Below are 113,249 nucleotides of genomic sequence, written 5' to 3' on the forward strand. Positions count from 1 at the left end.
GGATCTACTGGTGGGCTGGCATGCAAGGCCACCGAAAAGAGCAAAATAGATATATTTACTAGTCGAATCATAATTCTATTTGGGTGCCTAACGCCGCGCTAAACCGCGCGCGCCTTTGGCGCGTCGGTTTTGAGCGCTTTGTTAGCTTTATTTGAAATACTTATTAATTGTGTTTAGCTCATCCGATATTGAGCAGCCATTCCATTCAAAGTTTTTTAAATTCTCTGCACTGGCAGCCTTAATGGCTATTTCGTATATGTGTACATCCGCAGGATTAATTCTTGATGCTTTATAAGGGCTTAACTTAGCGGCCATCTCTACCAGATTAAAGCAGATATTAAACTTTAGTTCTTTGACTCCATCTTCCAGACCGCCAGACTCTAAAGTATATAGAAGGTTTGTTTTCTCGATTATTTCCTGTGCATCTCGACCGGAGCTAGTTGGACCTATATTTGAATAGAATATGATACCTACCCCACCAAACAGAACACCGATAATAAAGGTTGCCGCGAAATAATATAATTTACTCAAAAGCACATGCTCGATTGAAAGCTAACGCCCAGCTAAGCCGCCTGAACGGAGTTGATTGTTTTGTGCGAGCGTAGCGGAAAAGCACATAACGAGCAACGCAGTGGAGGTCGGCTTGAGCTGTTTGTTAAATGTAGATGTCATGATCTATATCTAAGCCTAAACGCAATAGACCAGCCATTTGATTTTGACTTAACCGAGGTCCACCATGCCCCGACTTGGAACTCCAAAATACACTCACATATGACTCTTGGCTTTCTGCGGCTACTTTTCGAAGCAGCTCATCTTTCCCTTCAAAATTCTGGAGAAGCCAGTCAATGTGTCGCCGAGAATCTAAAGAGTCTACCTCACCCTGACTAGAGAGAAACCATCCGTTTAAAATTGCTGGCTTTTTCCTTCCTTTGGCTATCTGGCCTTTGGTCAAAGTATCTGAAGGTTTAACTCCTAGCATTCTCGTGACAAATTCAGGAGCCATTTCCCCTGTGTAAATTCGCAAAGTTACATATGTATCTTCACAGGTTGGGTAATCGTCGATGTAATTCATAGGGGACATTTAACATTTTATTAGTATGCCGGCACAGTATGCCGACTGTCGTCAAAATCAACGGCGGCAAGCCATTGATTTAAAAAGATTAATTCAGGCGATACTAGCACACCAAACTAAAACCGTGCGCGCCGGTTATGTGGGATGTGAGTTCTCATATGTATTCCAGGTACCGCTTTAATCATTTGATTTTAAAGTAAATTTATTTTCGCAAGAACAAATATGCGCTCGGTTGTCAGGTTTTTTTACCTAACTTTCGGTTAAATTTTAATATACTGGATATATATACAGTTTAATTGATGGCGCACGCACCTTGCTAAAACATTCAATCAGAGACTAAATATCGCAACTTATTTAGCTCTCTTAAGTCAAAGCCTGCACCCAAAAAAATGGCCACCCAAGGTGGCCATCCAGTTACACGCTATCTATTACAAACACAATTTAAACTGGCGACAGGTAAACCCGTAGCTTTTCGCATTCCCTGCACGCTCAAATTCCGCGGCGCTTTGGCGCGCGGCGCGCTTCTCGAATTTGGCCATGCGCTTGTCGAAGTCGGCCAGTAGCTTTTGTTTGATGTCATCTTCCACAAAGCCGTAGGCGAGGGAGTTTCGGCTGAGCAGTTTCACTTCTTCCCACGAGAGGTTGTAGGATTTTACTGCCGCAAAGAACTCATCGGTGTAATTGGAATCCCACATGCCGCGGTCGTCGGTAGACAATGCCACGGGAATGCCTAAACGCAAGTACTCGGGAAAGGGGTGCTCATCAAAGTTTTGATAGTAATCAAGCAAGAGATTGGAAATCAGATTGATTTCCACCAAGTAGGGGCCGTGGCGCATTTGGCGCAGGAGGTCGCGATCGGTGATGAGGTTGAGGCCGTGGCCGATGCGGTCGGCGCCGAGCGCCAAGGTGTCGCGGATGTGGGTATTGGGCTCGTCCACTTCACCGGCGTGAATGGCGAGACGCACATTGGGGTATTGCTTGCGCGCTTCGCGGAAGGCGGTGTTGAAGCGCAGCGGGTGGCCGAAGGCGTTGTCTTCGCGGCCTACCATATTCACCCCCACCATGATGTCGCGATTGCGATACACCAAACCGTGCGAGTCGATCACTTGCTGCTCGGCATTGGGTAAAAAACGCAGCACGAAATCGTGCAGGCGCACGGTGACACCAGTGGCGCGGGCGTCTTTTTGTTGCAGGCGCTGGCGGTATACATCGACCACTTCATCGGGCGTGAGCGGCGTGCCGTCGGCCCGTGCAAAGCCGCGGGTTTCTACCATGGTTTCAAGATACACCAGGCCCTCGTCGCGGTAGGCCTGCATATTGCGTACTAACAGCTCCGCAAAAAGATACGGGTTGGCGAGCAATGCACCCAGGCGCGACCAATGGGTTTGGAAAAACTCATCGCGGCCTTCGTGGGGTTTATCTAGGCGTATGCTGTTTAACCACGCGGTTTTTTCTTCAGCGTTTAAATCTTCTAGGCGCTTGTATTCCGTTTTTTCACATTCGGGCAGGCCATCGAACTGGGCGCTGGAAATATTTTGAAACAGCAGGTGATAGGGTTGAAAGCTGTAGGCGTTTTCACCGTAGCCGCGGCAGTTGTTGATACGCACTTTGGTGAAGTAGCGGTAGCCGCGCTCTGCTTCTGCTAGCGCTAGCGTGTACCACCAGTCAGAAAACGCAGAGCCACTTAGGTGATGGTGCAAGTCGCCGCCCTTGGGCATGGCGTAGAGCAGCTCGTACAATGCTTTATCGCTGCCCTTAGTTTTTATCTCTTCAAACCAATCGCTGGCAAACGCCGCGGGCGACAGTGCGCCGATAAATGCGAGCCGCAGCGCCCACGCGGTGAGCTGCCGAGTCAAACTGTGTTGCATGATGTTCACCTCTCAATAGACGTTTTTTATTGTTTGGCGTGTTGTGCACCGGTGTTGCGCAACACGGCTTGAGTGTAAGCACTTATTCAATGAGCTTGTTAAAGATCAACTTAAAGCACCCACTTAATATTCAGTTAATTTTTTACGGGATTCTGCCGCATGCCAAACCCTATGCAGCGCCTAAAAATAAAAAATCCCAGCCGGATAAACCCAGCTGGGATGCAGTGTACCACCGTTTATCGCGCGACTTTAGCGCGCGCTAAAGTCGACGAACAATTTAGCGTTTACCCGCCTTGCCCTTTTCAGTGCGCGGGTCGTGCCCCGGTGGAAAACGACCTCGGAAATACAATTCCACGATCACCGGATCGTGATCCGATGCGCGGTAGGCGTGATCGCCATACAAGCTAACGAGATAATTGTCGGGCTTGTACTCGCCGTTGTAATCAAACAGCGGCAATTCATCGGCGTTGATGTGCCAGTAGTGCACGCGGCGCACAAACGGCTGAATGGAGCGGCTGCCCAAAGCGTGGTCTAAATAGCCCAACTGACCGTCGTAGGTGTAGCTATAGGCTTCGTTGCCAAAGCGGCGGCTCAAATCGAGAATGCCCTCGCGCATGAACGCCATGATGGGGTCTTCGTAGCGGTAGGCGTTCAAGTCACCCATGACTAACAGGTGCGGGCTCACCGTGCCGGTGGGGCGCCCTTTAAGCCAATCCAGTGCCACTTCAACCGCAGCCGTGCGCGTGCCGTTGCAGGTGCCCTGCCCGCGCGCAACATCGTCATCGCCTTCACCACAGGATGAGCTCTTGGCCTTGAGGTGCGCCATGGCCAGTGTGAACACTTTGCCGGTGCGCAAATCGCGGAAGGTTTGTGCCAGCATGGGGCGGTGTTTGCCGCGACCGGTGTTCATGGGGTCTACATAGTCGGGCGTGTCGAGTACCGCATGCGCGCCTTCGAGCATGGCGCTGCTGGGTTTGTACATGATGCCAACTGTGGCGGCATCGGTGCCCAAGGTACCGGTGTGTACACTCGCGTAACCACCACAGGCTGCATTGACGGCATTCACCAAAGTGTCGAGCGGCGTTTCGCCCACACTGCCTAGATTGGGATTTTCCAGCTCGATCAAACCGACGATATCGGCATCCATTTCACACAGCGCCGCCACCAACTTCGCTTGCTGGCGCGCCAGCTCGTCGGTGTTGTCGGCACCGCGACAACCCATGTTGGCATCGGGGCCGCACACGTCTGGACCTAGATCCAAGGTGGTGAAGTAGTTGAGCAAGTTAAAGCTCGCAACAGTGAGCGAATCGCGCCACGGCTGCGGTGCCTCGGTGCGCGGATTGCTGGCGACAAAGTCGTAGCTGAACTGCTCGGGCACCGGCTGCACTGTCCAATTGCTGAAGCTGTAGTGCAGCGGGCCGGTCAAGTTGGCCAAGGTGTCACCAGCGCGCAGATAGTTGTCACCGGATAGGCCTGGCATTGGGTAGGGCGTGGGCTCTGGATTTTGCATGCCGCTGCCGTCATCCAACATCAAGGTGCGCGCGGCGGTGGCAATTTGGTGCGCCTCGAAACCCTCGGCACTTGGTGGCTGCAAATGGGTAAATTGGTACAGGCGCTCATCGGCCAATTGCATTGTGCCGTAGCGACCCAAATTAAAGTGGGCCACCACAGACAGCGGCTTGGTCCAGCGCACCAACATGCCTTCGCGGGCCTCGTAGTAGGCGTCGATTTCCGCCTGTGCGTCATCGAGGTTGGTGGCGCTAACCGGTACCGGGAGGGTCATTTCAACGGGAGTGGGCAGCGCTTGGGCGGTGGACACCAGCTCCACATCGCTGCTGCGCCCGACGTTGAGCTGGCTCATGCCATAGTATTCTTTGGGTGTGCCGGTGACGCGCACTAGATCCCCCACGGACACATCCACATCGCAGCGATTGCCGCAGTAAACATAGATGCCCTCGGAGGTGGCGGGATCGGCGTCGGCATCGGCGTCTTCTTCCTGCACAAAGAAAGCGCGCAGTTGATCGCTGCGTTGATAGTCACCCACCACAATGCCTTCAATCTGCACTGGCGTAGACAGGGTGACGCTATCGCCCGCGCCCTGCACCTGGTGAATTTTCATCAAGGGCGCAGGTTCTTCTGCCACGGGGTTGGCACAAGTGCCGAAGTGACTCTCGGCGGGGCCAGACCAACTGCTGCCCGTGCGGCTCAGTGAAAAGCCCGCCGGCGTACCGCTGGTTTCCGCGACGCCAATGTCGGTGCTCATAACACCGTCGGCGGGGCCAGTAACACCCACGAAGGCGCCTTCATAACTGATGAACGACACCAGCACGCCCGCGGCATCTACCAGTGCGATACCATCGGGCGAACCGTTTTGAATGCCGGCAATTTCGGCCACGGCGTAACCTTCACCATCACAGTCCGCACTGCTCGCCAGCGCACCCGAGAAGGTGTGCGTTTTATAGGGCTTGCCCGAGCTGGAGGAGCCGTTATAAAGCACCAAACTCCAACCCGTAACGTCGGTGCCCAGCGGGCCCGCAATTTCGATCGCCTCGCCGGTATCGGCGCCGCTGTTGTCGTAGTGAATTTCGCTGATGTTGACCTGCGCCTGGGCTTGTAAGCCCGCCGCCGCCAATGCCATGCCCAGGCTGAGCCTGCGTAGACCGAAGGGAATCTTCATGATGAGACTGTGCTCCTGCATTTTTGTTATGGTGAGTGGCGCCACACCACTAAGACGCGCCTATGGCAACCTAGCCCAAACGAATCGAGACGCCAACCGCTTTCTGTCCAGTTGGTTAAGATTTGAATTTAATAATTACGGGGAATGTGATTAGATTCCATTTATTGCCACGCTTCTACAACTTAAGTTGCAAGAAAAAAGCGGCGCCATTCCCCAATAATGTAAAACCCTAGCGCTCCCCTGTGACAGCTATATGGCATTTTTCCAATGAGGCCAGAATGAACACTGACTACCCCCGCGACCTTATCGGCTACGGCGCCACGCCCCCACAGGCCAACTGGCCCAACAAGGCCCGACTGGCACTGCAATTTGTCATTAACTATGAAGAGGGCGGCGAGAACTGCGTGCTGCACGGCGACGCCAATTCCGAGACGTTTTTGTCGGAAATTATTGGCGCTAAACCCTACCCGGCGCGCCACATGAGCATGGAATCACTGTACGAATACGGCAGCCGCGCGGGCTTTTGGCGCTTGCACCGTTTGTTCGAGCAATACCAAATGCCGGTTACCATTTTCGGCGTTGCCATGGCGCTGGCGCGCAACCCCGAGGCGGTGGCCGCCATGAAAGCCGCCAACTGGGAAATTGCCAGCCACGCCTATCGCTGGATCGATCACCAGTTTATGTCTGCCGAAGAAGAGCGCCGCCAAATTCGTCAGGCCATCGACATACACACCGAGGTTATCGGCGAGCCGCCGCTGGGTTGGTACACCGGCCGCGATAGCCCCAACACCCGCGCACTGGTGCGCGCCGAGGGCGGATTTTTATACGACGCCGATTCCTACGCCGACGATCTGCCCTACTGGGTAGCGCCCACAGAAACGCAACCTGCGCATTTGGTGGTGCCCTACACCCTCGACTGCAATGACATGCGCTTTGCCAGCCCCCAGGGTTTCAATTGTGGCGATCAGTTTTACACCTATTTGAAAGACAGTTTTGATGCGCTCTACGCAGAGGGCGAGCAGGCACCAAAGATGATGAGCGTGGGTTTGCACTGCCGCATTGTGGGCAAACCGGGTCGCATCATGGCGCTGCAAAAATTTTTAGATTACGTGCAGCAATTTAACGACGTGTGGGTGTGTCGTCGGGTCGACATCGCGCGCCACTGGCATCAACACCACCCGTATCAACACCACACTAAACAATCCTAAAATGCGCGCCAGTGCGCGCGCCATATTTATACAGGTCTGACGATGCCGTACATTTTTGCACTGCTGTCATTGCTACTCGCCGTTGCCACCCATGCCGACAACCCAACACCCCAGAGAGTGCTACTTATCTCCATCGACGGCTACCGGCACGATTACACCGCGTTGCATAAGCCACCGTTTCTCACCGAGTTTCGCCAGCGCGGCGCCGTACTGGCGTCGCTGCGGCCGGCCTTTCCTACCAAGACGTTTCCAAACCATTTGACCTTGGTAACCGGCATGCTGCCCGCCCATCACGGCATCGTATACAACAGCTTTTACGCCCCGGATATCGGCCGCCCCTACAACAAATCGCAGCGCGCTGCGGTCACCAACCCCGACTTTTATCTGGCGGAACCTCTGTGGGTATTACTGGAGCGACAGGGCCGCAAAACCGCCACCTATTTTTGGCCCGGCTCAGAAGCCAGCATTGGCGGCATCAGCCCCAGCATCGTCAAGCCCTACAACAAAAGCACGCCCACTCAGGCGCGCATCGACGAAGTGCTTGGCTGGATCGGGCAGCGCGGGCCCGACGCGCCGGCGTTCATGACCTTGTATTTTTCGCAGGTGGATGACGCCGGGCACGTTCACGGGCCCACATCAAAGGCGACCAAAGCCGCAATTTTTAGCCTCGACAAACAGCTCAAAATGCTCTGGACGCAAGCGCAAAAACTGGACCCGTCGCTCAATTTGGTGATCGTCTCTGATCACGGCATGCAGGCCCTCGTGGCTGGGCAAACAGAGCCACTGGTAAAAGCGGGCAGCGAACAACTATTGGAAAATTATCGATGGGTTGGCAACGGGCCGACAGTGCAACTGTACAAAAAAAATAACGCCACTGCGCCGGCGCGCGTGGCGGCAGCACTCAACCAAACAGCGCAACACTTTGCCTGCCACACACCGGTGAGTGCGCCAGCAGCATTGGCCATAACCAACACGCAACGCATGGGTGATATTTTGTGTGTGGCAGATCAACGCTGGAACATCGCCACGCCCAACGCGCGCAGCTTTTCAAAGGGCAACCACGGCTGGCATGCCCAAGAACAACTAGACCCCGCCGCCAAGGATTTGCACGGAATTTTTTACGCCCAAGGGCCCGCCTTCAAAACCGGCGTTGTGCACACCACCCAAGACAATATTCACGTAATGCCACTGCTGGCGAAGATACTCGGCGTTGAGACATCGAAAGATCTGGATGGATCTGCAGCTGCGCTCACCCCCCTATTGCACCAAAACTAACATTCATCATAACCACAAGGAATGTCACATGTGTGGGTTACTGCAAATTGGTTTAACCCCGCCATTGCGGAGAGACCCATTAACCCATAGCGTTTGAGCGGATTGTCCCGCAATACACACAACGCGATACACACAAGGAGGTGCCCCCATGATTTGGGACCCGTTTGATCCAGTTAGCTATTTAGTACACGTTGGGCTGGGCTTTCTCGCCCTGAGCGCAGGCCTCATCGCGCTCGGCAGCCAGAAAGGGAGCCCGCTGCACAAGCGCGCTGGCCGGTGGTTTGCCTATCCAATGGTGCTCGTTGCGCTCTCCACGTTTATATTCATGTTTCATCGCTTCCTGCCCTTGGCCATCGTCATGGCGTTAGCCACGCTCTATTGCATTCCCAGCGCACTACGCGCCGCTCGCTACACCGAATACACCGGCCGCCGATGGGATGGCCTGTTGCTCACCCTGCCCACTTTGCTGTGCATTTTTACCGCCTTACAAGCCATTCGCTTTTCGCAAATTGACGGCGCACCCGTGCTTGGCCCGTGCGTGCTAGCGCTCACATTTGGATGCTTGGCGGCCCAAGATATTCTGTTGCTGAAACGCGGAGCGCTGCCCCACAACGGATGGGTGCGCCGCCACCTAACCCGCATGGTGCTGGCGTTCACTTTTGCTGTGATGGCAGTGGTGCGCATTGGCATTAACTTTGGTTTGACACTAGAGCAAACCGTGGTGGGGCCACTGTTGGTGGCGGTGTTGATTATTGCCTACTTTTATCGGCGCTACCCGGTGGAAGACATGCAAGTTAGCTCTGCCACGCACTGAAAATGGTTATCTGCTACTGCGCAGATAACCACGCCAACATTTGCGCGCGCTGTTCGTCGGTGAGGCCAGTGAAATTGCCGAGCGGCATGTAGCTCGATTGAATGGCGGGCAATGCGCGCGCTTTTAAGGCGCGCAGTTGATCCGGCGTTTCAATTAATAAACCGCCCGGGGCCTCGGCAAAACCGGCTTGCGTGGGCGCAGTGGCGTGGCAATTGCCGCAGTGTGTCGCCACCAATTGCGCCAGCCCATCAATGTCTGCCGCTGCCTTTGCACCCTCGGTGGCTGGTAGCGCCTTGTGGGTGGTGTGCGCCATGGCGCCCGCCAAAATCACCACGCCCAAGGCGGCCGACAGTAAAATCCCGTATCGCGTTTGGCCCTGATGTTTAAGATTAAAAAAGTGTCGCCCCCACGCCAACAGCGCGGCCAAAATCGTGATGCACAACCACGCCTGCGGATGGCCGTATAAAAACGGCGAGTGATTGCCAATCATGCACAGCAATACGGGCAGTGTTAAATAGTTGTTGTGGGTGGAGCGCAACTTGGCAAAGGCCATATCGGCTTCCGGCAGCGGGTCGCCACTGCCCACGGCCGCAATAAATTTGCGCTGCGCGGGCATAATGCCGAACAACACATTGCCCGCCATCACGCTACCCATAAACGCACCCAAGTGCACCAGCGCTGCGCGGGCGGCAAACAGTTCAAAGGCCACGAAGCTGGCCGCACCTATCAACACCACCAGCAGTGCGGCAAATAAAATTCCCCGCTTTACCAGGGGACTGCGCACCAGCATTTCGTAAATCAACACGCCCGAGCCGATGAACACGACGCTCGCCACAATGGACTGGCTGGCCGACAAAACGCCGCCGGCTTTCATCAACATCATGTCGGCCTGGGCGTAATAAAACAGCACCATCAACGCGGAACCGCTAATCCAGGTGCTGTAGGCCTCCCACTTAAACCAGTGCAGCGTGCCGGGCATCACCTCGGGGCGCGTGTGGTATTTACTCACTTCGTAAATGCCGCCGCCATGAATGGCCCATAGGTCGCCTTTAATCCCCTGCTCGCGTTTCGCGGCCGGGGGTTCGCGCAAACTTAAATCCGCCCAAATAAAATAGAAGGACGCGCCGATCCACGCGATACCCGCCACCAAATGAAACCAGCGCACGGCCAGATTCAACCATTCCAAGATCAGGGCTTCCATGGAAGTCTCCGCTATTTTTTATTGTCGTAAAGGCATTCGCCCATGGCGTAAGTGCGCGCCACGTTGCGTTCATCGCCCAAAATCATGAGGGCAAACAGCTGCTCGGCCAGCGTTTGCGTTTGGCTTTGTCGGCGCGCTTGCAAATCATCGGGTGAAAGATCCAACACCACAAAATCTGCCTCTTTGCCCACCGCAAAATTGCCGATGTGATCATCGAGGTGCAGGCTGCGTGCGTTGCCCAACGTCAGCGCGTAAAACGCCGTGTAGGGATGCAGTGATTGGCCCTGCAGCTGCAACACACTGTAGGCATCTGCCGTGGTGCGCAATTGAGAAAAACTGGTGCCGCCACCCACGTCGGTGGCAATGCTCACGCCCACGCCGGCGGCTTCAAGGCGCGCCATGTCCAACAAGCCACTGCCCAAAAATAAATTCGAACTCGGGCAAAATGCGATGCTGGAGCCGGTGTCGGCCAGCCGCTGCACCTCGTCGTCACACAGATAAATGCCGTGGCCGAATACGCTGCGCGGGCCCAATAGACCGGCGCTGTCGTAAACGTCTAGGTAGTATTTTGCAGCGGGATACAGTTCTTTTATCCACGCCAGTTCCGCGAGATTTTCAGACAGGTGTGTTTGTAAAAACAACCCGTCGTAATCTTGATACAGGCGCCCCGCCGCCGCCAACTGTTCGGGCGAGCTGGTGGGCGCGAAGCGCGGCGTCAACGCATAGTGCAAACGGTTTTTGCCATGCCAGGTTTCAATTAACTGACGACAATCTTTCTCGCCCTGCGCCGCCGTATCCGATAAGGCCTGAGGTGCATTGCGATCCATCATCACGCGCCCCGCCGCCAATCGCAGGTTGCGTTTGGCCGCTGCGCTAAACAGTGCATCGGCGGCGTGTGCGTGCACCGTGGCGTAGGCCAGTGCAGTGGTAGTGCCCGCCGCCAGCAGGCGATCTAAAAATAATTCTGACATGGCGGCGGCGTAGTCGGGATCGGCAAATTTCATTTCCGCTGGAAAGGTGTAGCGGTTTAACCAATCCAATAGCTGCTCGCCATAGGAGGCCATGACATCCAATTGCGGGCAGTGAATGTGGCTGTCGATAAAACCCGGCATGATGAGCCGGTCGGGGAGATGCTCACAGCGCGACACATCGAAGCCCTGTTGCGCCATGTGTTCGGCGGCGGCCACGGCGGTAATGCGACCCTGCTCCACCAACAGCACGCCATCGTCAAAGTATTCAACACCGGCGCCATCGGCGCTGGGTTTGTCGGTAAAGTGCAGAATGCGAGCGCGCAGCGCGAGGGTCGCCTGACTCATGTGTGCAACACCTCAACTGCCGCGATAGGTTGAATAGCCGTGCGCGCTTAGCAACAGCGGCACGTGGTAGTGCTCATCGGTTGCCGCCACACGAAAATTGATGGTGACCTCTGGGTAAAAGCTGGTGCGATTTTGCGCGGCAAACCATGGCGCCACATCAAATACCAATCGATAATCGCCGGCACTAATGGCGAGCGGCGCATCCCACTGGACAACGCGACCATCGGCGTCGGTGGTGCCGCGCCCCAAACATTGGTCAGCACGCCACAGGCTAATGGCCAAGTCCGCTGCCGGTCGACCGGCCTCCAGATCTAATACGTGGGTGGTAATAGGTGCTTTCATTCACGCTTCCATTTCACGATGGGTTGTTATTGACTCAAGCAAACAAGCGCTGCAAGCGCAAGCGCGTAATGGCCGCTTGTTCTGCGGCGGCATTTTCCAATTCTTGTGCGCGCGTGTTTTTCAGCCGAGCAGTTAATAATTCCAGCAATGTTTCTGGCGACTTGCCGGAGGCGCAGACCAGATAAATAAAACCAAATTTTTGCTCGTACTCGCCGTTTAACTGCGCCAGCGCCTGCAGCGTGCTGCTTTGGGCGGAGGCAACCTGGCCCTGCTCACGGGCGGTTTTACCGCCCGCCGCAATGGCTTTTTTATCGCCTATTTTGGCGTGGCCTTGCACCGCTTCCAATAGCTGCGCCTCGTCACCCCGCCAACACTGCTCGGCACTGTGCAATAGTGCCGCTAGGTTGTCATAGGGTCGCGCGGCAACCATCTGCTCCGCCCAATCGCGGCAATGGCAAATATCGTACAACAGGGCAACGGCTTCAGCCGCGGGCAACAGATTAAAGTCACTCAGAGTTATCGGCGCGTCGAGTGTCATAATTTGTGCTCGGCCTTTTCTGTGGTCTGTGCCGAAGGGCCTTCTTGCCCTTGTTCACGCAGCAATTTTTTAATGGTTTTCCAACTTTCCGTCTGCGTTTTCGGGCGCTTGATGTTTTGATAGTAGAGCGATTGCAGCTGCGCCACGATGGATACCGCCACTTCCATGGGCAATTTGCCCTGCACCTCTGGCAGGCCCACTGGGCTCACCATGCGCTCGAGCGTATCGTCATCAATACCGGCGTGTGCTAAACGGCGACGAAAACGTGCCGCCTTGGTTTGCGAACCAATTAACCCTAAAAAGCGCCAACGCGGCGCCTGCAATAGCGCCAAGCACAGGGCGTAATCCAACTGGTGATCGTGAGTGAGCAGTAGCACCCAGCCGTTATCTGGCAAATTTGGCACTTCGGCCACCGGATCTTCGCACACATCAAAGCGGCAGTTTGCGGGCAGCGCGCCGTCCAACATGCTTGGGCGCGAGTCGATGACGCGCACCTGCATCGGCAATTCACCCACGATGGCGAGTAGCGCTTTGGCCACGTGACCGGCACCGAATATCGTCAACTGCCAATCGCAGGCGGGAAAGCATTCGAGCATGACGGTGACGGCGCCACCACAACATTGATTGGCCTGAGCGGCTAAATGAAACGGCTGCAGTGTTTGCGCCGCTTCGTTGCGCGCGAGCATTTCACGCGCCGACTGCTGCACCATAAATTCTAATTGACCACCACCGAGGGTGTCATAACTGCGCTCGGCGTCGATGACCATTTTGCTGCCACCATCGCGCGGCGTAGAACCCTGCGCTTGCACAACCGTTGCAATCACATAACCGCGCCCGGCTTGCTGACAGTGGTTAATAGCTTGCGCCCAGTTGAGGCGTTTCATTGTGCGCCGCCTTTTGCTGCAAATGCTTTGGCCTGCTGCACCGCCCAATAGACTTGCTCGGGCGTGGCTGGGGCATTGATGCGCGGGCTAATCTGATAATTCGCCACTGACGCGCAGGCATCGCGCAATGCCGCCCACACGGAAATGGCCAGCATCAACGGGGGTTCCCCGACCGCTTTAGAGCGGTGTACCGTCGCTTCTTGATTGGCCTGATCGAACAGCACCACGTTAAACGCCACAGGCACATCGTGGGCGGTTGGAATTTTGTAATTCGCAGGGCTGTTGGAAATGACGCGGCCAGTGTCGTCCCACAACAGTTCTTCGCTGGTAAGCCAACCCATGCCCTGCACAAAACCACCTTCAATTTGGCCGATGTCGATGGCGGGGTTCAACGAACTGCCCACATCGTGCAATACATCCACCTGCGTGACGCGGTATTCACCGGTCTCGGTATCGATGATGACTTCGCTCACTGCCGCGCCATTGGCAAAGTACAAAAACGGGCGGCCTTTGGCGCTAGCGCGATCGTAATTAATTTTCGGCGTGCGGTAAAAACCGGTAGCCGATAGGGGCACGCGGTTTAAATAGGCCAACTGAATAAATTCAGCAAATGCCATGGACTCGGCACCGAGCTTTACTGCGCCCTCTAAAAATTGCACTTCGGTGGCGGCCACTTGAAAATGCTCAACGGCAAATGCGCGCAAATCGGCTTTGATTTTTTCACAGGCATTGAGCGCCGCCATGCCGTTCAAATCGGTGCCAGACGATGCCGCTGTGGGCGAGGTGTTGGGCACCTTGTCTGTGCGCGTTGACACCACCGCCACCTGCGACAAGGGTTGGCCAAAGGCATGGGCGACGATGGTTTGTATTTTGGAGTACAAGCCCTGCCCCATCTCGGTGCCACCGTGGCTGATTTGCATGCTGCCATCGGTGTACAAGTGCAACAGTGCGCCCGCTTGATTTAAATGCTTTGCGGTAAATGAAATACCAAATTTGACCGGCGTTAACGCCAAGCCGCGCTTGGTGGTTTCATGGGAGGCGTTATAGGCGGTAATTTCCGCGCGGCGTGCACGGTAATTCGATGATTGCTCCAGCGCTTCAATGATGGCGGGCAATTGATGCTGCTCAATGGTCTGCCCGTAGGGTGTTTCATCGCGGCCCGGCTGATACAGATTTTCGATGCGCACATCCAAGGGGTCTTTACCCAGATGCCGGGCAATATCGTCCATCATGCACTCGACCGCTAACACGCCTTTCGGGCCACCAAAGCCGCGAAACGCCGTGTTCGAAACGGTGTGGGTTTTGCAACGCAAGCCGAGAATGCTGGCATTGTTTAAATAGTAGGCGTTGTCGGCATGAAACATGGCGCGATCCACAATTCCGTCGGATAAGTCGGCGGAATAACCGCACTTGCCCGCCAACGTCATATCCACGCCCAGCAAGCGACCGTCGTCGTTAAAACCGACGCGGTAGCGATTTAAAAAATCGTGGCGCTTACCGGTTTGCACCATGTCGTCGTGGCGCGGCATGCGGTAGCGCACTGGCCGCCCGGTGCGCTGGGCGAACAATGCGGCCAAGCAGGCCAGCGGTGCCGCCTGAGTTTCTTTGCCTCCAAAACCGCCGCCCATGCGCCGCACTTCAGCGACCACTTTATGAAACGGCAGATCCAACACTTCCGCCACCAACTTTTGCACTTCAGTGGGGTGTTGCGAAGAACTCAACACGTGCAGCGCGCCGTCTTCTAAGGGCGTCGCTTGGCTGATTTGACCCTCTAAATAAAAATGCTCTTGGCCGCGCACGTAAACTTCACCGCTAATTTGGTGCGGGGCGGTGTCAATGGCTGCATCCGGATCGCCCATGAGCAATTTGTGCTGCGGCAAAACAAAGCTGTCTTGGGCCAGCGCCTGTTCAATTTCCAACACGGCCGGCAATACGTCATAGTCGACCTTTGCACATTTAACGGCGCGCTGCGCCGCCGCCATGCTGGTGGCGGCAACGGCGAACAGCGGTTGGCCGACGTACTGCACTTCGTCGCCCGCAAGCAAGGGATCGCCGGAATAAACGGGCGCCACATCCACCTTGCCGGGAATATCGGCCTGCACAACCACATCCACAACACCGGGGCTCGCCCAGACGGCAGATAAGTCCATAGCCAACACTTTCGCGTGGGCGTGAATAGACTGGCCAGTGGCCACGTACAACAAATTTTCAGGCGTGGCCGTATCGTCCACATATTGCGCCATACCCGTCACGTGCAGGCGCGCCGACTCGTGGGGCGTGCTGCCACCCAGTTGTGCCGCTTGAGTGTGGGGCCGCGGCGGCGTGGGCTTGCGATCGGTGAGCTTACGCATAAATGCCAACCTCCACGTCGTCACCCACGACCAACGCGCGACACGCTTTGCGCAGCAAGCTGTGCGCCATGGCCGCTCGGTATTCACTGGACGCACGCACATCGGTCATGGGCGTAAAATCTTGCGCCAGATACTGCGCGGCTTGGTCGATGATGGCCGACCACTTTTCTGGATTGCGCCAGTCTTGCTTATTGATAAATGCCTCCGTGGCGCGCGCGCGCTTCGGCACCGCGGCCATGCCACCAAAGGCAATGCGCAACTGGCCGTTCGGATTGATTAAAAAGGCGCCGCATACCGCCGAGATGTCGTCCTCAAAACGCTTGCTGACCTTGTACAACTTGGCGGGGCACTTGAGGCGCGCGCGACTCAATCGCACATCCGCTAAATATTCACCGGCGGCGAGCGTGGTTTTTTTGTAGTCGACATAAAAATCTTCAAGGCGCTCGTAGCGAAACCCACCGCCGGCCTTTCCGATAATCAACTCCGCCTCTTGCACGAGCAACCACGGCGGGGTGTCGGCAATGGGCGATGCATTACAAATATTGCCGCCCAAGGTACCCCGGTTGCGAATTTGTCGAGAGCCTAAGCGCAGCAGAAACGAAACATAGGCCGGTGCCAAGGCGGACAAGGCTTTTTCTTGCGCGGAATAGGTGGCCGCCGCACCAATGCACAAGGTGTCACCGGCACTGTCGATTCGGGTCAAACTTTTGATATGACTCAGGTCGATGAGTTGGCGTAATTCGCGGTACTGCTGGGTGCCTTCGAGCATGAGATCGGTGCCGCCCGCAATCAGGCGCGCATCGGGGTACTGCTCCAACAGCCCGCGCAATTCAGTTTCAGAGGTCGGCTGCCAATAGCCCGGCAGGGGCTGCGCTGTACGCGTTTCACAGGCAGGCGCAGGCGGTAGCGGATTGGGCTTAGGCAAAACTTGCAGACCCGCCTCTACGATGGGTTTGTAACCCGTACAGCGACACAGATTGCCAGAAATGGCATCTAGAATGTGTGCGCGGCCATCACCCTCCACTGCGTGCTGATTGGCGCCGGCCAAGGACATGGCAAAGCCGGGCGTGCAAAATCCGCACTGCGACGCGTGGGTATCGATCATCGCTTGTTGGATGGGGTGCAGCTCACCCGCCTGCGCCAAGCCCTCAACGGTCAACACCTGACGCCCCTGCACAGACGCGAGCGGCATCAGACAACTGTTCACGGAGCGATAACTGCCGTCATCGTCGGATACCAATAAGGTGCATGCACCGCAATCACCCGACGCACAGCCCTCCTTGGTGCCGAGGCTGGAGCGAGATTCGCGCAGGTGCTGCAACAAGGTGATGTCTGCTGCAACACCATCGACGTCGGTTTGTTTACCATTCAACCAGAACCGCACCGCTATTCCTCCGTGCCGGGTTATCGTTATCCCGCCATTTAACCAAATAACTGTCCAAGTGGCCAGCTTTTCATTGGGTCGCGCGCAACGCGCTAAAGTCCGCCAGTTTGAAGCCTCTATCCACGCTACCACATAGCCCAACAACCCCTCAGCCCACAAAGTCACCCAGATTGGATGGATATGGTATAAAGTGGGGCCGGCATAGGCCTCAACTATCTAAATCACCGAAAAAGTACATGACCAAGCCAATGATCGACAAAGGACAGGATTTCGATCCAACGGAAACTCCCACCGGAAAATACAAGGCCGGCAAAATTCGCGAGGACAACCTCGCCAATATTTTGAGCGCCGCGGAAGAAGAATTTGTGCAGCACGGATTTCGGGGCGCCAGCATTCAAGCCATTGCCGATCGCGCCGGACTACCGAAAGCCAACGTGCACTATTACTTCAAAAGTAAATCCAATCTGTACGTTACCATCCTGAACAATATCATCACCCTCTGGAACGATTTTTTCGACACCATCACAGAGGACGACGATCCAGCCGAGGCGCTGGACGCCTTCATTCGCAAAAAGGTGGCGCTGTCTTACTCTCACCCGCGCGCGTCTAAATTATTTGCCATGGAAGTGATTCAGGGCGCACCCCACCTTAAAGACTACTTTCGCTCTGACATGCGCACCTGGGTGCGCGCTCGCGCCCAAGTCATGGAGAGCTGGATTGCCCAAGGCCGAATGGGCAAGGTCGATCCCGTGCAGGTGATTTTTCTAATCTGGTCGTCCACTCAGCACTACGCCGACTTCGACACGCAAGTCTTGACCATTATGAATCGCGCCGAATATGAGCACGACATGGTTGAAAATATTGCCAACTTTTTGAGCCAAGTGATTTTAACTGGCTGCGGCTTAACGCCCCCGCACCTAAAGGGCTAGCCAGATAGCAACGCGGCGCCCTCAGGCGCCGCGACTATTTCTAATTACCCCAAATTGATTGCACGTATTCCGGATGATCCACAAATGGGTTGCGATTGCCTTGGTAATCGTGGGCCGCATTGTTGCGATCAATTTCCTTTTGGCTCACCGGGTCGGCATTGTGCCAATCAATCAGCACGTGCAGCATCCAGGTTTCGAATACCTGACTGCTAGTGCCATTGAGCACGGCGTCGCCATAGCTGCTGTTGGTCTGCCAGCTGCCAATCACATTTTCGTAGCGCGTCGCCATGTAAAAGTAGGCGCGCGCCAGATCACCTTTAAACTCATCGATCGGCTCAAACACTGTACCGGTATAGCCTTGACTCAACTGGCCATCGCCCAAGCGACTGCCACTGCTGGACGTGGAAGTAATGCTGGCCACTTCGCCATAGGGGTAGCTGCCACGCATGGCATTGACATAGCCGTCTGTGGCAAAGATATGGTGTACATCTGAATTCATCGGCTCAATGGCACCGCCAAACCAAGAGCGCGGAAAGCTGTGCTCGCGGTTATAGCAATGACCTTCACCCGAGTAGTTGCCGCACTGATTGGTGACGGGCGTATAGTTGTAGGGATCAGCCGCTGAGGGTTGCTCGGAATAGATGTCCAATATGCTGCCATCATTTTCATAATAGGTGTCGAGCTCATGGGCTGAATAGAAGCTCCACAAGGCCGAATAACCCTGCGGGTTATGATCTTTAATCAAATTGTGCAATGCGCTTTTAAGGGCATAGCCACTTAAGCCTTGCACCGAATCGTAGTAGCCGCCTGCACCGCCACCGGATCCACCGCCTGAACCGCCACCAGAACCACCGCCGGTTACTGGGCCGAAGTCATCCACGTAAACAACTTCAGAGCCATCGAAGCCCGCTTGATCGTAAAAGCGCAAGCCCACTTCAATAGTGCCACTGGTGCTGGCCACATAGCTGTAACTCAGCTGTTGCCATTGATTCAATAGATTATTGTCGGAATAGTTTAAGTAGCCGTTGACATAAAGGCGCGCCTTTACGCCGCCTTCTGTGTGTCGAACCCACACCGAAAAATTGTAGGTTTCACCCGCGGCAACGCTCACCGACTGGCGAAAATCCGTAGAGCCCTGGGTCGCCGTATTGACCGCAACGGCTGCGGCCGCGGAGCCGCCGTGCACAACGGACGTCGATTTTGAAACACTGATACCCGAATCTATAGTGGTCCAGCTGTCGGGTGCAGAACCCGTCCACGCCTCAAAATCGCCATTGACCACTGTCGCAAAACTAGCGGCCGAACAACACAGCCAGCCAAAGAAAACCAATGGGAGAATCGCTATTTTTTTATTCATTGTTTTTGCCTTTCAAAGTTAAAAGCCGAGCGCTGATAACCACCCCAACGCCATTGCAGATACAACCGTAAAAACCAATATGCAAATGCAGGCGCCATCAAACCACTCCCTAGCACCTCACTGGCAGACTAACGCGCAATTGCGTCAACCTAATGACCACTCCCTAAATTTCTACTAACAATAGATTAAAAAAAACCCCGACACAGGGCCGGGGTTTATTTAAAGCTACAAACGTCGATTAGAACTCGTAGCGAACGCCAAGTTTCAGCGCCCAGGTCGAGGCTTCTGCATCGTAGAAGTCGTAGTTGTCCAGGTTAGTTCCGCCGAAGGCTTCGTCGTAAATGTACTGACCGTCAACCACATCGTAATCTACCAAAGCCTGATCGTTGAAACGCTTGTAGCGAATCGCGCCCAGATTGTTTTCGTAGATACCGGTATCGTTCATGAAGTCCAATACATTGTGCACAGTGAACTCAAGCACACCGCGATGACCTTCCATAAAGCCCGGGATTTCCTGGGTAAATTTCAGGTCCATTTGGGTCTGCCAAGGCTGTGTACCGACGTTCTTTGGCACGTAACCACCAGCGTACTGAGCAAGTCCCGCAGCGTTAACAATTTCCATGATTTCGTTATAGCTCAGGCCATCATCGAAATTCATCGCTGGATCATCTGCGCCACTTGGAATGTAAGGCAGGTAGTTGTTGATGCTGCTGAACTTAGACTGATCGCCTAAATCGTCATCGCGGTAAGCGCCCAGTGTCCAGCTGAACGGCTTGCCTGAACGGCGCTGCATGTACAGATTGAAGGTCGAACGGTAGCCATCAACTAACTCAGTGTTGTAGTTTAAGTTCAGTACAAAGCGATGCTCAACTTGGTAGTTACCGGTACCCATGGTGATTTCGTTACGGTTAATGGTGGGTGCGTAACGGAAGTTTGAGTGCGCGGTAGAACTGCCACCGTAGGTGCCTTCGTTGATGTTCTGATTCGTGTAGGAGAAGTTAGCCGCTAGGCCATTGTCCCACTGCTTGAACAAAGACGTGGTGAAGATCTGGCTGTTGCCATTGTCATCCGCGTTGGTCAGCATCAGATCGTAATCGTTGCCGCGCTGCATCGCATAAATCTTGCGACCGCCATCAACGGTTGTGCCCACTTGCTCACGCGCCAAGTCTACCCACTGCACAGAATTTTCCTGCTTAATGTAGGTATAAGTTGCACTCATATCCACTTCGTATGGCAGCTGATATTCAACTTCCATGCTCATGCGGATATCTGAAGGCAAATCAAAGTTTGGATCGATAACGTTGGTGGAACCATTGCCGCGATCAGCTGCACTCAGCAACATATCGGCAGGGATCGCCAGCGACGTCAAGCCAGTGTAGTCGTTGTAACCTGCGCTAACGTAGGTAACACCGTCGTTGCTCCAAGAGTTAGCCAACCATACATTGGGCTGACCACCAGAGAAGCGACCCACACCGCCCTTCACACGCAAGTCGTCTTGCACATCCCAGGTGAAACCGATGCGCGGTAACAGGATAGACGCGCCATCCAAGTTTTCTTGGTTAGAAAAACCGTAAGTTGCTGCAAAGTTGGCATTGGCGTTTGGCGCTTCACTTGCACCGATGGTTTCGTAACGCAGGCCGTAGGTCACTTCGAAATCGTGTGACAGTGCCCATGTATCTTGCGCGAACAGGCTGACCGTGGCCATGCTTAAATTGGCAGCCGCATCCTGCTTAACGTTGGTGTAGGCATTGGAGTAAGAAACCGTTGCATTACCTGCAACAACATCAGCAAGGCTGTCGAACTCGAAGGTGCCGTTGGCGTTGTACACGTACAGGTTGTACGCATCAAATTGATCGTACTTGGCGCCGAACGACACGGTGTGGTCGTCCATCAACAACTCGCCCACCCACTCGACACCAATGCGCTCGTTGGTCAGCTCATTGCCGTGGCGGTTTGGATCTGACCCCAAAAACACATCGGTATCTTCGTGGTCCACTACAATCGAAGGCATGCCATGATTCAAGGAGACCTGCTCGGTCACAACGTCTTTGTAGTTAACGCTCAACTCAGAAGAGAAGGTGTCCGACCAGTTAGAGTAAACTTGCACAGCCCAGTTCTGCAGCGTTTCAGTTTTGTTATAAGCGCCACCGGCGCTATAGAACTGATAGGAGCGCGAGCTGGAAAACTCAAGTGAGTTACCTTCGGTGTACTGGTGAGTCAACGACATGCGGTGATCGTCGCTGATGTTCCAATCCAGCTTGATCAATAACTTTTCATCCTCTTCCTGAGGGCTGGCACGCCAATCGCCCACATCCAGTGAATAGGTATCGTTGATGGCTGCGCGAATATCATCGTAACCGGCTTCGCTCAGGTTTACGCTGTTGGCCAGACCGGCGCCCTCGGGGCCCCACTCTTGCGCGGTAGGCGACTCATACTTCTCATAGCTGGTGAAGAAGAACAGCTTGTCTTGCATTAACGGACCGCTGAAGGTGGCACCCCAGTTGGTCTTCTCGTAGTCCATGTCTACTTTCTCGCCCTTCTGGCCGTCTGGCTCAGCAGTGCCGCCCAGCGAGTCGGAGCGCGTTTCATAAAACACAGAACCGTGGAAATCGTTGTCGCCAGATTTGGTTACCGCGTTGATCTGGGCACCAGAGAAGCCGCTGGCACGCACATTGTAGGGCGTGGTGTCCAAAGAGATCGCTTCAAGGGCCTGAGTCGACACAGGAGAACGACGGGTTGGGTAACCGTTGTAGTTCAAACCGAAATCATCGTTCTGGCTGATACCGTCAACCGTCAAGCTATTAAAACGTGGGTTCATACCAGCAACAGACAGCTCACTGTCTGAACCAGGGTGTACCACGGCCAATGGGTTCATGCGCACCAAATCTTTGATGTCGCGGTCCATAGAAGCAGAGGTTGCAATAGTGTCTGCGCCAAATACGCTTGAGGTACCGGAGTTGCGATCGCGCAGCATTTGCTCAGCTGTCACCACAACCTCTTCCAAGCTACCGGCCTGCAGAGCAGCGGTGAAGCGGAAGGTGTCATCCAGCTTCAGGAAAATGTCTTCGTATTGGGCATCTTGATAGACGTTGGAATCTACGACGATCTTGTAGGGGCCACCTACGCGCAGACCATTCGCGGTAAAACGACCCGAGTCATTGGTAACCACTTCTGTGGTGTTGTTTGATGGTTCGTGCAAAATCACCACGCGGGTATTGGCCGCAGGGCTGCCGTCTGGGCCAGTAACCAGACCGCGAATGCCGGAAGAAGTATCCTGCGCGAGCGCTTCAGCGCCGCCCAGCGCCAGCAGCACGCTAAGCGCCAATGGCTTGCGAGTTAAGTTTGTGAAGCTCATGTAGTTCACCCTCTGTCTATGCTTGGGTTTATCTTTATCAGGCCTGAAACAACTGCCCATTAGTGTTGTTTTGCTGTGTTGCCAGATCATGCAGCCGGTGGATACCACTCACATTCCAAGCGCGTGCGGCTCTCTCCTTCCACACCCACCTACCGGGGGCGCACTAATCTGACCACATGGTCAAACTTATGTCTAGGCGAGGATTTTCCCCGCGCTATGTGACAGACGTATGACGTTCGAATCATATCAATTAAAAGTGAGCTTAATTTAGCTTTTTTAACTGAAATTGGAGATAGAGATAGCGGCCCCCTAATTGTGTGCGCGAAATACCATCGCCATGCAAGCGGTCAGGTTTTGGTAAAGCCGCTCCTGCGGCGCACCTGTAACAACCCCACATGCTAGCCCAACTGGGCACCAGCCTAGTATCAGGCCCTATTGACCGGCCCCTAGGGCAGCACCGGCGCCCATGCCCTGCCCCCATAAGCCGTCAACTGCAGCAATAGCTGACCGCGCTAACAAGCTTTATTTGACAGCGGGCTTGCCCGCCACGGGGCCACGCTCAGCTGCGGCGGCCTTTACCCAGTTATCAAACCCCTGCAAGACGAGGCCTGCAGCGCACATTGCCTCCCACTTAACCCAATAACCAGTTGGTCAGCAATTAATCCGCAAGGCCTGGCAGTCAGTGCGCATTTCACCTTTTAATCAACTTAATTTTAAGCCCATAGCAACGCGATTAAGCTAAGATTTATTGCGCTGCGGTCCCGACTCACGCAGACTTACCGCTAATTTTTATCAGGCGGTTGCTTTTTAACCACACTGGTGTACATTCGCCGATTTTTTCCGAGGGAGCCACCATGGAGAAAACCTATATCAGCGCCCAACAATTGTTGGTCGATTCCCTGCAGCTGGGTTTGCAGATATATGAGAGCGGTTATCGCCCCAACTATATTGTGGGCGTGTGGCGCGGTGGCGCCCCCGTGGGTATCGCCGTTCAGGAAGTGCTCGATGTGCTGGATGTCAAAACAGACCACATCGCCATTCGCACCTCGTCCTACACGGGCATCGGCGAGCGCAGCCGCACCGTTGTGGTGCACGGCCTTAATTACTTGGTTCAGAAGGTGAACCCCGAAGATTCAGTGCTGTTCGTGGATGACGTCTACGATTCGGGCCTGAGCATTCAGCAGGCCATCAAAGACCTGAAAGCCCTGTGCCGTCGCAATACACCGGACATCAAAGTCGCCACCCCTTATTTCAAACCCGGCAACAACCAAACGGATCAAGACCCTGATTTCTACATCCATCAAACCGATCAGTGGCTGGTGTTCCCCCACGAGCTGCATGGCTTGACGCTGGAAGAGATTCGCGACCACAAACCAGAGCTGGGCCATGTGAAGGACCAACTGTTGCAGTTGATGCAGGCCCGCAACGAAAGTAAATAGCGATGTGATGTGATGCTCCGGGATACCACCCGGTGATCTCATCTCTTTTCGTTGGCTCCGCAATGGAGCCAACGCCGCTCCGCTACTAGACCAATTTCCAACCCGCCAACGACAATTTGCTTGACACCTATCCGACCGCCCAATAACTTAACCGACCAGACAAGTTTTCGGTACGCGGGTGCAAACACAGCACCCTTTGACGATTCACACAATAACTCCAAGAGGATGTCTACGATGCACACCAAACCTATAGTTGCCGGTATTGCACTGGCCGTGGCCTCCAGCGTGAGCTGGGCCCAGACCGATGAAGCCAACACCATCTTTGAAGAAGTCGTGGTCACCGCACAGAAGCGCGAACAAAGCATTTATGAAGTGCCCGTAGCCATCAGCGCCTTTTCCGGCGACACAATGGAAAAGCAGGGCATTAGCGACCTGACCGATATCGGTAAATTTGTACCCAACCTCAACATCACCGGCTTTTCGGCGGGGCACACCTCCTCCAACAATGCCTTCATTCGCGGCATTGGCTTACAAGACCACTTGATCACCACCGATCCAGGTGTGGGCGTGTACGTGGATGGCGTTTATCTTGGCCGCCAAGTGGGTCAGAACTGGAGCCTGTCTAATATTGAGCGCGTCGAAGTCTTGCGTGGCCCACAGGGCACGCTGTACGGCCGCAACTCCATTGGTGGTGCTATCAACATCATTACCCGCGCTCCCGGCGAAGAAGCCGAAGTGCACTTGGGCACTCAGGTCGGTACGCGCGGTCGCTTCAATGCCGACATCTATGCCAGCGCGCCGCTGTCTGACAGCTTTGCCGTATCGGGCAGCCTGGCCTACCAAAGCCGAGATGGGTTAGGGGAATTCACCAATCTGCCCGGCGCTGATATGGATGTGGGCGAACTGCAAGATTTCTCTGGTCGCGTCGCCGCGCGCTGGACCCCAACCGACAAACTGTCCATTTTGTTTGCCGCCGATGGCAACGATGGCAAGAACGGTTTGCGCCCTTACACCACATTGATTGACGAGCTGCCGAACGGCGCCGTGTATCAAGCGGGCTATCGCAATAGCGATCGTGCTGCAGACCCTTACGACAACGCCACCGGCCAGCTCAATCAAACGGAAGTCACCAACAAAGCCTCGGGTTTCTCCGTCACCGTGGATTACGACATTTCCGACTCGCTGCACAGCAAGTTGCTGTTTAGCGACCGCCACTCCGAGTACACCTCGGGTCTGGATGACGACAGCATTGAAGCAGACTTTTTGTCCTTCCCTGAAGAAGGCGAAGCGGATCAGCGCTCCATTGAGTTTCAGCTGGATGGCGACATGGGCGACTGGGACTTTGTAACCGGTCTTTATTTCTTTGAAGAAGACGGCCACAACTTCCAGGACGACACCGTCTTTAACGGCGGTGCGCCGAGCGACTTCTTTTTGGAGCAGAGCTTGGAAAGCACTGCCATTTACGGCAACGTCGGCTATCACGTCAACGATAAGCTGCGCGTGTCTGGCGGCTTGCGTTACACCCAAGACGAGAAAACCGCGCACACCATCTTGTTTGAAACCATCGAGGAAACCAATACACGCGACTGGAGCGAAACCAGCTGGGAATTGGCGGCCAATTACGACATCAGCGAAAACCTTAACGGTTATGCCACCATTCAAAGTGGCTATACCTCTGGCCAGTATCCCGCGCGCCCCTACTGCCTGATCGGCAGCTTCGATTTTGGCTCTGGTGAACTTAGCCGTCCCAACTGTTTTGAGGCCAACGACAACGTCACCGCGCTGAACTATGAGGTGGGCATCAAAGGTACACCACTCGACAACTTGAAAATGAGTTTGTCGTTGTTCCACACCATTTACAATGACTTGCCCTACCAAGTAAGCACAACCAGCGGCGGCGGTTTCGAAACACGCAACTTGCTCGTTGATCAAACTTCACAGGGCATCGAATGGGAAAGCAGTTTAGCGGTCACCGACGGTTTTATGTTGCACTCAACCCTGGGCTACATTAACGCCGACGTCGATGACCAACAAGCCGCCGCGCCGCTGACGCCCGAGCTGACCGTATCCATTAGCCCTGAGTACACCATGGCTATGGATTCCGGCGAACTGAGCTTCCGTGCTGACTGGTCCTACCGCAGTGAAATGTACGGCGAGCCCAGCAAAGATCCGGGCCGCTTTACCAAACTCGACAGCCGCTCACTCATTAATGTGGACATTACCTATCGCAACGACGTGGACAACTGGTCTGCCAGTTTGTACGGCAAAAATATCACTGACGAGCGCTACGACAATGCGCGCTTAAACACCGGTGATTATGTACTGGTGATGCTCAGTAACGATGCCAGCGAGTTTGGTGTTCGCCTGAGTAAAGATTTCTAATTGCTCGCGCAATTCCGTACTTAGCCCCGCACTGCGGGGCTTTTTTTTGCCCGACAAGAAGTAGTAATACTGCACAGGGCAGGACGTTTTAGCGCAGCAATACTCGCCTCAATTTGCCGTTTCAGTTTTGGATGGAAGCTCCGGCACCAAGTTGAATTTCATTAATTTGCCATCGCGAACAACCTGAACGGTGTATGCCTGCCCCGGCGTGCTGCGCGCCACCAATGCAGCAAGCTGCAGCCAATGTTTAATGGGTTGATCGGCAAAGGCCGTCACCCTATCGCCGGCGAGTATTCCAGCGCGCGCGGCAGGCCCGCGGGCAACCACCTCTGTGATCACAACATTTAAGCGTTCAAATTTTTCACTGCCCGACTGTAACCACACATCGGAACCGGCTAGGCCAATCACTGGCCGCGCCCATGACGCACCCTGTTTCAGCGCCGGTAAAGCGTCCTGTATGAATGCGATGGGAGTAGACAGCGAAATGCCACTAAATTGTGGGCCGTCGGTCATGATGGCGCTGATTACACCAACGGCCTCACCTGATGCATTCAACAAGGGCCCACCCGCCTGACCGCGATTGGTATATAGCGTGGCCTGAATGTAGGGTTTGCCATCGGCATTGGCGTACTGATCAATTGAGCTAACGACGCCCGCAGTAAACGAAAGCCCCAGGTCAAAAGGAAAGCCCATGGTCGCCACGGGCAAGCCTACTGCCATCGGCTCTGTAGGCGCCAGCGCAACGGCCACTTGCCCACTTGCCGGAACTTTTAACAAGCCGATATCTAATAACGCATTGGCCCCAACAACCTCTGCGCGGAAACGACGTTGGTCATGGGTGACAACCAGCACCTCCTTCGCGTTCTCGATGGTTGAAAAAGCCGTGAGAATGAGTCCATCGGCGCTGATGAAAAAACCACTGCCATTGGTTCTTGCAGACCGCTTGGCTCCTAAGCGCTCACCAAAAAACGTTTTTAACTCCTCAGGCATTTCGGGTTGCTGTCGTTCGCCAACCGCGGTCACGCTGACCATGGCTGGTGCAACTCTATTCGCCACCGCCTGCCAATCTTGAGCCGTGCTGTGGCTCGCGAACCCGAGGGCGTACAGCGCTATCAACAGTGCATATATTTTCATTGTTATCCACCCATAAAAAAAGGCCCGGAGAACCGGGCCTATTGCAGTACGTTTAAACCTTAGAAATCCATGCGGAAATCTACACCATAAGTGCGCGGCTCATTGACAAAACCGGTGTTGTTGTTGAAGTCGATAAAGCCCTTCACGTTTTCCTCATCGGTGATGTTGCGGCCATACAGTGCCACTTCATAACCGCTGTTGTCATTGATAAAACCTAAGCGCATACCGCCTTCGAACTGGCCGTCTGTCTGAAACTCCACAGACTCATACAGCGCCATGTTGGTATCGCCTTGATAGGCCCAATCAGTAAACGCGTAGAGCTCACCGTTGCCAACGGGAATCGCGTAGCGCAAGGTTAAGTTAGCGGTCAGCTCAGGTGCCGCTTGGAAGGGGTTGCCATCCAGCATTGCGTTGCCATCGCCATTGAGTGGATCAAGTACAGTGCACTGACCAGAACCACAGGGAGCCGTGGCAAGGGTCTTATCTTGCAATTCTGTTTTGGCGTAGCCAATACCTGCGGTGGTGATGAAGTTTTCGGTGATCGCAAACTCCAGATCCGCTTCAAAACCATAGCCAACGCCTTTTTTCGCATTCAGCAGGCTGTTGCCGTTGTTGGCACCACCAATGGCAGACAACTGAATGTCATTCACCTGATAGTAGAAAGTGCCCAAGTTAACGCGCATGCGACGATCCATCAGATCGGCCTTGTAGCCCAACTCGAAGGACGTAATGGTTTCTGCGTCGGCAACTGATGGCATCCCTTCAAACGCCACATCGCGCGCTTGAATAGACTGCGCACGGAAACCGTTGGCAATGCGGCCAAACACGCTGCTCTGATCGCTTAGCTGGTAGTTAGTGGCAATTTCCCAACCCATGCGGCCATCATCCACTTCAACGGGCTCATAGGTTTGAATGGATGCCACATCGATCACGAGTGCAAAGCCGTCGACGTTTTGCTCGCCCACGGTCAATGATTTTTCATCGTAGGTGTAGCGCAGGCCAAGACTTACATCCCAGTCGTCGCTCATGTCGTAGGTGCCCTGACCAAACACGGCCCAGGTGGTGTTTTCGTGCGTGACAGTGGTTTGCCCGAAGAAACCATCGACCGTGGTGACATCCAGCGAGGCGTCGTAATAGAAACCACCCGCCTGCCAGTTAAATGGGCCATCGTAGTCACTGGCCAAGCGCATTTCCTGGGTAAACTGCGACACCTTGGCGCGATCTTCAGTCACGGCCTGGAAGGGAATAAAACCTGGACCGGTTGGATTGCCGCCGTCGATATCGCCTTTACTAAAGCTGTTGGCGCGCTGGTAAGAGGAGATCATGGTAAAGGCGGTTTCACCGAAATCCCACTCCAACTTCAGGCTGGTGCCAGAGCCATCGACGCCCTGTGGGTTATTGTCGCCATCGTCGTATTGAACGACGTCGCGATCAAAGTTTTCATTTAAGCCAGACTGCCCCGTGGTGAATACGTTGGCGCGGAACATGGATGATGTGCCGCTCAAGTCGCGGTCTTGATGGCTCAGCAACGCACTGAAGTCATCCGAGGGGGTCCACAACAATTGACCGCGAATCGCGTTTTCAGTGAAGCCACCCATGGCATCTTTTTCACCGGTGAAGCCGTTGTCCACCCAATCCGAGCGCTGCTGGGACAAAACCGATACCCGCGCAGCCAACTTGTCTTCTATCAAGGCACCGCCGTAAGCGCCTTCCAGATTGCGGGTACCCAAGGTACCTGCGGTTAGGTTAATAAAGCCTTCGGATTCAAACGTCGGGCGACGGGTATCGAACTTCACCACACCGGCGGTGGTGTTGCGACCAAAGAGCGTGCCCTGTGGGCCGCGCACAACTTCTACTTGGCGCACGTCGAACAGTGGGAAACTTTTCAGTACCACGTTCTCCATGACCACGTCGTCCATCACCACCGACACGGGCTGAGAGGCTGCCAAGTCAAAATCGACGTTGCCCAAGCCGCGAATGTAAAAGCGCGGCGACGCGCGGCCGTTAGAGGATTCTGCGTACAAACCGGGCACGCGGGCTGCGAGCGCCATGATATCGGAGCCATCAGAAAAGATAGCGTCCATGCGATCACCGGACAGCGTCGCAACAGAAATAGGCACTTCCTGCAAACCCTGTGGCCGCTTTTGAGCGGTGATAATTACTTCTTCCAGAATGAACTCATCTTGGGCCTGGACGGCGGTGGCCGCCATGGTGGCCGCGATAGCGACACCCAAGGTCGCACGGGTAAAGCGGCGCGTGGCGTTTTGCTGGCTGCTCATGGTCTCTTCCTCATCGTTATATTTTGAGATGTTATAAAAGCAGGACTCAAAGCTCGGGCGACCCGAATTGCCTCAAGTTAATCGGTTAACTTTCTACCATTAGACTGATACACACACAAGCAAACAGGCCCGAAGGCCTGTTAATTAAGTTAATTTAAGCACAAGGGTGATCAGTAGCCACCGCCGGTTTGTATGGCGTCGCCATAGGGCACCCAAATGTTTTTCACCTGACAGGCCTCCTGCAAAAAGCGCTGGCCTTGGGTATCTGGCGCAAACCAATCGTATTGCGCGCCGCCCTGCGCCCAGGTGCGCTTGAGGTTGGCCACCGAGGCGAGTTCAACCATCCCATTGCCCTCTTTAGAACCGAAATACCAGAGTGCATCCACCTGCAAGTGCTCCGCCAAAACTTTCGCCAAGACATCCCGCTCACCGGTGACGATATTGACCACCCCACCCGGCACGTCGGAGGTCTCCAGCAACTGATAGAAGTCAGTAGCCAAGAGCGGGTGCTGCTCCGATGGCAGCATCACCACGCGATTGCCCATGGCGATCGCCGGCGCTAGCAGTGACACCATCGACAACAATGGTGAATTATCGGGACACACAACGCCCATCACACCAAAGGGCTCATTCATGGCGAGCGTGATGCCGCGCATGGGCGGCTGGTGCACGCGACCTTCGTACTTATCGGCCCAGGCTGCGTAGTAAAACAGGCGCTCTACGGTGGCATCCACCTCTTGCATACAGCGCGCGGCGGCATGGCCCGTGCTTTGCGCTAAACGACGCGCAAATTCATCGGCGCGGTAGCTCAAGTTTTCCGCCAGGAAATACAAAATTTGCGCGCGATTGTGACCGCTGGCTCCGCTCCAACCGGCGGCGCCATTGGCGGCTTCAACGGCGTTGCGAATGTCTTTGCGGTTGCCATCGCCCACGAGTCCAATCACGGAGCCATCGGCGCCCACAACGGGCAAGCTTGCACCGCCATCGGGGCGAACCTGCTTGCCACCAATGTAGAATTTTGTGGTTTGATCCACGGCCGGCAAGTTACCCGCTGGCTTGCTGGCGCTGACTTTACCGGCGGGTTTTTCTTGGCTCAGGGTAAAGGTTTTAGGCTTCAGGTATTCGTACAAACCTTCGAGCCCACCCTCGCGGCCCAAGCCCGATTCGCGGTAGCCACCAAAGCCGCAGGCGGCGTCGAATTGATTGGTGGTGTTCACCCAAATCACACCCGCTTTAATTTGCGGCGCAACATCCAGTGCACGGTTAATATTTTCCGACCAGACGCTGGCAGCTAATCCGTAGCGCGTGTTGTTGGCAAGTGCCACGGCTTCTTGCTGCGTGCGGAAGGTCAGCACCGACAGCACGGGGCCAAAAATTTCCACATTGGCCACGGTATTACTGCTGTCCACATCGGTCAGCAAGGTTGGCGGATAGAAGCAACCGTTGGCAGGCATGTCGATATCGGGTTGATACAGGCTGGCACCTTCCGAGACGCCCTGCTCAACCAAGGCCGCAATTTGATTGCGCTGACTTGGATCCACAATGGCACCCATGTCCACGGCTTTATCGAGGGGGTTACCCACGCGCAGGCTTTGCATGCGCACGCGCAATTTTTCGATCACTTGCTCGGCCACGCCCTCTTGCACTAGCAAGCGCGAACCGGCACAGCACACCTGGCCCTGGTTGAACCAAATGGCGTCTACTAAACCTTCAACCGCACTGTCGAGATCGGCGTCATCGAAGACGATAAACGGCGACTTGCCGCCCAGCTCGAGTGTCAATTTTTTACCGGTGCCGGCGGTGGCGCGACGCAAAATACGACCCACTTCGGTGGAGCCGGTAAAGGCCAGCTTGTTGATGTCGTCGTGTTTTACGATCAGCTCACCGGTGCTGCCGTCGCCGGTAACGATGTTCACCACACCCTTGGGCAGGCCCGCCTCTGCACACAGCTCCGCAAACATGATGGCGGTTAAGCTGGTGAATTCCGCAGGCTTTAACACCACACAGTTACCCGCTGCCAAGGCCGGTGCAATTTTCCAGGCCAACATCAACAGTGGAAAATTCCACGGAATGATTTGACCCACCACACCTACGGGCTGGTGATCGGGCAACTCAGTTGCCATGAGCTGCGCCCAACCGGCGTGGTGATAAAAGTGTCGAATGGCCAAGGGCACGTCGATGTCGCGCGATTCGCGAATGGGCTTGCCGTTATCCATGGTTTCCAGCACGGCCAGTTTGCGCGAATGCTTTTGGAGCAGGCGCGCTATGGCATAGAGGTAGCGCGCGCGACCGTGGCCACCTAATCCAAACCAATCGGGTTGCGCGGCACGTGCGGCGGCCACGGCGGCATTGACGTCTTTGTCATTGGCTTGGGCCACTTTGCCCAGCTTGTCGCCGGTGGCGGGATTGACGCTGTCAAAGTACTTTCCCGACGCCGGTTTCTGCCACTGGCCATCAATGTATAAGCCAAAACCTTTTTTATGGTCGGCTAACCAGCTAACGACTTTTGTGTTGTCTTCAGGCGCGGGTCCGTAGCTCATATCGTTAAAGATCTGTTCAATGTTCATGGGAAATTCCTAGGCGAGTGGGTGGCGGTGGCTGGCGGAGTAACAACCGGTAACCTGGTGTTCCAGCTGGCGCTCGATATCGCCCAAAAGGCTCGACGCCCCAAAGCGATACAAGGCCGCGTTCAACCATCCCACACCCAGTTCTTCTTTAATCATGACCAAATAATCCAGCGCATCTTTAGCCTTGCTGATGCCGCCAGCGGGTTTGAAGCCCACTTTAAAACCGGTCAATTCAAAATATTTTCGAATCATGCGCACCATCACCAAACTCACGGGCAAGGTGGCATTCACCGATTCCATGCCGGTAGACGTTTTGATGAAATCAGCGCCCGCCATCATGCACACCATGGACGCCTTGGCCACGTTAGTGAGCGTCGCCAACTGACCCGTGGAGATGATGGTTTTCATGCGCGCGTCACCACAGGCTTCGCGGTAGGCGCGCACTTCGTCGTAGAGTTTGTCCCACTGCTGGTTGAGCACATAGCGACGGGAAATGACGATATCAATTTCTGCGGCACCGGCGGCAACCGATGCGCGAATTTCTGCCAAGCGCGTTTCAATGGGCGCCATACAGGCGGGAAAGCCCGTGGACACAGCCGCCACCGGAATACCGCTACCGGCCAACGCCGCCACCGCCTCTTCCACCATGACGTGATAGACGCACACGGCACCGGTGGTGACGTTCAACGACTGCGCGCCCAGCGCGTCGATGATATCTGCGCGCACGGGGTTGCGCGCCTTGGCACACAAGCGCTTTACCCGACCCGGCGTGTCATCACCCGACAGCGTCGTGAGATCAATGCAGCTGATCGCTCGCAACAACCACGCCGACTGCCACGCTTTTTTAACTGACCGACGGCCTTTCAGCGTCGCAATGCGACGCTCAACGGCACTCTGGTTAATGGCGATATCGGTCAACCAGCGGGCGTTAAATTCGGTGCCCGGGTTGCGCTCGGCGATGGCCCGCGACGCAAACAGTGGCGCCACTACATTGCTGCGCTTTTTTGCGCTGGCGGCGGCCGTTTTTTTCTTAACAGCTGTCATGATGCTCTCTCGTGTTGCCCGATTAGCACGGGTTGTTTCAATCGTTTGCGCGTCGTTTAACCGATGCGCTGCAAAATTACCGACCCACTATCAACCGGGCTTTCACTCAATGTAACGGCGGCGCGAATGCGCGCGCCGGCCGCGTCGGCAGCGGCCTTGTCGCGCGCGTGCACCCACGCGATGGGCGCGTCCGGCCCAACCGCTTGACCGAGATGCGCCACGTCGGTGAGCCCCACCGCAGGGTCGATACGATCTTCTACGCGACGGCGTCCACCGCCCAGTTCTACCACGGCGTTACCCACAGAGCGGGTATCCATCGTGGCCAAATATCCAGCCTGGTCGGCATACACAGGCACCACAACCGGGGCCTTTTCTAAATAGGCGTCGGTGTTTTCCACCAAATCGCCGGGACCACCCAAGGTGCGCACCATGCGCGCAAAAATCTCGGTGGCACGGCCGCTGTCGAGGCTGTCCTGCAATTGCTTGCGCGCCGCTTCAGCGTTGGGCGCCAATTTCGACAACACCAATAAATCTTCACCGAGCGCCAACACGTTGTCATGCAAACGCGCTTCGCGAGACTTGCCCGTCAAATAATCGAGGGTTTCGCGCACTTCCACAGAATTGCCGGCGGTGGTGCCGAGCACTTGTGACATATCGGTAATGACCGCGGCGATGGGCAAGCCCAAACCGGTGCCCACTTTGACAATGCGGCCACCCAAGTCTTGGGCTTTTTCTAGCGTGTCGGCAAAGGCGCCACTGCCGGTTTTAATGTCCATTACCAAGCCGTCGAGGCCAGCGGATAATTTTTTCGACAAAATAGAGGCGGTAATCAACGCCAGCGCTTCCACCGTGCCGGTGACATCGCGAATGGCGTAAAAACGGCGATCGGCCGGCGCCAAGGTCTCGGTTTGACCGACAATTGCGCAACCCACTTGCGCCACTACTTCTTGCAAACGCTCATTGCCGGGCACTGAGTTGTAGCCGGGAATGCTGTCGAGCTTATCGAGTGTGCCGCCGGTATGACCCAGGCCACGACCAGACACCATGGGCACGTAAGCGCCGCAGGCGGCCAACATGGGCGCCAACATCAGCGACACTTTGTCGCCCACGCCGCCGCTGGAATGTTTGTCTAACACCGGGCCATTTAACGCCAGCGATTGCCACTGCAAGGTAGTGCCGGAATTCAGCATGGCGCGCGTAAGTGCGACGTTTTCATCCAAATTTAAATCGCGAAAATAGATGGCCATGGCCAGTGCCGAAACTTGGCCTTCGGAAATGCTGCCGTCGGTGAGTCCGCGCACAAAAAATTCAATTTCAGCCGTGCTCATTGGCTGGCCGTCGCGCTTGCGGCGAATGATGTCCTGAACAAGCATTTGTACTTCCTTACATAGCAAATAAAAATCGTACAGCAATGCCGGCATCCCCGCGGGCAAGGCTGTACGGAAACCCGCGCAGCGCGCGGTATAAAACGTTACTTGGTGCCGAAAATTTTATCGCCAGCATCGCCCAGGCCCGGCAGGATGTAACCCTGCTCGTTCAAGCCGTCATCGACACTCGCCGCAAAAATTTCTACATCTGGGTGCAGCTCGTTGACCTTTTGCACGCCCTCGGGCGCCGCCACCAACACCAGTGCGCGAATACTCGTGCAACCGTGCTTTTTCAACAGATCAATAGTGGCAATCATTGAGCCACCGGTGGCCAGCATTGGATCGACAATCAACGCCAAACGGTCGCCAATATCGGGCGCCAATTTTTCAAAATAAGTGACCGGCTCCAGCGTTTCTTCATTGCGATAAATTCCCACCACGGAAATTTTTGCGTTGGGCACCAGCTCCAATACGCCGTCGAGCATGCCGAGACCGGCGCGCAAAATTGGCACAACGGTGAATTTTTTACCTTTGATACGCTCCACTTGCACGGGGCCATTCCAGCCGTCCAACTCATAGGACTCCAACTCTAAATCGCGCGTCGCTTCGTAGGTAAGCAGCGCGCCCACTTCACCGGCGAGCTGACGAAAGCGCAGCGTGCTGATGCCACCCTCGCGCATTTTTCCAAGCTTATGGCATACCAGCGGGTGTCGAATTTCATGCACGTTCATGGCTTAGTCCTCTTGCAAAGCGCATTCGAGCGCCAGCTCAATCATGTCAGTCAGGGAAGTTTGGCGATCGGCGGCGGCCATGGCCTCGCCCCGCAGAATGTGGTCGGTCACGGTGCAAATGGCCAGTGCCTTGGCGCCCATTTCGGCGGCCACGCTGTACAAGCCGGCGGCTTCCATCTCTACACCCAGCACACCGTACTTGGCCATCACTTGAAACATTTCGGTGTCGGGCGTGTAAAACAAATCGGCGGAAAAGATGTTGCCGACGCGCACGTTGAGCTCGCGTTTGCGGGCTGCAGCAACGGCTTTTTCCAGCAGATCGAAGTCGGCGATAGCAGCGTAGTCGTAACCTTTAAAGCGCACACGGTTCACGTTTGAATCTGTGCACGCGCCCATGCCCACTACCAAATCGCGCAGGTTGATATCCTCACTCACCGCGCCGCAGCTGCCCACGCGAATGATGGACTTAACGCCATACTCGCCCATGAGTTCGCGCGCGTAGATGGATGCCGACGGAATGCCCATGCCTGAACCCATCACGGAAATGCGCTTGCCTTGGTATTCGCCGGTAAAGCCCAGCATGTTGCGCACGTCGGTCACTTGGCGCGCGCCCTGTAAAAAATTATCGGCAATGTATTTTGCGCGCAGTGGATCGCCGGGCATTAAAACCGTTTCGGCAAAATCGCCAGCCTTGGCATTGATGTGGGGAGTCATTAAGGGTGTACCTCAGAATCAGTCGGAGTGGTGGTGGGCGCGAGGCCCAAAAAACTGGTGCCGTGGCTCAAGGGCGCCAAGCCGAAATGATCGGCCAGCGTTTGGCCCATATCGGCAAAGGTGGTGCGGCGGCCTAGGGAGCCGGCGCGCAAGCCCGCGCCGTAGGCCAGCACCGGCACGTGTTCGCGGGTGTGATCTGAACCGGGCCATGTGGGGTCACAGCCGTGATCGGCAGTAATGATCAGCAAATCATCTTTTTGAAGTTTGGCCAGCAATTCCGGCAGGCGACCATCAAAATATTCGAGCGCCGCGGCGTAGCCGGGCACGTTGCGACGGTGGCCGTATTCAGAATCAAAATCCACAAAATTGGTGAACACAACACTGCGGTCACCGGCCTCGTCGAGCGCCGCCATGGTGGTATCAAATAAGGCGGGCAAACCGGTGGCTTTAATCTTCTTGCTAATGCCTTGGCCAGCAAAGATGTCGTAAATTTTCCCCACCGCCAACACCTCGCCGCCATCTTCCACAAGGCGATCCAATAACGTGGGGGCTGGGGGCGTCACAGAGAAATCGCGACGATTGCCGGTGCGTTTAAAGGTCGCGCTATCTTCGCCCACAAAGGGGCGCGCGATGACGCGACAAATGTTGTAGTCGGCCAGCAATTCAAACGCAATCTGGGAAATTTCCAGCAGCCGATCCAAGCCAAAACTGTCTTCGTGGGCGGCGATTTGGAACACGCTGTCGCTGGAGGTGTAGACGATGGGCTTGCCCGTGGCGCGATGCTCTTCGCCCAAGCGCGCAATAATTTCTGTGCCCGAGGCGTGGCAATTACCCAGCACGCCAGGCAGGCCTGCGCGCTCCACAAATGCGTCCAACAGCGCCTGCGGAAAACTGTTTTGCTTGTCGGTGAAATAACCCCAATCAAACATCACCGGCACCCCCATCATCTCCCAGTGTCCGGACGAGGTATCTTTACCGCTACTCAATTCAGCCGCGTGACCAAAGGCCCCCTCAACACGAATATTGGTATCGGTACCGGCGGGAAATTCGCCACGGCTTTCGCGGGCGGCGTGCATCAAGCCTAGACGCGTCAAATTAGGCAGCGTTAACGGGCCCTTGCGGCCTTCGTCTGCGCGCCCCTCGGCACAGCGCTCGGCAATGTGGCCCAAGGTATCGGCACCGGTATCACCGAAGGTGTGGGCGTCTTCGGTGTAACCCACCCCGAACGAATCCAATACCAAAAAAATTGCGCGTTTCATGTTACCTCTCCTTCGGGCCTAAGCGACCCGGTGCCCGCTTAGGCCAGACCGATAAACAGGCCCGCCAGCGTGGCGCTCATTAAGTTCGACAGCGTGCCTGCGGCAACGGCTTTTAACCCCATGCGCGCGATGTCGTGCCGGCGCTCGGGCGCCATGCCTCCCAAGCCGCCCAATAGAATGGCGATGGACGACAAGTTGGCAAAACCACATAGCGCAAAGGTGGCAATCACCTGCGTTTGTGCCGACAAGGTGTCGCGCACGCCAATCAAGTCGATGTAGGCCACGAATTCATTCAGCACCAATTTCTGGCCCACTAAACTGCCCATAGCGACGGCGTCACTCCACGGCACGCCCATGAGGAACGCCAGTGGCGAAAGTATCCAGCCCAGCAACTGCTGCAGGGTGAGATTCTCAATGCCAAACCAGCCCGCCACTCCGCCCAGCATGCCGTTCAGCAGGGCGATCAAGGCGATAAATGCCACCAACATGGCACCGATGTTCATGGCCAGCTTCATGCCGGTCAGCGCGCCGCCGGCAGCGGCATCAATCACGTTTTCTGGCTTATCGCTTTCATCGAACGAGGCCGATGTCACATCGTCAATTTTGGGCGTCTCTGTTTCCGGCTTAATAATCTTAGCCATCAATAGGCCACCGGGCGCCGCCATAAAACTGGCCGCAATCAGGTATTTCAACTCCACGCCCATGGCCGCATAACCCGCCATAACCGCGCCAGCAATGGAGGCCAAACCGCCGGCCATTACCGCGAATAATTCGGAATCGGTCATGCGACCAATGAATGGCCGCACCACCAAGGGGGCCTCGGTCTGCCCCATAAAAATGTTGGCCGCCGCCGATAGCGACTCGGTGCGCGAGGTACCCAGCAAGCGCTGCACCGCGCCACCCAAATACTCCACAACCCGCTGCATTACGCCAATGTAGTAAAGCACCGCCATCAATGCCGACAGGAACACGATCACCGGCAGCACCCGAATGGCGAAGACAAAGCCGATGGAGTCGCTCGCCAAGCCGCCAAATAGGAAGTTAATGCCGTCATTGGAGTAGTCGATCACATGCTGTATCGAGGCTGCAGCGCTAGCGAGCGCTTCCTTACCCCAAGGCACATACAATACTAATGCCGCGAAACTGGCCTGCAAGATAAACGCGCCAATTACCGTGCGCAGGTTGATGGCCCTGCGGTTATCCGACAGCAGATAGGCAATCGCCAATAACGCTACTACTCCTAAAATGCCCATCTTTTCACCTTATTATTTAATTTTATTCGACGTAAATTGGGTTGCTGGCAGCGCCTGAGCGCACCACTGAACATGACGACTTAATCGTTTAAGCGAATTAAACGAAGGTTATAGACTCCCCCTTTAGGTGTCAACCAAGGTCGATTGGGGTAGCATTGCGCTCGCGGCGGTCTATCCACCGTGCAATCCCCTTCCATTTTATGTCCCAGCAAGAGTTCAGCCCATGCATGCCGATTCCATCAAGGCTCTGATGCGCCCAGAGGCCTTCAATCACCCCGTCGCCGATCTGCAGTTGATCGAGACGCACATTTCCTGGGTGATTCTCACCGGTGAATTCGCGTACAAGATCAAAAAGCCCCTCGACCTTGGCTTCCTCGACTTCAGCAGCCTAGACAAACGCCGCGGGTTTTGCGCCGATGAAATCCGCTTAAACCAGCGTTTTGCGCCTGAGCTGTACATCGAATTAACCGCCATTACCGGCACTGAGGCAGCGCCCCACATGGGCGGCACCGGCGACACGCTCGATTACGCCGTCAAGATGCGACAGTTCGACCAACACCAGTTATTAGACGCCATCTATCAACGGGGCGAATTAACCAGCGACCTTATTCGCGCCATCGGTCGCCAGCTGGCCGATACCTACGCCCAACTCCCGCCGCTGTTCCCCACCGAGGGTGCCGGCACCCCGGCAACCCTTGAAGCGGCAATGATCCAGAATTTTGAGCAGATCGGCGCCTACCCACTGCCAGGGCCCGAGCGCGCACAACTGGCACAACTGAATCAGGCCACCACTGCGGCCTACGGCGCGCTCGAAGCCACCATGCAGCAGCGGCTGCGCGATGGTTTTGTGAAAGACCTGCACGGCGACATGCACTTGGGCAACATCGCCTTGGTAGACGGCAATATCCGGTTTTTCGATTGCATCGAATTCAACCCCGGCTTTCGCATCATGGACACCGTGGCTGAAATCGCCTTTATCACCATGGATATGATCGCCCGCGGCGCGCCAGCTGAAGCCCGTCGACTACTGAACAGCTACTTAGAATACAGTGGCGACTACCTGAGCTTGGCACTGCTGGACATGTACCGCAGCTACTACGCCACCGTGCGCGCCAAAGTTACGCTGATGCAATTTAGCCCCGATGACCAGTCGCTGCTAAGTTCGCCCGTGTTCGACAGCTTCCGTCACTATCTTGGCCAAGCACTGAGCTACACCGGCAGCACACAGCCCAGCCTCACCTTAATGCACGGGGTTTCGGGCACCGGCAAAAGCACCCTGGCCCAAGCCCTGTGCGAGCGCACCGGCGCCATCGCCATTCGCTCCGACGTCGAGCGCAAGCGCCTCTTTAACCTCAATCCAGAACAGGCGAGCCTGCCGGAACAAGACATCTACTCCGCCGAGGCCAACACACAAACACTCGAGCAAATCACGGCGCAAGCGCGCCATGTGCTCAACGCCGGTTTCAGCTGCATACTAGACGCCACCTTCCTGCGCGAGAGCGATCGCGCGCCGGCGCTGGCGCTGGCCGAAGCGCTGGCCGTACCAGTCCGCATTGCAGTTTGTGAGGCGCCGGACGCAACCGTGCGCGCCCGCCTCGCCCAGCGGCAAACAGAGGGTCAAGACGCCTCCGAGGCGGGCATTGCGGTGATGGAACAACAGCAACGCCACTACCAACCCCTAACCCACGCGGAACAAGCCTTCGCCGTTGCAATCGATACCACGCAACCGGTGAGCGATGAACTGGTGGCGGCACTCACGCATAAATAACGTCGTTTATAGACACCCATTAATTAACTGTTTACGTTAAAGGCGACTTCGGTCGCTTTTTTATTTTCAGGCAGCCTCATTGGCAATGACACTAAAGTAAAGAGTAGGAGTGGGAGTGGGAGTGGGAGTGGGAGTGGGTGTGGGAATGGGAGCTGGACGAGCAAATAAAAACAGGGAGGCCAGGCCTTTGTGGCGACAATTTAAAAAACAGCAAATGCTACCCACTGTGGACGCCATGCTCGGCAATCGCATCTAGCAGACCAATAACATGACATCTCTCGAACTCATCCTGCCGACAATCATCCTGCTAGCCGCCATCTCCATCCTGTGGAGCACGCTAACAACGGGCATTTCACCCATGATGAGTTCAGCCAAAGCCCGCCAAGCCATGCTCGCCGAAATACAGCAGCCCGCCGATGGACCTATGATTGACCTCGGCTCGGGTTGGGGCACGCTAGTCATCGCCGCCGCCCGAAAATTCCCTCAGCAGCAAGTCATTGGCTACGAGCTGTCGTGGCTGCCATGGCTGGTTTCGTCATTTCTGCAAAGGTTTTACGGTTTGAGCAACCTCACGATACATCGCAAGGATTTCAGAGCTGCAGACATCCACAAAGCGTCAACTCTTCTCTGTTATCTGTTTCCCGCGGGAATGGATGCCTTAGCCAAGCGATTGGCGAGCGAGTGCACCGGTGCAATGCTCATTGTGAGCAACACCTTCGCGCTGCCGGGATTGCCCTCCACTAAGACTCTACGGCTTGACGATATCTACCGAACCCCCATCTACGTTTATCATTGGCCGCCAACAAATTTGCGTATCGCCGATGCATCACCGAAGCAAAGCAACCTGAGCAAAGTAACCTGAGCGAATCATTGCCAATTGATCTCTCGTAGCGCGCGGAAGACTTTCCTTTGAAACGCGGCCCGCGCGGCCGTTGTACCATTTTAAACAACCGATGTGCGCCTTATGCAGCGACATCTTTGAACGACGAGAATTCGTTTTTTCAGCGAACGCAATGGGCCTCGACTGCCGTCGCCAAAAGCTGCTGCAGAGTGCCAGCCGGTGTTACGCATCACCCACAGATTTGTGCACTCCCCACTGAAACGCCTTAAATCAAAACCACCTTAACTTGACTTAAACGATTAAGCGCTTTATTAATGTATCCTTTTGCGTTGCATGCTAAGGCTAATTTGCCTCTTTGCCACAATCGAGGGTGATGTGGCGCGCGCGCCCATTAACTAACCACAAGGACACTTCATGGCCAGCTATTTCGACAAACTGCAGGCATTGCAGGCCAACGCCCACGCGCCCTACTCTCAGTTTCGCGTGGCGGCCATTTTGGTTATGAACGACGGCACCGAAGTCACCGGGGTGAATGTGGAAAATGCGTCCTATGGCGGCACCATTTGCGCCGAGCGCTCGGCCTTTGTGAGTGCCATTTCGCAAACGGGTAAAACCGATCAATTTGCATCTATCCACCTGCTGGCCGGGAAAGGCGACCAGTTCATTATGCCCTGCGGAATGTGCCGACAGGTGATGAGTGAATTTGTGGCCGCCGATTTTCCGGTGTTTTTGTACAACACCGAAGGCAATAGCCGTCAGGTCACCATGGCTGACTTGCTGCCCTACGCCTTCAGCAAAGACGACCTGTAAGCACCCGTGGCCACGCTCAAAGACATCGCCAAAGAACTCGGGGTTTCGGTTGCCACCGTCTCGTACGCCTTAACCGGCCGCGGCTCGGTGAGCCCGGCCATGCGCGACAAGGTGCTGGCTACCGTGGAGCGACTGGGCTATCAGCCCAACCGCAAGGCTCAGGCCATGCGCACCGGCATTACCCGCTGTATCGGCTTGATCATTCCCGATCTCACCAACCCCTTTTTCCCTCAACTGGCCCAAAAAATTGAATTTGAGGCCCGCGCGGTGGGCTTATCAGTGTTTGTGGTGGACTGCCAAAATCAAGCGGTACACGAGGAAGAGGGGCTGAACTTGATGGAGCAGCAGCAGGTGGATGGCGTTATCTGGTGCCCCACCGGCAACCGCTCCACCCAGCGCTTGGCGCGCCTGCGCTGCCCCGTAGTGCTGGTGGATCGGCCGCTGCCCGGCTTTGACGCCGTGCACTCGGACTACCGCGCCGGCGGCCAGCTGCTGGCACAACACGCCATTGAACTGGGGCACCGCACCGTGGGGCTATTGAGTGGCCCGCAGGAAACCGAGAGCGCGCGCCTGCGCCGCGCCGGTTTTGTGGAGGCGGCTGCGGGTCGGCTAGACATTCAATGGGAGGAGGAGGTGCCGTTTTCCTCGGAGCTATCGCCCGCCGCCCGGCAGGCCTTGGCCGCCAGTAAAGCAAGCCTCGTGGTAGCGGCCAATGATTTGATTGCCGTGGGCGCGCTCGATGAGTTGCGCTCTCTGGGCAAACGCGTACCCGAGGATGTGTCCCTCATGGGCTTTGACGACATTCCCTGGTCGGCCCTGATTACCCCCTCGCTCACTACCATTCGCCAACCCATTGCCGCGCTGGCGCACGAAGCGCTGTCGCTGCTAACGGCCAAAATGCTAGACCGCAACCGCCCCGTCAGCACCCGCGTGGTGGGCGTGTCACTGGTTGAGCGCAACTCGGCCATTGCACTGAACCATGGCTAACCCGATTTTTGACGCAATAAGAAAGGACATTTCATGATACTGCGACGCCTCCTGCCCCTGCTGTGCCTGCTGGCACTGCCGGCCTGCGCCAACCCCTCGGACACCCAAAGTCCAGCGGCCCTCACGTTGGTGAGCTGGAATATAGAACATCTGGCCGAGCGCGATGGCGCGGGCTGCCGGCCGCGCAGCGCTGCGGATTACCAAGCGCTGCAAACCTTCGCGGCCAGCCTCAAGGCCGACGTGGTAGCCCTGCAGGAAGTGGAATCCGAAGCCGCACTGGCGCGCGTTTTCCCGAAAAGCGATTGGCAGCTGGTCGTGTCACCGAGAGCCGCCAGCGAAACCTACGACTGCCGCGGCAGCAAGCAGCGCTCAACTCAGCAGCGCGTGGCACTGGCGATCCGCAAGGGCGTGAGCTTCAGCTACGATCCCGCACACAACCTGTCGGCACTGGGTTTAAACGAAGATGGCCTGCGCCATGGCTTAGTGGTGAGCCTCACCGCCACCCAACCGGCCACGGAGCTGCTGGTAATTCACGCCAAGAGCGGCTGCTTCATCGACGACTACCGGCAGGATACCGAGCGCCGCGCCTGCCAGCTGCTCGCCCAGCAAGCCCCCATTCTGGATGGCTGGATTGAGCAGCGCTTGGCCGCCAACACGCCCTTTGCCGTGCTCGGCGATTTTAACAACCGCCTGCTGAAGCCCGGCAATCACCTGTGGCAGGAGCTGCTAGAGATGAATGGCAAACCCGCGGCGCTGATCAACGCGATGCAGGGCCTCAACAGCTGCCACCCGAAATATCCCGACCTGATCGATCACATTTTATTGGGCGGGCCCGCAGCGGCGGGCTTCGAGCGCTTTAGTGCCCGCTCGCACCGCTACCCCGGCGACACCATGCTGGCCGACCACTGCCCCATCAGCGCCAAGCTTGCGCGCAAACTGCCACAGGCCGGCGCGGTAGGCCAAGTCAGTTCGGCGGTAACCTGGACTCGCAACGCTGTGGAATACCGCATGATGACGCAAGCACTGTACGCACAAACACAGGCACATGTGTTATCGACGCCGCGCCAGCACAAAGACCCTTGGGTGGTGTTTATGGATGTGGACGAAACCCTGCTCGACAACAGTGCCTACAACCTCGCCCGCGACCAACAGGGGTTAGGCTTTAGCTCCGACAGCTGGGCCGCCTGGGTGGCCGCCGAACAAGCTGGCGAAGTGCCGGGCGCCAAGGCGTTCGTCAATGCCGTATTGGCCGCCGGCGGTCAGCTGGCGCTGATCACCAATCGCAACCGCGATCAAGATCACCACACCTGGGCTAACTTGCGCGCTCTGGGTTTTGCTATCGACAAGCGCAACACCTGTATCTTGGGTCGCGCGCCCGAGGATAAAGCCGCCGTGGGCCAAGCGGGCATCATCAATGACAAAGATCTACGCCGCCAGCAGGTATTGGCCGGCACCGCCACCGACTGCTGGAAAACCGCATCCGAGGCCAAGCCGCACTGGGCGCGCAAATTGTCATTGGTTTTGGAGGTGGGCGACAACATTCAAGATTTCAGCCAGCAATTACAAGACCGCGCTGATGCCGCCGCACTAGCGCCACGTCAAGGCCGCGACCTGCTGCTCTTGCCCAATGCCATGTACGGCTCTTGGTCACATTAAGTTAGCGTTTCGTTCACCAAAGGCGCAGCTGGGCATCCACCAGCTCGCCAAAACTGCTGCCGTAAAACGGCAGTATGGCATCGGCCACGGGCAGCAATTGACGCTCTAAATAGTGACCGTAATCCAGTGGAGACGGCGCACTCGCGGCCTTGCGCAACGAGACCGGCTCCGGGCCGTTAACGGTGATCCAATAGCTGATCCAGTCGCCGCGCCGGGGCGTTTCACCGGCGGCGTCTAACTGCAACGCGGCTTGTACATGGGGCGGACGATTCTTCGCGTAATCGTGTAATTTGCGCCGCAACCGTTTGCGATATACCAACTGATCGTCGCGCTCGCCGGCCAGCACGCTGGCCACCCACGCCTGCACCCACTCGGCAAATGGCTCGCCGTTAAACAGTTTCCAATACAACTGCGTTTGAAATTCGCGCGCTAACGGCGTCCAATCGGTGCGCACACTCTCCAACCCCTTGAATACCAGCTTTCGCTCATCGCCATCGCGCACGATGCCGGCGTACCTTTTCTTGCTGCCCTGTTCCGAGCCTCGAATCGTGGGCATAAAAAATTGTTCGAAGTGGGTTTCAAATTCAATTTCGAGAGCACTTTGCACGCCGTGCTCGTCCCGCAAATTGTCGCACCACCAGTGATTGAGCGACTGCGCTAGCTGTGCACCCACTTCAGCTGCCGATTGCTCAGCGGCATCTGGCGGCACCCAAACAAATACCGAATCGGTATCGCCATAGATCACATCGAAACCCTGGGTTTCAATCCACTCGCGTGAGCGCTGAATAATTTCGTGGCCGCGCAAGGTGATCGAACTGCATACGCGCGGGTCGAAAAACCGACACCCCTCTGAGCCCAATACGCCGTAAAAGGAATTCATGATAATTTTGATAGCGTGTGACAAGGGCTGATCGTCGGCGCGCTTTGCGGCGTCGCGCGCGGCCCACAATTTCTCAATAATCGCCGGCAGCAGATGTCCGTCTTTTACAAAATAGGCGCCATTGAATCCATCCACATGCAGCTCGGCATTAAAGTCTGCTACGCGCGCCAACCAGTAGCCGCACGGATCGATCAAGAAGCTCCGAATAATGGACGGGTACAAACTTTTGAAGTCGAGCACTATCACATCGGTGTAGACACCGGGTCGCGAGTCCATCACATAGCCGCCGGGGCTAACGATGTCGGATTGCACATCTCCGAGGTTGGGTGCCACAAATCCCGCGCGGTGCAACAGCGGCAAGTAGGCGTACTCGAAGGCGGCCACCGAGCCACCGATGCGATCGAGCGGCAGACCCGTTAAGCGCGCCCGAGCCACCGCGAAATCGAGCAATTTTAGCTTTGCAAAAATATCGCTGACCAACTGACAATCTTGCACGTTGTAAGCGGCCAGTGCCGGCTTATCTTCGCGGTATTGGCGCAAAATTTCTTCGCCGCGATCGGCGTGATCAATGAGTTTTCCCGCACCCAGCACCTGACTCGATACCGACTGCAAACTGAAACTGTCAAAATTATAGGCAGCTGCCTTTAGCAGCTCGATGCCATCGAGCGCCACGCGCCCTGCGATGTGCACATAGCGGCGCTCGCTGTCACCGCCCTCCTCGCGCCAGCGCGGCGCTTTGCCATCGCGCCCAAGGGTAAAGGGCAGGCGCGCGGCATCACAAAATCTCTGCAGCATCCACAGATCGAAACCCACAAGATTCCAACCGATTAAAATATCGGGATCGAGCAGGCGCAATGCCCGTAAAAATTTATCCAAGCAGTCGCGCTCGCTGAGGCAGCCCACCAATTCAACGCCATCATGATCGGCAGTTTCAGCGCCCACCATGTAGACGCGGCGCACGCCTAAGCCCTGCAGTCCGATTGAAAATAGGTGTTTGCCGTCCAGAGACGTTTCGATGTCGACAGACAACACCTTGAGAGACAAACTGATCGGCTCCGTCGCGCGCAACTGGCGCGGGGCGATAAATCCCCGACTCCGGGGGCCCGGCGTAAACTGCACATCGGCAGTGATAAAGCGCTCCATTAAAAAGCGATCGGCGGGCCGAACATCTGACTCCCAGGTGTGCACACCCGCCGCGGTCAGCAACTTAATGGCTTCGCGCTGAATGCGATGCTCCCGGCAATAGAGTCCACTAACGGCCACGCCGTCGTGGCACTTCAATGCCAGCATTTGAGTTCGCCAGCCTGCGAGGCCCACCAAGGCAGTGGCAAGCTGGTCATGCTGTGCGGCGCTATAAAAACACACACTCTCCTGGCCAGTAATGCGCAGCGCTCTGGGCCCTTCAGATGTGTGCAGCCACAGCTCCAACGCCAATCCAGAACGGCTATCGCGCCAGTCGCGCGTCAACAAAAAACCCCGCTCGTCGAGCGGGGTTTGGGTGTGTCGAACAGGATCATTCACTTGCGATCAACCTTGAGACAGCAACTCGCGCAAATCAATAATGGCGGCGTTAGCGCGGGAAATATAGTTGGCCATCACCAAGGAGTGGTTCGCCAACATGCCAAAACCAGAGCCGTTGAGTACCATGGGACTGCGCAAGGTCTCCTGGGTTGATTCCAGCTCACGGATAATTTGTTGCAGACTCACGCGCGCGTTTTTCTTTTCGAGCACGTCGGCAAAATCCACCTCGATGGCCTTGAGCAAATGCAGCAATGCCCAGGCCGTACCGCGCGCCTCGTAGAAAACATCGTCAATTTCAAACCACCCCGTTTTAATGACCAACTCGCGCGGTGTTGCAGTAGATTGTTGCGCCGCAGTATCTCCCGCAAGATCGGTATTGATGCGCACTTTTTCAACACTGGCCGACAAGCGTTGCGACAAACTGCCCAGTCGCGACTCCACGGTGCGCAGCCAATAGTTGAGGTTATCGGCACGCGCATAAAATTGTGCGTCTTGCGCTTGATCATCCACCAGGCGCGTTAGGTAATGGTTGAGTTTGGTAATACCTTCAGCGTATTGAGATTCCGTGGATGGCCACACCCAGCTGTTGTGGTCAAAGTTAAATCTGGGCTCCGCCAACGTGAGATCGGGATCTTCGCGCGACTGTGACTGGGAGCGACTAAACGCCTCGCGCATGGCCTTGCTCATGTCGCGCACTTGAATCAATACCCCGTACTCCCAGTTGGGCAGGTTATCCATCCACACGCCTGGAGGGGCAATATCATTGCTGAAGTAGCCGCCGGGCTTGTGCAACAGCTGATCGGCCAGCTCAATCAACGTTGCGGTAGTCACCGCACCTACAACTTGGCGCTTGCGTTGATCCAACACCGGCACCCGTTGCTCTGCTATAGCGCGCACATCAAAGCCGTCGGGTTCAGTGCTCCAAAAAAAACCGAGCCCCGCGATAACTAGCAGCAGCAATAACACCAGGCCCACGGCCCAGCGCCAAAGCGGGCTTTCGACAGCCCAATCTTCGCGCACGTCGGCACTGTAATCCGCTAATTTGCGTTTGCGTTGCTGCCAAAACTGTTTCACTTTATTAAACGCCATGGGCGTTGCGTTCCTTGTCGGTTAGTGATTGTGGTGTGGCATTGCATCGGCGGGCGATAACACGCGCGCCACTGCCTTTACTTTTTCGCCATTGCTGAATTTAAATTCAACCGGCAACTCTGTACCGGCCTTAAGCGGCTGGCGCAATTGAAACAACATGACGTGGTAGCCACCGGGCGCAAGCGTTACGCTGGACCGGCCGGCCACACTTACGCCAGTGACTCGGCGCATGCGCATCATGCCACCCTCTTCGTTGTGGGCGTGCAATTCGGCCTTGTCGACGCCGTCAACTACCACAGCCACCAACTGTGTTGCCTTGCGTTCGGTGTTTTCTATGGTGGCAAACAAGGCTGATGTATTGGTGCCCGGTACTGACTCGCGGGCCCAGGCATCGCTTACCAACATTTCTGCGCTTAGCCAAGATGACCAGAGCAAACCCAACAACAATCCACTGCGCAAAATCATGAAATATTCCTGTCTACGACGTTATTTGTAGCGCTATGAGCACCGTTTATTTTAACTCTATGAGCATTATCGATCGCTATCCTTTTGGCAGCTCCGCGGCGGGACGCCCCAGCAAATAACCCTGGCCGCCATCGAGGCCCAAACGGTGAATTTGCGCCCACTCAGCGTCGGTTTCAACGCCTTCGGCTAGCAGCAACATATCACAGCTATGCGCTATCTGAGCCAGCGATTTTACGAAGAATTGATTGTCTTGGCGAGTCTCTAACTGGCTGATAAAACTGCGATCAACCTTCAAGCAATACAGGGGCAAGGTTTGCAAATAATTAAACGCACTGCCCGCCACGCCAAAGTGATCAAGCGCCACCCGTACACCCCACTCAGAAACACTCTGCACCAAGTGTTTAAATGCATCACCATGACTCAACACCACAGACTCCGACACCTCCAACACCAAATTGCGTGCGAGCTTCGGATGCTCCGAAAGGAATTGTTGGATCCAATTTCGAAAACTAGGCAACGCCACCGAGCGCGGCGATAAATTCACAGAAAATTGTTTATCCTCTTGTAACGATCGCTCAGCCAGTAGCGACAACACACAGCGATCAAGCGCATCGGACAAGGCAAAGCGCTCCACCTGCGGCAAAAAACTGCCCGCATTTTGCAACTGGCCATCAATATCCATGCGCACCAGCACTTCACTGTGCAGCAGGTTTCGATCGCGATCGAATACGGGTTGAAAATAAAGCTGAAGCAAACTCTCATCGATGATGCCGCGCAATAATTTGCGCCACTCACCAGCGGGCCGAACGCCATCGCTCTGCTGCGTCAGCAGGCACCAATAGTCCTCCGCTTGGTGTTGTGCAGCGCGCAGTGCCGCATCAGCACGACTGAGCAGTTGGCTGTCGAGCGTGACACTGGGTTCATGCACCGCCCCCAAATGAAACGGCAAAGCGCCACTCGGCCAGCTGATCGTATGCAGCTCTTCAATTAATTGAGCACACAGGGTTTCGGTTTGCAGTCGATCGATGCCGGGCACAAACATGCAAAAGTCGGCGCCGCCACGGCGCGAGACAATAGCGCCGGGCCAGGTCATCAACAAGGGTTTCAAAGTGTTGGCAATGGTGGCCAACAATCGGTCGCCGGCCTCGCGACCAAGCTGTTCGTTGTACTCCTGCAGGTTTGACAGCTGCCCAAGCAACAGCGCGCCGTCGCCGCCGCCCTGCTCCGATTTTAGAAATGCCTCCAGCCGCGCATCAAAATCCACGCGATTGGACAGCCCGGTCACGGGATCGACGTGAGACGCGCGATGGAGCGATTCTGTAAGCTCGATTTGCTCGTTAAACATATCGCGAATTTTCGCCACCATGCGATTCATGGCCTGCACCATACTGCGCAATTCACGGGCGCGCGGCTCGCGCTGCTGCTCTGGAAACTCGCGCCGGCAAATCGCCTCCGCCTGCCGCTCCACTTTTTTTAACGGCCGCAACAAGAAATGCAGCGAGACGCCCGCCATGCCATAGGCCAGCACCGCGGTAAACGCGAACAACCACAACTGCTCTCGGAATACGCGCCACAGATCCCGATAGGCTAATCCCGTATGACCCACCACCTGAATTTTGCCCAAGCGGAACCACCCGTTGATAACCTCGGATTCACCTTTGGGGTTTGGAATTTTTATGAGATCGATAAACCACTGCGGCACACTATCCACCTGCACCGGCGTTTCGCGCACCACCACTTGCTCGCCATCGAGATTGGCATAACTGATACGCTGGTAATATCCGCGATCGAAGATGACATCCACCATTGAACCAATGAGTGCGGCATCTTTTTCCTGAGCGGCTTGAGAGATACTAAAGCCCAGCGCGGTAGCGGTATCTTGCGCGTGCACCTGCATTTGTTCAAAAAAGTGGGTGCGCGCGTTGTAGACGCTGACGGTCATATTGCCCGCCAATAAAATCACTACGAGCAGGGTAATGGATAACACCAATTGACGCAGTAAACTCACACGGGCTCCTTATGTATTCGATCGCAACCCCATCCCTAGCAGGCGCCATTGAGAAACAGTACTTCGTTGAGACATCCATCCAGAGCGCCCAGCAGACGCCAACACATTTCGGCTACCCTAACAGAATAGCAGCCGAGAATACCCCGCCACCGGCTGGAGCGGTAAAAATTCCAGACGGTTTACCCACTTATTACTGCCGCGGGCACCCGAACGATGTGCGGTGTGGCTGACAGGTCCGTGGAGGCGCTAAAAAACACCTCGGGAACCGCGCGCTTTAGCTGGGCATAGACCCAGCGCGCTTCGGCGTCGGTGCGGGTGTAGATGACGATCCGCTCGCCACTATTGGCCAACTCCTGCGCCAGATCTTGCAACCTCGCTGCCAGTGCCGCCCGGCGCTCGGCCAGTGCCTCCGCGTCCAGCGCCATGACGCTGCCCTCGCCCCGGGCCAGCAATCGCTGCTCCTGCTCCACCAGCGACTGGCGCAGATCGCGCGCCAAGTGATTGGCGGGATTTAACGCTAGTGCGCGATCAAGCAACGCATAGGCACGGCTCATATTGCCTCGACTAAGCGCCGCATTCGCCAACCCTACAAAGCGGCGATCGGCGAGCGCCAAACCCCGCTGGGCGCGCACATTGTTTGGGTCCAGCGCCAGCGCGCGCCGATATAAGTTGACCGCACTGTTGCGCCAGGGGCGACTGAGGTGGTCGTCAGCCAGCGCGCGGTCGGCAACGGCCACATATTCCTGCGCCTGCGCCAAAGGCTCCACGCTCTGCGGTACAAAGGCCGCCGGTCGAATGCGTTCGACCACTTGACTGCAACCAGCCAGCCAGACAATGGCCACACAAACTAACGCACGGCCCCACACTGTAAACTTCACCAAACCAAAACCCATCTAATCTGAACAAACACAAACGTCGAATCGCCGCAGGTGCACGTTTTTATCTACGCGGCAGTGTTACCCTTGGCAGTGGTTCGCAAGCCCATTAAGCTGCCCGACCAGCAATGATCAATAACCTATGGCGGCATTGAGATTGTCCGTCATAGATTTTAAGCCTGACAAACATGAGCCGAGCCCACATGCCGACTGCCAAAAACCGCGCCCAGTGTGCCCCAACCGCCACCGTCCTGCCAAGTTTGCGCTACCTAATCCTGCTCGGGCTCATACTCTGCCAGAGCGCGCTGGCACAGTTTTCGACCGCGAACAATTTAGATCAAAGCCCCGAGTTTTTGCCCGTCGAAGAGGCCTACCAAAGCCTGCCCGAGATGACCCCTAACGGCCTCAATATTCAATGGCAAATTAGCCCCGGCTATTACCTCTACCAAGAGCGCTTCAAAATTGCTGTGGAGCTGGGCGGGCAGCGCAAGGATTACAGCCCGAGCTGGCCAGCGGGCAAACGCAAATATGACGACTACTTCGAGCGCGAACTTGAGGTTTACTATCAGCAGGTCAACATTCAACTGCCCGCCACGGCAACCCCGGAAGGTCAAGATTTCATCCTGCACCTAGAATCTCAAGGCTGTGCCGATTTAGGGCTCTGCTATCCGCCGCGCAACCAGCGCTTTAGCTTCGACGCCAGCAGCAACAGCTTTACCGAATTGCCGCCCCAGCTGCCCGGCCCACAAAACCTCACAGATCTGCCCGTGGCGGATGTGCCAACAACCGATACCAGTTGGCTGCTGGCCGTTGTATTGGCAATGCTCGGCGGCGCAATCCTCAACTTGATGCCCTGCGTGTTTCCAGTTTTATCGATCAAAGCGCTCAGCCTCGCCAATAGCGGTGAAGATGCGAGCCACCGGCGCCAGCACGGCTGGGCCTACACCGCCGGCGTGGTGCTCTCTTTTGTGGCAATCGCCGCTGCATTGCTGCTCGTGCGCGCGGGCGGCGAAGCCGTTGGCTGGGGCTTTCAGTTGCAATCACCGGCGTTAGTACTGGGCTTGGTGTACCTGTTTTTTATCTTGGGCATGGCGCTTCTGGGCGTGCTGGAGTTGGGCAGCGGGCTCTCTAATGTCGGCGGCAAGCTCGCTGCTAAAGGCGGCCTCAAAGGCTCGTTTTTTACAGGAATGCTCGCCACCCTGGTCGCCAGTCCCTGCACGGCACCTTTTATGGGCACTGCGCTGGGTTATGCGATGACTCAACCGGCCCTGGCCAGCCTGTCGGTGTTTGCCGCGCTCGGTCTGGGCATGGCATTGCCCTTCTTAGCGCTGACCTACGTGCCCAATTTGCACCGGTGGCTGCCCAAGCCCGGCGCCTGGATGGAAACTTTCAAAGAGCTGCTGGCCTTTCCGCTCTTGCTTACCGCCATATGGCTGCTGTGGGTTTTGGGCAGACAAACCGGCGCCGATCACCTCGCCCTCGCCCTGTGCGGACTGCTCAGTCTGGGCTTTAGCCTGTGGCTTTGGCGCAAGCGCGGAACCGTCAACCGACTGATCGCGCTGGCCGCGGTGGCGCTCGCTATCTACTTGCCCGCCAACGTGCAGGAACAGCAGGACGATGGCTGGCAGCCCTATCAAGCCAGCAGTTGGCAGTCGGTGCGTGCGCAAGGCCGCCCCGTTTTTGTCAATGTCACGGCCGACTGGTGCCTCACTTGCCTTGCCAACGAAAAGTTGGTGTTTAGCCAGCGGGAGGTACAAATAGAGATAGCCGACGCCGATTTACAGCTAATCAAGGCGGATTGGACCCGATACAACCCCGAAATCACCCAATTGCTAGCGCAATATCAGCGCAACGGCGTGCCGCTCTACCTCATGTTTCCCGCCAACCCCGAGGCCGACCCCGAAGTTTTGCCGCAAATTCTTACCCCCGACAGCTTTACGGACGCCTTGGAACGAGCGCTATCCGCACAATAGCTGCACGTTAAGCGAAAATGGCGACCCAATGGTCGCCATTTTCGAGACTTTGTTCAAAAAAGCCCTCTTCTCCCCCTAAACTGCCCATTATGGGGCGGCATTTGACGCTAACGTGTTACAACGCAGCACTCCAATGCCAGTTAAAACAAGCGTTTTGATGCTATCTTCTTCGAACAGGTCGCTATAGTGCCAGAAAGTATCATTTTGCCTCTGTTATCGTGGACATGGAGTCACAATTGGGGCAAACTCCCGCTCTACTCGAAGTCAGCTTCCCTCTTTTCTGGATGTTTGACGACGTTCCACCACTGTTCGCAGCTTGATGAGGTGAAAACCCCACAATGGCAACCATTTTGGTGTTACACGGCCCCAACCTTAATCTGCTCGGTACGCGCGAGCCCGAGGTGTATGGCGCCACCACGCTGACTGACATCAACCAGCGGCTAACTGAGCGCTGCCTGTCTAGCGGCCACCACCTGCAGGCCCTGCAAAGCAATGCGGAATACGAACTGATCGAGCGCATTCACGACGCCAAGCGCGAACAGGTGGATTTTATAATTTTTAATCCCGCCGCCTTTACCCACACCAGCATTGCGTTGCGCGATGCGTTATTGGCGGTCGGCATACCTTTCATCGAAGTGCACATTTCCAACGTGCATCAACGTGAATCTTTTCGACACCACTCCTATTTCTCTGATGTAGCAGTGGGCGTTATCTGTGGGCTGGGAGCCCAAGGTTACGAGCTGGCACTGGAAGCCGCCCTGAATCAATTAGCTAAATAGCTTTAAACCTTAACAAGACTAAGAGCCGCAAGGCCCAACACAAAGTGAGAGTGTGATGGATATTCGCAAAATTAAAAAATTGATTGAGCTGCTGGAAGAATCCGACATCGGCGAAATCGAAATTAAAGAGGGTGAAGAATCTGTGCGCATCAGCCGTGGCAGCAGCCACCAGCCAATGATGCCCATGCAGTACAGCATGCAAGCACCAGCTGCCGCACCGGCCGTAGCCCCCGCTCCCGCAGCACCCGTTGCCGACGCCCCCAAGGCCGAAGTCTCCAATGGTCATGCGGTGAAATCGCCCATGGTTGGCACCTTCTATCGCAGCCCAAGCCCAAGCTCAGACCCCTTCATTGAAGTGGGTAAACACGTAAAACCCGGCGATGTCATTTGCATCATCGAAGCCATGAAAATGATGAACCAGATCGAAGCCGACAAAGCCGGCATCATCGAAGCCATTTTGGTTGAAGACGGCGAGCCCGTTGAATTTGATCAACCACTAGTCACCATCGTTTAAACGGCCATCCGGCATACACACGACTGACTAGCAGGAGTTGGTTCATGTTTGAAAAAATTCTGATCGCAAACCGTGGCGAAATTGCGCTGCGGGTATTGCGCGCTTGCAAAGAGTTGGGCATTAAAACCGTGGCGGTTCACTCGCAGGTAGACCGCGATTTGAAACACGTGCGCCTTGCCGACGAGACCGTTTGCATTGGCCCCAACCCATCACCTAAAAGCTACTTGAACATACCGGCGATCATTTCCGCTATGGAAATTACCGACTCGGTAGCGGTGCATCCAGGCTACGGCTTTTTAGCTGAAAATGCCGACTTTGCCGAACAAGTACAAAAGAGTGGCTTTGTGTTCATCGGCCCCGATCCCGACGTGATTCGCCTGATGGGCGACAAGGTATCCGCCATCGCCGCCATGAAGCGAGCCGGCGTACCCACAGTGCCCGGTTCCGACGGCCCACTACCCGATGATCGCGAAGCCTGTTTGGCCACAGCCAAACGCATCGGCTATCCCGTCATTATCAAAGCCGCCGCCGGTGGTGGTGGCCGCGGTATGCGCGTGGTGCACACGGAAGCCGCGCTGGTAAATTCCATTCAGGTGACCAAGTCCGAGGCCAAAGGTGCCTTTGGTGACGACACCGTCTATATGGAAAAATTTCTGACCAACCCGCGCCACGTAGAAATTCAGGTGATGTCGGACGGTCAGGGCAACGCCATCCACTTGGGTGATCGCGACTGCTCGCTGCAGCGCCGCCACCAAAAAGTGCTGGAAGAAGCCCCCGCGCCCGGCATTCCAGACGATGTGCGCGCCGCCGTGCAGGCGTCATGCGTAAAAGCCTGTGTTGACATCGGCTACCGCGGTGCTGGCACCTTTGAGTTCCTGTACGAGGACGGCCATTTCTACTTTATCGAAATGAACACCCGCATTCAGGTGGAGCACCCCGTCACCGAAATGGTCACCGGCGTAGATTTGATCAAAGAGCAAATCAGCGTGTGCGCGGGCAATAAGCTGTCGCTCAGGCAGGAAGACATCGTCATTAAGGGCCACTCCTTTGAGTGCCGCGTGAACGCGGAAGACCCCAAGACGTTTATGCCTTGCCCCGGCAAGGTCAACACCTTTCACTGCCCCGGCGGTCTGGGTGTGCGCGTCGACTCGCACATCTATGGCGGCTACACAGTGCCCCCCAACTACGACTCCATGATCGCCAAGATCATCACCTACGGCGACACCCGCGAAATTGCCTTAAACCGCATGCGCAACGCCCTGGATGAAGTGGTTATTGACGGCATTCGCACCAATATCCCGCTGCAAAAGGATTTAGTGCGCGATGAAGCCTTCCGCAAAGGCTGCGTCAATATTCACTACCTGGAGAAGAAGCTGGGCGAGAGCCACTAACACAGCGCCGCAAGCAAAACGTCAAAAGCCCCGATCTTCGGGGCTTTTTTTTGACCGCGCAACGCAGGACTACTGCGGTGGAATTGCGGCCCAGCTTCGTCTAATAACCGAGACATTCACCATCAGCCGACATAACAGCGAGATGCCCATGATCCGATTACTTAGCACAGGCCTGCTCGGCCTGTTCGCCCTGCTAGCACAGGTGGCAAGCGCTACCACGTTAGACCCAGCTCAGGACTACCACAGCCTGTCCAACCCCCACCAAGTATTGACCACCCACTTGAATCTGGACCTCGCGGTCGACTTTAAAAAGCGCGAATTGGCGGGCCACGTGATTTTCGATATCACCCGCAAAGATTCAGAGGCTAAGGAGCTTGTGCTGGACACGCGCGACCTTACCATCATTGCCGCTAGCGCCCGCATCGATGGCAAGTGGCAAAAAACCGGTTTCAAATTGGGTAAGGTCGACCCCGCGATGGGCCAAGCGCTGCGCATCGCACTGCCCAAGTCCGCCGATCAAATTAAGGTGCAATACCGCACCAGCCCGCAAGCATCGGGCCTGCAGTGGCTAACGCCCGCGCAAACCGCCGGCAAGCAACACCCTTTCTTATTTACGCAAGCTCAAGCTATTCACGCGCGCAGCTTTATTCCGCTGCAGGACACGCCGCAAGTGCGCACCACTTATGTAGCTACCCTGCGCACGCCCAAGGCCCTGCGCGCGGTTATGAGCGCCGAGAACACACCCAACGCACCTAAGACAGGCGTGTACACCTTTAAAATGCCACAGGCGATACCCTCCTACCTCATCGCCCTAGCCGTCGGTGACCTGGACTTCAAAGCCATGGGCGAGCGCACCGGTATCTACGCCGAGCCCTCCATGGTGGACAGCGCCGTGGCGGAATTTGAAGATACCGAAGCCATGCTAGAGGCCACCGAAAAAGCCTACGGTCCCTACAGCTGGGGTCGCTACGACCTCCTGATTTTGCCGCCGAGCTTTCCCTTTGGCGGCATGGAAAACCCACGCTTAAGCTTCATTACGCCCACGGTTATCGCCGGCGACAAGAGCCTGGTGTCACTCATCGCCCACGAACTGGCGCACTCCTGGTCAGGCAACACGGTCACCAACGCCACTTGGCGCGACCTGTGGCTCAACGAGGGCCACACCACCTACCTGACCTACCGCATCATGGAGATCATCTATGGCACGGATCGCTTTAACATGGAGAGCGTGCTCGGATATCAGGATTTGCAGAGCGATTTAGCCGACTTGCCCCTGCCCTATCAGCAGCTGGCCATCGATTTGCGCGGCAAGGACCCAGACGATGCGTTTTCCGACGTGCCCTATGAAAAGGGCGCACTGTTGCTGAAAGAATTGGAAGCGCGCGTGGGCCGGCCCGCCTTTGATGCCTATCTCAAGCAATACATTGCCGATTTCGCCTTCCAAAGTTTGACCTCCGAAGAGTGGCTCGCCTACGTCCAGAAGCACTTGGTAGACAAATACCCAGAGCAGGTTTCCATGGCGCGCTTGAAACAGTGGATTTACCAGCCCGGCATTCCCGAGGGTGCACCTAAGCCAGAATCGGACGCCTTTACCAAAGTGGATCAGGACCGTGCCGCTTGGCTCGCAGGCGAGCGTCGCGCCAGTCAAATCGATGTCGCCCAATGGACGGTGCACCAGTGGCTCTACTTCCTAAACAACATGCCCTCCGCACTCAAAGCTGCGCAACTGGCTGAGTTGGACAAGCAATTCAAACTCACCGCCAGCCGCAACAATGAAATCGCCCACAGCTGGTTGCTCATTGCCATTCGCAATCAGTATCAACCGGCCTACGAACGCCTCGAGGACTACCTGGTACATATCGGACGCCGCAAGCTCATCACGCCGCTCTACAAAGCGCTGATGGACAGCCCCACCGGCGCCAAGTTTGCCAAACGCGTGTACGCCAAAGCCCGCCCCGGCTACCACCCGCTGGCGCAGGGCACCATGGACGCCATCGTCAACCCCTAAGCCAACAACGCAAAAAGCCCGCATGTGCGGGCTTTTTTTGGGGTGCCTAAAAATTTTAGACATAAAAAAAGCAGGCTAAAAAGCCTGCTTTTTTCTCAATCGCAGATACTTAGATCGCGACGATGTTCTCAGCCTGTGGGCCTTTCTGGCCTTGGGTCACAGTGAACTGAACAGCTTGGCCTTCGGCCAAGGTTTTGAAACCTGAACCAGAGATAGCGCTGAAGTGTGCGAAAACGTCTGGGCCAGACTGCTGCTCAATGAAGCCGAAGCCTTTTGATTCGTTAAACCATTTTACGGTGCCGGTTACGGTATTAGACATACGGAATAATCCTGTAGGTATTGTATAAATGTGCCTGCTAGAGGCGGTAATAGCTGAAAATAAAGTCTGGAATCTAGCAACTACAGGACGAAAATCTGCCGTGCGGCATCGAAATGAAGTGTACAAACAAGAGGCTTACTTTTTGCTACCGGTGAAAGTATAGATAAGTCTCCACGGTGTCAACGTTTTTTATCACTATCGCAGAAATTCAACGCTTGGCCTCAGGCCTTTAGACAGGCTCTAGGTCCTTGATTTATAGTCGAAAATTTAGCGGGCCCCAAGAGCCGCCAAAATACGGACATTTCGAACTGCACACCAGGAGCAACTATGCAGCATGCCATTCGAACCCCCTTTTTGTTGGTTCTGCCACTACTCGCGGCACTGCCTTCCGAGGCCCACGCTGAAGGCAGCATCGGTATCGCCGCAGCCGTATCTACCAAGGGCATATTCAGCCCAGAAATTGAACGCTTTACGATTTCAGATGTACACAAAGACTCCGCCGCGCAAGCTGCTGGCCTAAAAGTGGGCGACCAAGTGGTGGCCATTGATGGCTGTCGCATTCCCGGCTGCCCGGCCAAAAAAGCAAAATCGCTGATGAGCCGCGAGCCCGGTGAGGTGCTGCCGTTGATGGTGGTCGATGGGTCGGGCTCAGAACGCCTTATCAATATCAATGTACGCTGATTCGCACATACAAAACCATGAGGCTAGTCATGCAAATTGTACGAACGCTATGCGTTTTTATGGCAGTGTTTTCCAGTGCGCAACTCGCCAGCGCTGACACAGATTCATCACCCCTCTCGCGCATCGATAACTACTTAGCGAAGGGAGTCGAGCAAGAGGGTTTTTCCGGCGCCCTGCTCATTGCCGAGCGCAACGAGATCGCACTCCATCAATCCTATGGAATGGCCGATAGAGACCAGCAACGCCCCATCACGGCAGACAGCGTATTTGACATCGGATCGGTGACAAAACAATTTACCGCCGCTGCCATTTTGCTTTTAGTAGAACAAAAGCAATTAACGCTATCCGACACTCTCGCGCAACATTTTAAGGGTGTGCCGAAAGATAAGCGCCACATTACCTTACATCAGCTACTGACCCATTCCGCGGGCATTACCGACAGCGTCGGCGATGGCGATTTCGACCACATGCCCACCGACGTTTTTTTCAAGCAGGTACTGGCGTCGCCACTCGCCTTCGAGCCGGGCACGGGTTTCCGCTACTCAAATACGGGCTACAGCTTGCTAGCACGCATCATTGAACTCCAGTCAGAACAAGAGTATGAGCAATTTGTACGCGAGCATTTATTTAAACCCGCCGGCATGAATCATACCGGTTATTTGCTGGCGAACTGGTCCCAAGATCAGCGGGTCAGCGGCTACCAGCTGGGCGAGTTCTCTGTGGGCGCGATGACCGAGCGCTATCAACGCGACGGCAAAATATCATGGGTGCTCAAAGGTAATGGCGGTATCAACGCCACGATGACCGACATGTTCCTCTGGTATCGCGCACTGCGAAACCACACTGTGCTCACGCCGCACAGCATCGATTTACTCACCAGGCCGCACGTCAAAGAGAATCCCGAAGGCCGCAGCCACTATGCCTATGGCTGGGCCATTTTCAAATCGCCGCGGGACACGAAAATAGTTGCCCATAACGGCTCCAATGGCATTTTTTACTTTGATTTCATCTGGCTGAAAGACGAAGACAAAGCCATCATTTACGCCACCAACGCACTGACACCCAACGTGCAAGAAGTGGGGTTAACGGCGGAGCGAATGCTCTTTGATGATGCCTTCACACCCGATCCGCTGACCCTTCATCTAACCACCGAGCTGTTGCGCGTAGCCCAAGCTCACACGGGCAGCCCCGATGCGCTTGAGCAAAAAATAGTGACCGCCTACGCCGCTCGCATTGACCACCCCGCCTATCTGAATCGAGCCGGATTGGCCCTGGTTAGAAACGGCCAAATCCAACAAGCACTGCCACTGCTGCGCGCCAACCTGGCAATTTTTCCAACAGACGGCAATTTGTGGGACAGCTTGGGCGAAGCCTATTTTACCAATGCGCAGTACTCACAGGCCAAGGAGAGCTTTGAAAAAGCCCTTGCCTTTAAAGATCCGGATCGCTGCTATTGGTGCAGTAATTCCGAACAAATGCTCAAGCGTATTGAGAAAAAATCCAATCCGCTGTAAACGAGTAATCACAACCGGCCACGCCAAGCAATGCCCCAATCGACACCGGGGATATTGTTCGGCGTTCACACAGCGCTGGGCATTGAGCTGAGCGCAGCAAGGACTGCACCTACATCCGTTGAGCGCCGACTAGGCGCTTGCGGTAGAATGCCGAAAATCCCTCAATGAAGACGCACACTATGGCTTGGCTATTGCTACTCATCGCCGGCATGTTTGAAATTGTATGGGCCATAGGATTGAAACAAACCGATGGGTTTAGCCGTCTGTGGCCGAGCTTGCTCACCTTGGCGGCCATGGCACTGAGCTTTACCTGCTTAGCTCTCGCGCTCAAGTCCATTCCCATCGGCAATGCCTACGCCATTTGGACCGGTATTGGTGCCGTGGGCGTCGCCATTGCGGGCATGGTTTGGTTCGGTGAATCGGCCGACATCAAGCGCTTAGCCTGTATCGCGCTCATCGTGATTGGCATTGCAGGCCTTAAATTGCTGACACCGGAGACCCATCAGGCATGATTAGCCGCCGCCTACACAAAATACTTGGGCTTTTATTGCTGCTTCCACTGTTGGCGTGGGGCGCCACGGGTATCGTCTTCTATTTCAAACCGGGCTATGGCGACGCCTACGAACAATTAACCCCTAAATTTTACCCACTGAAAAACGTTGCGCCGCTAATCCCCGAGAACTCAGCGCAGTGGCTCAAAGCGACGCGCGTACAAACGCAATTGGGGCAGCACCTGTTGGTGAATACGGCCGACGGGGTAGCACACTTGAATGCCAGCACTGGCGCTGAATTTAGCCAGCCCACCGACGCGCAACTGCGCGCGTTTATCAACGATGCCATCGCCCACAACCCCGCGCGTTACGGGCAAGTGATTGAGCGCGAGGGCGATGTGTTTACCACCAACACTGGCGTGGTCATCACCTTGGATTGGCCGCGCCTACAATTGCGCCAGCGCGGGCCAGACACCGAATTCATTGACACCCTATACCGCATTCACTATTTGCAGTGGAGCGGTTTCAAAACCTTTGACCGCGTTTTCGGGTTGCTCGGTATCGCGCTGCTCTTTAGCCTAAGCCTGCTTGGATTTTGGCTCTACCTACAACATCGCCGTCGCACTCAACGGCCCACACGCTAACGGAAAATGATCATGAATACTCCGCCATTGGACTCGAAACCCTACGACATCGGCACAGCAGGCAGCCCCTGGTCAGACGCCGAGAAAAGCCAGTGGTTGGCCCGCCAAAAAAAGCATCGGCTACACGCACAGGATGTACTGCCTCGCATCGACGCCCTGCGAGATCGCTTTGATGTGATCGAATACGGTCAACTCGACTACCTTGAGATAGCAAACGCGGCAACGCTGGGTGGCCACTATCCATTGCTTGCCGTGCGCAGCCGGAGTGCCAGCCAGTTGCCCTTGGTCATTGTCACCGGCGGCGTGCACGGCTATGAAACCAGCGGGGTGTTGGGCGCACTCACTTTTTTGGAAACTGAAGCGCAATTTTACGCAGACCATTTCCAATTATTGGTGATCCCCTGTGTGAGCCCTTGGGGTTACGAAACCATTAACCGCTGGAATCCCAACGCCATAGACCCCAATAGATCCTTTGGCGCCAAGGGCGTGGCAGCGGAAGCCCAACTGCTCAAAAAATTTGTAACCGGTTTGGGTATAGAGCCACTGGCCCATATCGATCTGCACGAAACCACCGATACCGACAATTCGGAATTCCGCCCCGCACTCGCCGCCCGCGACGGCGTAACGAATAAAAACTGGAACATTCCAGACGGTTTTTACTTAGTGGATTGCAGCGCCCGCCCACAGCCGGATTTTCAACGGGCCATACTCGATAGTGTTGCACAGGTAACGCACATCGCCGATGCAGACGCCGATGGAAAGTTGATCGGCACGCCGCTGTCTCAACCCGGCACTATCGAGTACCCCACGCAAAAAATAGGGCTGTGCACTGGAATGACTAAGGCGCCATACACCTCTACAACCGAGGTCTATCCAGACAGCCCCAAGGCAACCCCCGCGCAATGTACTCAGGCGCAAGTGGCCGCGATTACTGGCGGTCTGAATTATTTGCGGAATTTACGTTCACAGGCGCGCTAATCCGGCGCGCCCCAGCCAATAGCGCGACCCATTGCGGCAATTGATTCACTAATTGGAACAATTGCGCGATGAATTTGACGGCGGTATTGGCTGTGGCTGCCAGTCACTCATAACGTATCAATTGCGCCACCACAATGATGAGTAGGCAGCACCAAAGGGCGCGGCGCAGTCTACTTATCCCCTTCCGTTATCCCTAAATGAACTTAACCCGTTTCCGGTAGGCCCGAATGTGTCTTAGCAATCGCAGGGTTTGAATGTGATCATGGAGACTTGCCCAAACAACGGGAGGGTACCCCATGGAAATCGCGCAATCGGTGGCCCACTATTTAGAGAGCCGCCAAATTCCTCACGACGTGGTTGATCACCCACAAACCCAATCATCCCTGCAAACCGCGCGCAGCGCGCGCATTGCACCCAGCCAACTGGCAAAAGCTGTAGTGGTCAAAGAAGACGATCAATTTATCATGTGCATTTTGCCCGCCACGCATCTACTGGTATTAGAGTGGCTGGATCGCGAGCGCAGTGGCAGTCACCGCCTGGCACTGGAATCTGAATTGGACACACTATTTCCGGATTGTGCCACTGGGGCGATACCCGCCCTGGGGCAGGTTTACGGCATGAAAGTCATTTGGGATAACAGCCTCAATAACCACAAGGAAATCTATTTTGAGGCCGGCAACCATCGCCAACTGGTGCATTTAGACACGGAAGAGTTTATGAGCCTTATGTGTCAGGTAGAGCACGCCACCATTGCCTGCCCCCACGAGTCCGCGGAATTTCGACGCATAGCGCACTAACCACATAGCAAACAGCCGGCAAGGAGGCCGGCCCCCATTAATTTGATTCATAGTCAACTGCAATCGCCTTCGCTTTGATCACGCCCCACCAATCGGTACACTGACGGCTTTTTGGAGCGCTTGTCGATGAGCCACAACGCCGAATTTCTGAACCGCCAACAGGAATCAGAAACCCGTATCGTTAAAGCCATATTCCCCAACACCACCAATCACCACAATACCTTGTTCGGAGGTCAAGCATTGTCGTGGATGGATGAAGCCGCCTTCATATCCGCCACGCGCTTTTGCCGCAAACCTCTAGTAACCGTGTCCACCGACCGCATAGATTTCAAGGAACCCATACCAGCAGGGACTTTTGTTGAACTGGTTGCACGGGTGACACAAGTTGGCCGCACCAGCCTGACGGTGCGCGTAGATATTTGCATTGAGAGCATGTACGCCGACGGCCAACATCAAGCCATTAACGGTGAATTTAAATTTGTCGCCATTGATGAAAACCGCAGGCCAACCCCGGTGTTAGACTAGCGAGAAAAACCGCCTATGTTGGAGCCTCAAAATATTTTCGTCCATCTGCCGGATGCCAGCGATTAAGAAATATTTGAACTACTGGCCAGTGCCAACGGTTGCCGGGCAGAGCGCATAGTCAGCCAGGACCAGCACACGCCCGCGAGCGAATGGTACGACTAATCAAGCACCGAGTGGGTCATACTACTGCAAGGCGCGGCGATTCTGGATTACGAAGACGAAAATCAGTGCAGATAAAACCCCGGCAACCACCTCACGCTGGCCGCTCACTGCCGGCACCGCTTCGCGTGGACGCACCCAACGGAAGCCACCGTCTGGATCGCCGTCCACTTCTGAGTTGCGGCGGCCACAATTGCGTCATAGTTTCCATCCGCTGGATCAATGAGCTGAGATTCGGTAACCCGAGTTGGCGCCCCCCTTTCTAGATATCTCGAATTATGTCGATACCCAACCGCGCTCTCCGCACAAGGGCGCTGCGGTGCAGCGGCACTGGCCGGCCGTTACAGGCACGGCAATCAACAAGAGGATTTATGCGCCATATGGCGGGAACTTGAATGCCGCCAAAGGACGCTCGCTGGCAGCCACTCCTTCAAACCGGTATTCTTTGCCGATTGCGCGCGCGACACATGACACACAAATTACCCGGGGTGAATCAATGGCTGCACGCAACGGACAGGATGGACGCGTCACGCTTGATCGATCAAGGTTAAAGGCGCTCAGAAAGCAATGCGGCCTCTCGCAAGAGCAGGTAGCTCTCGCGTGTGCTGAACAAGGGCTCTACGTGTCCATCGCCTCGCTCAAACGCGCTGAAACCAATAACAATGTGCTCTACCGCACCGCGCGTGATCTGGCATCCTTTTACCAAGTTGCACTGGAATCCTTAACTGTTCCAACGCAAGATGGCGCGCCCCATAGCGACTCCCAAATACAAAAGCTGGACGACAGCCACGCTGCCATTTTGTTCAGCGCCAGGCTTACGGAATCTGGCGAGCCCTCACTATCGCTCACGCAACTTGCACCCATAAACGCCATTGAACGTCAGTCGACTGACAACATTGATTGCATCCAGCTGCACGGCGATTGGGTGCAGTTGTGTTTTGGCGTAGAACGGGTTTCACCCCGCCTCCTAGATCAGGTGGCCGCCTTCATTCACGAATTGCACACATGCGCGCAACAGGAAGATGCCGGAATTACCATTTTGCTGACCGAATGCAAGGTAATATCTCACTACGTTGGCCAGCAGGCACAACACCAGCTAAATACTGACAGTCTGGCATTGCATCAACACCTCGCGAACCAACTGCCCGCCTTCGGCACTTGGGTTGATGCATCCTTGCGAGCCTCCGCCGGCTACCGCTACACACTCACGCCCCTATCAGCAATGGGTACTCAGGCAGCGCCCTCCCATTCACTTTGGCATCTCGATTTAAGTAAACAAAGGCGCGACGTCGCTGACTTTGTTGGGCGGCGCGCAGAGTGCATACAATTTAAATCGCTGCTCGAGTCTGCCGAGGAGTATCAAGCGGCACAGCTGATAGTTTTGCAGGGGGCCGCAGGCATTGGAAAATCGCGTCTACTAAAGGAGTACCAACGCCTAGCCGGGCAAGCCAACTGCGGACGGGTCACTGGCTTTCACTTTGACTACGAAATTGAAGAGGCCGAGCGAGCACTACCCAGCCTCGCGCGCCAATTAATTGAACTTATAGAGCTTGAAAAACCCGATGGCCACAGCAGCGCAGAGGAGCGCCAGCCCGGCCAAACTGATGCAGCACTCGGTGAGCCCGGCATTCTGAAAAGCTGGCTGCAAGAATCGCCAACCGCAGAAGAGCTATTAAAGCTCGACAACGCAACGTCTGCCCAGCTGATTCAATACCAAGCAAAGACCATGGCCGCACTTATATGCCGGGCCAGTGCCAAACGGCCACTGTTAATAACCGTTGAAGATTTACACTGGGCCGACACCAATTTTATTGATGTCATCAAAATGGTCACCCAGCTGACTGCCGAGCAGTCGGTAATCTACGCCTTTAGCGCGCGCCCCGATACCGAAAAAATGCTTCACTTCGTGCAGGATATCAGCGCATTACCGTGCATCACCCTCAACCTGTGCCCACTGAGGGACACGGAAATGCGCCAGCTAGGGCTGGCCCTTGGAGCCACGGGCGAAACGCACCTGCGCCATTGCATTACTCGATCTGAGGGCAATCCGCTGTTTCTGGAACACCTGCTCAACGAATATCAGAATCACGAACAGCACCTGCCGCTGACTATCCAAGCACTCTTTCTTACGAAGATTCAGCGGCTAACGTCATTGGATCAGATGGCCGCAGGCGCCGCAGCGATTATTGGCCGAAATTTCGATCTAGCCACGCTGCGAAAAATTATCGGCGCTCCGGAATATGACGCCACCTCCCTGTGCCGAGCGCGCTTGGTGACACGCCAGCAGGACAGTTTCGAGTTTTGCCATGCGTTGATTTATGAATGCATTTACAACTCAATTCAAACCCACTCCCGGCGAGCGCTGCATCTGCAGTGTGCGCAGCAATACAAAACCTCAGATGCCACGCTTTACGCCTATCACCTGATCAAGGCAGCACACAGTGATGCAGCGGCGGCAACGCGCGAAGCGGCGGAGATATTGCTGGCCCGACACCAGTTCGAGCGCGCGCTCAGCTTGATCCAAGAGGCTTTGGCGCTGCCGGCTCTTGGGCCTGCGGCATCCTGCCTGTTGCGCCTGCAGGGCACGCTGTACACCCGCATAGGCGACAATCAGGCGGCCATCGAAAAATTGCAGCAGGCCCTAGACCTTGCAGAGACCGATACTCAAGTTATAGAGGCACATATTCAGCGCGCCGACTGCATGAATACCTTAGATGATTTTGACGCAGCGATTGCACACTTAGATCGCGCAGAAGCGCTAGCGGAAAATATTCAATCCAACCAGCACCTGGCGCGCATCAACTACCTGCGTGGAAACTTCTACTTTCCCAAAGGCGACTCTGCTCGCTGCGAACAATTCCATCAACGCGCGCTGGATTTTGCGCGCCGCTGCGAGGATCCAGAACTGCAGGCCCGCGCGCTAGGCGGCTTAGGTGATTCAGCCTACGCAGATGGAAAAATGTACACTGCCTTCGAGGCCATTAGTCAATGCCTCACGCTGTGTGATAAGCACCGCCTAACGCACGTTAAAGCGGCAAATCTTTTCATGCTGGCCACCACACAAATCTATCAAACCAGAACCCAAGATGCTTTGTTCAATGCTCACGAATCAGCGGCACTGGCACATAAAGTTGGCCATCAACGGGCGGAGATAGTCTCGCGTTTGACCGCGGCGTGGATTCTCATTGATCAGTTGGAACTAGTTAGCGCGCAGGCACAAATTGACGGCGCACTGAAGCTCGCGAGCGAAGTAGGGGCTAAGCGCTTCGAACCTTTTCTAATGGAAAGTGCGGCGAGAACCGCGCTCTACCAAGGCGACGGCACGGGCGCAAAAATAGTGATAGCCAAGGCCGTTGAAACAATGGAAACCCTTTCGCTGCAGCGGTTTATCGGCCCATGGCTATACGGCACCCAGGCGCTGATAGAGGCGCATGGTGGCGCTGCTGATTCCAACAAGCTAGCAGTGCGAAGCCGCCTAAATCAGGGCCAAGCGCTACTTGTTCAAGGTTGCGTGGGCCACAATTATTTTCGATTCTACTGGGCCGCCATTGAATCCATGCTGTTGCTAGGCGACGGCAAGAGCGCGCTCTACTATTGCCGCGCACTGGGCGAATACACAGCAGAAGAAGCAACGCCTTGGACGGAATATTTCCTCGACCGCGCTACGCTGCTGGCGGCGCTGTTGGAGGCTAAGCCGTCTACCCGACCCGCTGCACAAGCGCAGCTGCTGTATCGGCGTGGCAAGGAGGCCGGGCTGCTTACGTCATTGCCATTGCTGGAGCAACACCTTCCCTCGCTCGCTGAGCCGTCACAGCCCGGCAAGTGAATTCCACCTGTACTAGCTCACGAGCCCATACCAAGTCTCATGCGGTTACGAAAGTTTCAGCTTCGCACAGATGCTGCGGGCAATACTCTGGCCCTGTAGCCAACACTCCTCATGGAGACCCGCCCCCAACGACCAGCCGCCGGTAAAAAACAAGCGCGGTAGTGATTCGTGGTATTTTTTTATTTCTTGCTGCGTATGAAAACAGGCACTGTCCAATAAATTGTGTTTGAAATACTCAACTACTTGAGAGTCCCCCAACGCCTGCCCATCATTCCCAACCATGAGAAGATCTCTTTTTTTAAGCACATACTGATCGGGAATTCTCGTCATGGGATTCAAAGTCACAAACACCTGTGGCGCACCCGCCGAGTTCCATTGGTCACCGGAAACGTCATTCTGGTGGCGATTGCACACGTAGGTCATAGAATAAGGTTTGAGCCCCGCGCCCTGACGAATCGCGACATTGTAGGTTCGCCAGGCGTTGACATCCGGCGGCAGCAATCGGGTATAGGTGTGGGCAACAGCGACGCTGGTCGTGTAGCTAATACTCGCCAACCATTTACGCACCTGCGATTCGCTTTTTCCTGCCAGAGACTCGGTTAGCACTGCACCCTGTTCGAAAACCAGCGCTCGCTGGGCAGCGTCGGCGTGGGTCGCCATGATGCAGTAGTCATAAAGTATTTCAGATACTGCGGCCTTCGACGCTCCGTTTTTACCAGCGGAATCTTTTTCATCGCTTGGCTCACAGTCACGCTCATCTTCCCCTTCGTGACCCACCAGAAAGCCAGATTCAACAACCTTGAGTGCAACAGCTCTTCGCAGGAACTCTATTTCCAGCACCGGCTGGCCATCGACAGCTTCCTGATTAATTTTTTTCGGTAGATCACCAGAAATATAGCTCGCCAGGTGATAGAACCAATGCGATGCGCCCTGCGTGAAGTAGCGTCGATCGGGCGGGACACTGTCGCCCCCCACACCCTCTTGAAATCGGTAATAACGGTAGGGCGCCGCGAGCAGCATCTGCTCTGGGCCGGCATCATTGGCGAAATACATCGCGGAAATTCTCGGGTAGTAAACGCAGTCGCGCAGCAGTCGCAGACATGCCATTGTGTCTTCTATGTCATCCGCCGCCCAATAGGCGGAATAATCGCATTGGCCTGAATCCGGGTTGCAGAGGCTATCGTTCGAAACCTCTTGAAGCACTTTTGCATTTTTGGCGAGCACCCGGTCAAAAAACTGGCTGACGGTAGTTGTAAGATCGTACTCGGGCGTAGCGGGCTTCGGGTCGCAGCGCCGGTAAACTTGTTTCAGCGCCGCCTTGTCGACGATAGCCATCAAACACTTATACTTGCCATTTTTGGCCCGATCGAGGTCTCTGTTTTGATCGCTGACCCCCGCCCGCAGGCCGCCATCCATTGTATAGCAGAGCTGTTCCTGCTCGGAGAAAAAGCACACCGAGTCCTCCAGCGCCTTTAGATTTTCACTCGCAGCTTCAGCGCTACTGTCTTCACTGCACTTACCGTAGTAACCCGTCTCCGCCATCACCCGTGCGATATTGTGATAAGACGATAGGTTGATGTCGTTGACACCCATGTCCACCCAGCGCCGCACCGGCTCACTGACCGCACCGGCTTTTACCCCTAGCTCCACAACCTGGCTATCGATATTGCCGCCAGTTCGAAGGTTGCGTTCGTAGATGTGTATTCTCACTTTGCGCTTGCCAGCCACACCCTTGGCCAGCTCATAGGCGGCCGCCATTCCGGATAACCCACCACCAACAATCGCTACGTTAATCCACCCCGAGTCGTCGTTCATTTATGCAGCCCTCTTCGCAAACGCGGAAACAGGATTTTACTTTGCGACGCAGCTGCGCGCAGGTCAAGCGCACCGGGCATCTGATACCAAACTGATACGCCAGTGATCCCAAGCTGATCTCGATAACACCGAGGCTGCACCGGATACTTGATACATCCCAATCTGATCAGTATTGCTCGGGCAGGGATTGCGAAAGTGGCGCACAAATGCGCTGCGTTAAATCATTTTGCAAGGAGCAACACCATGAAAAATCTACAGCCTTACCAACTAATATGGTCCTTTTGTATGCTTTGCTTTATCGCAACGTCACTCAAGGCCCAAGACACCGAACCCCCGCAACTGGTTCTAGAACCTCCGCACTATGTAACTGCCAACAGCACCTATCACTTTACGCCGACGCTCAGCACGCCTCCCAACGGCCTGTTCTTTGAGCTGGAAAATGGTCCGGTTTGGATGAGCCTTGACCCTGGAACAGGCACACTGTCTGGCGCACCAACGGTCGAAGATGTAGGTGGTAGCTACGACATTGTTCTCAAGCTCACAGACGGCATGGATATGCAGCATGATCTGGCATTGTTTTACGTTGATGTGTTGCCACTGCCATTGTCACAAGACAACTTATCTGCCGATGGATCGATTATCGAAACGAACTCGGGCTATGAGTTGCAAGGACAATTGGATATTTCAGCCAATGGCCAAAGCCACACTCTATTGAATTCAGATCTTACCGTCGCGTTTGATGATGAGGGCAACTTGATTGCGGTAGAAGGCGAAGCCGAAGCGCCTGCGCAACTGTCGGATAATGTCACACTCAATACCGCCGTACGCTCAATTGTAGGTTATTACACTGGGGCTGAGCTGAATCAAATGGACGCCATCAATATTTCACTGAAAGATCAAGTGCGATATTTCGTGTACATGATAGAGAACCAAATCGATCTAACCATCGATAATCGCGACGGCTCCGGTCCTGAACAAGTGACGCTGACGCCACCATTAAACGGGAAAATCCTGATCATTACCGATATGAGCGATCCCATGTTTTACCGTTTCGCGTCAATTCCCTTCGGCCCCGAAATCGGCCATGGTGACTCCTATCACGGGCGCTTACCTTTTATCCCTTCATTAGGCTACGGCAAGCTACAAAGCTTTGATGGCCATTTGGTTGATCTTGGCTCAACCAGCCTGGGCTTTAAGGTGTTTGATTTTTTTGATTTCTCGGGTACGTGGGTAACGAAAATTCCAACGTTCAATGAAGTTGACCTAACAGATCCGCTTAACTCAACGCTTACCTATAAAATGGGCTTAAACGGCGAAGCTAACTATGGTCTGAGTGTCTTCGGGGTCGGAATTTTCTCATTCCCCTTTGGTGAAACCAGTGCAACCATGCACGTAGGTTTCGGGGAGGACCATTTTGCAATGCGCAACACCATTGCCCCCGACACCTCCTGGTTACCTGCTCACCTGCCCTTTTACAACAATGCCAATCTCACAGCCGATTGGTTCGTCACCGATACCGATTATGCAGCCAGCATCTCAGGGCAATTTGAGTCAACAATTCCTGCTGCAATACTTGACGGCACCATCTCACTGACCCCCGACGGTGTGACCATGACTGCAACAGTCGCAGACGACACCCTGTCACTGGCTGTCAACGCAGAGTTTCACGATACCGGCTATAACGCAGAAGTGATGATTCCGTCTGCCTTACAGGATCACCTCGCCGGTGATGTTAATGCCATGCTGGACGCCACGTTTGATGAAATTCAAACCGCACTGGACGCACTAACTGAGGCCACAAGTGCCTATGAATTTGAAGTGAGCTTGCGGGGCATTCGCAATAGCATTCCCGCTGTGGCCGACACTGCAATCAGCAGCCTCAACGCCATGCCCAGTGCGATTTACAACAGCGTATACAGCGCATCGCTAAACTATATGAAGAAAAAGTGCTGGTCTACCTGGATCGGCAAGCGCTGTTTGTATCACTACATCAATGAAGGTTCACACGCCCGCACCGCGGCCAATAGAGCCAAGGCAACAGCCGTAGCCCAACGCGACGCACTGGTACCGCTTTTTCAAAACCTAAAAACTCAAGCACTTGCTGCTGATAGCGAATCGCTACGCATAGCACTGGCCACGGCGCTGCAGACGGCCATCGACAATCGCACGACATCTGTTAAGGCCTACTATCGTATTAAAGTTCTAGGCAAGTACTACACCGTTATCAATAAAACGTACAACCGCACCCTGATTAGCAGCAGCAATACTCAAAAGCTCATTGACGCAAAAAGCTATATTCCGTATATCGCAGAGACTAGCGATATAAAGGTTTCTGCGCAGACGGTGGTAGATGAGCTGCCAACACAACAGGTCATTGAACAGGTACGCGATGAAATCCAACAAGGACTTACCGCAATTCCAACCATTGAGTCCTTAGGCTTCAGCGTTGAAAACGGTCAATACAGCGCCACCGTTCAGTTAGATGGACAATCCTATGACACTGATGTCAATCTCTTAACGGTCAACGCCCTGCGAGACTTCCTCAGCAAAAAAGCGACTGATCAACTGGTAGACCTTCCTTGAGGGGCTAGCGCACCAAGCTTGCCCAGGGGCGTCACTAGCAATCCTGCCCACGGGCGCCCCTAGCAATAGAGGCGCCCGTTTTTTGGGCCAACCAAACAAACGATTCAGTAATAAAGACCGCACAAAAAAGAACGCCGCAATCTGTCCCTAGATGATGTGCTTACTTCTTTAGCACTCCCTAGATACTACCTGACATCAGCTGGCACGCTCTCTAGCGCTTTTATCTGGCACAAGGTGTCGGCACATGTGATTGATTCAGTTTTTGCTAAATGCTCAGCAGCCTCCATCACCAACAAGAAAAACCTTGCAAAAACAGACCTTTACGTTAGTAAGTAATGCCATATACTGAATCCGGCATCCATCTTCTCTCCGTCAATTCCACCCCTGTCATTTAGTTACTGGCAGCGATCAGCCCAGCATCAGCGTTACATTCTGGCTCTTTTTTCCCAACCTAAAAAATGGGACTATAGGCGCAACCAATAATAACAGCTAAGCATGATTCTCTACCCAGCCAGCACTGAGTGCCGCTCGATGGAACCGGTCATGCGCAATACAGTGATCAACACATGGATAGCGACACTCGAAACACCTCCGAGCTTCTGCACAAGCTCAAAATTGATCGCCAAGCGCGCGAGGAACCTGCCGGCATCAGTACAAAATCCGCTGTGATATTGGCGTTTTTGATGACTGCTATTGGCATTGCAATTGGCTATGGGGTTGCCCCCGACACCCACGAGCAATCAACTACACAGCGAAGTGTCAGCGCTGCGCCTGCCAAGGCGCCGGCTCAGGCGGCTCAATCTGACACCCCCCTTTCCAAAACCACTGAATCCAACGCCGGCACCGCGGTACTCAACGCGTCTGGATATATCACGCCGCGGCTCGTCGCGACAGTCTCTGCCGAAGTGATGGGCCTCATTAGAACGGTGGAAGTAGAAGAAGGTATGGCGGTAACCAAAGACCAGGTGCTCGCCCGGCTAGATGACACCATTGCCAGTGTCAGCTTAAAGCAAGCAGAAGCTAATGTAAGCGCCGCCAAGTCCCGACTCGCGAGCAGTGACGCCGTGCTCGAAGAGGCACAACGTCAAGCCCGTAGAGCGAGTGAGAATAAATATTCCAGTGAATTGGAGAAGACGCAGGCGGTGACCAACTTGGCCACCGCCAAGGCCAATCGCGCAGGCGCATTAGCGGATTTGCAAAGCGCTCAATATGAAGCCCAGCGACGCGCAGAAATACTGGATGATCACACCATACGCGCGCCTTTTTCCGGCGTAGTGACCGTTAAGAATGCGCAACCCGGTGAAATTGTAGCCCCCAGCTCCGCCGGTGGTGGCTTCACCCGCACTGGCATTTGCACCATTGTCGACATGGATTCGTTAGAGATAGAAGTTGACGTCAACGAATCCTTTATCGGTCGGGTTAGCGCCCAACAGAAAGTTGAAGCTAAATTAGATGCCTACCCGGACTGGACCATCCCCGCCAGTGTGATTGCCATTATTCCAACGGCCGATCGCGGCAAAGCAACGGTTCGCGTGCGCATTCAAATCAACGTAAAGGACACCCGCATTTTGCCCGACATGGGCGTGAAAGTGGCGTTTTACTAAACCTAAAAAGAGAGCTGACCCATGACAACGGAACATCTATTCGATCTGCAAAAAGTCGCCAAACGGTTTGTGAAAGGCAAAGACAGTATTACTATTTTCGACAATCTGGACCTCTCCATTAACAAAGGTGATTTCGTAGCCATTATGGGGCCCTCAGGCTCAGGCAAAACGACACTATTAAATCTGCTCGGTGGCGTCGATCAACCAACTGAGGGTGAAATTTCCTTTGATGGGCAGCGTATCGACAAGCTGAGTGAAAACTTACTGGCAAAGTGGCGCGCCAACAATGTGGGCTATATTTTTCAATTTTATAACTTGATGCCAATGCTCAACGCTGCCCGCAATGTAGAGCTACCGCTCTTACTAACCAACCTGAGCAGCAGCGAACGCAAGCAAAGCGTTGCCACCGCGTTAGAACTGGTCGGCTTGGCCGACCGCGCTAAACACATGCCAAGCGAGCTGTCCGGTGGCCAGCAGCAACGCGTCGCTATCGCGCGGGCAGTGGTATCGGATCCAAAACTATTGCTTTGCGATGAACCCACCGGTGATTTAGATAGAGCAACCGCCGATGAAATTCTTAAGATGCTGCAATTGCTGAATCGAGAGTTCGGCAAGACCATCATCATGGTGACTCACGATCCATCGGCTGCTAAATACGCGAACCGCACGCTGCACCTCGACAAGGGCAAATTTGTTGATAGGGAATTGGCAGCATGAACGATTTCTATCTGATTTATAAAAACCTTACGCGGAAAAAACTGCGGCTCACATTAACGGTTTTTTCTATCTTTATTGCATTCACAATATTTGGCGCTGTATCCGCACTCAAAGGCTCGCTGGATTCTGGCATAGAAATGTCCGCGGACAATCGGTTGGTTACGGTCAATAAAATTAATTTCACAGTCTCTATCCCCTACGCCTACGTCAATAAAATCCGAGCGATGGAAGGCGTCAAAGACGTTACCCATGCCAATTGGTTTGGTGGCTACTACCAAGAACCGGCCGTTCAAATTGTTTCTATGGCGGTAGACCCAACCACCTACTTTGACGTTTACAACGAGCTGGTAGTGCCAGACGAGCAGATGCAGCGCTGGCAATCCAATCAGACAGGCATGCTCGTGGGCGCACGGCTCGCCAAAGTTTACGGCTGGAAAGTGGGCGATCGCGTTCCCATTTCATCCAATATTTTTTCGCAAAAGACTGGCGGGCAAACATGGGATTTTACTGTCGACGGCATCTTTGATGCGGAAGATGCCAAGGTTGATACGGGCTACATGGTATTTCACTACAAGTACTTCCGCGAGACCAATTCCTATGGCGGCGATAATGTCGGCTGGCTAGTGCTCACCACTACCAGTTCTGATCTAAACGAGCAGGTGGCAAAAAGTATTGACGAAGCCTTTGCCAACTCGAGTGCTGAAACAGAAACCAGTACCGAAAAAGCATTCAACAAAGCGTTTCTTGAGCAGATTGGCAATATCGGCCTGATAATTTTTGGCGTGGTGTTCATGGCCTTTTTTACGATCCTCGTGGTGGTTGGCAATACCATGGTGCTGGCAATACGGGAAAGAACCAATGAGATAGCCGTGTTAAAGACGCTCGGTTTCACCTCCGCGCGCATCTTTAAAATGGTATTGATTGAGTCACTGCTGCTCGCCTTCATCGGCGGATTGCTGGGGCTTGGGGCGGCCAAATTGATTGTTGCCGCTATGTCAGATCAGTTGGCGCGCTTCCTACCCAATATTGCTGTGGGCACGGACGTTATTATCCAAGCACTGCTGTACATGGCATTGCTGGGTTTAATCACAGGCATTGCACCTGCGATAAATGCCTTGCGCCTCAACATCGTCACCGCATTCAGTCGAGGATAACTATGTTTTCTTTCATTTCGCAAACTTGGGCGGTGATCGTGATGAACGTTCGCAGCCTACCGCGTCGGCTGTGGATGAGCTTAGCCATGGTGCTTGCCAATGCTGTGGTAGTCGCCATATTGCTCGCCTTTTTAGCAATGGACAAAGGCTTTGAAGTCACCTTAAAAGGTGCCGGTTCCGATGATGTAGCATTGTTTTTACGCGGCGGCTCGGCAGCGGAGCTGAACAGTGGGTTGGGGCGAGATCAAGTTAATCTAATCGCAACGGCACCTGGCATCGCAAGCAATGCAAACGGCCCCATTATTTCGGCGGAACTGTATGTCATTGTTGACGGCATCAAACGCTCTACAAAAACCGAAGCTAATCTACCACTGCGCGGGCTGGAACTAACGGGCATTGAAATGCGCAACGGTTTCCAACTGCAAGAAGGACGCATGTTTACGCCGGGCACCAATGAGTTAGTAGTTGGTCAGGGCGTACTACGGGAATTTGAAGGCTTTGAAGTGGGCAACACGCTGCGTATCGGTAAATCCGAATGGCGCATTGTCGGCAGCTTCAGCACCGGCGGCAATGTCTTTGAAAGTGAACTCTGGGCCGATTTGAATGTTATTCAAAGTGTCTACAATCGCGGCAGCAGTGTGCAAACCGTTAGGGCCAAGCTGTCAGAGTCCGGCCAATTGGATGCTATCAATGCCTACGTTGAAAATGAGCCACAACTCAATGTCGATGTGCAAACTGAAAAAGCGTATTTCGCGGGTCAAAGCAAAAATCTTAGCTACATGGCATGGTTTGGCAAAATCATCAGTGCGGTAATGGCCCTGGGGGCACTTTCCGGCGCACTCAATACCATGTACACCTCCGTTGCCGATCGCGCTAAAGAAATTGCCACCTTGCGCACCTTAGGGTTCAGTACCGGCTCCGCGTTTTTGGGCACGCTGGTAGAAGCAATGGTGCTAGCCATGGCGGGCGGTCTGGTGGGCGCTGTGTGTGCCTACTTATTGTTTGACGGCCTCAATGCATCAACGCTAGGTGGCAGCTTTACGCAAGTGGTGTTTAGCTTTCAAATGAGTGGGGACTTGATCGCACAAGGCATGAAAATGGCCTTGGTGATCGGTTTTGTTAGCGGGGTTTTCCCAGCGTGGCGGGCAGCCAGAATGCCCGTCTTACTTGCCTTTCGCTAAGCTTACTAGGTTGGCGGAAGCTCACCGCCCGCCAACCTGCACCTCAACGCAACAGTTGGAAAAATTATCGTGCACAAATTTATGAAATGGCTTTTATGGCTCACCATTACGCTACTCGCGCTATTGAGTCTGGGCTCCGGATTTGCAAAATTGCTGCAATCACCCCAGGAGATGGCATTTCTTAGCCAATTCGGATTGAGCGTAACGACAATTTTAGCGTTCGGCAGCCTGCAACTAGTGGGCGGTATTTGCTTGGCTATTCCCATTAGTCGGCTATTAGGGGCGGCAGTTGTCGGTTTGTGCTTTGGCATTTCGACGTGTTTACTCGGCCTTTCAGGCCAGCTTCTGTTTGCCGCCATGTCGCTGTTACCGGTAGCTTTGTGTGTCTGGGTTTTTATGGCTTCAGCAACCACGCAGCAATCGCAGATGAGCGACGATGAGCGATAACTACTGCAAAGGCAATATATTTTCCCAGTTGCCTGATGCATCACAACGCGAAGTGTTTGAACCCTTGAGCCAATCAACGTTCACTCACATTGAACGCATAGTCACCCAAGGCCAAGTGACGCCCGAAGGCGAGTGGTATAACCAAGCGCGCGCCGAATGGGTTCTACTGCTTCAAGGCCGGGCGAGATTACGCTTTGCTTCAGGCGATGTGGTTGAGCTAAATGTGGGCGACCACATTGAAATACCGGCACACTGCAAACACCGCGTAGATTGGACAGACGAAAACGAAGTAACCTTGTGGCTAGCGATGCACTACGACTAACCCTAGCCAAGTACACTTATAACACCAAAAAAACCTGCAGCTCGCCCCCTCCATCACCGCCCTCAACTCAGATGCCTCCTCACAGTAGCCTCCTCACAGCAGTTACCTATCATCCAACTTAGGTACGGCAAACTACCTACTTTTCCCAAGCCGATTAGGTTGCACGGGTTCGAAAATTCAATAACCACTCACTCAATGGCAATGATGCAACGACTCAAAACTGCGCACCCTGCACAAACATATATTCTTGCTACAACTTTTTGCGCACCAAATTAGACATCAAATTTGATGATTTGCGCTAACTTGGTTCAGTGACTATTGCAAATAGCGTTGTCAATCCGCTTGGTTTATCTCACTGTAGATGACATATTAGCTACGAAGGTAAAGCCCAAAAGACACACAAATATTGTGGTTTTACCGTGAAAACATTGATAGCGAGAAAAGACGCGCACCCTACAGACCTTTGGCACACATATTGAAAGAGCTAGCATTCAATAATCCTGCACGCTAAATTTTCAACATCCAGACCAAGAGAGCTCCGGCATGAGAAAAATCGCTTTTGTAGTTTCCACCACCCTAATGGCGTCATTTGGATACGCTGACACTTCCATCGATAAATTCATGGACGAGAGCAATACGCAATTGAATTTGCGCTACCGCTTTGAAGCGGTAGACCAAGAGGGTTTTAATAGTGAATCGGCCGCCAACTCACTGCGCACTCGCCTTAGCTTTAACTCAGGCGTCGTGAGTGGATTGCAGCTTGGCTTGGAATTTGATGATGTGCGCCATATCGGCGATGACAGGTTTAATAGCACCAGCAACGGTAAAACCGCTTATCCTGTGGTAGCTGACCCAGATGTCACAGACCTAAACCAGCTGTTCGTCAAATTCAAAGCCGAAAACCTCACCGCAACCGCTGGCCGTCAACGCATTAATCTTGACGATCAACGATTTATCGGAGGCGTCGCATGGCGCCAAAATGAGCAGACGTATGATGGCTTGCGAATGCAATACGATCACGGCGACCTTAGCGCTGACTACAGCTATGTGGCCCAAGTCAATCGTATATTTGGCCCCACGGGTGACAGTGCCACGCTTGATGGAGATCTCCATTTACTTAACGCGAACTGGAACATCACTGCCGAACATGCAATTACCGGCTTTTACTATGACATGGATTTTGAAGATTCCGCGTCGCTATCAAACACTACCCTAGGCCTTCGGTATCTCGCGAAGTTCAAGCCGCTCACACTGACGGCTAGCGTGGCAAGTCAAAGCGAGACGGGAGCCGCTAGCATCAATTACACGGCACTCTATTACTTGATAGAAGCTAAGGGTAACCTTGCCATGGTTAAATGGTCCGCCGGCTACGAGGTGCTCGGCTCCGATGACGGTATGAAAGCCTTCCAAACTCCCTTGGCGACAGCCCATAAATTTCAGGGCTTTGCGGATAAGTTTCTCAGCACTCCTGCAACCGGCATAGAAGATATGTACATTGGCCTTGGAACTGCACTCGGACCCGTCAACCTGTCGCTAACCTATCACGACTTTAATGCTGAGGAAGGCAGCAACCACCATGGTTCAGAGTGGGACCTTGCCGCCAGCTACCCCATTACCAAAAACCTTAATGCGTTACTGAAATTTGCTGATTATCAAGCCGATGATCACGGCACCGACACACAAAAATTATGGCTTCAATTACAACTTAGCCTGTAATACTTAGCGATAATGATAAAGGCCCCATACGGGGCCCTTATCAATCTGTGATGCTATTTCCGCTAGACCGGCTAGGTATTCAATGTTGAGGAAAAGTCGGCTATGGATGTTTCATTGTTAGCGAGGCTTATTTTTAAGCCCTACGAGCTCTCTCTCAATTGCCTCAACAATCACAGCGTCATCGGGTGTAATAAAGCTGCCAAAATGTTGGACCCGTTTCCCGTCAGCTGAAACCAAGTACTTATTAAAATTCCAGGCTGGGCTTTCGCTGAGTGCAGCCAAGGCTGTAAAAGTGGGATTGGCCTCTGGGCCCTTGATGGATGTGGGTGCCAGCATCGTGAAGGTGACACCGTAATTTATATAGCAAATTTCTGCAGAAACTTTTTCGTTGGGATTCTCTTGCTTAAAATCGTTGCTGGAAAACCCAACCACTGCCAACCCTCGATCTTTATAGCGCTGGTACAAAGCCTCTAATTGTTTGAACTGTGGCGAAAAACCACAATGACTGGCCGTATTAATCACTAGCAACGCTTGACCGGCATAGGCATCACACAAGTTCACTTCCGTTGTGGCGTGCAGTGTACGATAGCTATGGTTTAGGAATGGCGGGCAAGCGGCATTTGCTGTCGAGGCTAAAAACATTGCCGTGCCCAGCAGCAGCGTGAAAAAAAGTTTATACATAGTCAGCTAGCTCATTTAAAAATTAAGCGACCCGTACGCAAACAGCTTCCCCGGTCACGGTCACGAATGCATCAGGTGCTTTCTGGATCGAGCGCCACACAATTTCGGCCTCGGTCTTTCGCACGATACAGTGCATTGTCGGCGCGATTGATCAAATGTGAAAAATCCGAGTCTCCCTTTTGACACTGGGCAACACCAACACTAACCGAAACACTTAAATTGTCGGCAACATCGCGCAGATCGATATCGGCAATGGTTTCACAGAGTCGTTGCGCCACGTCGCTTGCGGACTCAAGATCGGCGCTCGGCAAGGTCACCAAAAACTCTTCGCCTCCGGTGCGGCCCAACACATCGTGTTTGCGCAGGCAACTGGCTGCCGCATCTGAAATTTTCTGCAGTACGCGGTCGCCTATTTCATGCCCCCAGGTATCGTTGATGCGCTTAAAATAGTCCACATCAAAAACCAACAGACTAAAATCATCACCCTCTGCGCGACACTGTGCCAAGGTCTCCTTGCCGCTCTGGTAAATACTACGGCGGTTAGGCAAACCGGTTAATTCATCCGTCATCGCCAGATGACGCAGCCTGTGCGAGCGTCGCCATTGCCGGACGGCCAACAGCGCCAAGGTGAACAATATGACCACCGAACAAGCCAGCAGCAAACCCTGCCAACGCTTGCGCTCCTCTAAATATTGCAATTTTGCTTGGCGCACATCGCGTTCAGACTTTAACGCGCGGTTTTCTGCATCTTTGCGCGCAGCGTCAAATTCAATGCGCATACGGGTGCTGGTTTGATCACGCAGTTTTTCCAGTAGCATTTCATGGGTGCGCTGGTATTCAGACAATGCTTGGTACGCGGTCTGCCATCGGCCGAGTTGGCCTAGGACTTCAGCTTTAAGTTTTTGAATCCAGGCAAGGTACCGGTGCTGATCTTGCTCTGCCACGACCGGCTCAGCTTCGATCAATAATTGCAAGGCAGAGGTGTGATCGCCAACCGCCACCAATTGGTTTGCCTTAAACAATTTCCAAAGGGCCAAATTGAGCGCATCCAGACTGGGATCCAATAGGGGTTCCGCGCGGTCTAGCGCTTCTGTCGCTGCCGCCACATCGCCTGCGCGCAAACGGTTATCGGCTATGGCGATATAAGTTCCCAACTTCGCGCGCTCAAGACCTTGCTGTGACTCCTGTGCGAGCATATCTCGGTAGATGGCATAGGCAGCGTCGTATTCACCGAGGTCATCATAAGTTAAAGCGAGCATAAAGCGCGTGCTATCAGCACTTTCTTTATCATCGCGCTTGGCATAAATTTCGATCACTTCCTGCAGTAGTTCTTTGGCGCGATCAAAATCCCCCATGCGCCGATAGGTGTTGGCCACCATGGACAATGTATAGGCCGTCCAGTAGCGATTACCGATCAAGTGATACATTTGATGGGCAACTTGCAGATCGCTTAGCGCCTGCGCCAGATCGCCCTGCAACGCCAACAATTCACCGCGAGCGCTGAGCGCGTCGGCAATTAGCCGCCGATCTTCCGCGCCCTCAGCAACAGCGAGTGCGGCCTCGTAATCGCGCAGAGCGGGCTTATAGTTGCCCGCTATTTCTTCAAACCAACCGCGACACAAGAGGTAATCTGCCTGCCCAAGACGGTCATCGCGGGCCATAGCTCGATTGATCCACTGAGTCGCATTATCGATGGCGGTATTGATTTGATCGAGACTCTGCTCCGGCTGCATCCAACAGCCAAGGCGCCGGTAGCGCTCTTGCTGAGCGGCATCATTGGCGTCGAGCCGCTCCCCGAGGGCTTTAAACGCACGCCGATAATCTTCGTAACTGCCCACCAGCTCCGCATCTTCCAACTGGCGAAATGCAGCGTCAACCGACAGCTCCACATCGCCGCTCGCCGCTGCGGCACCAGAAAGTAGACTAAGAAGCAGTGCGAATCCTATCGCTATCCTGTGCCCGGCAGTCCTTGGCCGCGCCGTGGGTCTTGGAGTCATAGGTTCTCGAGGACAAAGTACGATTGGGCTTGAGTATAAGACAAAAGGCCTGTGATTGGGGCTTTGAAGTGCCCATAAAAAAGCCCCGCTACGCGGGGCTGTTCCATACACTGCTCGGTCAGAGCTTACACCCTAAGACCCGCCTCACAGTGATCGATCACTCGATTTCCAGCTGGCTGGCAGCCTTGTCATTGGGCAATAGCCACATGTAGCGACCCTCTCCAGCTACGCGCTCGATTTGAACCTGGGCGCGGGCTTCAACGGGGACAGATGCGGCGCTCACCACAATTTCGTCAGCCAAATCTATGGTGCCGTACTGCACATCGACGCTGCCGCTGTCAGTTTGGCTGTAGGATTCTAGCCAATAGTTGAAGTTAGTATCGCCAGGTTCCAAGAAACCGTAAGTCCCATAGAGGTCAACGGTATGGATCGCGCTGCTGTCGTTGTAGTCGTTAGCGACGCCATACTCCAGCAAAAAACTGCCCGTATTGAGGTTTTGCAAGGCGGTAACCATTTGACCATTTGGATCGGACGCACCGGTGAGCCAACCGTAGTCGTAGCTATACAGGATGTAGTCGTCGATGCCATCTTCATTGGTATCGATGTACATCGCGGTCCACAGCTGCGAAAGGTTGTTCCAGGGTGCCTCTGTGGCCAAGCCAAATTGCAACACGGGGTAGCCAAAGTCGGCGACGCGGTAACCCAAAGCTTTAATCGCGTTAGAGGTGCCGTCGAGGAACAAACCGTCTTCTCCCGCCAGTGTAAAGCCCTCGGCAATCCCTAGGCCTTGCCCCTGATTGTGCAGGGTGAAGTTGCCATGGCGATCACTGCGCGCACGAATACGCGAAGCGGGGTCAACAACAGCTAGGTAACCCACGGTCAGTTTGTCTTCACCATCGTCAAAGATCAGCCAGCCGTCCACCTCTGTCTGGCTGTAGAACGCATCATCCGCAGGCAATTCAGATGCATCAACCGCCAAGGTGATCGTTACAGGTCGCTTGCTGTTGCGCCCCATGTGCACACGGCTTGGGAACTGAAGCGACACGCCGGGTACGGCGCGGTTGGGCACATGCGTCACATTGTAGGTGCGGCTGGAGGATGACAAGTTCTTCAGCGTTACCTTTTCGTGGACGCGCACATCGCGATCTTCGTTAATACGGCCAAAGCTAATAGCGCCCGGCATGGCCAAGCTGGTGAGCTGAGCCGCCGTTGCAACGTTGATCACACCCGTTCCCTGCAGAGTTAGTGGGTAGGGCGTATTAGAACCAGGGCCCTGTGCATTGGCGGGGTGCGAACTGTTTTGCAGCATCGCCTTAATGGCATCAGGCTCCAAATTCGGGAACCGCTGCAACAATACAGCCGCCGCACCAGCTACATGGGGCGTCGCCATTGAGGTACCGCTCAGGCTTACCGCGCCATCACCCGACTGCGTTCTGGCGGAAGAAATTCCCACGCCGGGCGCCGCCAAATCGGGTTTGAAGTCAGAGGCACCATTATTGGGCCCGCGAGAACTGAAACCCGCCAAGGTGTCATCATTGTCGGGGAAAGGCACATAATTATTGGCATCCAGCACGCCGACTGGCATATCACCGCCGGTCATTGCGTCATGGATAGTGGTTCCGTCTGCTAGAGAAATCATGGCCGCATGCAAGTTCACTGGTGAACCACCCATGATGATCGGGGCACCGGGAACATTGTTAAACACCACAGCACCTGAGGCGCCTGCAGCCAACGCATTTTGGAGCTTGGTCGTAAATGCACAGGATCCGCGCTTCAAAAATGCCACCTTACCAGTCATGTCATTGGCCAGCGGCGCACACGCATTCAAAGGGCTCGCAATCTCTAATGGGCCACTGATGGGGCTACCGTCTACAAGGGCGGGCGAAATGCCTGAATAGGCGGCGTTGTAGTCACCGCCCACGAGATCGCTGTCAATTTTGATCGCGAATTCATTGGCACCACCTGCGACCGTGGCCGCCACCGCGATGGTTTTCTTGCCAGCCGCAGGCGCGCCGTGCACATAGGGCACACCATTGCCAGAGTTACCGGCGGCGACCACCACCACAACACCCATGTTGGCGGCGTTGTCTGCAGCTACAGAAGATGGGTCATCGGGATGACCAAAATCCGAACCCAAGCTCATGTTGATCACGTCTGCGCGATCGTCAACGCTGCCGTCACCGTTGGGGTCCAGTGCGTATTCAATTGCGTCGACAGTCAGCGCAGTGGAGCCCGCGACATCGCCGAACACTTTTAACGCCCAAATTTCAGCGTCTTTTGCGACACCAGCGCCCACTTTACCGTCAACGCCATTACCCGCCGCAGAGCCGGCAACGTGGGTACCATGGCCGTTGTAGTCCATGGGGTCCGGATCTGGCTGGGGAATGCGCTGCTCTGGGGTGCCACCGGCGTGATAGTTGGCGCCGGCAAAGTCATAACCACGGGTCACTTTCGCAGTGGGGAAAGTGCCCGGCTCAATCACGGCGGGGTCATTGCCTGCATAATCACCATCGCCGCCAAAATTCTGGTGCATGTAATCAACCCCAGTGTCGATTACTGCGATTTTTTTCCCGGCGCCCGAAAACCCCAGCGCCCAGGCATCTGTGCCACCAACCCATGGCACCGACACACTGTTCATCAACTTGTGATGAGGTACGCGCATAACGCGCTTCACACCAACAAGTGATTGAATTGCCGCTAGGTCAGACCGCTCAACAATCCACTTGCTGCCATTGACGCCTGCGGTGAAGCTTTTGACTTCGGTCGCGCCAATTTTCTGCATTTTTGCACGAAACTGGGACTGTTCCGCTTTAATTTTATGCGCGTGGGCCATCTGGCGATCAGGCGTCGGTTCCGCCGCTGTCGCTTGCATTTCATTGACCACGAAACCCGCTACCGATGGGCTTTCCAGTTCAACAAAAATTTCAATTCGGTTTTTACCATTTGCAAAGGGCGCCTGCTGAATATCTAGCGCTTGCCGCTCTAGCGACAGCTTGGCCGGGTCGTTGGCCTGTGCGCCGGCCAATGCAGCAACGGAGCAAGACAAACAAAGCACGGCAGTTTTGCCGAGTAAATGGACGGGTATTTTTTTCATAAAGCCAACTCCATGGACTATCAATGATCGGTCTTTACTGGGATCACCAGCAACCGAAGCTTGTTTGAAAAACCGCACCTGAATTGAGGACAACGCGACAGGTCGGTATCCACTGAAACACCATTAGTTATAGCGTTTTGTAATACTTCAGAGATTTAGTACAACCTCAAATTGCATATTGTTTTTATAGCTATTTGAGCGTGTCAATCAAACGACAAATACTCGCCAAACTACAACCCAAAACAGACTAACAACCTGCCAAAGCTGTCACTTTTAGCAAAAACCAGCGCTAAGTATTAAGCTACCCCCAAAACCCATACTTTATGCCTAAATAAGCCACTACGACTGGAACGCCGGTGCAGCTTGAAGTCCATTTTCTAGCAAACCGTAATACGCCAACTTATAATCGCGCGCCTTGTCTGTACTGCATGGATCGCACTATGAACGGAATCGCAAATCTGGGTTTCCAAACCCATCAACCCAACCAGCAAAAAACTCAACGATTCATCCCATTCTCAGCTAACACCACGGGAAAGTGCGGACGACCCGTATTTATTGACGCAAAACTGCTGCCGGATTTTTTGATCAATATCGACCTAAAAACCTATCGCGGCCTGCAGATTGTTCGCGGCATTGAGATGTTGCGCTCGGTGGGTGGGGGTATCAATGCCTATCAAAGTAAACTTAAAGCCGCTAAACATATGAGTGTGATTGGCGAACTGGAGATTTACTATTACATTGCCCAGCAAAACCCCTCTGGCAATGAAGTTAGCGGGGTTTACATTACTGAACTATCTAACGCAGCAAAAAATACTGCACCAGCAGGAAATTACATAGTTAAAAGTGGTAAAGCCAACCCTAACAATCTAACCCAATTTAGCGGGGATCAGGCTTGCATAGGCGGAGCGGCAAATTTAGAGCTGGCAATTTCAGACGCCAGGGAACATATCGAAACCGATGGATGGGGAAGATCGCCAGATTACGGCCTCTACTTTATACCGGACTCACTGCAAAACATCCAAGGCACATGGCTTACCCCAGAGCAAAAGACAGTAAAAATTTCAGAGCATGCTTCAGAACTAGCTACCATTCTTACCACCACTCAAAAAAATCGTTTGCATACAAAAAGCCCAATTCGAATCCGAGTATTCAACGGCGGCTGCAAAGTACTTTGTGTCGCTCTAAAAAGCATTCAAGGCCATCTAGACAAACTAGGATTTGAGCTAATAGATCCGGACGTTTCAGCCAACTCAACACTGAAAGAAATACTTGCACACGATGCAAGACTGTCTCCAGATGCAATTCAGTTCACCAAAAAATCTACGGAAATAACGTTATCGTCGGTGAGAAACTCACTCGCAAAGACACTTTCTGCCCTCGGCAACAAAAAAAGCGCAGAAAACATACTTAATAAAACTTCGAAACAGGCAAATGCGCTATCTGTCGGCAACAATTTGATTACAAATAATAATTATTTCCTAGATGCTGCAAGACAGGCCAGCATCCTTGGTCAATGGTCAAAGCAGTGAAATACTCGGACATATTTACCGACCCTGAAATCATCCAAATGCCCGTTGGACGTAGTGTATTGACTGCACTTACGCCTAACTACGGAACCTTTCACACTAGAAACTCCAGCTCCTATTTACAGGTCAATAGATACCTAAAAGAACGGCCACCGCTCAACATAGACATTGAACTTTTTACAATGGATTGGGCGTACAATGACGTAAATAATACTGAGCTGCTTGGCATGATCGCTTTAACAGGTCTGTTAACTCTCTCGAAAAATCCCATTCAATGCGCTGACTCTTTCTTTAAATATATACGCAGCGAACTAGACGAAGATCGCAATCGACTATTGCAGCAACATGAAGATTACTGTCGCAGAATGGGAAGTGACCACCCGCTGCCTGAAGCCATGAGTGGTCCGACCTCTGTATCCGACGTTTCCTGTAAAGTATTCTCCAACTTTAAATGCTTTAAAACTCTGCTTTCATCTTCGGCTAGTGAGACTGGTTATCAAGTATATTTCATACCTTTAAATACTGTTTCTTGTTTACAGCTTAGTTTTAGCCCGCACAACTTTAAAGTTGACCGTTTTGAATCGAAAATTGAATGCTGCGCCTTCATAGAGCAACTTTGCGACGAATTCATATCAAAACTAACGCTCAGTGATGGCAATTTCACCCAGGCCGCCCCACCGCCAAAACTAGAGCCATCGCCCAAAGATCTACCCGACAACAGCTGGTAGCCATTAGAATTCCTTCTGAATTCAGCAAAATAACGCATTTTTCATCGCGCCCGCAGACCACTATGCTTAGCCCTATCAAAATTTAGGAGTAGACCTATGCAGACCTGTGGCGAATTACTGGCGAAATATCTCGATGCCTACGGCATTGAAGTGGCCTTCGGCATCCCCGGCACGCACACCATCGAGCTGTACCGAGGCCTACCTAAAACCAACATTCGCCATGTCACCCCGCGCCACGAGCAGGGCGCCGGCTTTATGGCCGATGGCTACGCCCGGGTCACAGGTAAACCGGCGGCCTGCATTACAGTGTCTGGCCCCGGCGCGCTGAATATCAGCGGCGCCATGGGGCAGGCCCTGCAGGATTCTCAGCCCATGCTGGTGATCTCCGCTGACAACAACACCTGGCAGCGCGGGCTGGGCGAGGGTCGACTGCACGAAACTCGCAACCTACAAGCGGCCATGGCCGAGAGCGCGCGCTGGGCCCATACGCTCACCCGACCCGATGAATTGCCCAAAGTCATGGCGCGCACCTTTGCCATTTTCGCCAGCGAACGTCCGGGGCCCGTGCATTTAACCCTGCCGCTCGATGTCATTACCGCGCCCGCCGATCACGTCGCTCTCGATATTTGGCCACTGCCCGCGCGCCCAGCGCCGGCAGCTAGTGCAATTGCTGAAGCGGCGGCGCTGTTAAACAAGGCCAAGCGCCCACTGTTGGCCTTAGGCGGCGGCTGTGCCGATGCGCAAGCGCAAACACGCGCACTGGTCGACGCACTGCAAGCACCCGTGAGCCTGACTCACAATGCCAAAGGTCTGCTGCCGCCCGACCACCCTTTGTTGCTGGGCTCAAATCCGTCTTTTGCGTCTATTCGCCACGAGTTTGAGCAGGCTGACGTGGTCTTGGCCATTGGCACTGAGCTGTCTGAAACCGATTACGACTTTTTCTTTAAGGGCGACTTCAAGATTCCCGGTCAGTTGATTCGCGTGGATATCGACACGCCACAACTCACCCGCAATTGCCGCCCAGCGCTGGCCATTCAATCCGACAGTGCCGCGTTTATGGCGGCCCTTACACCACACATCAAAGCCGACCGCCTCACAGCCAGTCAGGCTCGGGTGGCCAGCGCTAAAGACAAGCACTTGAGCGAGCGCCACGCGGGCTATCAGGCATTTTTAGACTGTTTGCTCGACACCCTGCCCGACGCCATCATCATGGGCGACTCCACCCAACCGGCCTACTATGCTGCGAATCAGTTTGACGCGCGTGCGCCCCGCAGCTTTGGATCTGCAGCCACCGGCTACGGGACTTTGGGCTGGGCGCTGCCGGCGGCCTTTGGCGCGCGCTTAGGCGCACCTCAGCGACCGGTCATTGGTTTGCTGGGGGATGGGGGCGTACAGTTTTCCCTCAATGAATTGGCCACTGCGGTGGAAGCGCAAATTCCCGTGGCCCTGATCATCTGGCACAACAGCTGTTACGAAATGATTGCCATGAATTTCCGCGACGCGGGCATGGCCCCCATGGCCTGCGACATCTACTCTCCGGACTTTATTAAAGTCGCAGAGGGCTATGGTTGCCGCGCCACCCGCGCGCAGGATCTTGCATCGCTGGCGCGTGCCTTGCGCGACGCCCAAGACGCTGACGTGCCAACCATTATCGAAGTACAGGAAAGCGATTTTATTTAATGGTGCCGCTATAATGGCGCCCCGCTCGCCTGCCCGGACCCGCACATGACCGACGCTACACTTTCCGACAGCTACCTGCAGCGCTTTGGCGGCATAGGTCGTCTCTACGGACGGCCCGCCCTCGATCGGTTGCACGAAGCGCACTTTATGGTCATCGGTATAGGTGGGGTGGGTTCATGGGCGGCAGAGGCTTTGGCGCGCACTGGCGTCGGACGAATCACGCTCATCGATTTAGATGAAGTCTGCGTCACCAATAGCAACCGCCAATTGCACACCTTGGCAGGCACCATTGGTCAATCAAAAATTGCCGTAATGGCCGAGCGACTGCGAGGTATCAACCCTGAGGTCGCCGTGCAGCTCATCGACGATTTTGTCGAGCCCGAAAACATCGCGCAATTGATTGGCCGCGATCTGCATATGGTGCTCGACTGCATTGATTCGGCCTTTGTAAAGTCCGCCATCATCGCGCACTGCAAACGACAAAAAACGCCGGTAATTACTGTGGGTTCCTCCGGTGGAAAAACCGATCCTCGCCAGATCACCTCATTGGATTTGGCAAAAACCACCAACGATCCACTGCTGGCTAAAACCCGAAATAATTTGCGTCGGCACTACAACTTCAGTCGCAACGCCAAGCGCAACTTTTCCATCGAAGCCATCTACTCCACCGAGCAATTAAAATTCCCCGCAGCCGACGGCGGCGTGTGCGAAAACAAATCAGCATTGGGTAGCGAAGTGAAACTCGATTGTGGCGGCGGTTTGGGTGCGGCCACCATGGTCACGGCAACCTTCGGCATGATTGCTGCCAGTCGTGGCATCGCGCGCTATTTAGCCAGCGCCCCACCTGAACCGACCGATGCTTGAATCCGTTTGACCAGCGCGCCAAAGCCATTGGCGCGCGACGGCGATAGGTGTCCATCCAAACCAGACTCTGCAAGCAGGCCCGCCACATCCAACGCGGCAATGGCCTGTGCCGTGCGACCATTCACCTGAATCATCAGCAGTGCCGCCAGACCTTTGATAATGCGCGATTCACCGTCCACGGCAAACCAATGGCGATCACCCTCAGCACAATGCGCCAGCCAAAGTGCCGTATCGCAACCCCGCACCCGCCGCTCGTCGCACCGCATCCAGGGCTTGACTTGAATGCAGTTGCCCCACGCCATCAATAGCTTGTACTTTGCCTGCCAGGATCGGCTGGCAACGAGCGTCGCTATATGTAAATCAGTCAGATCATCAACGGGGGCTTGAAAGGGCATTGCAAGATCCACAAATAAAGAGCACTAATGTTAACCCAAGCGGCCGTTGCGCACGTACCTTAACGGCCTGCGTTGCGGTTTACCTTCTACTGACGTAAACCACAGACACCTACGGACCAGAGCCATGCGCGATTACACAACCCACTACGGCCCCGTAAGCAAGTGCTTACACTGGTGCATCGCCGGTTTAGTGCTCGCTCTGTTTGGTTTAGGGTTGTGGATGGTGCAACTGGATTACTACCACACTTGGTATCATCAAGGCCCCGCACTGCACATCAGCGGAGGCCTATTGCTCCTGTTGCTGACGCTACTGCAACTGGCGTGGCGGCAGGCAACGCCGGCACCGACGCCACTGGCAAGCCACCCCCACTGGATGCAGCGAATGGCGCTTTGGGTTAAACGCACCTTACACCTACTGTTGCTGGCACTGCTGCTCACCGGCTACCTGATGACCACGGCCGAGGGCCAAGCGGCGCGATTTTTCGATTGGCCGCTGATCCCCAGCATCGCGAAACTTAATGGCGCCGCCGTGGATTGGCTGGGTAGTTTGCACCTGTGGGGTGCCTGGCTGCTAATCGCATTGGTGGCTGGCCACGCGGGCGCCGCACTGTTTCACCACTTTGTTCACAAAGACGCTACTCTCAGGCGCATACTGCCCTTCGGGCAGCTACACTCTGACCCCAAACACGACCCCAAACACTCTTCCAATAACTCAGTCCAAAAAAGGAAAGCACGATGACACTGCCCACTTTGTCTCGCACGCTGTTAGCAGGCGCAAGCCTATGGCTGGCCGCCACTGGCGCACACGCAGCGGATTACGTGATCGACAGCAAAGGCGCGCACGCCAGCGTAAACTTTGCGATTCAACATTTAGGTTACAGCTGGCTCACCGGCCGCTTCAATACGTTTGAGGGCAGTTTTAGCTACGATGCCGAAAAGCCTGCTGAAAGCCAGGTGAATGTCACTATCGATACCCAAAGCGTGGATTCCAATCACGCCGAACGCGATAAACATCTGCGCAGTAAAGATTTCTTGAACGCCGACAAACACCCCAAGGCCACATTCGTAAGCACCAAGGTCAGCAACGTAAAAGACGGCGGCTTTGAATTAGCGGGCAATTTAACCCTAAACGGTGTCACCAAACCGGTGACCATCAATGTCACTAAAGTGGGTGAAGGTAAAGATCCATGGGGCGGCTACCGCGCGGGATTTTCCGGCGAAACCAAATTGAACCTGAAAGATTTTAATATCAATTACAACCTTGGCCCAGCCTCGGAAAGCGTCAAGCTTTGGTTGAACGTAGAAGGCGTTCGCCAAAAGTAAATCCGTTGTGCGGGCGCCCTGCGCGCCCGCAGCGTTTTAAAAATCCTCCACGTCTGACACGCACACTGATCAACTCAGTGGACCAAATAACTCCTGTGCCGCACGCTCTGTGTGTGCATGCAATTGCGCCAGCGATTCACCGCGAAGCTCGGCAACACTATTGGCGATCTTTAATAATTGGGACGGCGTATTAATTTCCCCCTGCGATCCAAACACGGGCATCGACGGTGCGTCGGTTTCCAGCAAAAAACTGCCCTGTGGCAAAGCCGCTACCGCAGCGCGGGTTTTACTTGCCCGCGGGTAGCTCACCACACCGCCAATGCCCAATAAAAATCCACGCTTTATATACTGCAATGCGAGCTCAATACTGCCAGAAAATCCGTGCACCACGCCGCGCAGGTGAGGAAAGGGTTTTAACATCGCCAGTATCGGATTATGGGCGCGATGGACATGCAAAATCACTGGCAACGTCAAATCAGCGGCCACTTCAAGTTGCGGACGCAACCAAGATTGTTGTGCGCCCATGGGCACATCAATGGCACCATCGAGCCCACACTCGCCCACCGCAATGGCGCCGCGAGTGAGCGCTTCACGCAAGCGATGCATAATCATTTCAGGCGCTTGTGTTTGCGCGCCTACCCACCAAGGGTGAACACCGGCCGCCCAATAGGCCCCCGGCAATTGCACCGCCAACTGTTCAGCACTCGCCCATTGCGCGGGATCAACACCGGGAATTAACACGCGCTGAACCCCAGCCTCACGCGCTGCGGCCCAGTGATTGTGTGCCTGTGCATGCAGCTCAGGTAAATCCAAATGGCAATGGCTATCAAACCAGTGCATCAAATAATTTCTCCAAAGGACATAGCACTAACAAAATTAGCGGTGCTTGGCGATGCAACGCGACCTACACGCAACCAACACACTAGACTACAGAAAATGCGATGAAACAAACACGTTCATAGAGTCTCTAACTCATTGCAGCCAACAACGGAAATTATTATGCCATCTCAAACAGTGGACATCGCCATTATTGGTGCAGGTACCGCAGGCTTGGGCGCCTATCGGGCGGCCCGCAAATACACGGACAGTATCCGGCTTATAGAAAGCGGCCCACACGGCACTACCTGCGCGCGCGTTGGCTGTATGCCCAGCAAGTTATTGATTGCGGCCGCAGAGCACGCCCATCTCGCACACCACAATGGCGTTTTTGGTGTGGACTACACGCCACCTCACATCGACGGCCGGGCGGTGATGGACCGTGTCAGGCGCGAGCGCGATCGCTTTGTGGGGTTTGTTTTGGAATCGGTGGCGAGCTTTCCCGACGACCACAAGCTACGCGGACACGCCACGTTTATCAGCCCCAATGAACTGAGCATTGAGCGCGAGCAAATGGCGCCAATCACAATCAATGCGAAACGCATCGTCATAGCCACAGGTTCCTCGCCACACGTCCCAGAGTTGCTGTGCCCAGCCGGTGATCGATTGCTCACCAATGATCACATTTTTGAATTGGAAACCCTGCCGCGCTCAGTCGCGGTTTTTGGGCCGGGGGTCATCGGTTTAGAATTGGGCCAGGCGCTGGCACGACTGGGCGCAAGAGTCGCCCTCTTTGGCCGATCCGGCGGCTTGGGCATTGCGCAAGATCCCGAGCTGCGCGATTACGCAATAGACTACTTTAACCGCGAATTTTACCTTGACCCTAGCGCTTCCGTGTCCGCTGTCCGCCGCACGCAAGATGGTGTCGAGGTGGATTATGTGCACCGCGAACGCGGCGCCATCACGGAGCAGTTTGATTACCTATTGGCAGCAACGGGACGCCACCCGAACCTCGCCAATCTGAATGTAACTGCGGCAAAACTAGCACTGGATGAGCGAGGTCTACCGGTGCACAACCGCTACACAGGCCAGTGTGGGGACTCAACCATTTTTATCGCCGGCGATGTCACGGACGATCTCCCACTGCTGCACGAAGCCGCCGACGCTGGGCGCATTGCCGGCGACAATGCGGGCCGCTCACTGCAACAACTTGCCGACCTGCGCGCCGGCGAGCGCCGCACACCCATCAACATCCTCTTTAGCGATCCGCAAATGGCCAGTGTGGGCCGGGGTTATCACGCGCTGGAAACCCATTGCGCCAATGGCTACACCACCGGTCAAGTGAGCTTTGAAAATCAAGGGCGCGCACGGGTCATTAATAAAAACCGGGGCTTGCTGAAGGTGTACGGCGAACACGGCACCGGATTGCTGCTGGGGGCCGAGATGTTTGGTCCGGCCGCCGAACACATCGCCCATCAGCTAGCTTGGGTAATTCAAATGCGTATGACCGTCAGCCAAGTGCTCGCTCTGCCTTTTTACCACCCCGTGATTGAAGAGGGCGTGCGCACGGCACTGCGCGATCTCAATGAACGCTTGCAGATTGGCACAGCATCGGAGCAGGGTTGCTTGGATTGTGGCCCCGGTGCCTAGGCGGTCGATTGGCAGTGCCGCTTGAGGGTTTGTGGCTGGCAGCAGTCCTAGTTATAACCATATCCACAAGGACGCCCCAATGATCCGACTACTCGCTACCGGCCTTGCCCTGCTGCTGGGGCTCACCGCCTGTTCGCCGAACAATTCCAATGCCCCCACCGACAATAGCATTGAATCATTCACCCGCAACATGACGCGGCAAGCCGGCCTTATCCCCGTCATTTACGACCAAAACTCCGGCAAAGCCTATTTGGAAATCACAAGAAACGGCCCCGAATACATCTACTATTTCAGCCTGCCTCAAGGCTTGGGCTCTAATGACATTGGCCTCGATCGGGGCCAACTCATGGACTTGGAAACCAAGCTGGTGCGCTTTGCAGATGCCGGCGATAAAGTACTACTGCAACAACGCAACACCTACTACCGCGCCGTAAGTGACAATGACCTTGAACAACAGTCGGTCAGCGAAGCCTTTGCCAGCTCAGTGCTCTGGGGCTTTCCCGTGGTGGCGCGCAGCGGCGAACAGCTTTTGATAGACGCCACGGAATTTATGTTGCGCGACAGTCATGGCGTGGCGCGCAAATTGAAACACTCCAAACAGGGCGAATACCGTCGCGATGCCAGCCGGTCAGCCGTCTACTTGCCACGCACCAAAGCCTTCCCGCGCAATACCGAACTCGAAGCGACAGTAACGTTTACGGGCGACGATCCAGGCGAGTTTGTGCAGGCAGTTGCACCCGACCCCTATAGCATTAGCGTGCGCATGCACCACAGTTTTGTGGCGCTGCCCGAGGCCGGATTTGAGCCGCGCGCGTTTCACCCCCAAAGCGGGTTTTGGGCCTTTGAATTTAAAGACTACGCCGCGCCTATCGACGCCGATATGACAAGGCGCTGGATTCCCCGTCACCGATTGCAGAAAAAAGACCCCAAGGCTCAGGTTAGCGCTGCGATTGATCCCATTATTTACTACTTGGATCCGGGCACACCAGAGCCGGTGCGCAGCGCTCTGATAGAGGGCGGCCGCTGGTGGAACCAAGCGTTTGAAGCCGCGGGCTACCGCGATGCCTTTCAAATAAAAATGTTGCCCGCCGATGCCGATCCCATGGATGTGCGCTACAACGTCATCCAGTGGGTACACCGCGCCACACGCGGTTGGTCATACGGCTATGGGCTCACAGATCCACGCACTGGAGAAATCATTAAGGGCCACGTAACCTTGGGCTCACTGCGCGTGCGACAGGATTTTTTGATTGCCCAAGGCATGACTGCGCCGTTCGACACCCTCGCTGCCAGCACGCAACCCATGCGCGACATGGCGCTGGCGCGCATTCGCCAGTTATCGGCGCACGAAATCGGCCACACGCTGGGCATCGCCCACAACTTTGCCGCCAGCCCCAAAGATCGCGCCTCGGTGATGGATTATCCGCATCCGCAACTGTCTATCAACGACGGAAACATCTCACTGGTCGGAGCCTATGCGGAAAATATTGGCGACTGGGATAAACGCGTTGTCCAATACGGCTACGGCAGTTTTGACAGCGAAACGGCGCGATTAAATTTTATCGCTGAATCTACACAGCTCGGATTCAAATTTATTTCCGATCCCGACAGCCGCAGCCTCGGCGATTTTCACGCCACTAGCAGCCTGTGGGACAACGGCGCCAACGCCGCTGACGAATTGGCCCGCGTCGTAGAATTGCGAACCAAAGCACTGGCGCAATTTAGTGACAATGCTCTGGCATTCGGTCGCCCCTATTCCGACTTAGAAGAAATTTTGGTGCCTGTGTATTACTACCACCGCTATCAAGCTGAGGCCGCCGGTAAATTATTGGGCGGCTATCACTATGACTACGGTGTGAAAACGGGTGCCGCTGCGCAGCAACTCAGTCCCGTATCTGCCGCAGACCAGCGCCATGCACTGTCGCAATTGACGCGCACCTTGTCGCCCGATTTTTTATTGCTGCCCGCTGCCATCGAATCGCTGATTCCGCCGAAAGCATATGGCCACAAGAAAACGCGCGAAAGCACACAGGGCTATACCGGCGCTCTATTGGACCCCTTGGCCATGGCAGAAGCCGCGGCCAATCACAGCCTAAACATCCTGCTGCACCCAGAGCGGCTGGCCCGCCTGCAGTGGGCCCACGCGAGCGATGACGCACACCTGTCGCCCACTCAGGTTCTCGATAACATTTGGGCAGCGACGGGCACTAATGGGGCAAAGGGCAAAGCCCTGCTCATCGCACGCCAAACGGAAATTTTAGTGCTGCACAAAATCACGCACTTGCTGGCCAATAACAATCTCACCCCGCAACTGCGTGGGGTATTCGGGGCGTTCCTGGCGCGCCGTCAAATCGATGCACCGGTTAATACCCACGAGCGACTGCTGGCCGCGATGGTCAATACCGCACAAAGTCTGGTGGCCAGCAAAGACGCCATCAAGCCCAAGCCCTTACCCCCCGGCTCACCCATCTAGCCCTTCTAGCCCCCTAGCTGTCCACGCACGGCTAGGGGGCTTAGTGGCATAGCGCTTTAGGAAATAGCGCTCTAGGCGCCAACGCATGGTAAACGGCGCGCTACGCCGACCCCGGTTGCCTCACGCCATAGCGTAATAGCCTCATCACCCACTTCCGGAAGATCAAGATGACAATGGCTGTCGAACCGCTGGAGATTAGACAACGCGCAAACTCCTTTTCACTAGAACTCAATCAGCGAACATATAGTCAATAGTGAAATATAATTAGAGCCAGTTTATAAAAAATTGAAATAAAAGATATATTTCATCGGCAACAGACGGGAATACAATCACACAGCCGGACAATTCACTTGACGCATTTGAATCAGAGGCGTAAAACTCAAGGCCTCATTTTGACAAGTTTACAATAATAGGGAAAGGGACTGCCCATGAAATGGCTTTTCATGGCGATACTCATCGCACAATCGGCTGCACTGGCGATTATTTTTTCACACCTCAAAAGTTTGCACACAACGGTAGACACTCTTGCAACGTACCTGCCCTATTCCCATAACAGCGATTCCACGAATAGCAGCGATTCCACGAACCGCCACAACGTGAGATCCTCCACGGATAACGAAACCCAACCCACCGATCAGCTTCAGCAATTGGCCATGATACAAAAGGAACTTGCTAGATTATCTTTGGCCATCGAAAGCAACTTAGATAGCGCAGGCATGAGGCCCGAAAACATCGCCCCCCCACCTTCTGCCTCTCAGATCGAACGGCATGACATGCTGCGGGGGTCACTTAACAATATGATGTTTGCGGGACCAGTATCTCAGATGCAAATCGATAACTTGCAAATACAAGCAGCACAGTTACACCCAGAACAGCGCAAGGAGATGTTCAGTTCAATTGCACGCGCTGTAAATTCAGGGCAATTGAAAATCGTGAATCAATAGTTTAACCCACCAAAAAGGATGCAACATGAAAAAGCAAATGATTGGATTCGTCTTAGCAACATTCTCGACCTTAGCATTGGCTGGTGCAGCAATCGACGTACCTGTCGAAATCGATATGGATTCAAAAGTTGCCTTTGGCAACATGAAAACCGCACGTTTCTCTAGCAATGAGTTTGAACAAATTGGCTGCGGCACTAGGACCTTTGGTGCTAACGATGTGGACCCTGGTTTTTCTTGGGGCTTCTGCCAAGCACAAATTATTGAAGGGGAATCCGTTATATGCTTCGCCTACGATAAGCCAGATTTGATTGATCAGATAAAAGCGCTCGACAGCTTTTCATTCGTCACATTCCGGTGGGATGATGAGGGTAACTGCACCTATGTAGGCAGCTCAACCCAATCGCAGTATATTCCAAGCAAAAAGTTCAAAGACTAACCGTCTGTGATGGCAGTGGCTTGGCGAATAACCAAGCCATTGCCAACATTCATCAAAGCAGGCTTTTGCTTAAAGGGTACGCAGTACGCGAAAGCCTACATCAACATTGACATCCCGGTGCCACCCCCAGAATTCCCCCAACCTGATGTCCTTAACCCTGCGTGCGGAAGACTCCTCACGGAGTGCATTTCGACAGCTGCCCCAATATTGAGACCCTCTTCATTACTCTCCGAGAGCGCCTTCAGTCGGACAAAACAAAGTGCTCTACGCTTAAACTCGGGGACTTGATATCCTTGTGTCGCCTCTCATGTACCTAATCCAGCAACAGCTCAAGCTTCATGGTAAACTGCGCGCCATCTGCGCCACCGCTGTGGCATTGCTGTGTGACATTTAGAACAAGGAGGTCAATTGTGAATATTACTATCGTGGGAACCGGTTACGTGGGGCTAGTGTCTGGCGCCTGTTTCGCGGACATGGGCAACCAAGTTACCTGTGTTGACGTGGACGCCGCCAAAATTGAGCGACTGCGCGCGGGCGATATTCCCATCTACGAACCTGGCCTTGCGGCAGTGGTAGAGCGCGGCATCAAACTCGGGCTGTTATCCTTCACCACCGACCTGCCACAGGCCATGACCCAGTCGAGCATTTACTTCATTGCGGTGGGCACGCCCCCTGGTGAAGACGGCTCAGCCGACCTCAAGTATGTGCTGGCCGTGGCCCGCGAGATTGGTCAAAACCTCAACGAATATGCCGTTATCGTCGATAAATCGACCGTGCCAGTGGGCACTGCTGACAAGGTACGTGAAGCCATTCAGGCAGAGCTAGACCTGCGTGGCGTGGATATTCCTTTCGATGTGGTTAGCAATCCGGAATTTTTGAAGGAAGGCGCCGCGGTCAGCGATTTCATGAAGCCAGACCGCATTATCATCGGCACTGACAGCGAGCGCGCTGGCGCCGTGATGGGCGAGTTGTATCAAGATTTTTCTCGCAATCACGACAAAGTCATGTACATGGGCGTGCGCGATGCAGAGATGACTAAGTACGCCGCCAACGCCATGCTCGCCACCAAAATTTCATTCATGAACGAAATCGCCAACCTGTGTGATGCGCTCGACGTCGATGTCGAAGAAGTGCGCCACGGTATAGGCTCGGACTCACGCATTGGCTACTCCTTTATCTACCCCGGCTGTGGCTATGGCGGCTCCTGCTTTCCTAAAGATGTGCAGGCCCTAGTGCGAATGGCTGATAACGTCAAATTTGACGCCAAACTACTGAACGCCGTAGAGGAGCGCAACATTGCGCAGAAACACGTGCTTGCCAGCAAGGTGACGCGCCACCTCGGTGAGTTGAACGGCAAAACCATCGCCGTCTGGGGCCTGGCATTTAAACCCGGTACCGACGACATGCGTGAAGCACCGTCCATCGTGTTGATCAATAGCCTGCTCGCGGCCGGCGCCACCGTGAAAGTGCACGATCCAGAGGCCATGACTACCTCTAAACGCGAATTCGCGCCTAAGTTTGTGGAAGAGGGCCAGCTCATTTATTGCGATCATCACTTCGACGCAACCGAGGATGCCGATGCGTTGGTATTGGTGACCGAATGGAAGCAATACCGCCAACCTGATTTCGACAAGTTGAAAAGTCAATTGCGCGCCTCGGTGATTATCGACGGCCGCAACATTTACAACCCGGAAAAACTGAAACAGATGGGCTTTGTGTACGAGGGCATTGGCCGCCGCTAAGCGAAGTACCAACCATAAAAAAACCGCCTTACGGCGGTTTTTTTATAAGCGGTCGAATCTTATTTTGCAGTTGTATCTGCAGGCACTTTTGCGATCAACTCTCGGAATTTACGCAGCGATTGCAAATGGGTGAAGATGAGTTCCATACCGTCATTTTTCATAAGCTCTGCCAGCTTGTCACTGTCGAGTGCCTTAAGTTTGTCACGGCTTACCGCCAAAAAGCCACCCAAGCGAATTTTCTCACCGCCGTCGTTCGGCGTGAATTGCGCCTCCATAGGCTCAAGTAAATCCCACTCCTGTAAACGTGCACAAAAAGACTGAGTGCGAGCAAAGTTCATTTGATATTCTTTTAAGAAATCCAGCACTTTGCCTAGGTATTCAGTTTGCTTGCCTTCGTCATCAAATAAACGCTCGCCCTTACCATCTGGGCTGCAACCGGCGTACGTTTCATCGATGCACAACAAAAAGTTTTTGCCTTCGTCGTTGCTTGAAAAAACAAAAGGATAGCGGCGGAAGAATGCCGGCAGGTAATTAGCGGTAAACTTACCTTCTTCGTTGATGAACAGATTTTGCTCTGGCTTCACGCCCATTACTGCCAAAGGCAATACGTTGTCACCGTTTTTGGTGAATACAACAGGAAAAGATTCCGCTGCACTGAAGAACTCAACAGCCGTCAGCGGCACAGAGTTTACGGTTTTGGCAAAGCTCAGGTCACCCGTGGGCTCAATACCCCAGCCGCGATGGCGCTCACTGGAAATGGGGGTTGCGTTGCCGTATATCAAAAGTTGTTTAGTCACGTAAGGTCTCTCTTATTTATCCGATGCTGTTGATTTTTTTTCCTTGGCCTTGCGCAAGGGTTCGTATTGATCTGGATCTAAAAACGTTAGACACAGATTCATTTCTTTATTTTGGCTGGGTGCGAGCACCAGTACCAAAACGTTGTAGTCGCCGCCCTTCTCAATGACACCGGGCTTGTGTACTAGGATATTGCCGTTATCACCCGTGAGAAAATTGAGGTCTTGGCGCGCCTGCAGGGCCTGGCCTAGATTTTGTAACATCGCCTGCAAGCTCGCTTTGAACACAGGGAATCCCAACTGGCCCCGGAATTCTTTGCGATCAAGGGAAATGGTCAGTTTAATGGTGACCTGCTCGCCAACCGTCATGCTGCCGGCGGCCAACTTTTCCTCGTCTTTAAGCTGCTTAAACAGCTTTTTACCGTGCTCATCGCCTTTGGCCAAAAAGCCACCGTGGAGAATATTGCAGGCCAAATTGACCACTTCGGGAATATTTATCGTGAGTTGAGGCTTTTCAGCCGCTGCGTCAGTCTGAGGGGTTACTGCTTCTGTCATTATTCTAATCTCTGGTTACTTCGCTTTGGTTACCGCGTTTGTGCGCTCTTCCTTGATGCTAGCGCCGCTTGTGAAGCCGCTCGGCATTCTCAAGTCGCTGTTTGTCACTCTTGCGAATCAGCACATAGGTGGCACCAACGCCGCCATGCTGCTTCTGGGCCGAGTGAAAGGCCTGAACTTCTGTTAATTGGGGCAACCAGTGCGCAATGCAACTCTTGAGCATTGCCGGTTGTGGTTTTCTTCCCTCGCCCTTGCCGTGGGTGATCAATGCCGACCGAATATCGTGCTGACAACAGTCCTGTACAAAGGTGTGGACCGCAAGTCTGGCCTGCTCAACCGTTAAATTGTGCAGGTCGAGGCGCGCATCCATGGCGTACTTACCCAACCGCAGATTGCGATACACCCCGTTTTGAATGCCTGGGCGCTTAAATGCCAACACATCGTGCGGGTCCACAGGCTCAATAAACTCGCCACTGAGTCGGTTGTACTCCTCCACTTCGGTGCGCACCGCATCGGCGCGTTTTTGCCTTAGGGCCACCTCGGACATGCTGTGCTTCACTAGGGCGACCCGAGGCTCTACCGCGAGCGGGCGCACATCGCTCAAATCCTGCCCCAACAGGCCAATAAACGATTCATCACTGCTCATCACCGGCCTCCACCACTGCGGGCTGATACGTGCTTAAAAAGGCCTCAGGCATGCGTCTGGCCCGCCCGCTGCTCATTTCGATGCACACTAGCTGCCAACACCCACGCATCAAGGTCTCGCGGCCCCGTAGCAGCTGAAATTGGCGTGTCATATTGAGGCGTGCATCGGATGCAGTCAACCAAGTGGCTAAGATGAGTGAGTCACCCTGCAGGGCAGGCAGCACATAGTCATATTGTGCTTGGCGGATAGCCATGGCCCGATCCAACGCCCGGTAGTCGGCGAGCGATAGCCCGAGTTGCGCAGAGTGATCCCACGCTACCCGCTCACACCACTGTACGTACACCGCGTTATTGACGTGACCCAATCCATCGATATGGGCCTCCGTCACCGCGATTGACTGGGTGTGGGGACCGGGAAAATCAAAGGGCTCGCCCCCGTGCACATTTACCTCCTCAGGGTGCCCTATTCATTCGGACCCGAAGATTACCGCGCAAAAAAAGGGCGGTCAATTTGACCGCCCAATAACATGGTGACCGCAGTCACTTAAGGGTGTAGGTGAGTTTACGCTGCGGCCTTGTTACTGGATCATCGATTTGCGCGATTTTCGATCAGCTCGTCCACCACTGAAGGATCGGCCAGCGTTGACGTGTCACCCAGCGTGTCCAATTCATTGGCTGCAATTTTGCGCAGTATGCGGCGCATAATCTTACCGGAGCGAGTTTTAGGCAGCCCTGGCGCCCACTGGATGATGTCGGGCTTGGCAATGGGGCCAATTTCTTTGGTGCACAGCGCGACCAATTCTTTTTTGAGCGCATCAGTGGGCTCGGTCCCCGCCATAAGGGTGACATAGCAATAGATGCCCTGGCCCTTGATGTCGTGGGGGTAACCCACCACAGCCGATTCCGCCACCAGATCGTGCAGCACCAATGCGCTCTCGATTTCTGCGGTGCCCATGCGGTGCCCGGAAACATTCAACACGTCGTCCACGCGCCCGGTGATCCAGTAGTAGCCATCGGCGTCGCGGCGGGCGCCGTCACCAGTGAAATAGTAACCTTTGAAGGTGCTGAAATAGGTGTCCAGCATGCGCTGATGATCGCCGTACACACTGCGGATCTGACTGGGCCAGGACGCCTTAATGGCTAGGCTACCTTCGCCAGCGCCTTCAATTTCGCGCCCCTCACCGTCGAGCAACACGGGCTGTACGCCAAAGAACGGCAGCGTCGCCGAGCCCGGCTTAGTGGCTGTGGCACCCGGCAGGGGCGTGAGCATGTGGCCACCCGTTTCGGTTTGCCACCAGGTGTCCACTATGGGGCAACGGCCTTCACCCACCGTGTGGAAATACCACTCCCATGCCTCGGGGTTAATGGGCTCGCCGACGGTGCCCAGGATGCGCAGTGACTGGCGCGATGCGCGCGTGACGTATTCATTGCCCGCCCCCATGAGCGCGCGGATTGCCGTGGGCGCCGTATAAAACGTATTGACCTTGTGCTTGTCCACCACTTGCCAGCACCGAGAGGCATCTGGGTAGGTGGGCACGCCTTCGAACATCAAGGTGGTGGCGCCGTTACACAGTGGGCCGTAGACAATGTAACTGTGGCCGGTGACCCAACCCACATCCGCGGTGCACCAGTAGACCTCACCCTCGCGATAATCAAAGGTGTACTTAAAGCTCATGGCGGTGTGTAACAAATAACCTGCCGTCGTGTGTAAAACACCCTTGGGTTTGCCGGTGGAGCCTGAGGTGTAAAGGATGAACAGCGGATCTTCTGCATCCATCGGCTCGGGCTCGCACTCGGCTGGCACCTCTGCCACAGCATCGTGATACCAAACATCCCGGCTCGCGTCCCACTGAATTGCCCCACCGGTGCGCTTGACCACCAAGCAGGTGTGAGTATTGGGGCAGGCCGCTAGGGCTTTATCCGCATTGGCTTTTAGCGCGACGCTTTTGCCACCGCGCACGCCCTCGTCGGCCGTAATAAGTACGCGGCAGTCGGAATCCAAAATCCGGTCTTTCAATGCGTCTGGCGAAAAGCCACCAAATACCACCGAGTGCACCGCCCCCACGCGAGCGCAGGCCAGCATGGCGTAGGCAGCCTCTGGAATCATGGGCATGTAAATGCAGACGCGATCACCCTTCTTTACGCCCCGCGCTCGCAGCACATTGGCCAGCCGACACACCTGCTCATGCAGCTCCGCGTAGGTAATGTGCTTATCTACCGCTGGGTCATCGCCCTCCCAGATAATGGCCGTCTGTTGTGCGCGAGCAGGCAGGTGGCGATCAATACAATTAACGGTAACGTTAAGCTTGCCACCCGCAAACCAACTGGCTTCGCCCTTACTTAAATCCCATGAACAAATCGCATCCGGAGCCCGCTCAAAGGTCAGAAACTGTTCAGCTTGTTCGCGATAGAACGCCTCAGGCTCGTTGATCGAACGCGCATACATGACATCGTAAGTTTCTTTATTAATATGTGCGTCTTGAAAATTTTGCGGGATGGGGTAGGTTTTAACGTCAGACATAAACAAGCTCCGTTATTGTGTTATGCGCTTTGATCTAAAAGACCGACTATACCAACTAGCGCACACATTCCCTATTAGTCGGTGGTCGAAAACCCAATGTGCATTGCACAATGACACGGCAAACAGTAAGTTAGCGGTTACTAATTACAGCCCGACACGGATGTTGCAACGGCCCAATAACAAAATTAACCAAGCCAACACCCGATGACGTACGCCACGAACAGCCAAACTGATCACTATGAAATTGAGTCTATCCTTGGCAAAGGTGGCATGGGTGTGGTGTATCTTGCCTACGACAAGCGATTGGATCGCAAAATTGCCTTAAAATGCATTCGAAAGAATCGCGCCAATCCTCTATGGATCGAAGCGGTGCAAGAGGAGGCCAAACTCCTAGCAAAGATCAACCACACCAACATTGTTCAGATATACGATTTGATCGAGTGGCAGGACTCGCCCGCGCTGGTCATGGAATACGTGGAGGGTCGCACGCTGCTGGACTGGCTGTGCAGCGACGAACTGAGCGATGGCCGACTGAGTCTGAATACCCGCCTCGACTGGTTGCGTCAAATTGCCGATGGACTCGCTTGCGCCCACGAAAAAGGCATTATCCACCGCGACCTCAAACCTGAAAACATCATGATTTCGGCGGGCGGGCAAGTCAAAATCATGGATTTCGGCATCGCCCGCCACCAAGCGCAACCGCAAGCCGCCAATGTTCATGACAGCCAGGCACTGCCCGGCGAATATATCGGCAGCCCCGCGGCCCTATCGCCCGAACAAGCCATGGGTGACAACCTCACCACCGCCAGCGATATTTTTTCCTTCGGCATTTTGGCCTACAGCTTACTGTGTAAGCATCACCCATTCGGCGATACGCAAGATCCAGACGGAATCTTGCAAGCCATTCTTTACCGTGCGCCGCTTCCGGTTAGCGTGGATGACGACACTTCGAATTCACTCGATGCATTTGCCAGCCTACTGATTCAATGTCTCGATAAAGATCCAGCGGCTCGACCCACTGCATGCAGCTGTGCGAAGCAGCTTATAAATGCCACTGAACCAGCAGTGATCACCGCCGAATCAACGCCACCCACACCCAGCAAGCCAGACCACACATTGTGGGCCTACGCAGTTTTGGTCGCCGTCATCTCGCTGGCGAGCTTGGCCTGGCTGACGTTTGACAATCACCAAGCCAACCAAATTCTGGCCATACAAGAACCCGTTATTACCATCAACAATACCGAGGGTGTCGCGCAAACGACGCAACTGAGATTGGCCGTGGATAACGCGCTACAAGAATCTCTGCTCAGCCAATCGCACATTCAGCTAGTTGACCGGCATGAGTGGCAACACACTAGCTCGACCAAGGCTATAGATATCAATGCCATCACTGGCGCCAAGCATGTGGTAAGACCCACAATCGACTGCCAAGCCAATCGCTGCCAAATAGAATTGTTACTCATTGATGCACAGGCATCCACAATTGTTTCAAAACAATCGTGGCCGGTATTTTTAAGCAATGAAGCTGACATCTATTACACCACCTGGCAGCACGCGCTCGCATTGATTGGCTCGCAAGCCCAGAGCCCAACAGCCATCGACCAAACTTCCTACCTTAAATACATAAAAATATTGGAGACGTTTAACGTTGCGGCACAGCTTAGTGATGAAGAATTTCAGGCGCTTACTGAAATCATAGAAACGGACGCCAGCTTCATCCCAGCCTACCGAATACTAACCCACGCCGCTGTGGCCAACCTTAATTTCCATAACGAAGGGGGGCAAATAAGAATCGCTCATGAGCTGCTAAATGAAAACAAACATCACCATATTGACGAAAGCACAGCAGCCGAACTGGAGTCACTTATTTTTATTGCATTGCGACAACTTAAAGATGCAGAGGCATCCATTCAAAAAGTTAAGGAACACGGCAAGCTGGAGCGGCACCTTCAGTTAACCGCCAAGCTCGCATCAAGAGACAACGACTTCGAAAAAGCTGAGCGAATCTACAGTGAATTATTGGAAAATCGATTTTCCGTAGCGCTGCTATACGACCTTGCTGCCGCCCAGTATTTTCAAGGCAAATACCAAAAAAGTATTGAAACCTTAAACACACTGATCAACATTTCCCCCGAGCACACGCCTAGCAATAGCTTGATTGCAGGGCTCTCCATTGCCATCGGTGACGTCAATACCGCAATCGAGGCCTACCACAGGCTCACTGACAAACATCCAGACAGCATCGAATACAACAACTTGGCAACCGCCTATATGCTCGCGGCCGACTTCGCGTCAGCACAAAAATACCAAGAAAAAGCGCTAGAAATCAGCCCAAACAACCCAACTTTTTACTTAAATATGGGCGAGATTCATTTACTGAACGGCAACGCCCAAGAGGCTGAGTACTTTTTTCAGGAAGCGCTTAAAAAACTGGGCAAGAGCGATGACATCGACACGCTGGTGAGCATAGCCACCGCAAATATTCATCTCGGCAATCTTGACGAGGCAAGTAAAAACATTGCTGCGGCAAAGAAATTGGAGGGGGGATACGCAGACCTTATCTATGCAGAAACACTGTTTTTACTGAAATCAAACAAACAGCAAAAAGCCATGGACAGTATTGCGCAGCTGCTTGAGCTTGGGTACACGCCCATTTGGTTCACGCTACCCTGGTTCACCAGTCTATGCACAAACGCTAATTTTCAATTATTGGTTGAGGAGGCGGCGGCCAATTTTTGCGCCACCGCCAACATTACAACCGATGCTAGGGTCGATGAATAACAATTTTTGGATCAGGGCCTTCAAAGATATGAAGCTCACCCGTGTTACGATTTTTTCTAGAAACGAGGAATCCAAAATCGACGGTAGATGAAGTGCCCCCTTGGTTCTGGATAGTAAACACCAGCGTCTGACTATCTTTCGTCAAATCTGTTGTCACATCATCATTTACGTCCTCTCGGTCATCTGCATACTCTAGGCCATTGCCAAAGAACTTAAAGCGCTCCTCGCGCGTCGTATTAGCGGTCGACAAGGTCACCATCAGCAGAGCCCGCTCGCGCATGCGCTCGAAGTTGGCTGATTGGCCGTCAAACTCAACCACCAAACTGTTGGGATCGGCGGGCTGGCCATCTGGTCCTAATAAACTCCAGATTGGAAATGGCGCATTTTCTGGTTTGCCATAGGGTGGCACCAACTGCAGCTGCAGCGTGGCAACGCCACCGCGCGGCACCTGAATTTTTGGCAGGGGGTTTAAATCGTTCATGACTGTCCTTCCATTGTTAACGATGTGAATCCTAAGGTCGTACAACATCTTCGACCAGCGCCGATCGAGTGTGCCATAAAGGCGCAAGGCTCCCAACCTATTTACACGCCATTTGGTAGAGTGCGACGGCACAAGCGCTGCCCACATTAAGACTTGAGTTATGACCGAACATAGGGATGTGTACCACGGCATCAGACAGCGCAAGTAATGGCGCTGATACACCGACATCTTCAGCCCCCAAAATCAAACACCAGTGTTCATTAGTGGGTTGCCAATGGGGCAGCGGCGTGGAATTCGCCGTTAATTCAAGACTGGCTATACGCACGCCCTGCGCCTTAAGCGAGCGCACTAACGTTTGCGCGCAGCTGTGCTGCTGCCACGGCACATATTTATCTGCAGCCCTCGAAAGGCGCCGCAATTTACTGTTGGGCGGCACGATGGTTGTTCCGCAAAGGTATAAACACCTACAGCCAAATGCGTCCGCGCTGCGGAACACCGCCCCCACATTGGCCGGGCTCTGAAAATTTTCTAGCAATAGACTAAACGGCTGCGGGATATTGTCAGGTTGGTGCTCCGCGTGCGTTAACTGGCGAATGGCGTCTGAATCATCACTCATAACCACACACCACTCCCGTACAACTTTTTACATAACATCCAAGTGCATTTCCATCGATAGTAAACCTAGCAGTCTATTGCGCCGGAGGGACAAATAACAAGCGTGCAACAGCGCTCACCGGCGACAGATTTACGCAAACCAAACGGTAAGGCAACAATAAAAAAGGGGAGCCTAGCTCCCCTTCTGGTCATGCAATATTTTTGTCATGTGTTATATGCGTCAATCATTACTTGCCCGATCATCTGGCTCATACAAGTCAATGATCTCCCTCACCAAGCCACTGCGCACGATATCATCGCGGTCGAACTCATGAATATAGACGCTATTCACGCCCTGCAACCGCTCCACCGCGTCTGCCAGCCCGCTGCGACCACGAATATCACTTTGTCGAATATCGCCGTTAATCACAACGCGGCAATTTTCGCCAATGCGGGTTAAAAACATTTTCATTTGCGCCACAGAGGTATTTTGCGCTTCATCGAGAATTACGAAAGTGCGATGATCGAATGTCTTGCCTCTCATGTATGCGAGCGGCGCAGCCACGATGCGACCGTGTCGCAGGCAATAGTCAACCGTACCGGAGCCCAAACGCTCATTGAGAATATCGCGAAATGCATCGATATAGACGGCAAATTTCTCATCGAGAGCACCGGGTAAAAAGCCTAAGCTCTCGCCCGCCTCTACCGCTGGTCGCGTGATAACAATTCGTTCAACTTCGCCTGACTCCAATGCCTGCGCAGCCAAAGCCCCGGCGCAATAACTCTTACCCGTTCCGGCAGGACCAATACCAAAGGTTAGCGCATTGTTGTTAATAGCATGAATATAGGTTTGTTGAGCGGGAGTGCGCGCTTTGAGCGGCTGATTATTGCGTTGGGTGCTGTAGGCGGTATCGGCGCCGGTATAACGTGCGTTGAGTTCTACGATGTTACTTTGGTGCTTGCGGCTATTACGGCTCGCTTTCTTGAGTTTTTTATCTGCGTATTGATCTTCGTAAGTTTTGCGTCGCGCTTGCGATCTTTTCGCCATGAGTCTGGACTCCAGTGGTTTCAAAAATGTCGGATTACGCTGCGGTGCTTGGGGCCTCCCTTTAATTGAATTTAATGAAAAATAAAAATACGCTACTTAACAAAAGTCACGAACCAGCCTTCTGAAAATATGCCAGATCTGACGCTATATATTTGCAAGCTAGGGAACTTAGAGAGACAGGGGCCGTGCGCGAAGAACTTCACACAAAGGCGCTTGGCCAAGAGGTGGCAAGAACGCCCAGTGAAGTTGCCCAAGCCACGAGCGCTGCTCTTGCTTAAGTCATCACATCTTGCGTCTTACAGATAAATTTAGTCTGCGACGTTTCTTTGTGTTTGTAAAGTAAAAATTTTTAAAATAATGGCATAGGCATTAACTACAGGTAAGGCCGGCGGACAGACAACCAGCGCACCGCAGTTTTGCGCCAAGCCATCGGGCCCTGTGCGCGTTTTCATTGGCACAATGTTGGACCTCTGTGGCTTTACCTGTAAATGCTTAAATGCAGATGCAATACCTGCATGCTGTACTTAGGCGGCACTGGCGCAATAAAAAGCCCGCTTTGTGAGCGGGCTTGTAAAGGCTTCGTTCTATCAAGAACACACGGGGTTAGGCAACTTGCACCGCGATAGTGTTGGCGGACCGCTCAACGCTGTTATCTTCGTTGAGGTATACCAACTTGGGTTTATAGCTTGCAGCTTCCGCCTCAGTGAACTGACCGTATGCGGCAATGATTACGCGATCGCCTTTTTGCACCCGACGGGCAGCCGCACCATTCATGGAAATAGTACCCGATCCCCGCTCAGCTAAAATGACGTAGGTAGTAAAACGCTCGCCGTTACTCACGTTATAAATATCGATTTGTTCAAACTCCCGCAAACCTGCCAACTCAACTAGGTTTTGATCGATTGCACAAGAGCCGTCATACCACAGCTCAGCTTGGGTTACTGCTGCCATGTGCAGCTTGCCTTTCAATAAAGTGGTCAACATGGCTAATACCTCAATTTAACTCTATAGATACATTGTCAATCAGGCGCGCGCTTGCGGTAAACATAGCGCCCAAAATGGTGATGCATTGGTCATCATGTGCTGCCGGCTGAAGCGTCTTACTATTGCAAATGGAGAAATAATCAGGCCTAAAGCCAGCCCCAATCAATTGCGATTTGGCTTCGAGCTCTATGACATCAAAATCGCGATTGCCTGCACGAATTTGTTGCGCGGCCCACTGCAAACTTACCTGCAATTGCTTTACGCGCTCACGCTCATCAGGCTTTAAGTAGGCATTGCGCGAGCTCATGGCCAAGCCATCGGCTTCGCGGTGGATTGGCGCAGCCGTTATCTGCACAGCCATGCACAAGTCTTCCACCATGCGCCTGATTACAGCGAGCTGCTGATAGTCTTTAATACCAAAGACAGCCTCGTCGGGTTGCACGATGTTGAACAATTTAGTGACCACTGTAGTCACGCCCTCAAAATGACCGGGCCGGCTAGCGCCGCACAGAACATCTGTCATCGTGGGGCATATCACACGCGTCTGCGTATCCAAACCATTGGGGTACATTTCTGAGTCGTCTGGGTGAAACAAATAGTTACAACCCACAGCTTTCAGCTTTTCGCAGTCATCTCGAAAGGTGCGCGGGTACTTATCCCAATCTTCGTTTAGACCAAATTGCAAACCGTTTACAAAGATTGAACAAACCACAATGTCGTTGGTGCTCTGCGCCTGCTCAATAAGCGCAATATGGCCTTCATGCAGATTACCCATAGTGGGAACGAAGCCGATACGTTTACCGACGCGACGCTCTGCATCCAGCGCATCGCGCAGGGATTGAATATGGTGGTAGATATGCATGACACCCCCTTAGGGCCAGCGGGAAACCGCGCGGAGTTTACTAAAACATCTGTTTGAGCACTATAGGCAAAATCGGAGCTATTATTCGGATATTCACGACAAATCGACGCCCATTCCCACACCTGTCAGGCGCATTTGGCCTAGCCGCAGACTGCACAAGCTATCGCTCTGGGCGACACCCTTGAGGCAGCGAGAATATCACCGTCTAGAATAAGCACAGGGCACTGCCAATTTAATTGACCTAGCAAGCGTTTTTTGTCGTATTGTTGCGGCTCATTGAGGTAATCTTGGGAATTGGCCGCGCTTGGCATTGGTTGCCCGCGAATACCCTACATTCAAGTTTCTTATCACCGCATTGGTAAGCTCATGTTTGACGTAATAGGCCCAGAAGAATTTAACAAAATTCCCTGGAAGAACGGCAAAGGCGAAACCCTAGAACTCGCGATTAGCGCAGGGCACACCTTGCAGTCCTTTGATTGGCGCATAAGCATCGCGCAATTGGAAGAAGACGGCTATTTTTCTGATTTTGCCGGCTACCATCGGACCCTGATTTTACTAGAGGGAAATGGCCTCGAACTTTCGCATGAGCAGGGTCCCCTACACCGACTTACCGGAGCCTTGCCTCAAATCGAGTTCGACGGCGGCTTGCGCACATTCGGTCGATTACTCAATGGTCCCGTCACCGATTTAAACATCACGACAAAAAGCCACAAATTTCAGGCCATCGTAGAAACCCATCCACACCCGACGCGGGTTAAAGTATTGGGCGAAAAGCTTTGCTTCGCCTACAGCCACCGCACCTCGCTCACACTCCGCCCCACCGAGGGCAATGATGAATACACCCTACCGGCGGGCCATCTGTTAAAGATGGAAAATACTGAAACGGGGGCGTGGACCATCAGTGGTGAAGATTGGACGCTGATCTACCTCACCGGCTATTAACGACAACTCCTTCTGAAACTACGCACCCCAACGATTGCGACTAAGGCCAACAGCGCGTAAGCCAGAAATTGGCCAAGCAGAAGTAAACCTAATTTAGGCCAGAAGTTGATTTCTTCCGAAAACAACCGAAGCCACGCGATGCCGGGATAGGCCAGGATTTTGTAGCCGGGCATCTGCCCTGACAAACAGTAAAAGTCGATAAAGAAACATAGCGCAGTGATAAGCACCACGGCCGCTGAGACGCCGATCGCCAAAGCGATCGGCCTTACCACTGCAAGTCTCCTGCGCCTTTAGTGTCGATGGATTCAGCCAGCACAGCAGGCACAACAATCACTTTCACACAGTCTCCACTCGCCTCCGCAGCGCCGATCCTCCTGACAATCAAGGGAAGTATTCGGATCAACATAACGGCTACTCCCTGTTCGCTGTGAACAAGCGACGTTCACTAACTTACCCGGCACAACATAACTCAGTGCCACCGCTTGGCGCGTTGTGCAACGCCGCATCGTATGCAGTCAGGGTACAACCGTGCTCCGGCCCACCGACTTTCTACACTAACTCAACACACCTTGGCGCGTTCTGCGAGGACGCCGAGGCAAGGCGCAGTGGCCTTAAAAAAGCGCAGCGTACATATCGTACGTGAGCATTTTTTAAGGGCGCTGCAACGCCGCATCGGCTACGCAGTCAGGTTACAACAATGCTCCGGCCTACCGCCTTTCTACACCCACCACGACACAACTTAGTTCGGAACCGTTAACTTGGCGCGTTCTGCGAGGACGCCGAAGCAAGGCGCAGTGGCCTTAAAAAAGCGCAGCGTACACATCGTACGTGAGCATTTTTTAAGGGCGCTGCAACGCCGCATCGGCTACGCAGTCAGGTTACAACAGTGCTCCGGCCTACCGCCTTTCTACACCC

Annotated in this window: 91 protein-coding genes; 46 read left to right on the plus strand and 45 right to left on the minus strand. The window is 54.3% G+C overall.

Annotated elements, in window-relative coordinates:
• Positions 1-147: 147 nt before the first annotated feature.
• The 3 genes from FHS30_RS13200 to FHS30_RS13210 all read right to left on the minus strand — a co-directional run bounded on the left by FHS30_RS13200 (position 148) and on the right by FHS30_RS13210 (position 2,940).
• Positions 148-531: a hypothetical protein gene (locus tag FHS30_RS13200; RefSeq protein ID WP_183910983.1), complete on the minus strand. Its 384-nt coding sequence runs from the start codon at positions 529-531 to the stop codon at positions 148-150.
• 124 nt (positions 532-655) lie between these two features.
• Positions 656-1,072, minus strand: a complete 417-nt coding sequence (locus FHS30_RS13205; protein ID WP_183910984.1) for a DUF4279 domain-containing protein — start codon at positions 1,070-1,072, stop codon at positions 656-658.
• 428 nt (positions 1,073-1,500) lie between these two features.
• A complete protein-coding gene (locus tag FHS30_RS13210) occupies positions 1,501-2,940 on the minus strand; it encodes an adenosine deaminase family protein (RefSeq protein ID WP_183910985.1) in 1,440 nt (479 codons plus the stop codon).
• 89 nt (positions 2,941-3,029) lie between these two features.
• On the opposite strand from FHS30_RS13210, the gene FHS30_RS13215 reads away from it, so the two are divergent.
• The gene (locus tag FHS30_RS13215; protein WP_183910986.1) at positions 3,030-3,203 is read left to right on the plus strand and encodes a hypothetical protein; all 174 of its coding nucleotides are present in this window, start codon (positions 3,030-3,032) and stop codon (positions 3,201-3,203) included.
• Positions 3,204-3,217: 14 nt separating this feature from the next.
• On the opposite strand, the gene FHS30_RS13220 is transcribed toward FHS30_RS13215, so the two are convergent.
• Positions 3,218-5,617 (minus strand): ExeM/NucH family extracellular endonuclease, encoded by a 2,400-nt coding sequence (locus FHS30_RS13220; RefSeq protein WP_183910987.1) that lies wholly within the window; start codon positions 5,615-5,617, stop codon positions 3,218-3,220.
• A 278-nt stretch (positions 5,618-5,895) separates the two neighbouring features.
• Here FHS30_RS13220 and puuE point away from each other — a divergent pair, with 278 nt between their 5' ends.
• From puuE to FHS30_RS13235, 3 genes are all read left to right on the plus strand, one after another.
• Entirely contained in the window at positions 5,896-6,825 is a 930-nt protein-coding gene (puuE, locus tag FHS30_RS13225; RefSeq protein ID WP_183910988.1) for an allantoinase PuuE, read from the plus strand.
• A gap of 42 nt (positions 6,826-6,867) precedes the next feature.
• On the plus strand, positions 6,868-8,100 hold the full coding sequence (locus FHS30_RS13230) for an alkaline phosphatase family protein (protein ID WP_183910989.1): 1,233 nt from the start codon (positions 6,868-6,870) through the stop codon (positions 8,098-8,100).
• Positions 8,101-8,248: 148 nt separating this feature from the next.
• Complete coding sequence (locus FHS30_RS13235) at positions 8,249-8,914, plus strand: DUF2306 domain-containing protein (RefSeq protein WP_183910990.1); 666 nt, start codon at positions 8,249-8,251, stop codon at positions 8,912-8,914.
• 13 nt (positions 8,915-8,927) lie between these two features.
• On the opposite strand, the gene FHS30_RS13240 is transcribed toward FHS30_RS13235, so the two are convergent.
• The 7 genes from FHS30_RS13240 to FHS30_RS13270 are packed head-to-tail and all read right to left on the minus strand — an operon-like array spanning position 8,928 to position 16,930.
• Positions 8,928-10,115 carry a urate hydroxylase PuuD gene (locus FHS30_RS13240; RefSeq protein WP_183910991.1) on the minus strand — a complete coding sequence of 396 codons (1,188 nt, stop codon included), beginning with the start codon at positions 10,113-10,115 and terminating at the stop codon, positions 8,928-8,930.
• An 11-nt stretch (positions 10,116-10,126) separates the two neighbouring features.
• Positions 10,127-11,431 (minus strand): guanine deaminase, encoded by a 1,305-nt coding sequence (guaD, locus tag FHS30_RS13245; RefSeq protein ID WP_183910992.1) that lies wholly within the window; start codon positions 11,429-11,431, stop codon positions 10,127-10,129.
• 12 nt (positions 11,432-11,443) lie between these two features.
• A complete protein-coding gene (gene uraH, locus FHS30_RS13250) occupies positions 11,444-11,773 on the minus strand; it encodes a hydroxyisourate hydrolase (RefSeq protein ID WP_183910993.1) in 330 nt (109 codons plus the stop codon).
• Positions 11,774-11,807: 34 nt separating this feature from the next.
• Entirely contained in the window at positions 11,808-12,311 is a 504-nt protein-coding gene (gene uraD / locus FHS30_RS13255) for a 2-oxo-4-hydroxy-4-carboxy-5-ureidoimidazoline decarboxylase (protein ID WP_221197310.1), read from the minus strand.
• On the minus strand, positions 12,308-13,195 hold the full coding sequence (gene xdhC / locus FHS30_RS13260) for a xanthine dehydrogenase accessory protein XdhC (RefSeq protein WP_183910994.1): 888 nt from the start codon (positions 13,193-13,195) through the stop codon (positions 12,308-12,310). The genes uraD and xdhC overlap by 4 nt, the downstream gene beginning before the upstream one ends.
• The gene (gene xdhB / locus FHS30_RS13265; protein ID WP_183910995.1) at positions 13,192-15,546 is read right to left on the minus strand and encodes a xanthine dehydrogenase molybdopterin binding subunit; all 2,355 of its coding nucleotides are present in this window, start codon (positions 15,544-15,546) and stop codon (positions 13,192-13,194) included. Before xdhB ends, xdhC begins: the two co-directional genes overlap by 4 nt.
• Positions 15,539-16,930, minus strand: coding sequence for an FAD binding domain-containing protein (locus tag FHS30_RS13270; protein WP_183910996.1), 1,392 nt, complete (start codon positions 16,928-16,930; stop codon positions 15,539-15,541). The genes xdhB and FHS30_RS13270 overlap by 8 nt, the downstream gene beginning before the upstream one ends.
• Positions 16,931-17,166: 236 nt before the next feature.
• Here FHS30_RS13270 and FHS30_RS13275 point away from each other — a divergent pair, with 236 nt between their 5' ends.
• Positions 17,167-17,859, plus strand: a complete 693-nt coding sequence (locus FHS30_RS13275) for a TetR/AcrR family transcriptional regulator (RefSeq protein ID WP_183910997.1) — start codon at positions 17,167-17,169, stop codon at positions 17,857-17,859.
• 40 nt (positions 17,860-17,899) lie between these two features.
• Here FHS30_RS13275 and FHS30_RS13280 read toward each other — a convergent pair whose 3' ends face one another.
• On the minus strand, positions 17,900-19,216 hold the full coding sequence (locus FHS30_RS13280) for an endonuclease (protein WP_183910998.1): 1,317 nt from the start codon (positions 19,214-19,216) through the stop codon (positions 17,900-17,902).
• A 238-nt stretch (positions 19,217-19,454) separates the two neighbouring features.
• A complete protein-coding gene (locus FHS30_RS13285; protein WP_183910999.1) occupies positions 19,455-22,571 on the minus strand; it encodes a TonB-dependent receptor in 3,117 nt (1,038 codons plus the stop codon).
• A gap of 854 nt (positions 22,572-23,425) precedes the next feature.
• Between FHS30_RS13285 and FHS30_RS13290 the strand changes: the two genes are divergently transcribed.
• Entirely contained in the window at positions 23,426-24,010 is a 585-nt protein-coding gene (locus FHS30_RS13290; protein WP_183911000.1) for a phosphoribosyltransferase, read from the plus strand.
• A 234-nt stretch (positions 24,011-24,244) separates the two neighbouring features.
• Positions 24,245-26,392: a TonB-dependent receptor gene (locus FHS30_RS13295; RefSeq protein ID WP_221197311.1), complete on the plus strand. Its 2,148-nt coding sequence runs from the start codon at positions 24,245-24,247 to the stop codon at positions 26,390-26,392.
• A 108-nt stretch (positions 26,393-26,500) separates the two neighbouring features.
• Here the strand turns inward: FHS30_RS13295 and FHS30_RS13300 are convergent, their stop codons facing one another.
• The 9 genes from FHS30_RS13300 to FHS30_RS13340 form a co-directional block, all read right to left on the minus strand.
• Positions 26,501-27,526, minus strand: a complete 1,026-nt coding sequence (locus FHS30_RS13300; RefSeq protein WP_183911002.1) for a S1C family serine protease — start codon at positions 27,524-27,526, stop codon at positions 26,501-26,503.
• Positions 27,527-27,585: 59 nt separating this feature from the next.
• Complete coding sequence (locus FHS30_RS13305; RefSeq protein ID WP_183911003.1) at positions 27,586-29,805, minus strand: TonB-dependent receptor; 2,220 nt, start codon at positions 29,803-29,805, stop codon at positions 27,586-27,588.
• A 170-nt stretch (positions 29,806-29,975) separates the two neighbouring features.
• The gene (locus FHS30_RS13310) at positions 29,976-32,372 is read right to left on the minus strand and encodes an aldehyde dehydrogenase family protein (protein ID WP_183911004.1); all 2,397 of its coding nucleotides are present in this window, start codon (positions 32,370-32,372) and stop codon (positions 29,976-29,978) included.
• Between the two features lie 9 nt (positions 32,373-32,381).
• Entirely contained in the window at positions 32,382-33,416 is a 1,035-nt protein-coding gene (gene deoC, locus FHS30_RS13315) for a deoxyribose-phosphate aldolase (RefSeq protein ID WP_183911005.1), read from the minus strand.
• Positions 33,417-33,472: 56 nt separating this feature from the next.
• A complete protein-coding gene (deoA, locus tag FHS30_RS13320; RefSeq protein ID WP_183911006.1) occupies positions 33,473-34,789 on the minus strand; it encodes a thymidine phosphorylase in 1,317 nt (438 codons plus the stop codon).
• Between the two features lie 98 nt (positions 34,790-34,887).
• The gene (gene upp, locus FHS30_RS13325; RefSeq protein WP_183911007.1) at positions 34,888-35,514 is read right to left on the minus strand and encodes a uracil phosphoribosyltransferase; all 627 of its coding nucleotides are present in this window, start codon (positions 35,512-35,514) and stop codon (positions 34,888-34,890) included.
• A gap of 3 nt (positions 35,515-35,517) precedes the next feature.
• Positions 35,518-36,228, minus strand: coding sequence for a purine-nucleoside phosphorylase (gene deoD / locus FHS30_RS13330; protein WP_183911008.1), 711 nt, complete (start codon positions 36,226-36,228; stop codon positions 35,518-35,520).
• The gene (locus FHS30_RS13335; RefSeq protein ID WP_183911009.1) at positions 36,228-37,487 is read right to left on the minus strand and encodes a phosphopentomutase; all 1,260 of its coding nucleotides are present in this window, start codon (positions 37,485-37,487) and stop codon (positions 36,228-36,230) included. The genes deoD and FHS30_RS13335 overlap by 1 nt, the downstream gene beginning before the upstream one ends.
• 38 nt (positions 37,488-37,525) lie before the next feature.
• Entirely contained in the window at positions 37,526-38,740 is a 1,215-nt protein-coding gene (locus tag FHS30_RS13340) for a NupC/NupG family nucleoside CNT transporter (RefSeq protein WP_183911010.1), read from the minus strand.
• A 223-nt stretch (positions 38,741-38,963) separates the two neighbouring features.
• On the opposite strand from FHS30_RS13340, the gene FHS30_RS13345 reads away from it, so the two are divergent.
• The 5 genes from FHS30_RS13345 to FHS30_RS13365 all read left to right on the plus strand — a co-directional run bounded on the left by FHS30_RS13345 (position 38,964) and on the right by FHS30_RS13365 (position 44,802).
• Positions 38,964-40,508 carry a bifunctional aminoglycoside phosphotransferase/ATP-binding protein gene (locus FHS30_RS13345; RefSeq protein WP_183911011.1) on the plus strand — a complete coding sequence of 515 codons (1,545 nt, stop codon included), beginning with the start codon at positions 38,964-38,966 and terminating at the stop codon, positions 40,506-40,508.
• A 268-nt stretch (positions 40,509-40,776) separates the two neighbouring features.
• Entirely contained in the window at positions 40,777-41,370 is a 594-nt protein-coding gene (locus FHS30_RS13350; protein ID WP_183911012.1) for a methyltransferase, read from the plus strand.
• A 393-nt stretch (positions 41,371-41,763) separates the two neighbouring features.
• Positions 41,764-42,159, plus strand: a complete 396-nt coding sequence (gene cdd / locus FHS30_RS13355; protein ID WP_183911013.1) for a cytidine deaminase — start codon at positions 41,764-41,766, stop codon at positions 42,157-42,159.
• A gap of 6 nt (positions 42,160-42,165) precedes the next feature.
• Entirely contained in the window at positions 42,166-43,146 is a 981-nt protein-coding gene (locus FHS30_RS13360) for a substrate-binding domain-containing protein (protein ID WP_183911014.1), read from the plus strand.
• Between the two features lie 33 nt (positions 43,147-43,179).
• Complete coding sequence (locus FHS30_RS13365; RefSeq protein WP_183911015.1) at positions 43,180-44,802, plus strand: HAD family acid phosphatase; 1,623 nt, start codon at positions 43,180-43,182, stop codon at positions 44,800-44,802.
• Positions 44,803-44,815: 13 nt separating this feature from the next.
• On the opposite strand, the gene FHS30_RS13370 is transcribed toward FHS30_RS13365, so the two are convergent.
• The 5 genes from FHS30_RS13370 to FHS30_RS13390 form a co-directional block, all read right to left on the minus strand.
• On the minus strand, positions 44,816-47,203 hold the full coding sequence (locus FHS30_RS13370; protein WP_183911016.1) for a DNA polymerase II: 2,388 nt from the start codon (positions 47,201-47,203) through the stop codon (positions 44,816-44,818).
• 6 nt (positions 47,204-47,209) lie between these two features.
• The gene (locus tag FHS30_RS13375; RefSeq protein WP_183911017.1) at positions 47,210-48,292 is read right to left on the minus strand and encodes a DUF2333 family protein; all 1,083 of its coding nucleotides are present in this window, start codon (positions 48,290-48,292) and stop codon (positions 47,210-47,212) included.
• Between the two features lie 21 nt (positions 48,293-48,313).
• Positions 48,314-48,757, minus strand: a complete 444-nt coding sequence (locus FHS30_RS13380) for a copper chaperone PCu(A)C (protein ID WP_183911018.1) — start codon at positions 48,755-48,757, stop codon at positions 48,314-48,316.
• Positions 48,758-48,833: 76 nt separating this feature from the next.
• On the minus strand, positions 48,834-50,765 hold the full coding sequence (locus FHS30_RS13385; protein WP_183911019.1) for an EAL domain-containing protein: 1,932 nt from the start codon (positions 50,763-50,765) through the stop codon (positions 48,834-48,836).
• Between the two features lie 179 nt (positions 50,766-50,944).
• Positions 50,945-51,643 carry a tetratricopeptide repeat protein gene (locus tag FHS30_RS13390; RefSeq protein WP_183911020.1) on the minus strand — a complete coding sequence of 233 codons (699 nt, stop codon included), beginning with the start codon at positions 51,641-51,643 and terminating at the stop codon, positions 50,945-50,947.
• A 200-nt stretch (positions 51,644-51,843) separates the two neighbouring features.
• Between FHS30_RS13390 and FHS30_RS13395 the strand changes: the two genes are divergently transcribed.
• The 5 genes from FHS30_RS13395 (at position 51,844) to FHS30_RS13415 (ending at position 58,305) form a co-directional block, all read left to right on the plus strand.
• Positions 51,844-53,613 carry a protein-disulfide reductase DsbD family protein gene (locus FHS30_RS13395; protein ID WP_246341348.1) on the plus strand — a complete coding sequence of 590 codons (1,770 nt, stop codon included), beginning with the start codon at positions 51,844-51,846 and terminating at the stop codon, positions 53,611-53,613.
• A gap of 338 nt (positions 53,614-53,951) precedes the next feature.
• Positions 53,952-54,392: a type II 3-dehydroquinate dehydratase gene (aroQ, locus tag FHS30_RS13400; protein WP_183911022.1), complete on the plus strand. Its 441-nt coding sequence runs from the start codon at positions 53,952-53,954 to the stop codon at positions 54,390-54,392.
• Positions 54,393-54,447: 55 nt separating this feature from the next.
• Positions 54,448-54,906 (plus strand): acetyl-CoA carboxylase biotin carboxyl carrier protein, encoded by a 459-nt coding sequence (accB, locus tag FHS30_RS13405; RefSeq protein ID WP_183911023.1) that lies wholly within the window; start codon positions 54,448-54,450, stop codon positions 54,904-54,906.
• 44 nt (positions 54,907-54,950) lie between these two features.
• On the plus strand, positions 54,951-56,297 hold the full coding sequence (gene accC / locus FHS30_RS13410; RefSeq protein ID WP_183911024.1) for an acetyl-CoA carboxylase biotin carboxylase subunit: 1,347 nt from the start codon (positions 54,951-54,953) through the stop codon (positions 56,295-56,297).
• Positions 56,298-56,445: 148 nt separating this feature from the next.
• Positions 56,446-58,305, plus strand: a complete 1,860-nt coding sequence (locus FHS30_RS13415) for a M1 family metallopeptidase (RefSeq protein WP_221197312.1) — start codon at positions 56,446-56,448, stop codon at positions 58,303-58,305.
• Between the two features lie 109 nt (positions 58,306-58,414).
• Here the strand turns inward: FHS30_RS13415 and FHS30_RS13420 are convergent, their stop codons facing one another.
• A complete protein-coding gene (locus FHS30_RS13420) occupies positions 58,415-58,624 on the minus strand; it encodes a cold-shock protein (protein WP_183911026.1) in 210 nt (69 codons plus the stop codon).
• 327 nt (positions 58,625-58,951) lie between these two features.
• On the opposite strand from FHS30_RS13420, the gene FHS30_RS13425 reads away from it, so the two are divergent.
• The 8 genes from FHS30_RS13425 (at position 58,952) to FHS30_RS13460 (ending at position 68,239) form a co-directional block, all read left to right on the plus strand.
• A complete protein-coding gene (locus tag FHS30_RS13425) occupies positions 58,952-59,305 on the plus strand; it encodes a PDZ domain-containing protein (RefSeq protein WP_183911027.1) in 354 nt (117 codons plus the stop codon).
• A gap of 29 nt (positions 59,306-59,334) precedes the next feature.
• On the plus strand, positions 59,335-60,819 hold the full coding sequence (locus FHS30_RS13430) for a serine hydrolase domain-containing protein (protein ID WP_183911028.1): 1,485 nt from the start codon (positions 59,335-59,337) through the stop codon (positions 60,817-60,819).
• Positions 60,820-60,983: 164 nt separating this feature from the next.
• On the plus strand, positions 60,984-61,331 hold the full coding sequence (gene sugE / locus FHS30_RS13435; protein ID WP_281368282.1) for a quaternary ammonium compound efflux SMR transporter SugE: 348 nt from the start codon (positions 60,984-60,986) through the stop codon (positions 61,329-61,331).
• Positions 61,328-61,954: a PepSY domain-containing protein gene (locus tag FHS30_RS13440; protein WP_183911029.1), complete on the plus strand. Its 627-nt coding sequence runs from the start codon at positions 61,328-61,330 to the stop codon at positions 61,952-61,954. The genes sugE and FHS30_RS13440 overlap by 4 nt, the downstream gene beginning before the upstream one ends.
• A gap of 12 nt (positions 61,955-61,966) precedes the next feature.
• Entirely contained in the window at positions 61,967-62,932 is a 966-nt protein-coding gene (locus tag FHS30_RS13445) for a M14 family metallopeptidase (protein WP_183911030.1), read from the plus strand.
• Positions 62,933-63,228: 296 nt separating this feature from the next.
• Positions 63,229-63,729 carry an aminoacyl-tRNA deacylase gene (locus tag FHS30_RS13450; protein ID WP_183911031.1) on the plus strand — a complete coding sequence of 167 codons (501 nt, stop codon included), beginning with the start codon at positions 63,229-63,231 and terminating at the stop codon, positions 63,727-63,729.
• Positions 63,730-63,855: 126 nt separating this feature from the next.
• The gene (locus FHS30_RS13455) at positions 63,856-64,254 is read left to right on the plus strand and encodes an acyl-CoA thioesterase (RefSeq protein WP_183911032.1); all 399 of its coding nucleotides are present in this window, start codon (positions 63,856-63,858) and stop codon (positions 64,252-64,254) included.
• A gap of 655 nt (positions 64,255-64,909) precedes the next feature.
• Positions 64,910-68,239, plus strand: a complete 3,330-nt coding sequence (locus FHS30_RS13460; RefSeq protein WP_183911033.1) for a helix-turn-helix domain-containing protein — start codon at positions 64,910-64,912, stop codon at positions 68,237-68,239.
• Between the two features lie 45 nt (positions 68,240-68,284).
• On the opposite strand, the gene FHS30_RS13465 is transcribed toward FHS30_RS13460, so the two are convergent.
• On the minus strand, positions 68,285-70,054 hold the full coding sequence (locus FHS30_RS13465; RefSeq protein ID WP_183911034.1) for an NAD(P)-binding protein: 1,770 nt from the start codon (positions 70,052-70,054) through the stop codon (positions 68,285-68,287).
• Between the two features lie 243 nt (positions 70,055-70,297).
• Between FHS30_RS13465 and FHS30_RS13470 the strand changes: the two genes are divergently transcribed.
• The 8 genes from FHS30_RS13470 to FHS30_RS13505 all read left to right on the plus strand — a co-directional run bounded on the left by FHS30_RS13470 (position 70,298) and on the right by FHS30_RS13505 (position 79,778).
• A complete protein-coding gene (locus tag FHS30_RS13470; RefSeq protein WP_183911035.1) occupies positions 70,298-72,637 on the plus strand; it encodes a putative Ig domain-containing protein in 2,340 nt (779 codons plus the stop codon).
• Between the two features lie 566 nt (positions 72,638-73,203).
• Entirely contained in the window at positions 73,204-74,241 is a 1,038-nt protein-coding gene (locus FHS30_RS13475; RefSeq protein WP_183911036.1) for an efflux RND transporter periplasmic adaptor subunit, read from the plus strand.
• A 21-nt stretch (positions 74,242-74,262) separates the two neighbouring features.
• Positions 74,263-74,958, plus strand: coding sequence for an ABC transporter ATP-binding protein (locus tag FHS30_RS13480; RefSeq protein WP_183911037.1), 696 nt, complete (start codon positions 74,263-74,265; stop codon positions 74,956-74,958).
• Positions 74,955-76,112, plus strand: coding sequence for an ABC transporter permease (locus tag FHS30_RS13485; protein ID WP_183911038.1), 1,158 nt, complete (start codon positions 74,955-74,957; stop codon positions 76,110-76,112). The genes FHS30_RS13480 and FHS30_RS13485 overlap by 4 nt, the downstream gene beginning before the upstream one ends.
• A 2-nt stretch (positions 76,113-76,114) precedes the next feature.
• Positions 76,115-77,293, plus strand: coding sequence for an ABC transporter permease (locus tag FHS30_RS13490; RefSeq protein WP_183911039.1), 1,179 nt, complete (start codon positions 76,115-76,117; stop codon positions 77,291-77,293).
• Between the two features lie 81 nt (positions 77,294-77,374).
• Complete coding sequence (locus tag FHS30_RS13495) at positions 77,375-77,740, plus strand: hypothetical protein (protein WP_183911040.1); 366 nt, start codon at positions 77,375-77,377, stop codon at positions 77,738-77,740.
• Positions 77,730-78,062, plus strand: coding sequence for a cupin domain-containing protein (locus tag FHS30_RS13500; RefSeq protein ID WP_183911041.1), 333 nt, complete (start codon positions 77,730-77,732; stop codon positions 78,060-78,062). Before FHS30_RS13495 ends, FHS30_RS13500 begins: the two co-directional genes overlap by 11 nt.
• Before the next feature lie 543 nt (positions 78,063-78,605).
• Complete coding sequence (locus FHS30_RS13505) at positions 78,606-79,778, plus strand: alginate export family protein (RefSeq protein WP_183911042.1); 1,173 nt, start codon at positions 78,606-78,608, stop codon at positions 79,776-79,778.
• Between the two features lie 117 nt (positions 79,779-79,895).
• Here FHS30_RS13505 and FHS30_RS13510 read toward each other — a convergent pair whose 3' ends face one another.
• From FHS30_RS13510 to FHS30_RS13520, 3 genes are all read right to left on the minus strand, one after another.
• Positions 79,896-80,459, minus strand: a complete 564-nt coding sequence (locus FHS30_RS13510; protein WP_183911043.1) for a glutathione peroxidase — start codon at positions 80,457-80,459, stop codon at positions 79,896-79,898.
• Positions 80,460-80,530: 71 nt separating this feature from the next.
• On the minus strand, positions 80,531-82,456 hold the full coding sequence (locus FHS30_RS13515) for a tetratricopeptide repeat-containing diguanylate cyclase (RefSeq protein WP_183911044.1): 1,926 nt from the start codon (positions 82,454-82,456) through the stop codon (positions 80,531-80,533).
• A 157-nt stretch (positions 82,457-82,613) separates the two neighbouring features.
• On the minus strand, positions 82,614-85,550 hold the full coding sequence (locus FHS30_RS13520; protein WP_183911045.1) for a S8 family serine peptidase: 2,937 nt from the start codon (positions 85,548-85,550) through the stop codon (positions 82,614-82,616).
• A 440-nt stretch (positions 85,551-85,990) separates the two neighbouring features.
• On the opposite strand from FHS30_RS13520, the gene FHS30_RS13525 reads away from it, so the two are divergent.
• The 4 genes from FHS30_RS13525 to tcdA all read left to right on the plus strand — a co-directional run bounded on the left by FHS30_RS13525 (position 85,991) and on the right by tcdA (position 90,348).
• Complete coding sequence (locus FHS30_RS13525) at positions 85,991-87,079, plus strand: hypothetical protein (protein WP_183911046.1); 1,089 nt, start codon at positions 85,991-85,993, stop codon at positions 87,077-87,079.
• Positions 87,076-87,804 (plus strand): P-loop NTPase family protein, encoded by a 729-nt coding sequence (locus tag FHS30_RS13530; protein ID WP_183911047.1) that lies wholly within the window; start codon positions 87,076-87,078, stop codon positions 87,802-87,804. The genes FHS30_RS13525 and FHS30_RS13530 overlap by 4 nt, the downstream gene beginning before the upstream one ends.
• A gap of 96 nt (positions 87,805-87,900) precedes the next feature.
• Positions 87,901-89,484: a 5-guanidino-2-oxopentanoate decarboxylase gene (locus tag FHS30_RS13535; protein WP_183911048.1), complete on the plus strand. Its 1,584-nt coding sequence runs from the start codon at positions 87,901-87,903 to the stop codon at positions 89,482-89,484.
• Between the two features lie 45 nt (positions 89,485-89,529).
• A complete protein-coding gene (gene tcdA / locus FHS30_RS13540; protein WP_183911049.1) occupies positions 89,530-90,348 on the plus strand; it encodes a tRNA cyclic N6-threonylcarbamoyladenosine(37) synthase TcdA in 819 nt (272 codons plus the stop codon).
• Here tcdA and FHS30_RS13545 read toward each other — a convergent pair.
• Entirely contained in the window at positions 90,309-90,743 is a 435-nt protein-coding gene (locus FHS30_RS13545; RefSeq protein WP_183911050.1) for a SufE family protein, read from the minus strand. The genes tcdA and FHS30_RS13545 overlap by 40 nt on opposite strands.
• A 124-nt stretch (positions 90,744-90,867) precedes the next feature.
• Between FHS30_RS13545 and FHS30_RS13550 the strand changes: the two genes are divergently transcribed.
• Positions 90,868-91,482: a cytochrome b gene (locus FHS30_RS13550; RefSeq protein ID WP_183911051.1), complete on the plus strand. Its 615-nt coding sequence runs from the start codon at positions 90,868-90,870 to the stop codon at positions 91,480-91,482.
• A complete protein-coding gene (locus FHS30_RS13555) occupies positions 91,479-92,066 on the plus strand; it encodes a YceI family protein (protein WP_183911052.1) in 588 nt (195 codons plus the stop codon). Before FHS30_RS13550 ends, FHS30_RS13555 begins: the two co-directional genes overlap by 4 nt.
• Before the next feature lie 69 nt (positions 92,067-92,135).
• Here FHS30_RS13555 and FHS30_RS13560 read toward each other — a convergent pair whose 3' ends face one another.
• Positions 92,136-92,906 carry a TatD family hydrolase gene (locus FHS30_RS13560; RefSeq protein WP_183911053.1) on the minus strand — a complete coding sequence of 257 codons (771 nt, stop codon included), beginning with the start codon at positions 92,904-92,906 and terminating at the stop codon, positions 92,136-92,138.
• 159 nt (positions 92,907-93,065) lie between these two features.
• Here FHS30_RS13560 and FHS30_RS13565 point away from each other — a divergent pair, with 159 nt between their 5' ends.
• The 5 genes from FHS30_RS13565 to FHS30_RS13585 all read left to right on the plus strand — a co-directional run bounded on the left by FHS30_RS13565 (position 93,066) and on the right by FHS30_RS13585 (position 100,127).
• Entirely contained in the window at positions 93,066-94,532 is a 1,467-nt protein-coding gene (locus tag FHS30_RS13565) for a dihydrolipoyl dehydrogenase (RefSeq protein ID WP_183911054.1), read from the plus strand.
• 79 nt (positions 94,533-94,611) lie between these two features.
• Entirely contained in the window at positions 94,612-97,005 is a 2,394-nt protein-coding gene (locus FHS30_RS13570) for a zinc-dependent metalloprotease (RefSeq protein ID WP_183911055.1), read from the plus strand.
• A 428-nt stretch (positions 97,006-97,433) separates the two neighbouring features.
• Positions 97,434-97,949: a hypothetical protein gene (locus FHS30_RS13575; RefSeq protein ID WP_183911056.1), complete on the plus strand. Its 516-nt coding sequence runs from the start codon at positions 97,434-97,436 to the stop codon at positions 97,947-97,949.
• Positions 97,950-97,974: 25 nt separating this feature from the next.
• Complete coding sequence (locus tag FHS30_RS13580) at positions 97,975-98,385, plus strand: hypothetical protein (protein ID WP_183911057.1); 411 nt, start codon at positions 97,975-97,977, stop codon at positions 98,383-98,385.
• Positions 98,386-98,795: 410 nt separating this feature from the next.
• A complete protein-coding gene (locus tag FHS30_RS13585; protein ID WP_183911058.1) occupies positions 98,796-100,127 on the plus strand; it encodes a nucleotide sugar dehydrogenase in 1,332 nt (443 codons plus the stop codon).
• A 59-nt stretch (positions 100,128-100,186) separates the two neighbouring features.
• Here FHS30_RS13585 and FHS30_RS13590 read toward each other — a convergent pair whose 3' ends face one another.
• From FHS30_RS13590 to acs, 5 genes are all read right to left on the minus strand, one after another.
• On the minus strand, positions 100,187-100,924 hold the full coding sequence (locus tag FHS30_RS13590) for a SapC family protein (protein ID WP_183911059.1): 738 nt from the start codon (positions 100,922-100,924) through the stop codon (positions 100,187-100,189).
• A 12-nt stretch (positions 100,925-100,936) separates the two neighbouring features.
• Complete coding sequence (locus tag FHS30_RS13595; RefSeq protein ID WP_183911060.1) at positions 100,937-101,476, minus strand: hypothetical protein; 540 nt, start codon at positions 101,474-101,476, stop codon at positions 100,937-100,939.
• A gap of 58 nt (positions 101,477-101,534) precedes the next feature.
• Positions 101,535-102,122 (minus strand): DNA endonuclease SmrA, encoded by a 588-nt coding sequence (gene smrA, locus FHS30_RS13600; protein WP_183911061.1) that lies wholly within the window; start codon positions 102,120-102,122, stop codon positions 101,535-101,537.
• Positions 102,112-102,564, minus strand: coding sequence for a thioesterase family protein (locus tag FHS30_RS13605; protein WP_183911062.1), 453 nt, complete (start codon positions 102,562-102,564; stop codon positions 102,112-102,114). Before FHS30_RS13605 ends, smrA begins: the two co-directional genes overlap by 11 nt.
• 143 nt (positions 102,565-102,707) lie before the next feature.
• The gene (gene acs / locus FHS30_RS13610; protein WP_183911063.1) at positions 102,708-104,642 is read right to left on the minus strand and encodes an acetate--CoA ligase; all 1,935 of its coding nucleotides are present in this window, start codon (positions 104,640-104,642) and stop codon (positions 102,708-102,710) included.
• Positions 104,643-104,846: 204 nt separating this feature from the next.
• Between acs and FHS30_RS13615 the strand changes: the two genes are divergently transcribed.
• Positions 104,847-107,423 carry a serine/threonine-protein kinase gene (locus FHS30_RS13615; protein ID WP_183911064.1) on the plus strand — a complete coding sequence of 859 codons (2,577 nt, stop codon included), beginning with the start codon at positions 104,847-104,849 and terminating at the stop codon, positions 107,421-107,423.
• Here the strand turns inward: FHS30_RS13615 and FHS30_RS13620 are convergent.
• From FHS30_RS13620 to panC, 5 genes are all read right to left on the minus strand, one after another.
• Positions 107,407-107,904, minus strand: coding sequence for a DP-EP family protein (locus FHS30_RS13620; protein ID WP_183911065.1), 498 nt, complete (start codon positions 107,902-107,904; stop codon positions 107,407-107,409). The two genes, FHS30_RS13615 and FHS30_RS13620, sit on opposite strands and share 17 nt — an antisense overlap.
• Positions 107,905-108,001: 97 nt before the next feature.
• Positions 108,002-108,520, minus strand: coding sequence for a TrmH family RNA methyltransferase (locus FHS30_RS13625; protein ID WP_183911066.1), 519 nt, complete (start codon positions 108,518-108,520; stop codon positions 108,002-108,004).
• A gap of 219 nt (positions 108,521-108,739) precedes the next feature.
• A complete protein-coding gene (locus tag FHS30_RS13630; protein ID WP_183911067.1) occupies positions 108,740-109,546 on the minus strand; it encodes a PhoH family protein in 807 nt (268 codons plus the stop codon).
• Between the two features lie 603 nt (positions 109,547-110,149).
• Complete coding sequence (panD, locus tag FHS30_RS13635; protein WP_183911068.1) at positions 110,150-110,530, minus strand: aspartate 1-decarboxylase; 381 nt, start codon at positions 110,528-110,530, stop codon at positions 110,150-110,152.
• 10 nt (positions 110,531-110,540) lie between these two features.
• Positions 110,541-111,392 carry a pantoate--beta-alanine ligase gene (gene panC / locus FHS30_RS13640; RefSeq protein ID WP_183911069.1) on the minus strand — a complete coding sequence of 284 codons (852 nt, stop codon included), beginning with the start codon at positions 111,390-111,392 and terminating at the stop codon, positions 110,541-110,543.
• A 366-nt stretch (positions 111,393-111,758) separates the two neighbouring features.
• On the opposite strand from panC, the gene FHS30_RS13645 reads away from it, so the two are divergent.
• Positions 111,759-112,334 carry a HutD/Ves family protein gene (locus tag FHS30_RS13645; RefSeq protein WP_183911070.1) on the plus strand — a complete coding sequence of 192 codons (576 nt, stop codon included), beginning with the start codon at positions 111,759-111,761 and terminating at the stop codon, positions 112,332-112,334.
• Here the strand turns inward: FHS30_RS13645 and FHS30_RS13650 are convergent.
• Positions 112,331-112,606, minus strand: coding sequence for a hypothetical protein (locus FHS30_RS13650; RefSeq protein ID WP_183911071.1), 276 nt, complete (start codon positions 112,604-112,606; stop codon positions 112,331-112,333). The genes FHS30_RS13645 and FHS30_RS13650 overlap by 4 nt on opposite strands.
• Between the last annotated feature and the right edge of the window lie 643 nt (positions 112,607-113,249).

It is taken from the genome of Simiduia aestuariiviva (assembly GCF_014192475.1).
Taxonomy (GTDB): domain Bacteria; phylum Pseudomonadota; class Gammaproteobacteria; order Pseudomonadales; family Cellvibrionaceae; genus Simiduia; species Simiduia aestuariiviva.

Excerpts from the sequence above, each read along its gene's own strand:
- FHS30_RS13205 (WP_183910984.1), bottom strand. The coding sequence starts at position 1,072 with ATGAATTACATCGACGATTACCCAACCTGTGAAGATACATATGTAACT.
- FHS30_RS13210 (WP_183910985.1), bottom strand. The coding sequence starts at position 2,940 with ATGCAACACAGTTTGACTCGGCAGCTCACCGCGTGGGCGCTGCGGCTC.
- FHS30_RS13215 (WP_183910986.1), top strand. The coding sequence starts at position 3,030 with ATGAGCTTGTTAAAGATCAACTTAAAGCACCCACTTAATATTCAGTTA.
- FHS30_RS13220 (WP_183910987.1), bottom strand. The coding sequence starts at position 5,617 with ATGAAGATTCCCTTCGGTCTACGCAGGCTCAGCCTGGGCATGGCATTG.
- puuE (WP_183910988.1), top strand. The coding sequence starts at position 5,896 with ATGAACACTGACTACCCCCGCGACCTTATCGGCTACGGCGCCACGCCC.
- FHS30_RS13230 (WP_183910989.1), top strand. The coding sequence starts at position 6,868 with ATGCCGTACATTTTTGCACTGCTGTCATTGCTACTCGCCGTTGCCACC.
- FHS30_RS13235 (WP_183910990.1), top strand. The coding sequence starts at position 8,249 with ATGATTTGGGACCCGTTTGATCCAGTTAGCTATTTAGTACACGTTGGG.
- FHS30_RS13240 (WP_183910991.1), bottom strand. The coding sequence starts at position 10,115 with ATGGAAGCCCTGATCTTGGAATGGTTGAATCTGGCCGTGCGCTGGTTT.
- guaD (WP_183910992.1), bottom strand. The coding sequence starts at position 11,431 with ATGAGTCAGGCGACCCTCGCGCTGCGCGCTCGCATTCTGCACTTTACC.
- uraH (WP_183910993.1), bottom strand. The coding sequence starts at position 11,773 with ATGAAAGCACCTATTACCACCCACGTATTAGATCTGGAGGCCGGTCGA.
- uraD (WP_221197310.1), bottom strand. The coding sequence starts at position 12,311 with ATGACACTCGACGCGCCGATAACTCTGAGTGACTTTAATCTGTTGCCC.
- xdhC (WP_183910994.1), bottom strand. The coding sequence starts at position 13,195 with ATGAAACGCCTCAACTGGGCGCAAGCTATTAACCACTGTCAGCAAGCC.
- xdhB (WP_183910995.1), bottom strand. The coding sequence starts at position 15,546 with ATGCGTAAGCTCACCGATCGCAAGCCCACGCCGCCGCGGCCCCACACT.
- FHS30_RS13275 (WP_183910997.1), top strand. The coding sequence starts at position 17,167 with ATGACCAAGCCAATGATCGACAAAGGACAGGATTTCGATCCAACGGAA.
- FHS30_RS13280 (WP_183910998.1), bottom strand. The coding sequence starts at position 19,216 with ATGAATAAAAAAATAGCGATTCTCCCATTGGTTTTCTTTGGCTGGCTG.
- FHS30_RS13285 (WP_183910999.1), bottom strand. The coding sequence starts at position 22,571 with ATGAGCTTCACAAACTTAACTCGCAAGCCATTGGCGCTTAGCGTGCTG.
- FHS30_RS13290 (WP_183911000.1), top strand. The coding sequence starts at position 23,426 with ATGGAGAAAACCTATATCAGCGCCCAACAATTGTTGGTCGATTCCCTG.
- FHS30_RS13295 (WP_221197311.1), top strand. The coding sequence starts at position 24,245 with ATGCACACCAAACCTATAGTTGCCGGTATTGCACTGGCCGTGGCCTCC.
- FHS30_RS13300 (WP_183911002.1), bottom strand. The coding sequence starts at position 27,526 with ATGAAAATATATGCACTGTTGATAGCGCTGTACGCCCTCGGGTTCGCG.
- FHS30_RS13305 (WP_183911003.1), bottom strand. The coding sequence starts at position 29,805 with ATGAGCAGCCAGCAAAACGCCACGCGCCGCTTTACCCGTGCGACCTTG.
- FHS30_RS13310 (WP_183911004.1), bottom strand. The coding sequence starts at position 32,372 with ATGAACATTGAACAGATCTTTAACGATATGAGCTACGGACCCGCGCCT.
- deoC (WP_183911005.1), bottom strand. The coding sequence starts at position 33,416 with ATGACAGCTGTTAAGAAAAAAACGGCCGCCGCCAGCGCAAAAAAGCGC.
- deoA (WP_183911006.1), bottom strand. The coding sequence starts at position 34,789 with ATGCTTGTTCAGGACATCATTCGCCGCAAGCGCGACGGCCAGCCAATG.
- upp (WP_183911007.1), bottom strand. The coding sequence starts at position 35,514 with ATGAACGTGCATGAAATTCGACACCCGCTGGTATGCCATAAGCTTGGA.
- deoD (WP_183911008.1), bottom strand. The coding sequence starts at position 36,228 with ATGACTCCCCACATCAATGCCAAGGCTGGCGATTTTGCCGAAACGGTT.
- FHS30_RS13335 (WP_183911009.1), bottom strand. The coding sequence starts at position 37,487 with ATGAAACGCGCAATTTTTTTGGTATTGGATTCGTTCGGGGTGGGTTAC.
- FHS30_RS13340 (WP_183911010.1), bottom strand. The coding sequence starts at position 38,740 with ATGGGCATTTTAGGAGTAGTAGCGTTATTGGCGATTGCCTATCTGCTG.
- FHS30_RS13345 (WP_183911011.1), top strand. The coding sequence starts at position 38,964 with ATGCATGCCGATTCCATCAAGGCTCTGATGCGCCCAGAGGCCTTCAAT.
- FHS30_RS13350 (WP_183911012.1), top strand. The coding sequence starts at position 40,777 with ATGACATCTCTCGAACTCATCCTGCCGACAATCATCCTGCTAGCCGCC.
- cdd (WP_183911013.1), top strand. The coding sequence starts at position 41,764 with ATGGCCAGCTATTTCGACAAACTGCAGGCATTGCAGGCCAACGCCCAC.
- FHS30_RS13365 (WP_183911015.1), top strand. The coding sequence starts at position 43,180 with ATGATACTGCGACGCCTCCTGCCCCTGCTGTGCCTGCTGGCACTGCCG.
- FHS30_RS13375 (WP_183911017.1), bottom strand. The coding sequence starts at position 48,292 with ATGGCGTTTAATAAAGTGAAACAGTTTTGGCAGCAACGCAAACGCAAA.
- FHS30_RS13380 (WP_183911018.1), bottom strand. The coding sequence starts at position 48,757 with ATGATTTTGCGCAGTGGATTGTTGTTGGGTTTGCTCTGGTCATCTTGG.
- FHS30_RS13395 (WP_246341348.1), top strand. The coding sequence starts at position 51,844 with ATGCCGACTGCCAAAAACCGCGCCCAGTGTGCCCCAACCGCCACCGTC.
- aroQ (WP_183911022.1), top strand. The coding sequence starts at position 53,952 with ATGGCAACCATTTTGGTGTTACACGGCCCCAACCTTAATCTGCTCGGT.
- accB (WP_183911023.1), top strand. The coding sequence starts at position 54,448 with ATGGATATTCGCAAAATTAAAAAATTGATTGAGCTGCTGGAAGAATCC.
- accC (WP_183911024.1), top strand. The coding sequence starts at position 54,951 with ATGTTTGAAAAAATTCTGATCGCAAACCGTGGCGAAATTGCGCTGCGG.
- FHS30_RS13415 (WP_221197312.1), top strand. The coding sequence starts at position 56,446 with ATGATCCGATTACTTAGCACAGGCCTGCTCGGCCTGTTCGCCCTGCTA.
- FHS30_RS13420 (WP_183911026.1), bottom strand. The coding sequence starts at position 58,624 with ATGTCTAATACCGTAACCGGCACCGTAAAATGGTTTAACGAATCAAAA.
- FHS30_RS13425 (WP_183911027.1), top strand. The coding sequence starts at position 58,952 with ATGCAGCATGCCATTCGAACCCCCTTTTTGTTGGTTCTGCCACTACTC.
- FHS30_RS13430 (WP_183911028.1), top strand. The coding sequence starts at position 59,335 with ATGCAAATTGTACGAACGCTATGCGTTTTTATGGCAGTGTTTTCCAGT.
- sugE (WP_281368282.1), top strand. The coding sequence starts at position 60,984 with ATGAAGACGCACACTATGGCTTGGCTATTGCTACTCATCGCCGGCATG.
- FHS30_RS13440 (WP_183911029.1), top strand. The coding sequence starts at position 61,328 with ATGATTAGCCGCCGCCTACACAAAATACTTGGGCTTTTATTGCTGCTT.
- FHS30_RS13445 (WP_183911030.1), top strand. The coding sequence starts at position 61,967 with ATGAATACTCCGCCATTGGACTCGAAACCCTACGACATCGGCACAGCA.
- FHS30_RS13450 (WP_183911031.1), top strand. The coding sequence starts at position 63,229 with ATGGAAATCGCGCAATCGGTGGCCCACTATTTAGAGAGCCGCCAAATT.
- FHS30_RS13455 (WP_183911032.1), top strand. The coding sequence starts at position 63,856 with ATGAGCCACAACGCCGAATTTCTGAACCGCCAACAGGAATCAGAAACC.
- FHS30_RS13460 (WP_183911033.1), top strand. The coding sequence starts at position 64,910 with ATGGCTGCACGCAACGGACAGGATGGACGCGTCACGCTTGATCGATCA.
- FHS30_RS13465 (WP_183911034.1), bottom strand. The coding sequence starts at position 70,054 with ATGAACGACGACTCGGGGTGGATTAACGTAGCGATTGTTGGTGGTGGG.
- FHS30_RS13470 (WP_183911035.1), top strand. The coding sequence starts at position 70,298 with ATGAAAAATCTACAGCCTTACCAACTAATATGGTCCTTTTGTATGCTT.
- FHS30_RS13475 (WP_183911036.1), top strand. The coding sequence starts at position 73,204 with ATGGATAGCGACACTCGAAACACCTCCGAGCTTCTGCACAAGCTCAAA.
- FHS30_RS13480 (WP_183911037.1), top strand. The coding sequence starts at position 74,263 with ATGACAACGGAACATCTATTCGATCTGCAAAAAGTCGCCAAACGGTTT.
- FHS30_RS13485 (WP_183911038.1), top strand. The coding sequence starts at position 74,955 with ATGAACGATTTCTATCTGATTTATAAAAACCTTACGCGGAAAAAACTG.
- FHS30_RS13490 (WP_183911039.1), top strand. The coding sequence starts at position 76,115 with ATGTTTTCTTTCATTTCGCAAACTTGGGCGGTGATCGTGATGAACGTT.
- FHS30_RS13495 (WP_183911040.1), top strand. The coding sequence starts at position 77,375 with ATGAAATGGCTTTTATGGCTCACCATTACGCTACTCGCGCTATTGAGT.
- FHS30_RS13500 (WP_183911041.1), top strand. The coding sequence starts at position 77,730 with ATGAGCGATAACTACTGCAAAGGCAATATATTTTCCCAGTTGCCTGAT.
- FHS30_RS13505 (WP_183911042.1), top strand. The coding sequence starts at position 78,606 with ATGAGAAAAATCGCTTTTGTAGTTTCCACCACCCTAATGGCGTCATTT.
- FHS30_RS13510 (WP_183911043.1), bottom strand. The coding sequence starts at position 80,459 with ATGTATAAACTTTTTTTCACGCTGCTGCTGGGCACGGCAATGTTTTTA.
- FHS30_RS13515 (WP_183911044.1), bottom strand. The coding sequence starts at position 82,456 with ATGACTCCAAGACCCACGGCGCGGCCAAGGACTGCCGGGCACAGGATA.
- FHS30_RS13520 (WP_183911045.1), bottom strand. The coding sequence starts at position 85,550 with ATGAAAAAAATACCCGTCCATTTACTCGGCAAAACTGCCGTGCTTTGT.
- FHS30_RS13525 (WP_183911046.1), top strand. The coding sequence starts at position 85,991 with ATGAACGGAATCGCAAATCTGGGTTTCCAAACCCATCAACCCAACCAG.
- FHS30_RS13535 (WP_183911048.1), top strand. The coding sequence starts at position 87,901 with ATGCAGACCTGTGGCGAATTACTGGCGAAATATCTCGATGCCTACGGC.
- tcdA (WP_183911049.1), top strand. The coding sequence starts at position 89,530 with ATGACCGACGCTACACTTTCCGACAGCTACCTGCAGCGCTTTGGCGGC.
- FHS30_RS13545 (WP_183911050.1), bottom strand. The coding sequence starts at position 90,743 with ATGCCCTTTCAAGCCCCCGTTGATGATCTGACTGATTTACATATAGCG.
- FHS30_RS13550 (WP_183911051.1), top strand. The coding sequence starts at position 90,868 with ATGCGCGATTACACAACCCACTACGGCCCCGTAAGCAAGTGCTTACAC.
- FHS30_RS13555 (WP_183911052.1), top strand. The coding sequence starts at position 91,479 with ATGACACTGCCCACTTTGTCTCGCACGCTGTTAGCAGGCGCAAGCCTA.
- FHS30_RS13560 (WP_183911053.1), bottom strand. The coding sequence starts at position 92,906 with ATGCACTGGTTTGATAGCCATTGCCATTTGGATTTACCTGAGCTGCAT.
- FHS30_RS13565 (WP_183911054.1), top strand. The coding sequence starts at position 93,066 with ATGCCATCTCAAACAGTGGACATCGCCATTATTGGTGCAGGTACCGCA.
- FHS30_RS13570 (WP_183911055.1), top strand. The coding sequence starts at position 94,612 with ATGATCCGACTACTCGCTACCGGCCTTGCCCTGCTGCTGGGGCTCACC.
- FHS30_RS13575 (WP_183911056.1), top strand. The coding sequence starts at position 97,434 with ATGAAATGGCTTTTCATGGCGATACTCATCGCACAATCGGCTGCACTG.
- FHS30_RS13580 (WP_183911057.1), top strand. The coding sequence starts at position 97,975 with ATGAAAAAGCAAATGATTGGATTCGTCTTAGCAACATTCTCGACCTTA.
- FHS30_RS13595 (WP_183911060.1), bottom strand. The coding sequence starts at position 101,476 with ATGACAGAAGCAGTAACCCCTCAGACTGACGCAGCGGCTGAAAAGCCT.
- smrA (WP_183911061.1), bottom strand. The coding sequence starts at position 102,122 with ATGAGCAGTGATGAATCGTTTATTGGCCTGTTGGGGCAGGATTTGAGC.
- acs (WP_183911063.1), bottom strand. The coding sequence starts at position 104,642 with ATGTCTGACGTTAAAACCTACCCCATCCCGCAAAATTTTCAAGACGCA.
- FHS30_RS13615 (WP_183911064.1), top strand. The coding sequence starts at position 104,847 with ATGACGTACGCCACGAACAGCCAAACTGATCACTATGAAATTGAGTCT.
- FHS30_RS13620 (WP_183911065.1), bottom strand. The coding sequence starts at position 107,904 with ATGAACGATTTAAACCCCCTGCCAAAAATTCAGGTGCCGCGCGGTGGC.
- FHS30_RS13625 (WP_183911066.1), bottom strand. The coding sequence starts at position 108,520 with ATGAGTGATGATTCAGACGCCATTCGCCAGTTAACGCACGCGGAGCAC.
- FHS30_RS13630 (WP_183911067.1), bottom strand. The coding sequence starts at position 109,546 with ATGGCGAAAAGATCGCAAGCGCGACGCAAAACTTACGAAGATCAATAC.
- panD (WP_183911068.1), bottom strand. The coding sequence starts at position 110,530 with ATGTTGACCACTTTATTGAAAGGCAAGCTGCACATGGCAGCAGTAACC.
- panC (WP_183911069.1), bottom strand. The coding sequence starts at position 111,392 with ATGCATATCTACCACCATATTCAATCCCTGCGCGATGCGCTGGATGCA.
- FHS30_RS13645 (WP_183911070.1), top strand. The coding sequence starts at position 111,759 with ATGTTTGACGTAATAGGCCCAGAAGAATTTAACAAAATTCCCTGGAAG.